We start from the raw sequence: 112,794 nt of genomic DNA on the forward strand, positions 1-112,794 counted from the left end.
GATGTGTCCCTCGCATTCGGCGCCATGCCGCTGCTGGACAAGGTTTCCTGGCAGATCGCCCGAGGCGAGCGGGTGTGCATCATCGGCCGCAACGGCACGGGCAAGTCGAGCATGCTGCGCCTGGTCAAGGGCGAGCAGAAGCCTGACGACGGCGATATCTGGCGTGCCCCAGGGCTGAAGATCGGCGAGTTGCCGCAGGAACTGCCGGTAGCCGACGAGCGCTCGGTGTTCGACGTGGTGGCCGCGGGCCTGGACGGCGTCGGCGAGCTGCTGGCGCAATACCACCACCTGAGCCAGAACATCCACGGCGATGAAGACCTGGACAAGCTCATGCATGTCCAGCACGAGCTGGAGGCCCGTGACGGCTGGCGTTTGCAGCAGGTGGTCGAGAGCACCCTGAGCCGCCTGCAACTGCCGGCCGACAAGACCCTTGCCGAGCTGTCCGGTGGCTGGCGCCGCCGGGTGCTGCTGGCCCAGGCGCTGGTCTCCGAGCCCGACCTTTTGCTGCTCGACGAGCCAACCAACCACCTGGACATCGGTGCCATCGCCTGGCTCGAAGAGGCCCTGAGCGGTTTCAACGGCGCCGTGCTGTTCATCACCCACGACCGTTCCTTCCTGCAGAACCTGGCCACGCGCATCCTCGAACTGGACCGTGGTGGGCTGATCGACTGGAACGGCGACTACGCCAGCTTCCTGGTGCACAAGGAGGCCGAGCTCGCCGCCGAGGCCACCGCCAATGCGCTGTTCGACAAGCGCCTGGCCCAGGAGGAGGTGTGGATCCGCCAGGGCATCAAGGCCCGGCGCACCCGCAACGAAGGCCGCGTGCGCGCGCTCAAGGCGCTGCGCGTCGAGCGCGGCGAGCGCCGTGAGCGCCAGGGCAAGGCCAATATCCAGATCGAGGTGGCGGACAAGTCGGGCAAGCAGGTGATGCTGCTCGAGGATGTCAGCTTCGCCCATGCCGGCGGGCCGAAACTGGTCAAGGACTTCTCCATGGTGCTGCAGCGCCAGGATCGCATTGGCCTGCTCGGCGCCAACGGCACCGGCAAGACCACCTTGCTCAAGCTGATGCTCGGCGACCTGGAGCCGACCAGCGGCAAGGTCGAGCGCGGTACCAAGCTGGAAGTGGCGTATTTCGACCAGATGCGCCACCAGCTCGACCTGGAAAAGACCGTCATCGACAACCTCGCCGAAGGGCGCGACTTCATCGAGATCGATGGCCAGAACCGCCACGTGCTCAGCTACCTCGGCGATTTCCTATTCAGCCCGCAGCGTGCCCGTACCCCGGTCAAGGCGCTGTCCGGTGGCGAGCGCGCGCGCCTGCTGCTGGCCAAGCTGTTCAGCAAGCCGGCCAACCTGCTGGTGCTGGACGAACCGACCAACGACCTGGATGTCGAGACCCTCGAGCTGCTCGAAGAGGTGCTGGCCAACTACAAGGGCACCGTGCTGATGGTCAGCCACGACCGGGCCTTCCTCGACAACGTGGTCACCAGCACCCTGGTGTTCGAAGGCGAAGGGCGCGTGCGTGAATATGTCGGTGGCTACGAGGACTGGATCCGCCAGGGTGGTTCGCCCAAGCTGCTGGGCGTGACCGAGAGCAAGGGCGGCAAGTCCGAGCTCAACAGCGCGGTGGTCGAGAAGGTGGCCGAGCCGGTTGCGCCGGCCGCGGTTGCCGCGGCGCCCGAGGCGTCGAAGAAGAAGCTCAGCTACAAGTTGCAGCGTGAGCTGGAAATGCTGCCAGGGCAGATCGACGAGGTGGAGCAGCGCATGGCCGAGGTGCAGGAAGAAGTGAGCGCTGCCGATTTCTATCAGCGGCCGATTGCCGAAACCTCGGCGGTGCTGGCCAGGCTCGAGAAGCTGCAGGGTGAGCTGGATGCGCTGGTGGAGCGCTGGGCTGAGCTCGAAGGCTGAGTAATGCTTTTAGCCCGTTCGCCGGCAAGCCGGCTCCTGCGAGGTTTGTGCAGGAGCCGGCTTGCCGGTGAAGCTTATTCTTTCTTCAGAAGGCGTACTGCCAGCACATCGCAAGGCGCGCCGTGCAGCACGTCGTTGGCGGTGGAGCCCAGCAGCAGGGCCAGGCCATGGCGGCCATGGCTGCCGACCACGATCAGGTCGCACTTCTGGTCCTTGGCCAGTTGGTGGATTTCCTGGCGCGGCTGGCCGTAGACCAGGTGCGAGTCGCCTTTCTTGATGTCCGGATACTTGTTGAACAGGCGCTCCATGCGTTCCTTGGCCTGGTCGAACTGTTGCTGCTGCAACTGCGACAGGTCCATTGGCACGTCGCCGCCGAAGGCCATGGCCATGGGCTCGACGATATGCACCAGGGAAACCTTGGCGCCGGTGGGTTCGGCGAGCTTCATGGCGCGCTTGATCACCGGGTCGCATTCTTCGGTCAGGTCGACAGCGACCAGAAGATGTTCGTAGGACATGTGAGTACTCCTGACAATCGCGATAGTAGAAGTATGGTCGCTTTCGTGCGGGGCGTTGGTGAAACCTGGATAACCCGCTCATTTGCAACGCTTTATAAGGTCTACAGATATGACGGTATGGCTGGTGGTGTCAATCCTTGCGGTGATGCTCAGCCCGCTTGCCTGGCTGCGCCAGTCGCGCAAGCAGGGCGAGCAGATGAGCCTGCGCCTTGAAGCGCGGCGCATGGGCCTGGCCATGCAACTGGCGCCGCAGCAGTGGCCGCACTGGCTGGAAAACGAGCCGCCAAGCCCTTGCCCGCAGTACCACCGGGCGCGCCGCCGCGGGCACGCGGACAGCTGGTGCTACTGGCAGATCACCCCGGGTGTGTGGTGGAACCAGTGGCGCGAACCGTGCGAGGACGCGCGCCTGGCCGAAGTCTTCGCCCAGTTGCCCGCCACGGTGTACAAGGTCGAGGCCGACAGCCGCATGATCGTCCTGTACTGGAGCGAGCGGGGCGATAAATCTGTTTTGCAGGATATTGCCCGGTTCTTCGACAGCCTCGCCTGACCCACCCGTAAACGCACCGCGCCGCGCCAGAGCTGAACAGCTTTGGCGCGGCGCGGTGCGTTCTGCTGCGCAGAAAAAGGCCAGGCAGGCCGGAAACACTTGCAATCACAGGCAGTGTAGCCAGCAGCGTCCGGTGCGTTTAAATAATTGCAGCCGCCGTCGTTCGCCGATGGTCGATCGCTGACATGAATGATCGGCAATCACTGTCATCATGTTTCCTGCCCGGCGGGTAGAAGATGACTGGAAAGTCGCGTTTTCAAGGTGCGCGGGAGCATTTGACAACGTCGATCTTTTCGGAGAATGTGTGCACACCCAAATCAAACGGGCGTATGAATTGAGCGTTTGTATGTCAGACGGCTCTTACGAATCCCGATTAGCGCGCCGGCGGGTGTGCCTGGGGGAGGGGATCGGACCTACCGGCCCCTTCCGCCAGTGATCGGCGTGTACAGTTCAGCTTCCATATCGTGGAGATCAGTTGATGATTTACGAAGGTAAAGCCATCACGGTTAAGGCTCTTGAAAGCGGCATCGTCGAACTGAAGTTCGACCTCAAGGGTGAGTCCGTCAACAAGTTCAACCGCCTCACTCTGAACGAGCTGCGCCAGGCAGTGGACGCGATCAAGGCCGATGCGTCGGTCAAGGGCGTGATCGTCAGCAGTGGCAAGGACGTGTTCATCGTCGGCGCCGACATCACCGAGTTCGTCGACAACTTCAAGCTGCCCGAGGCCGAACTGGTCGCCGGCAACCTGGAAGCCAACCGCATTTTCAGTGACTTCGAAGACCTGCAGGTGCCGACCGTCGTCGCCATCAACGGTATCGCCCTGGGTGGCGGCCTGGAGATGTGCCTGGCCGCCGACTACCGGGTCATGTCCAGCACTGCCAAGATCGGCCTGCCGGAAGTCAAGCTGGGCATCTACCCAGGCTTTGGCGGCACCGTGCGCCTGCCGCGCCTGATCGGTTCGGACAACGCCATCGAATGGATCGCCTCGGGCAAGGAAAACCGCGCCGAAGACGCCCTGAAGGTCGGCGCCGTCGATGCCGTGGTCACCCCCGAGCTGCTCCAGGCCGGTGCCCTGGACCTGGTCAAGCGCGCCATCAGCGGCGAGCTGGACTACAAGGCCAAGCGCCAGCCGAAGCTGGAAAAACTCAAGCTCAATGCCATCGAGCAGATGATGGCCTTCGAGACCGCCAAGGGCTTCGTCGCCGGCCAGGCCGGCCCGAACTACCCGGCCCCGGTAGAAGCCATCAAGAGCATCCAGAAAGCCGCCAACTTCGGCCGCGACAAGGCCCTGGAAGTCGAGGCCGCCGGCTTCGCCAAACTGGCCAAGACCTCGGTCGCCGAAAGCCTGATCGGCCTGTTCCTCAATGACCAGGAGCTCAAGCGCAAGGCCAAGGCCCATGACGAGATCGCCCACGACGTGAAGCAGGCCGCCGTGCTCGGCGCCGGCATCATGGGTGGCGGCATCGCCTACCAGTCGGCAGTCAAGGGCACCCCGATCCTGATGAAGGACATCCGCGAGGATGCCATCCAGCTGGGCCTGAACGAAGCCTCCAAGCTGCTCGGCAAGCGCGTCGAGAAGGGTCGCCTGACTCCGGCGAAAATGGCCGAGGCACTCAATGCCATCCGTCCGACCCTGTCCTACGGCGACTTCGCCAATGTCGACATCGTCGTCGAAGCCGTGGTCGAGAACCCGAAGGTCAAGCAGGCGGTGCTGGCCGAGGTGGAAGGGCAGGTTAAGGATGACGCCATCCTCGCCTCCAACACCTCGACCATCTCCATCAACCTGCTGGCCAAGGCGCTCAAGCGCCCGGAAAACTTCGTCGGCATGCACTTCTTCAACCCAGTGCACATGATGCCGCTGGTGGAAGTGATTCGTGGCGAGAAGTCCAGTGACGTGGCGGTCGCCACCACCGTGGCCTACGCCAAGAAAATGGGCAAGAACCCGATCGTGGTCAACGACTGCCCGGGCTTCTTGGTCAACCGTGTGCTGTTCCCGTACTTCGGCGGCTTCGCCAAGCTGGTCAGCGCGGGTGTCGACTTCGTGCGCATCGACAAGGTCATGGAGAAGTTCGGCTGGCCAATGGGCCCGGCCTACCTGATGGACGTGGTCGGCATCGACACCGGCCACCATGGCCGCGACGTGATGGCTGAAGGCTTCCCGGACCGCATGAAGGACGACCGTCGCTCGGCCGTCGACGCCCTGTACGAGGCCAATCGCCTGGGCCAGAAGAACGGCAAGGGCTTCTATGCCTACGAGACCGACAAGCGCGGCAAGCCGAAGAAGGTCGCCGACGCCACGGTGCTCGACGTGCTCAAGCCGATCGTCTTCGAACAGCGTGAAGTCAGCGACGAAGACATCATCAACTGGATGATGATCCCGCTGTGCCTGGAGACCGTGCGCTGCCTGGAAGACGGCATCGTCGCCACCGCCGCCGAAGCCGACATGGGCCTGGTCTACGGCATCGGCTTCCCTCCCTTCCGCGGTGGCGCGCTGCGCTACATCGATGCGATCGGGGTCGCCGAGTTCGTCGCACTGGCCGACAAGTACGCCGACCTGGGGCCGCTGTACCACCCCACTGCGAAGCTGCGCGAAATGGCCAAGAACGGCCAGCGCTTCTTCAACTGAGCGCCCAACGAGCTAGAGCGAGAATACTGATATGAGCCTGAATCCAAGAGACGTGGTGATTGTCGACTTCGGTCGCACGCCGATGGGCCGCTCCAAGGGTGGCATGCACCGCAACACCCGTGCCGAGGACCTGTCCGCGCACCTGATCAGCAAGCTGCTGGAGCGCAACGACAAGGTCGACCCAAAAGAGGTCGAGGACGTGATCTGGGGCTGCGTCAACCAGACCCTGGAGCAGGGCTGGAACGTCGCGCGCATGGCCTCGCTGATGACCCAGATCCCGCACACCGCCGCGGCGCAGACCGTCAGCCGCCTGTGCGGCTCGTCGATGAGCGCGCTGCACACCGCCGCCCAGGCGATCATGACCGGCAACGGCGATGTGTTCGTGGTCGGTGGCGTGGAGCACATGGGCCACGTCAGCATGATGCATGGCGTCGACCCCAACCCGCACCTGTCCTTGCACGCCGCCAAGGCTTCCGGGATGATGGGCCTCACCGCCGAGATGCTCGGCAAGATGCACGGCATCACCCGTGAACAACAGGATCTGTTCGGCCTGCGTTCGCACCAGCTTGCCCACAAGGCGACGGTCGAAGGCAAATTCAAGGACGAAATCATCCCGATCCAGGGCTACGACGAGAACGGCTTCCTGAAGGTCTTCGACTACGACGAGACCATTCGCCCGGAAACCACCCTTGAGGGCCTGGCGTCGCTGAAGCCGGCGTTCAACCCCAAAGGCGGTACCGTCACTGCCGGTACGTCGTCGCAGATCACCGACGGTGCTTCGTGCATGATCGTCATGTCCGGCCAGCGCGCCATGGACCTGGGGATCCAGCCGTTGGCGGTGATCCGTTCGATGGCCGTGGCGGGTGTCGACCCGGCGATCATGGGCTACGGCCCGGTGCCAGCCACGCAGAAAGCCCTCAAGCGCGCGGGCTTGAGCATCGCTGACATCGACTTCTTCGAGCTCAACGAAGCCTTTGCTGCACAGGCCCTGCCGGTGCTCAAGGACTTGAAAGTGCTCGACAAGATGGATGAGAAGGTTAACCTGCACGGCGGCGCCATCGCCCTGGGCCACCCGTTCGGTTGCTCTGGTGCGCGGATTTCCGGCACCCTGCTCAACGTCATGAAGCAAAATGGCGGTACCCTGGGCGTTGCCACCATGTGTGTCGGCCTGGGCCAAGGCATCACCACTGTCTTCGAACGCGTCTGATCGCGTTGCGGGACAGCAGCCGGGGCCTCGTGCCCCGGTTTTTGTTTTTTACAGGATTTGTTCAAGAGGGCGAGCGAGATGCAGATACAACCTGGTGTGTACCGGCATTACAAAGGCCCTGAGTATCGCGTGTTCAGCGCGGCGCGCCATTCCGAGAGCGAAGAGTGGATGGTGTTCTACCAGTGCCTGTATGGTGATTACAGCTTCTGGGTCAGGCCGCTTTCGATGTTCCAGGAGTCCGTCGAGGTTGACGGCGAGCAGGTGCCACGCTTTGCTTTGGTCAAGGCCGAAGAAGGCTTGCCTGAGCGGCATGGCAAGGCGCACGAGTGATAGACCGCGCTTGACCTCACTCTTTTGCCACTATATATAGCGGTGCCGCGTCTGGCACCTGACGCGTTTTTCATCTTCAGATTCAGGAATACTCCGATCCATGGGCAAATCGCTGGTCATTGTGGAATCCCCGGCCAAGGCCAAGACCATCAACAAGTACCTGGGCAGCCAGTACGTGGTGAAGTCGAGTATCGGCCATATCCGAGACCTTCCCACCAGCGGTTCCGCCAGTGCGAGCAAGGAACCGGCGGCCAAGCGTGGCAAGGCGGCGGCCGAGGCCCCGGCCTTGTCGCCGAAGGAAAAGGCCCGGCGTACCCTGGTTGCGCGCATGGGCGTCGACCCTGAGGCCGGCTGGAAGGCCAAGTACGAGATCCTTCCTGGCAAGGAAAAGGTGATCGACGAACTGCGCCGCCTGGCCAAGGATGCCGACACCATCTATCTCGCAACCGACTTGGATCGCGAGGGGGAAGCCATTGCCTGGCACCTGCGCGAAGCCATCGGGGGTGACGACAGCCGCTACAAGCGCGTGGTGTTCAACGAGATCACCAAGAAAGCCATCCAGGAAGCGTTTTCCCAGCCGGGCGAACTCGATATCGATCGGGTCAATGCCCAGCAGGCTCGGCGCTTCCTGGACCGCGTGGTGGGCTACATGGTCTCGCCGCTGCTGTGGGCCAAGATCGCCCGCGGCCTGTCGGCCGGCCGCGTGCAATCCGTGGCGGTGAAGCTGGTGGTCGAGCGTGAGCGCGAGATCCGTGCGTTCAACCCGGAAGAATACTGGGAAGTCCATGCCGACCTGGGTACCGCGAAGAACGCCAAGGTGCGTTTCGAGGTGGCGCGCCAGCAGGGCGAGGCCTTCAAGCCGCTCAATGAAGCGCAGGCCATGGCCGCGCTGGAGCAGCTCAAGTCGTCGAGCTACAGCGTCAGCAAGCGCGAAGACCGGCCGACCAGCAGCAAGCCTTCGGCACCCTTCATCACCTCCACCCTGCAGCAGGCCGCGAGCAATCGCCTGGGCTACGGGGTGAAGAAGACCATGATGATGGCCCAGCGCCTGTACGAAGCCGGCTACATCACCTATATGCGTACCGACTCGACCAACCTGTCGACCGACGCGGTCGAGATGGCCCGCAGCTACATCGAGAACGAATTCGGCAAGCAGTACCTGCCGGCCGCGCCGATCGTCTACGGCAGCAAGGAAGGGGCACAGGAGGCGCACGAGGCGATCCGCCCGTCCGACGTCAACACCCACCCGACCAAGCTCAGCGGCATGGAGCGTGACGCCGAGCGCCTGTACGAGCTGATCTGGCGCCAGTTCCTGGCCTGCCAGATGCCGCCTGCGCAATACCTGTCGACCAGCGTCACCGTGGTGGCCGGCGACTTCGAGCTGCGCGCCAAGGGCCGTATCCTCAAGTTTGACGGTTATACCCGTGTACTGCCCCAGCAGAGCAAGCCGGGCGAGGACGACGTGCTGCCGGAAATGGCCCAGGGCGAGGTGCTCAAGCTGATTCAGCTGGACCCGAGCCAGCACTTCACCAAGCCGCCGGCGCGCTTCACCGAAGCCAGCCTGGTCAAGGAGATGGAAAAGCGCGGTATCGGTCGCCCGTCGACCTACGCGGCGATCATCTCGACCATCCAGGACCGCGGCTACGTGACGCTGCACAACCGTCGCTTCTACTCCGAGAAGATGGGCGATATCGTCACCGAGCGCCTGTCGGAGAGCTTCGCCAACCTGATGGACTACGGCTTCACCGCCGGCATGGAAGAGAACCTCGACGATGTGGCCCAGGGCGAGCGTGACTGGAAGAACGTCCTCGACGAGTTCTACGGCGATTTCAGCAAGAAGCTGCTGACCGCCGAGTCCAGCGAACACGGCATGCGTGCCAACCAGCCGACCCTGACCAATATCGCGTGCAAGGAATGCGGCCGGCCGATGATGATCCGCACCGCGTCCACTGGTGTGTTCCTGGGCTGCTCGGGCTACAGCCTGCCGCCGAAGGAGCGCTGCAAGGCCACCGTCAACCTGGTGCCGGGCGACGAGATTGCCGCCGACGACGAGGGTGAGTCGGAATCGCTGGTACTGCGTGGCAAGCACCGTTGCCCGATCTGTGCCACGGCGATGGACGCCTACCTGCTCGACGAGAAGCGCAAGCTGCACATCTGCGGTAACAACCCGGACTGCGTCGGCTACGAGATCGAGGAAGGCAACTACCGCATCAAGGGCTACGAAGGGCCGAGCCTGGAGTGCGACAAGTGCGGCAGCGAGATGCAGCTCAAGACCGGCCGTTTCGGCAAGTTCTTCGGCTGTACCAATCCTGCGTGCAAGAACACCCGCAAGCTGCTCAAGAGCGGCGAGGCGGCGCCACCGAAGATGGACAAGGTGGATATGCCCGAGCTCAAGTGCGAGAAGGTCGATGACACCTACGTGCTGCGCGATGGTGCCTCGGGGCTGTTCCTGGCCGCCAGCCAGTTCCCGAAAAACCGTGAGACCCGGGCGCCGTTGGTGCTGGAGATCGTGCCGCACAAGCATGAGATCGATCCGAAGTACCACTTCCTCTGCGACGCACCGCAAAAGGACCCGGACGGTCGTCCGGCAGTGATCCGCTACAGCCGCAAGACCAAGGAGCAGTACGTGCAGTCCGAGGTCGATGGCAAGCCGACCGGCTGGAAGGCGTTCTTCGATGGCAAGACCTGGAAAGTCGAAGACAAGCGCTGATCCAGGCTTCACGCTCATCGCGGGGCAAGCCCGCTCGCACAGGCGTTGTTCCAGCCTTGTGGGGGCGGGCTTGCCCCGCGAGCGTTTGTGCTTGCGGTAGGCCGGGCCAATCCCCGACACTGCGGTATCGCCTTGCTGCTCATGGGAGGTCATCGAACATGGCCCAGGAACGCTACACCCGCACCAACCAGAAACTGTTCTTCGCCGGCCTTGCCCTGGAATCCATGGCCAGGGCCGAACAGAGCCAGGCGCTGAATGCCCAGGGCCTGATCCAGGCCGAGCGCGAGTCGGCGCTGTTCCACCTGTACGGCGCGCTGTTGGGCCTGTGCCATGAGATCGCGGGTTTCTACCGCTTGCCAGTGGCGGCCACTGTCGAGCAGGCCCTGGCCGAGGAAGCACTCAACAGCATCGCCATTCCCGAGGTAGGCGAAATGCTCGAGCTGGTCAGCCAACGGGAAACCTGGCTGGCGCAACTGCTGGCGGCTTATGCCGATTTGTTCCGACCGCCGGTCGCGAAGAAAACCGTCAAAACCGACGTCACCCAGCCGCTGATCCAGGCCGTCAGCCTCGACGAGCCCGAGCCGGTCGCGCTTTCCCGGGACGCGTTGCAGGCCTGGCGGCAGGACCTCAAGGACTTGGTAAGGCGATTCCGCGACGCGCTCAGTGAGTGCTGACAGCTTCCATGGCTGGTACAATGCCGGCCTTTCGTGAAAAGCAGGCCCTATATGTCAACGTCCTTTCTAGAAATTGTCGAGTTGCCTGATGGCCGGATCGAGCTGCGCCGCGCCGAGGATGAAGGTTCCCTGGTAACCCTGGATTTCTCAGAGGATGCCAAGGCATTCCTGCAAGGACAGCATGTGGAAGTGGCCAAGGCCATGCTTAGCGTTGGCGTACAGATGGCGGGGCGCCTGGTGGAAGGCGACTTCGAGCGTGAAGAAGGGCCGCGTGTGCTTCACTGAGTCGCTGTAAGCGCCACGTCAGTGGCTGCGGATTTCAAGCATTTGACAGGCAAAGCCTGAACATCAGCCGAGGCGGATGTTCAGGCTTTGTGCGTTTCCGAGGGCGGCGGCGCGCAGCAGTTGCTGGCGTGCGCTGCTGCTGACGCTGGGGAACCAGCTGACCACGGTATGGCTGTGGCCCAGGCGCAGGGCTTCGCAGGCCAGTTGCAGCGGGGTTTGCTTGCCGCCGGGCTGCAGGATGAGGATGCGCTCGCGGTTCAAGCCCGCGTCGCGCAGCCAGGCTTGGGTCAGGCTGCCAGGCGGGGCGATCAGGGTCAGCCAGCGGCTGTCGTCTTCTTCGCTGAGTTCGCGCAACACGGGTGCCAGCAGGCTCTGGCAATGCCCCGGGGCGCCGCGCAGGGCCAGTTCGCTGTACAGCTCCGGCTGGCTGCTTTTGCGCGGCGTGGCGCCGGGCTTGAGCCCCGGCAGCACCGGCTGGGCGAGGAAGGCCTCGAACAGCGGCAACTGGGCAGGTGTGTGCGTGTGGGTGATAGGCTGCATGACGCCTCCTGGATCAGCGGCGCAGAACGCCGACGCTCAAGCCCTCGATCACCAGTTCCTGTTCCTTCAGGTCGACTTCGATGGGGGCGAATTCGGGGTTTTCGGCGATCAGCCAGACCTTGTTGCCTTCGCGCTTGAAGCGCTTGACGGTCACTTCATCGCCGATGCGGGCCACCACCACCTGGCCGTTGCGGGCTTCACGGGTGGTGTGCACGGCGAGCAGGTCGCCGTCGAAGATGCCGATGTCCTTCATGCTCATGCCGTGTACGCGCAACAGGTAGTCGGCGCGGGGATGGAAGAGCGCCGGGTTGATGTTGCAGGATTCCTCGATGTGCTGTTCGGCGAGGATCGGCGCACCGGCGGCGACCCGGCCGATGATCGGCAGGCCGCTGTCTTCGTCCTTCGGCTCCAGGCCAGGGATGCGGATGCCGCGCGAGGCGCCGGGGGTCATCTCGATGGCACCTTTGCGAGCCAGGGCCTTGAGGTGCTCCTCGGCGGCATTGGGCGACTTGAAGCCCAGTTCCTGGGCGATCTCGGCGCGGGTCGGCGGGAAGCCGTTGGCCTCGAGGCAGCGTTTGATGAAAGCCAGAATCTCGGCTTGGCGTGGCGTCAGTTTCAGCATGGGCGAGGGCTCTGTCTTTTTATACAGTGACTGGGATTATATACAGTGCCGGGCGCGCTGCAAGCTACTTGCTGCAAGAAATAGCCAGTGCGGGGCCTGTCGTGTCGCTTGCAGCTTGCAGCTTGGCGCATTTAAATGGCGACCGGCCGGTCATCCCACCTTGACAGGGACAGCCTTGAAACGTATGTTTCAAACAACTGTTTGTCAGGCGGAGTAGTCATGGCCCAATCGGAAACCGTAGAGCGCATCCTCGATGCGGCGGAGCAGCTGTTCGCGGAGCGCGGGTTCGCGGAAACCTCGTTGCGCCTGATCACCAGCAAGGCCGGGGTCAACCTGGCGGCGGTGAACTACCACTTCGGCTCCAAGAAGGCCCTGATCCAGGCGGTCTTCTCGCGGTTCCTCGGCCCGTTCTGCGCCAGCCTGGAGCGTGAGCTGGAGCGCCGCCAGGCGCGTCCGGAGCAAAAGGCCAGCCTTGAAGAGCTGCTGGAAATGCTGGTCGAGCAGGCGCTCGCCGTGCAGCCGCGCAGCAACAACGACCTGTCGATCTTCATGCGCCTGCTGGGCTTGGCCTTCAGCCAGAGCCAGGGCCACCTGCGGCGTTACCTCGAAGACATGTACGGCAAGGTGTTCCGTCGCTACATGCTGCTGGTCAACGAAGCCGCCCCGCGTATCCCGCCACTGGAGCTGTTCTGGCGCGTGCACTTCATGCTCGGCGCGGCGGCATTCAGCATGTCTGGCATCAAGGCCCTGCGCGCCATCGCCGAGACCGATTTCGGCATCAACACCTCGATCGAGCAGGTGATGCGCCTGATGGTACCGTTCCTCGCCGCCGGCATGCGCGCCGACAGCGGCGTCACCGACGAGGCCATGGCCTCGGCGCAGCTGCGCCCGCGCAGCAAGACCAGCGCCCCGGCCAAGGTCTGAGTACTGGGCGGGGCAGGGCGCTTCGGCTAAGCTAGCGTCCATGCCTGAAATGCCTCGCGCCGCACGACCTGCCGGCGCGCTTCCCGCCACACTGAACCATCGGGCCCAACGCGGTCCGATGGCAGTGTGCGCCCTGGATTTCCAATGAAGGACTCCCTATGACTGCCAGCCTGCAAGGCTCCCTGATGGTGGATATCGCCGGTAAATGGCTGACCGCCGAAGACCGCCATCTGCTGCGCCAGCCCGAAGTGGCCGGCCTGATCATCTTCGCCCGCAACATCGACAGCCCGCGCCAGGTGCGCGAGCTGTGCGCGTCGATCCGCGCCATCCGTCCCGAGCTGATCCTGGCGGTCGACCAGGAAGGCGGTCGGGTGCAGCGCCTGCGCCAGGGTTTCGTGCGCCTGCCGGCCATGCGCGCGATCGCCGACAACGCCAACGCCGAGTACCTGGCCGAGCAGTGCGGCTGGCTGATGGCGACCGAGGTGCTGGCGGCAGGCCTGGACCTGAGCTTCGCCCCGGTGCTGGACCTCGATCACCAGCGCAGCGCCGTGGTCGGCAGCCGCGCCTTCGAGGGTGATCCACAGCGCGCCACCGAGCTGGCCGGCGCGTTCATTCGTGGCATGAATGCCGCCGGCATGGCCGCCTGTGGCAAGCATTTCCCCGGGCATGGCTGGGCCGAGGCCGACTCGCACGTGGCGATCCCGGTGGACGAGCGCAGCCTGGAGCAATTGCGCGCCGTGGACCTGGTACCGTTCAGCCGCCTCAGCGGGCAGCTGGCAGCGGTGATGCCGGCACATGTCATCTACCCGCAGGTGGACAACCAGCCCGCCGGCTTCTCGCGGCGCTGGCTGCAGGACATCCTGCGCGGCGAGCTGGGTTTCGACGGGGTGATCTTCAGCGACGACCTGTCGATGGCCGGCGCCCATGTGGTGGGGGATGCTGCCAGCCGTATCGAGGCGGCGCTGAACGCGGGCTGCGACATGGGCCTGGTGTGCAACGACCGGGCGGCGGCGGAGCTGGCGTTGAGCGCGGCGCAGCGCCTGAAGGTCAAGCCGTCGCCGCGGATCGCGCGGATGCGCGGGCAGGGCTTCGCGCGCACCGATTACCGCCAGCAGCCGCGTTGGCTGGAGGCGCTGGGGGCGTTGCAGGAAGCGCAGCTGGTCGATTGACCTGGCCGCCTCATCGCCGGGCAAGCCCGCACCCACGAAGCCCTGGGGCGCGTGGGCGCGGGCTGTTATCTACTACTTCGCTTGCCCGGCAGCGGCGCGAACAGCGCCTCGATTTCCTCGTCGCCCAGCCGCCACTGCCCGGCTTCCCCGCCATCGAGCAGGCTTGCGGCCAACGCGGCCTTTTCTTGCTGCAATAACTGGATCTTCTCCTCCACGGTGCCGCGGGTGATCAGCTTGAAGACGAACACCGGCTTGTCCTGGCCAATGCGGTAGGCGCGGTCGGTGGCCTGGTTCTCGCTCGCCGGGTTCCACCAGGGGTCGTAGTGGATCACGGTATCGGCGGCGGTCAGGTTCAGCCCGGTACCACCGGCCTTGAGGCTGATCAGGAACACGTCGCTGTCACCATTCTGGAACTGCTGCACCGGGGTGCGCCGGTCACGGGTGTCACCGGTCAGCAGGCTGTAGCGGATGCCGCGCTTCTCCAGCTCCGGCTCGATCAGCGCGAGCATCGAGGTGAACTGCGAGAACAGCAGGACCTTGCGCCCTTCGCTGAGCAACTCCTCGAGCATCTCCAGCAGGCTGCCCAGCTTGCCCTTGTCGGCGAAGCTGCCCTTGGCCTCGGCGCTGCCCTTGACCAGGCGCAGGTCGCAGCACACCTGGCGCAGCTTGAGCAGGGCGTCGAGGATGATGATCTGGCTGCGCGCGGCGCCATTGCGGGCGATTTCGTCACGGACCTTCTTGTCCATCGCCACGCGCACCGCCTCGTAGGTATCGCGCTGGGCGTCGCTGAGCTCGACCCAGTGGACCATCTCGGTCTTGGGCGGCAGTTCGGTGGCCACCTGTTCCTTGGTGCGGCGCAGCAGGAACGGGCGGATGCGGCTGGCCAGGTGGGCCATGCGCTCGGTGTCGCCGTGGCGCTCGATCGGCGTGCGGTAGTCGTGGCTGAAGCGCTTGCTGTCACCGAGCCAGCCGGGCAACAGGAAGTGGAAGATCGACCAGAGTTCGCCGAGGTTGTTTTCCATCGGCGTGCCAGTCAGGCACAGGCGCTGGTTGGCCTGCAGCTCGCGCACGGCGCTGGCGGCCTTGCTGGTGCTGCTCTTGATGTTCTGCGCCTCGTCCAGCACCAGCAGGTGCCAGGCTTGCGCCTTGAGGTGCTCGAGGTCGCGCGGGGCGAGGGCATAGGTGGTCAGCACCAGGTCGTAGTCGGCCAGCTTGGCGAAGTGCTTGGCCCGGCCGGGGCCGTGCAGGGCCAGCACGCGCAGGCCGGGGGCAAAGCGCTGGGCTTCGTCGAGCCAGTTGGGTACCAGGCTGGTGGGCATCACCGCCAGCGCCGGCTGGGTCAGGCGCCCGGTTTCCTTTTCCAGCAGCAGGTGGGCCAGGGTCTGCAGGGTCTTGCCCAGGCCCATGTCGTCGCCGAGGATGCCGCCGGTGCCCATCTCGCGCAGCGCCTGCAGCCAGTTCAAGCCCTGCTGCTGGTAGGGGCGCAGGGTGGCGTTGAGCCCTTTGGGCGGCGCCACCTGCAGGTCGCGGGCGTCACGCAGGCGGCGGCCCAGGTCGCGCACATGGCTACCGCCTTCCCAGTGCAGGGGCAGCTGGTCGATATCGTTCAGGCGCGCGGCATCGGCGCGCTCCAGGCGCATGCTGGGGCCGACCGCGTCTTCGTGCAGGTACAGCTCGCCGAGGGTGCCCATCAGGGCCTTGATCCGCCCATAGGGCAGGGCCACGCGCAGCGCCGGGCTGTCGTGGCGGGCGCGGTTGAGGTCGATCAGCAGGTGCTCGTCGTCATTGCGCCGGGCCAGCTCGCTGGGGCGCAGCAGCTCGGGGCTGGCGCGCAGCAGCTGCAGCACGATCGGCAGCAGGCTGTGGCGCTGGCCGTCGACGACGATACCCAGCTCCAGGTCGAACCATTCATGCCCCGGCGCCTCGTCGATGGTGGCGTACCAGTCGTCGACCTCGTGCAGGTTGAAGGCGAAGTCGCGGTGGGTGTCGATTATCCACCCGGCCTCGCGCAGGCGTGGCAAGCCCTCGCGGGCGAAGCGCAGCCAGGTCTCGTCGTCGGGCAGCTGGTACATTTCGCCGGCGCTGTCGGGCAAGGCCTTGCTCTGGCGGGTGGCAGGCTTGAAGCCATGCTCGCGCAACGCCTTGCGCAGCGCCTGCTCGGCCTGGGGCTGGCGGCGTATGCGCTGGCTGGTGGTGCCGACCAGGCGGCTCAACGCCTTGTCGTCGGCGCCGCTGGCGCGCAGGCCGTCGTAGTCGAACGACAGCGCAGCGCGGTGTTGCATCTGCCGTTGCATACGCCCGGTCTTGGGCGTGTAGGCGCTGAATTCGAGGCTGCCCAGCGCCAGGTGGGGCACCGCTTCGATGCCCTCGAGCTGTTCCTGCTGCACGGTGGTGGGTGTTGGCAGTTGGTGATTGAGGGCGTTGAGCTTGTGGCTGAGGGGCACGATGAGGTGTTCCGGTACAACGGGTGCGAGGGACAGCTGCAGGGCAGTGTGCGGGTCCAGGTCATGGCTGACGGTGCCGATCTGTTGGGTCTCGATATCGAAATAGAACAGCGGTATCAGCGCCAGTATGCACTCCAGCGGCTGCTCGGCGCTGTACCACCTGCCCCGGTAGTCGCCGCTGTTCAGGCGCACCCAGCGGAACTGCGCCTGGCGCTCAGGGCCCTGGCGCAGCAGTGGCAGTTCGTCGACGAACATCAGGCGCCCGGTATCCAGCACCCGCTGCAGCAGTTCGCCGCCTTCATGCCCCTTGAGGGTGTAGCCACGCTCCTGGCCGTAGGGGGCGTTCTGTGCGCAAAGCTGGCGCAGGATGCGCAGGTCTTCTTCCTTGACGTACTTCGGCGGCTCGTAGAGCAGTTCGTAGAGCGACTGCACCCGGCTGTAGCGGATGCCGTGTTCTTCGCGGGTACCTTTGCGCACACGCAGTACGCAACTGTTGTGGTCCTCGTCGAGCTGCAGTTGATAGCAGACCATGCGCCCGCGCTTGTCTTGCGCGGCTTCCTGTGCCGGCTCTGGTCGCTCCAGGCCCTGCAGCCACTGTTGCAGATGATGGGGCAGTTGATCGCTGGCCGGTGGGGCGCCCTGGTAGCTGTTGGCCACGGTGAAGAGCGCGGCGGCGCAATGCTTGCAGTTGTGGCCGACCGGGCAGGAGCAACTGCCGCGCACATGGCACTGTCCAGAAGGGCCGGCGGTCATGATGATCCGTTGGCTGTAGACATTGCCGCCACTGCCCAGGCAACTGGCCACGATGCGCGAGTCGCCGTGGGACTGGATCTTCACCAGCCCCTGCTCGGCGTAGCGCTCGCCCCGTTGCAGGGTGGCAGCGGAAAAGTCGCGCTTCCAGCTTGGATTCTCGGCGGCCAGTTTCTGCACGTCGGCGTTCACGGCGTCACGGCTCCATCATTTCCGGGTCCGGCAGCGGTATCTTGCGCGTGCCGGCCGGCGACACCTTGAGCAGCACGGCCAGGTGCCCGCCGTCGAGGAAGGTCAGCTGGCCGGCCTTCATGTTGCTGTTGCTCTGCTTGAATTGCTCGCTGCGCAGCACGCTGCCGTTGCTGTCGAGCTGATTGACCCAGAGGTTGGCGTCGACGGCGATGAAGCGGTTTTCCTTGATGGTCAGGTTGCCTTCGATGGGAAAATGGCCGAACTGCTCTTCGCCGGCGCTCAGGGCGACGCTGTCGCCGTCCTGTTGCCAGGCCTTGTGCAACAACACGGTGTAGTCCGCGGTGGCCTGCAGGCGGGTGGCCTCGTCGCCAAGGGCGGTCGGGCGCTCGGCGCCCAGTTCCAGGCGCGGCGCGCCGGCGCTCCAGTCTTCCGGGGCGAACGGGCTGGTGATGGCCGGCACGGCGTTCTGCCGCACCAGCAGCATTTCCACCTGATAAGGGCCTGCGGCAAAGGCTGCTGGGGTGAGCAACGCCAGCAGCAGGGGCAGGCAACGGATGGCACGCATGGAGCTTCCTTAGTTCGGTTGTGGGGCGAGGCGCTCGAACAGCGCCTCCAGGGTGTTGAAGCGTTCTTCGGGGCGTTCCATCGGCACCAGGAAGCGGAACTGGGTCGCGCCTTCGAACTTGTAGCGCTTGGGCTGGCCCTGGATCAGCTTGATCAGGGTCAGCGGGTCGACCGGCGTTTCGGCCTCGAATTCCAGCTTGCCGCCGTTGGGGCCGGCGTCGACCTTCTTGATGCCGAGCTTCTCTGCCTGCAGCTTGAGCAGGGTCAGGCGCATCAGGTTCTTGGTCGGCTCCGGCAGCAGGCCGAAGCGGTCGATCATCTCCACCTGCAGGTCCTTGAGGCCCTCTTCGTCGGCCGCCGAGGCGATGCGCTTGTACAGGATCAGGCGCGCGTGCACGTCGGGCAGGTAGTCCTCGGGGATCAGCGCCGGCAGGCGCAGGTTGATCTCCGGGCCGCCGCCCAGCGGCTGCTCGAGGTTCGGCTGGGCACCCTTGCGAATGGCCTTGACCGCGCGCTCGAGCATTTCCATGTAGAGGGTGAAGCCGACGGCCTGGATCTGCCCGCTCTGGCCCTCGCCGAGCAATTCGCCGGCACCGCGGATCTCCAGGTCGTTGGTGGCCAGAACGAAGCCTGCGCCCAGGTCCTGGGTGTTGGCGATGGCCTCCAGGCGTTTCTCGGCATCGCTGCTGATCTGCTGGCGCGGTGGCGTCAGCAGGTAGGCGTAGGCCTGGTGGTGGCTGCGTCCGACCCGGCCGCGCAGCTGGTGCAACTGGGCCAGGCCGAACTTGTCGGCGCGCTCGATGACGATGGTGTTGGCGCTGGGCACGTCGATGCCGGTCTCGATGATGGTCGAGGCGATCAGCACGTTGAAGCGCTTGTGGTAGAAGTCGCTCATCACCTGTTCGAGTTCGCGTTCGCGCATCTGCCCGTGGCCGATGCCGATACGCGCTTCAGGGACCAGTTCGGCCAGCTCGGCGGCGCATTTCTCGATGGTTTTCACATCGTTGTGCAGGTAGTACACCTGGCCGCCGCGCAGCAGTTCGCGCAGCAGCGCTTCCTTGACCGTGCTCTTGTTCTGCTCCATGACGAAGGTGCGCACCGACAGGCGCCGTGCCGGCGGGGTGGCGATGATCGACAGGTCGCGCATGCCCGCCACCGCCATGTTCAGCGTGCGCGGAATCGGCGTCGCAGTCAGGGTGAGGATGTCCACCTCGCTGCGCAGGGCCTTGAGCTGCTCTTTCTGGCGCACACCGAAGCGGTGTTCCTCGTCGATGATCGCCAGGCCCAGGTCCTTGAAGCGCACATCGTCCTGCAGCAGCTTGTGGGTGCCGATGAGGATGTCGATCTTGCCTTCGGCCAGCTCCGCCGCGGCGCTGGCGACTTCCTTGGCCGACTTGAAGCGGCTCATCACTTCGACCTTCACCGGCCAGTCGGCGAAGCGGTCGCGGAAGCTGTTGTAGTGCTGCTGGGCGAGCAGGGTGGTGGGCACCAGCACCGCCACCTGGCGGCCGCTGTGCACGGCGATGAAGGCGGCGCGCATGGCCACCTCGGTCTTGCCGAAGCCGACGTCGCCGCAGACCAGGCGGTCCATCGGCTGGCCGGCGAGCATGTCGGCGCGCACGGCCTCGATGGCGGCCTGCTGGTCGGGGGTTTCCTCGAACGGGAAGCCGGCGCTGAAGGTGGCGTAGTCGGCGGCCGGGTCGGCGAAGGCATAGCCCTTGCGCGCGGCGCGGCGGGCGTAGATGTCGAGCAGCTCGGCGGCGACGTCGCGCACTTGCTCGGCGGCCTTGCGCTTGGCTTTTTGCCAGGCTTCCGAGCCGAGCCGGTGCAGCGGCGCCAGGGCGTCGTCGCTGCCGGTGTAGCGGGCGATCAGGTGCAGGTTGGCCACCGGCACGTAGAGCTTGGCGTTTTCTGCGTACTCGAGGGTGAGGAATTCGGCGGCCTGGCCGTCGATCTCCAGCGTGGCCAGGCCCAGGTAGCGGCCGACACCATGGTCGATGTGCACCACCGGGGCGCCTTCGCGCAGCTCGGTGAGGTTCTTGATTACCGCGTCGTTGGCCGCCTCGCCGCGTTTCTCGCGGCGCCGGCGCTGCATCACGCGTTGGCCGAACAGCGGGCTTTCGGCAACCAGGGCGATGGCCGGGTCTTCCAGCAGCAGGCCATCGTCTAGCGGCGCGATGGTGATCGCCAGGCGCGCCTTGCCGGTGACGAAGTCGGCCCAGTTCTCGACCGTCTGCGGACGTACCTTGAGGCGCTCGAGCAGCTCCAGCAGCACTTCGCGCCGGCCGGCGGACTCGGCGGTGAACAGCACCCGGCCAGCGAACTGGTCGAGGAAGTTCGCCAGCTCCGCCAGCGGCTGGTTGGCCTTGGCCTCGATCGCCAGGTTGGGCAGGGCGCGGGCCGGGAAGCGCTCGCGACCGGTGCCGGCGTCGAGTTCCTCGCTGCTGACCACCACCCGCGGCCATTGCTTGAGGCGGGCGAAGCAGTCCTCCACCGGCATGAACAGCTCGGCCGGCGGCAGCAGCGGGCGGGTCAGGTCGCCGCGGCGTTCTTCATAGCGCCCGCGCACATCGTTCCAGAAATGTTCGGCGGCCTGCTCCACGCCAGGCAGCGAGAACACCTGGGTGTCGGCCGGCAGGTAGTCGAACAGGGTCGCGGTTTCTTCGAAGAACAGCGGCAGGTAGTACTCGATCCCGGCCGGGATGATGCCGCTGGTGAGGTCCTGGAAGATCGCGCTGCGCCGGAAGTCGACATCGAAGCGTTCGCGGAACCGCGCCTTGAAGCGGGTCACCTCGTCCTTCTGCATGGGGAACTCGCGGGCCGGCAGCAGGCGTACCGAGTCGACCTTGTCGATCGAGCGCTGGCTCTCCGGGTCGAAGGTGCGCAGGGTTTCGATCTCGTCGTCGAACAGGTCGATGCGGTACGGCTGCTTGCTGCCCATGGGGAACAGGTCGATCAGCGCGCCGCGCACGGCGAACTCGCCATGCTCGTACACCGTGTCGACGCAGCGGTAGCCGCTGGCTTCCAGGCGGCTGCGCATCTGCTCGACGTCGATCTTCTGGCCGACGTCCAGCACCAGGCTGCTGCCCAGCAAGAAGCGCGTCGGCGCCAGGCGGTGCAGGGCGGTGGTGATCGGCACCACGAGGATGCCGTGGTCCAGCTCCGGCAGCCGGTAGAGGCTGGCGATGCGCTGCGAGATGATGTCCTGGTGCGGCGAGAACAGGTCGTAGGGCAGGGTTTCCCAGTCGGGGAACGGCAGCACCGGCAGTTCGGGCGCGAAGAAGCGCAGCTCCTGCTCCAGGCGGTCGGCGGCCTGGCTGTCGGCGGTCAGCAACAGGGTGAAGCGACCAGCGGTACTGGCCGCCTCGGCGACGGCCAGACTCAAGGCCGCGCCGGGCAGGTTGCCCCAGGTTTGTTTGCCGGCCGTGGCCGACAGTTTCGGTAGGCGCAGAACTGACACGGGAGATTGGACTCCAAGCGTTGCGGCAAAGAGACCGATTGTACCGGTGAGCGGGCGCGCTGTCAGGCTTGTGAAGGGCGTGGCAGTCGCCTCTGGCGCCGGCGACAGGCGCTCATTGCCCGATACGCCGCGGGGCGTCATAATGTAGCCCCTTTTTTGTTCCCCTACATGTGGAAGGTTACCGTGACTCAGAAGCCCGACCAGTGTCTTGGTGAGTGGATCGATCGTGAAGCCCTGGCTGAAGCGATGATCCCGCTTATCGGTCAGCTCTACCGCAACAACAACGTGGTGAGCTCGATCTATGGCCGCAGCCTGATCAACCGTTCGGTTATCTCGATCCTCAAAGCCCACCGCTTTGCCCGTCACCGTCAAACCGACGAGACCGAGCTGTCGGTCCACGAGACATTCCCGCTGCTCAAGGCCATGAGCGAGCTGAAACTGGGCGCCGCTTCGGTCGACCTGGGCAAGCTGGCCAACAAGTTCAAGGCCCAAGGCAATGGCCGCAGCGCCGAGCAGTTCGTCCGTGACGAGCTGGCCGACGTGGTGGGGCAGCAGAACGCCAGCGCACGCAAGGGCACCGACGTCGTCCTGTACGGTTTCGGCCGCATCGGCCGCCTGCTGGCGCGTATCCTCATCGAGAAGACCGGTGGCGGCGACGGCCTGCGCCTGCGCGCCATCGTCGTGCGCAAGGGTGCCGAGAACGACCTGGTCAAGCGCGCCAGCCTGCTGCGTCGCGACTCGGTGCACGGTCCGTTCGACGGCACCATCGTCATCGATGAAGCCAACAACACCATCACCGCCAACGGCAACCTGATCCAGGTGATCTACGCCAAGAGCCCGAGCGAAGTCGACTACACCCAGTACGGCATCAACGATGCGCTGATCGTCGACAACACCGGTGTCTGGCGTGACGCCGATGGCCTCGGCCAGCACCTGGCCTGCCCGGGCGCTGCCCGCGTGATCCTCACCGCACCGGGCAAGGGCGCGCTGAAGAATATCGTGCACGGCATCAACCACGGCGACATCAGCGCCGACGACAAGATCATCTCGGCGGCGTCCTGCACCACCAACGCCATCGTGCCGGTGCTCAAGGCCATCAACGACCAGTACGGCATCGTCAACGGCCACGTCGAAACCGTTCACTCGTTCACCAACGACCAGAACCTGATCGACAACTTCCACAAGGGCAGCCGCCGTGGCCGCGCCGCGCCGCTGAACATGGTCATCACCGAGACCGGTGCCGCCACCGCTGCCGCCAAGGCGCTGCCGGTGCTCAAGGGCAAGCTGACCGGTAACGCGATCCGCGTACCGACGCCGAACGTGTCGATGGCCATTCTCAACCTGAACCTCGAGAAGGCCACCAACCGCGAAGAGCTCAACGAGTACCTGCGCCAGACCGCCATGCACTCGGAACTGCACAAGCAGATCGACTACGTCAGCTCCCAGGAAGTGGTCTCCACCGACTTCGTCGGCTCGCGCCACGCTGGTGTGGTCGACGCCGAGGCGACCATCTGCAACGACAACCGCGTTGTGCTGTACGTCTGGTACGACAACGAGTTCGGCTACAGCTGCCAGGTTGTACGCGTGATGGAAGACATGGCCGGTGTGAACCCGCCAGCGTTTCCACGCTGATCCGCTTGTAATGCGTTGAGAAAACGGGAACCTTCGGGTTCCCGTTTTTTTTGCTCCTCGCATCAGTGCGATCGTTGTAGGAGCGGCCTTGTGTCGCGAAAGGGCCGCAAAGCGGCCCCAGGTTTTCAGCGTCACTGCCACAATTGCCGGGGCTGCCGTGCAGCCCTTTCGCGACACAAGGTCGCTCCCACACCGACCGCGTGGGCCGGTCAACCGAGAGATCCATATTGCGCACCGTTCTTCTGCTCTGCCTGTTGTTGCTGTCAGCCTGCAAGCAAGGCCCCACCCTCGAGCGCTTCGGCGGCCCGACCATGGGCAGCAGCTACAGCATCCAGTACGTGCGCCAACCCGGCGGCCCGGCGCCCGAGCAGGTGCAAGCCGAGGTCGAGGCCATCCTCCAGGCCATCGACAGCCGTTACTCCACCTACCGCGGCGACTCCATCGTTAGCCGTTTCAACCAGTTACCGACCAACCAGTGCCTGGTCATCGACCGCGACATGGGGGCGCTGGTCCGTTTCGCGCAGCAGTTGGCCGAGCAGAGCCAGGGGGCCTACGACCTGACCGTCGAGCCGCTGCTCGACCTCTGGGGCTTCGGCCCCCAGGCGCGCGAGCTGCAGGTGCCCGAGCCGCAAGCCCTGGCCCGGGTGCTCCAGCGTGTCGGCTATCGCCACCTGCGCCTGGCAGGCGACACCCTGTGCAAGGATGCGCCCATCGAACTGGACTTCAACAGCATCGCCGCCGGCCATGCCGTCGACCTGATCGCCGCGCGCCTGCAGGCCCTAGGTATCGACAATTTCCTTGCCGAAGCCACCGGCGAGCTCAAGGCGCTGGGCCGCAAGCCTGACGGCAGCCCCTGGCGGGTGGCCCTGGAGCTGCCCCGCGAGGACCGCCAGGTCGCCCGCCAGGTCATCGCCGTGCACGGGTTGGCGGTCTCGACCTCGGGTGACTATCGGCATTATTTCGAGGACAATGGCCGGCGCTATTCACACACCTTCGATGCCCGCCTCGGTCGCCCGGTCGACCATGACCTGGCGGCGGTGACGGTGCTCGACGCCAGCGCGCTGCGCGCCGATGGTTATTCGACCTTGTTGTTGGTCCTCGGGCCGCAACAGGGCTGGGACTTCGCCATGGCCCATGGGATTGCCGCCGTGCTGGTGACCCGCAGTGGGGGTGGCTTCGTCTCCCGTTCCACGCCTGCGTTCGAGCGGGCGCTGAAAGGCGAGTGAAAGGCAAGCCACGGATGATCGCCGCCAGGGACCCGGTGGAACCACATGTAGTGCAGGCAACAGTGGCCTACGACGCGACCAAGGGTTAATGTGCGCGGCGTTCACGCTTGATTAGACTGCACCCGAATTTTCTCATGGCGCCCAGGCGTCGTGATCGCGCCGCGCGGCCACCCGGCCGGCGGGCCAGTTCTGAAGGAGTACGCATGGCTGTCTACAACTACGATGTAGTGGTGCTGGGTTCCGGCCCGGCCGGTGAGGGCGCGGCAATGAACGCCGCCAAAGCAGGGCGCAAGGTGGCGATGGTCGACAGCCGTCGCCAGGTCGGAGGCAACTGCACCCACCTGGGCACCATCCCGTCCAAGGCGCTGCGTCACTCCGTGCGGCAGATCATGCAGTTCAACACCAACCCGATGTTCCGCGCCATCGGCGAACCGCGCTGGTTCTCCTTCCCCGACGTGCTCAAGAGCGCCGAGAAGGTGATCAGCAAGCAGGTGGCCTCGCGCACCGGCTACTACGCGCGCAACCGCGTCGATGTGTTCGTCGGCACCGGCAGCTTCGCCGACGAACAGACCATCGAAGTGGTCTGCCCCAACGGCGTGGTGGAAAAGCTCAACGCCAAGCACATCATCATCGCCACCGGCTCGCGCCCGTACCGCCCGGCCGACATCGACTTCAACCACCCGCGCGTCTACGACAGCGACACCATCCTCAGCCTCAGCCATACCCCGCGCAAGCTGATCGTCTACGGTGCCGGGGTGATCGGTTGCGAATACGCCTCGATCTTCAGCGGCCTGGGCGTGCTGGTGGAACTGGTCGACAACCGTGGCCAGCTGCTGAGCTTCCTGGATTCGGAAATCTCCCAGGCGCTGAGCTACCACTTCAGCAACAACAACATCACCGTGCGCCACAACGAGGACTACGACCGCGTCGAAGGCCTGGACAATGGCGTGATCCTGCACCTGAAGTCGGGCAAGAAGATCAAGGCCGACGCCTTGCTGTGGTGCAACGGCCGTACCGGCAACACCGACAAGCTGGGCCTGGAGAACATCGGCATCAAGGTCAACAGCCGTGGCCAGATCGAGGTCGACGAGACCTACCGCACCAGTGTGGCGAACATCTACGGCGCCGGTGACGTGATCGGCTGGCCGAGCCTGGCCAGTGCCGCCCACGACCAGGGCCGTTCGGCGGCCGGCAGCATCGTCGACAACGGCAGCTGGCGTTTCGTCAACGACGTGCCGACCGGCATCTACACCATTCCGGAGATCAGCTCGATCGGCAAGAACGAGCAGGAACTGACCCAGGCCAAGGTGCCGTACGAAGTGGGCAAGGCGTTCTTCAAGAGCATGGCCCGCGCACAGATCGCCGGCGAGCCGCAGGGCATGTTGAAGATCCTGTTCCACCGCGAGACCCTCGAGGTCCTCGGCGTGCACTGCTTCGGCTACCAGGCCTCGGAGATCGTGCACATCGGCCAGGCAGTGATGAACCAGCCGGGCGAGTTGAACAACCTCAAGTACTTCGTCAACACCACCTTCAACTACCCGACCATGGCCGAAGCCTATCGGGTAGCCGCCTACGACGGCCTTAACCGGCTTTTTTGAGCGGCTCCGGCCGGTGGCCTGAGCCGGTCGGGGAGACCGATTTCAGCCCTACCCGAGGGTGGTCTTGGCCAAACCGGGAAAGTCTGTAATCAGGCTGTCCACGCCAAAGTCGGCGAGCCGGCGCATCAGCGCCGGTTCGTTGACCGTCCACACCGACACGTGCAAGCCCTGGCGCTGCGCCTTGATCAGGCGCTCGGGGGTGCACAGCGTCCAGTTCAAGGCGAGCATCTCGCAGCCGTAGTTCTGCGCGACCTTCAGCGGGTCGAGCCAGGCGTATTCGGCCACCAGGCCGCGCTTGACGTCCGGCACCAGCTCCTGGGCGGCACCCAGCACTTCCCGTGAACTCGAGGTGATGGTCACCTTGTCCAGCAGGCCATGCTGCTGGGCCAGTTCGCGAATCGCCAGCACGGTGCTGGCGGCGCGGGTGCGCGAGGCGCTCTTGACCTCCAGTTGCCAATGCTCGAACGGGCACTTCTCGAACAGTTCCTCCAGCCGCGGGATGGGGCAGGGCTGCACATGGCCTGGGCCGCCCTTGCGCGCATCGTAGGTGACCAGGTCGGCGGCGCTGTGCTCGACCACCTTGCCGCGCCGGCCGGTGGTGCGCTTGAGGGTCGGGTCGTGGATCACCATCAGCTCGTTGTCGGCCGACAGGTGCAGGTCGAGTTCGCAGCGGTTGACGCCGTGCGCCAGGCACTGGCGGAAGCTCTGCAGGGTATTCTCGGGTGCTTCGCCCTTGGCGCCGCGGTGGCCGTAGATAAGGGTCACGTTCGTTCCTTCAAATTCAGGTGAAAAGGGCTCAGGACGCGGGGTCGTTCTGTTCCAGTGCCTGGCGCCGCTGCTGTTGCTGGCGCTGCAGGATATAGCGCGCCAGCAGCTGGCGCTGGGCGTCGGTCATGTCGGTGAACTCGGTGCCCACCTCGAAGCCGCCGTCGGGGCGCGGATCGCAATGGGTGACCCGGCCGCGCAGCAGCAGGCCGTGGGCGCGGGGCATCAGCACCATCTTCACTTTCACCCGGGTGCCCGGGGCGATCTGCTGGTGCTGGGCGAACTCGATGCCGCCTTCGGAGATGATGACCGGTTGCGGCTGGCCGATCTCGCCGATCAATGTGTGCGCGACCACCGCGCTGAGCAGGTCGAGGCGCTTGTTCTGCGCGCGCAAAAAGGCGGCAAGGGTGCGGTCCTTCTCGCTCAGCTGGCGCAACAGGTGCTGTGACTCGAAGTCGGACAGGTGCAGTTCGCTGAGCAGGCTGAACAGCTCGGAATCATCCTGCAACAGTTCTGTTTCAAGGGCTTCGGCCGCGCTGAGGGGGCTGATTTGGAGTGCGATCCGATCTTCGATGCGGTAGTATTCGCGGCGATCTTCTTCGTCTAATGTCGTCATGGCGAACCCAAGGTTACGGCGGTGGTCCGAGTGTAAAGCCGCCGTAGGCGCCTCGCCACAAGGACGTTCCCTTTCATCCGAACAAGCCCCGACATGTTCAGACCTCTATTCGTATTCATTGGTACGCGCTACACCCGTGCCAAGCGTCGCAATCACTTCGTCTCGTTCATTTCGCTCACCTCGATGATCGGCCTCGCCCTGGGCGTGGTGGTGATGATCGTGGTGCTCTCGGTGATGAACGGTTTCGACCACGAGATGCGTACCCGCGTGCTGGGGATGATCCCCCACGCCACGCTCGAGACCGGCCAGCCGATCGACGACTGGCAGGCCCTTGCCTCTAAAGTAAAGCAGAATCCGCAGGTGCTGGCGGTTGCGCCGTTCACCCAGATGCAGGGCTTGCTGACCCACGATGGCAAGGTGCAGAAGGTGCTGCTCAACGGCGTCGACCCGGCGCGCGAGCGCGAGGTGTCGATCATCGACAACTTCGTCCAGCACGGCAGCCTCGACAAGCTGGCGCCGGGCGAGTGGGGCATCATGATCGGCGACAAGGCGGCGGCCAAGCTTGGCGTCGGCATCGGCGACAAGCTGACCTTCGTCGCCCCCGAGGTGAGTGTCACCCCGGCGGGTATGTTCCCGCGCATGAAGCGCTTCACCGTGGTCGGCACCTTCCACGTTGGTGCCGGCGAGATCGACGGCTACCTGGGCATCACCAACATCGCCGACCTGTCGCGCCTGCATCGCTGGAAGGCCGACCAGGTGCAAGGCATCCGCCTCAAGTTCGGCGACCTGTTCCAGGCCCCGCGCGCTGCCTGGGACATCGCCCAGCAGCTGGGCGAGCAGGAATTCTACCCGCGTGACTGGACCCGTACCCACGGCAACCTGTACCAGGCCATCCGCATGGAAAAATCCATGATTGGCCTGTTGCTGCTGCTGATCGTGGCGGTGGCGGCGTTCAACATCATTTCCACCCTGGTGATGGTGGTCAACGACAAGCGCGGCGACATTGCCATCCTCCGCACCCTGGGCGCCACGCCGGCGCAGATCATGGCCATCTTCATGGTCCAGGGCACGGTGATCGGCGTGGTCGGCACCCTGATCGGCGCCGTGCTGGGCATTTTCGGCGCGCTCAACGTGAGCGCGGCGATCGCCGGCATCGAGACCCTGATCGGGCACAAGTTCCTCAATGCCGACGTGTACTTCATCGATTACCTGCCGTCGCAGCTTCAGGCCCAGGACGTCTACATGGTCTGTGGCGCGGCGCTGGTCCTGAGTTTCTTCGCCACCCTGTACCCGGCCTGGCGCGCTTCGCGCACCCAGCCGGCAGAGGCGCTACGTTATGAGTGAGTCGCGCATGAGTGATAAAGCCGTGTTGAGTTGCCGCAACCTGGGCAAGAGCTACGAGGAAGGTCCGGAGTCGGTGCAGGTGCTGGCGGGGTTGAACCTCGAGCTGCAGCCAGGCGAGCGGGTGGCCATCGTCGGCAGCTCCGGCTCGGGCAAGAGTACCTTGCTCAACCTGCTCGGCGGCCTGGACACGCCCACCGAGGGTAGCGTCTGGCTGGCCGGCGAAGAGTTGTCGGCGCTGGGCGAGCGGGCCCGTGGCCTGCTGCGCAACCGCGCGCTGGGCTTCGTCTACCAGTTCCACCACCTGCTGGCGGAGTTCACCGCCCTTGAAAATGCCTGCATGCCGCTGCTGATCGGCAAGACGCCGATCAGCGAAGCCCGCGAGCGCGCCGAGGCGCTGCTCAAGCGGGTCGGCCTGGGCCATCGGCTCAATCACAAGCCGGCCGAGCTGTCCGGCGGCGAGCGCCAGCGTGTGGCGATCGCCCGCGCCCTGGTCAACCGCCCGGGCCTGGTGATGCTCGACGAGCCCACCGGCAACCTCGACCACCACACCGCCCAGGGTATCCAGGAGCTGATGCAGGAGCTGTCCAGCCACTCGCAGACGGCGTTCCTGGTGGTAACCCACGACCTCAACCTGGCGCGGCAGATGGACCGTGTGCTGCGCCTGGAAGACGGGCATCTGGTGGCGATCTGAATCGCCTGCGCGGGGCGCCGTGAGGGCGCCCCGGTTCACTTCTCTGTTGGGTGTACCTGTACATGTTCAGACCCTTGCCCTTGTTCATCGGTGCTCGCTACACCCGTGCCAAGCGCCGCAATCACTTCATCTCGTTCATCTCCATGACCTCGATGATCGGCCTGTCGCTGGGCGTGCTGGCGATGATCACGGTGTTGTCGGTGATGAACGGCTTCCAGCGCGAGATGAGCTCGCGCGTGCTCGGCCTGGTGCCGCATGCCGCGATCCTCGGCGAGCAGCCGCTGGACGACTGGCGCCAGGTCGCCAGCGCCGCCGAGGGCAACCCGGCGGTGATCGCCGCCGCGCCGCTCACCGAGATGGAAGGCATGCTCTCGTACAAGGGGGCGATGCAGCCGATCCAGGTCGCCGGCATCGATCCGGCCGAAGAGGGCAAGGTCTCCATCGTCACCCAGCACATCGTCCAGGGCAGCCTGCAGGCGCTGGTGCCGGGCGAGTTCGGCGTGGTCATCGGCGAGCTCACGGCCCGGCGTTTTCGCCTGAATACCGGCGACAAGCTGACCCTGATCGTGCCGGAGATCAGCAAGGAGCCGGGCGGCATCACCCCGCGCATGCAGCGCCTGACAGTGGTCGGTATCTTCAAGGTCGGCGCCGAGCTGGATGGCTCGCAGGCCTATATCCATGTCGCCGATGCCGGCCAGATGCAGCGCTGGGCGCCAGGCCAGGTGCAGGGCGTGCGCCTGAAGCTGCACGACCTGTATGCCGCGCCGCAGGTGTCCAAGGCGATTGCCGCGGGCCTTGGCCAGGGCTACCGCGCCGATGACTGGTCGCACACCCAGGGCAGCCTGTTCAGCGCCATGAAGATGGAAAAGACCATGATCGGCCTGCTGCTGATGATGATCATCGCGGTGGCGGCGTTCAACATCATCGCCACCTTGGTGATGGTGGTGAACGACAAGGGCGCCGACATCGCCATCCTGCGCACCATCGGCGCGACGCCGGCGCAGATCATGGGCACGTTCATGGTCCAGGGCAGCCTGATCGGCATCGTCGGCACCCTGCTTGGCGGGGTGCTGGGGGTGATCCTGGCGCTGAACGTCAGCGCGGTGGTCGGCTGGCTCGAGCGGGTCAGCGGGCAGCACATCTTCACCTCCGACATCTACTTCATCAGCAGCCTGCCGTCGGAGCTGCAATGGGGCGACGTGGCGATCATCTGCGTGGCCGGGCTGGTGATGAGCTTCCTGGCGACGATCTACCCGGCGTACCGCGCTTCGCAGATCGAACCGGCGATGGCGCTGCGTTACGAGTAAGACATGGCAACACCGGGGGCGCTTTGCGCCCCTACGCAGGCAACTCGATCACGAACCGCGTCCATCCATCTTCACACTCCGCTCGAATCTTCCCACCGTGCGCCTGCAGGATCGAGCGGGTGATCGCCAGCCCCAACCCTGCATGCTCGCTGCTGCCTTCCTGGCGCGCCGGATCCGCCCGATAGAAGCGGTCGAACAATCGCTCCAGCATTTGCGGCGCAATCGCAGGCCCAGTGTTGGCCACCACGATGTGCAGCCCTGGCTCCAGGCTTACCCGGATCTCCCCACCGGCAGGGGTAAAGCGCAGGGCGTTGTCCAGCAAGTTGGATAGCGCCCGGCGCAACATGTGCCGGTCGCCTTCGGTGTGGGCTTGGCCCTCACGCAGTAAGCGCACCTCGGCGTCCTCGGCCAGCGGCGCGTAGTACTCCAGCAGCGCATCGGCCTCCGCGGCCAGGTCCAGCGGCTGGCGGCTGGGCATCAGCAGGCCGTGGTCGGCCTTGGCCAGGTAGAGCATGTCGTTGACCAGCTGGGCCATCCATTGCAGCTCTTCGAGGTTGCCATGCAGCGCTTCGCGGTATTGCTCCAGGCTGCGCGGGCGGGTAAGGGTGACCTGGGTGTGGGTGAGCAGGTTGGACAGCGGTGTGCGCAGCTCGTGGGCGATATCGGCGGAGAATGCCGACAGGCGCTGGAAGGCATCGTCCAGGCGTTGCAGCATGGCGTTGACCGTGCCGGCCAGCTCGGCCAGTTCCTCGGGCATTTCGGCGGCCGGCAGGCGGGTGGTCAGCGAGCGGGCGTTGACGCTGGCGGCGACCTTGCCCATTTGCCGCAACGGCTGCAGGCCGCGGCGCGCGGCCCAGGCGCCGAGCAGCGCGGTGACCAGCGCCGACAGCCCGACAGTGAGCCAGATCAGCCGCTGCATGCCTTGCAGGAAATGCTGGTGGTGGGTGATATCGAGGAACAGGGTCAGTTGCGCCGAACCGGGTTGGCCATCGTGCAACGGCGTGCTCAGGCTGCGGTAGTCGATGCCCTGGCTGTGCAACGTGGCCAGGCCGCTATGCTCGGGTGCCGGCGGCAGCGCGCCGCGGCTGGCGAACCAGGACGTGCCGTCGGCGCCACGCACGCGCAAGGCCAGGTCGGACTGGTGGCTCAGTTCGTTGAGCAGCGCTGGCAGGCGCGCGGCCAGCTGCGCCTGGCTGTCGGCGCCGTCGAGCAAGCTGCGCATCAGCGACAGCCGGCCGCTGAGCAGTTGCTGGTCGAGCTCGACGAAGTGCTGGGCGCTGGCCCGGCTGAACAGCAGGCCGGCGCCCAGCGACACGGCCGCGGTGCAGGCGGCGAACAGCAGGGCCAGGCGGCTGCCGAGGGACAGGCGGCGCATCAGTCCTGGCGCTCCTCGAGCACGTAGCCCATGCCGCGCACGGTATGGATCAGCTTGGCCGGGTGGCTGTCGTCGATCTTCAGGCGCAGGCGGCGGATCGCCACCTCGATGACGTTGGTGTCGCTGTCGAAGTTCATGTCCCACACCTGCGAGGCGATCAGCGACTTGGGCAGCACCTCGCCCTGGCGGCGCAGCAGCAGTTCGAGCAGGGCGAACTCCTTGGCGGTCAGGTCGATGCGTGCCCCGGCGCGTTCGGCGCGGCGGCGGATCAGGTCCAGGCGCAGGTCGGCCAGGCTCAGGCAGGTGTCCTGGCTGGCGCTGGCACCCCGGCGCAGCAGGCTGCGCACCCGGGCCAGCAGTTCAGAGAAGGCGAAGGGCTTGACCAGGTAGTCGTCGGCGCCCAGCTCAAGGCCGTGCACGCGGTCCTCGACGGCGTCGCGGGCGGTGAGGAACAGCACCGGCGTGTCCAGCCCGGCCTGGCGCACGGCCTGGAGGATCTGCCAGCCGTTGCGCCCGGGCAGCATCACGTCGAGGATCAGCAGGTCGTGGTCGCCGGTCAGCGCCAGGTGCTGGCCGCTGTCACCGTCGTTGGCCAGCTCGGTGGCGAAGCCGGCCTCGCTCAGGCCCTGGCTCAGGTACTGGCCGGTCTTGGCCTGGTCTTCGACGATCAGCAGTTTCATGGCGGTCCTTGTTCCAGGGTGGGACGTGGTGACGGAAATGATACGTGACGATCCGCCGGCCTGCCCAAGCTGACAAAGTTGTAATCTTGCGGTCAGCCAACTGCCAGCCAGCCTTTTCGACAATGGCGCCACTTTCGCTGCAATGATCCGGAGTCATCCATGAAACACCTGTTGCTCACCGCCGCGCTCACCTTTGCCAGCCTGCCCACCTTCGCTGGCGAGGCCAAGCCCTTGGCCTTCGGCGAGCCGGCCCCGGCGGCCAAGGCCACCCGCACCGTCGAAGTGCTGCTCAAGGACATCGCCTTCGAGCCCAAGAGCCTCAAGGTCAAGGCCGGCGAGACCGTGCGCTTCGTGCTGATCAACCAGGGCCAGTTGCCCCACGAGTTCAACCTGGGCGACAAGGCCATGCACGTCGAGCACCAGAAGGAAATGGTCGCCATGCAAGGCAAGCTCTTCACCGCCGGCATGAACCACGAGGGCATGGACCATGGCCAGATGGACCACAGCCAGATGATGGGCGGCGGCCACGGCCACGATGCTGGCAACACCGTGCTGGTGCAACCTGGCCAGCGTGCCGAGCTGACCTGGACCTTCCACAAGTCGGCGCCCATCGAGTTCGCCTGCAATGTGCCGGGTCATTACCAGGCCGGCATGGTCGGGCCGCTGACCATCGAGTGAGATCCGCTCCAAGGCGGGGTGCAAAACCGGTAGACTAGGGGCAATTTCGAACCTTCAGGTCAGTTTCCATGCATCCCGCCGCCGAACATTCCCCGCTGGGCAAGTCCAGCGAATACATCGCCACCTACACCCCCGCGCTGCTGTTCCCCATCCCGCGCCTGGCCAAGTGGGCCGAGCTGGGCGTCAGCGGCGAGGCATTGCCGTGGCAGGGCGTGGACTTCTGGAACTGCTTCGAGCTGTCCTGGCTGTTGCCCTCGGGCAAGCCGGTGGTGGCTATCGCCGAGTTCGCCATCCCTTGCGACTCGCCGAATATCATCGAGTCCAAGTCGTTCAAGCTGTACCTCAACTCGTTGAACCAGACCGTGTTCGCGTCGCTGGCCGAGCTGCAGGCGTGCCTGGTGAAGGACCTGTCCGCCGCAGCAGGCAAGCCGGTGGCGGTCAAGGTCAGCACCCTGGCAGAGGTCGAGGCCCAGGGCGTGACCGCCTTGCCGGGCCTGTGCATCGACGCGCTGGATGTGAGCATCAGCAACTACGAGCAGCCGCAACCGGAACTGCTGCGTTGCTCCTCGGAGCGCGTGGTAGAAGAGACGCTGCACAGCCACCTGCTCAAATCCAACTGCCCGGTCACCGGCCAGCCGGACTGGGGGAGCGTGGTGGTGAGCTACAAGGGGCCAGCGCTGGACCCTGCCAGCCTGCTGACCTACCTGATCAGCTTCCGCCAGCATGCCGACTTCCACGAGCAATGCGTGGAGCGGATCTACCTGGACCTGAAGAACCTGCTGCAGCCCGAACACCTGACGGTGTATGCGCGCTATGTGCGCCGTGGCGGCCTGGATATCAACCCGTACCGCAGCACCGCGGCGATCAGCCCGCAGAACCTGCGGTTGGTGCGCCAGTAATGTAATGGGGCCGCATCGCGGCCCTGGTTTTTTCAGATACCCATGCTGTGCAGCGAGTTGACGATGCTGCGCAGGGTCGCCGTCAGGTCGGGGTGATCGGCTTCGAAACGTTCGATGGCGAGGTTCACGCCGTCGACCACGTTGTTGTCCTGGGTCGCCTCCTCGAGTTTGATCTGGGCTTCGATCTGCTGCATCAGTTCGTGCAGGTGGTCGCGCTCTTCCAGCGAAAGTGGTGGATTGCGGTCCAGTTGCTCGCGCAGGCTATCGAGTTGCTCTTGCAGTTCGCGGGCAGGCATTGTTCGTACTCCATCAATGGCTTGGCAGACCATGGACCTCAGCGAAGCGGCAAAGGTTCGGGCCTGTCCTCTAGCGTAATCCACCTGCCGGCGCTTTGCATGACCCGTATCAACGGGGATGTATCAGGGTTTCTCGCCCTTGTGCCGGCGCTGGGCGATGTCCGCCAGGCAGGCGTCGAGGGCTTCGAGGTGGTCGATCACCGAGTGCACGCCCAGGCCGTACAGCGCCAGGGTGGCCTTGCCGCGGGCCCGCTCCTGTTCTTGTCGGCTCAGCGCCTGCCATTGCGCCGAAGCCTGCCCACAGGCCGCCAGGCCCACGGTCCACAGGCCGGCGTTCAAGCCCGATTGCAGCAGCCGTGGCTCGCCGCTGACCAGCACGCAGCCGTCCAGGCGTTGGCTGTGCAGGCTCATCAAGGCTTGCCAGCAGGCGTTTGGCGCCGGCCACGGGTTGCCGTTGACCGGGTGCCCCGGCAACCACTCGGGCAGCACGCCAGCCCAGCGCTTGCCTTGGGCGTTGCTGAGTTCGTCGAGCCAGATGCACGGCACCTGGCGCGAGCGCAGGCTGGCCAGCGAGTCGAGGGCACCGGGGGCGGGCAGGGGCGTGCCGTTCGCGGCCTGGACCAGGCAGCCGCGCAGGCCGAACAGCACGGCGGTGAAGGCGGGTGCATCTTGCATGGCAACGTCCCTGAAATAGCCCCCACGCTAGCGCGCCCATGTTACCGGCAGATGACCGCAACAGTTGTTCACATAATCTTGACAGAGATGTGTAAAACTACGCCCCAGCCAGTAAGCCATTATACTTGCGTCCAATTCAGCAACGCGCCAACGGCCGTTGCCGCCGTGAAATCCGATGGAGAAACATCTATGCGTAGGATCGGTGCCGGAGTGCTCGAGCGAGTCACCCAGGCCTGTGTCTGCGCCAGCTTGCTGCTGGCGCCCGTGGCGGCTACCCAGGCGGCCACCGAGGAAGATCCCTGGGAGTCGGTCAACCGACCGATCTTCAAGTTCAACGATACCCTAGACACCTATGCCCTCAAGCCGTTGGCCAAGGGTTACCAGGCGGTCACCCCGCAGTTCCTCGAAGACGGCATCCACAACATCTTCCGCAACCTGGGCGATGTCACCAACCTGGCCAACGACGTGCTGCAGCTCAAGCCGCACGCGGCAGGGGTGGATACCGCACGGCTGATCGTCAACACCACCTTCGGCCTGGGCGGGTTCTTCGATGTCGGCACCAAGATGGGCCTGCAGCGCAACGACGAGGACTTTGGCCAGACCCTGGGCTACTGGGGCGTGCCCAGCGGGCCGTACGTGGTCATCCCGTTCCTTGGCCCAAGCACCGTGCGTGACGGCCTGGCCAAGTACCCGGACACCTACACCGATCCCTACCGCTACATCGACCATGTGCCGACGCGCAACTCGATCTTCGCCCTGGAGGTGGTCGACACCCGCGCCAGCCTGCTGTCGGCGGAGAAGCTGATCCAGGGCGACAAGTACATCTTCCTGCGTAACGCCTACCTGCAGAACCGTGAGTTCAAGGTCAAGGACGGGCAGGTCGAAGACGACTTCTGACCACGGCGGTCAGGTCATGGGGCTGCCTTGCAGCCCATCGCCGGCAAGTCGGTGATGGGCCGCAGGGCGGCCCCATTTGTTCTGGGTGAATGTGTAACGGCTTAATGCATGGCCAGGATGCGCAAGCCGAAGCGCTGGGCGCCGCCCGGCTGGTCGGCGATCCACACCACCTCAGTGCTGGCATGTAGCCCCGCAAGGGCCGTGTGCTCGGAGTCGATGCGCACCTCGAGGCGCTCCCCCACCTGGAAACGCCGCGGCGCCTGCACCTGCATGCCGCTGCTGGAGAGGTCGATGCACACGGCGCTGATCACCTGGTCGGCTTGCAGCAACTGGACCTCGGCATCGATACGCATGCGAATGAAATCGCGTTTTTCGCTGTAATCCACGGGGTGCTGGGACATGCTTGCATCCTTTCATCAGGTTGCGCGGGTCGGCTTTCTTATAACGCCGGGTGATTTGCCCTGTAAAGTGCAGGGAAGTCTACCTGCCCATGCTTGAAACGCCAGGCGGATGGGAGTACCGTCAGCGCCTTACAGGGCACCTCACTATTTGCCGGACCAGTCTTCTTGTCCTACAACTCAGATAGAGAGTGGCTAGAGAGCATTCCAGTAGCCGTCTGTCGGTCGTTCCGCAGCCGCTACGCCAACCCAAATCTGGCGCCGTTCGCCCACATGCAGAAACCCAGTGCAACGCTGCTGATCATCGATGACGACGACGTGGTCCGTGCCAGCCTCGCCGCCTATCTGGAAGACAGCGGTTTCAGCGTCCTCCAGGCCGGCAACGGCCAGCAGGGGCTCCAGGTCTTCGAAGCACACCAGCCCGACCTCGTGATCTGCGACCTGCGCATGCCGCAGATGGGCGGCCTCGAGCTGATCCGCCGGATCAGCGAGCTGGCCCCGCAGTTGCCGGTGATCGTGGTGTCCGGTGCCGGGGTCATGAGCGATGCGGTCGAGGCCTTGCGCCTGGGCGCGGCGGATTACCTGATCAAGCCCCTGGAAGACCTCGCCGTGCTCGAGCATTCGGTGCGCCGCGCGCTCGACCGCGCGCGCCTGGTCCTGGAAAACCAGCGCTACCGCGACAAGCTCGAGGCCGCCAACCGCGAACTGGAAGCCAGCCTGCACCTGCTGCAGGAGGACCAGACCGCCGGACGCCAGGTGCAGATGAACATGCTGCCGGAAAACCCTTGGCTGGCCGGTGAGTTCGCCTTCGAGCACCAGATCATCCCGTCGCTGTACCTGTCGGGCGACTTTGCCGATTATTTCCGCGTGGACGAGCGGCGCATCGCCTTCTACCTGGCGGACGTGTCCGGCCACGGCGCTTCGTCGGCGTTCGTCACGGTGCTGCTCAAGTTCATGACCACGCGGCTGCTGTTCGAATTCAAGCGCAGCGGCAAGATGCGCGAGTTCAAGCCATCGCAGGTGCTCAGCCACATCAACCGCGGGCTGATCAACTGCAAGCTGGGCAAGCATGTGACCATGGTCGGTGGCGTCATCGACGAGGACACCGGCCTGCTCACCTACAGCGTCGGCGGCCACTTGCCGCTGCCGGTGCTGTACACCCCGGGCCAGGCCCGCTACCTCGAAGGCCGCGGCTTGCCGGTCGGGCTGTTCGACGAGGCCAGCTACCAGGACCAGGTGCTGGAGCTGCCGCCGCAGTTCAGCCTGACCTTGATGTCCGATGGCATTCTGGACCTTTTGCCGGGGCACACACTCAAAGATAAGGAAGCGACCTTGCCGGAAATCGTCAAGGCAGCGGGGGGTAGCCTGGAGGGGCTGCGCCAACGATTCGAATTGGCTACGCTTGGGGAGATGCCGGATGATATCGCCCTATTGGTGTTGAGCAGGAACCTTGAATGAGTACCGGTAGAATCCAGTTCGCCGAACAAAGCGGGACCTTCGTTCTGAAGTTTGTCGGTGAAGTGCGCCTGACCCTGTGTTCGGCGCTGGATGCGACGATCGAGAAGATCTTCACCGCGCTGAACTTCTCGGCCATCGTCATCGACCTGACCGAAACCGAGAGCATCGACAGCACCACCCTGGGCCTGCTGGCCAAGCTGTCGATCCTGTCCCGGCAGAAGGTCGGCCTGCTGCCGACCGTGGTGACCACCAACCCCGACATCTCCCGCCTGCTGCAGTCCATGGGCTTCGACCAGGTGTTCAACATCGTCGACCGCCCGGTGCCGTGCCCGGAGTGCCTGACCGACCTGCCCTCGCAGGACCAGGACGAAAGCGTGGTGCGCTCCAAGGTGCTGGAGGCGCACAAGATCCTCATGGGCTTGAACGACTCCAACCGCGAAGCCTTCCATGACCTGGTGCATGCGCTGGAACGCTCCTGACCCTGCCGACGCCATCGCCGGGCAAGCCTGCAGGAACGATTGCATTCATCGTCGGTGCGGGCTTGCCCCGCGATAGCGTCAATCCTGGATAAACGCCGTCGCCGGCGAACCATCGGCATTGAGCTGATACACCCGCGCCGGTCGCCCCTGCTCATCGAAGAACACCTGCCCCAGCCCCGCGCTGTTCCACAGGCGCTCCCCGGCCTTGCTGCGGCTCGGTATGCGCGGCACCACCTCCATCTCCCGACGCTTGGTAAACCAGTTCAGCGGCGAGCGCGGCGAATACAGCCAGCGGTTGAGCCGGTCGAGCACATCCAGCAGGCGCCGCGGAAACTCGTTCTTGATGCCGCTGCTGGTCACCTGCCACAAGTGCGGGCTGCGCTGGCGATGGCGGATCAGCACCTGGTAGACGAACGAGTAGTGCACGTCGCCGGACAGCACCACGTAGTGCCCCGGCGTGCGCGAATGGCGGAAAATGTTGAGGATCACCTGCGCCGCGCCGCGATGGGCCATCCAGTTCTCCGCATCCACCAGCAGCGGATAGCCCAGGGCGCTGAACAGCCGCTGGACGGTCTCGATCAGCTTGACCCCGAAGATCGGCGCCGGTGACACGATGACCGCCGAAGGGTGGTCCAGCAGCGCCTGCTGCAGTTCGCTCAGCGCTTCCCAGTCGAGCAGGCCCGAGGGCTTGGCCAGGTTGCTCTCGCTGCGCCAGCGGCGGGTGCGGGTATCCAGCACCAGCAGTGGCGGGTTGCTCGGCAGTGCGTATTGCCAGCCCTGGAAACGCAGGAGTTCGCCGATCAGCGCGTCCCGCTCATCGCTCAACTTGAGGCATTGCTCGACCAGCGGCGCGCAGCCGTCCGGGTCGTTGCCCCAGCCCTGGCACAGCAGGTAGCCGAGCAGGGCGTTGCCGATGATACGCCGTGAGAACGGATGGCCATAGGCGGTCTGTTCCCACTGCGCCGACAGGTTCCAGTCGTCGGTGATGTCGTGGTCGTCGAAGATCATCAGGCAGGGCAGGTGGGCCATGACCCGCGCTACCTGGCCCAGGCCCTCGGCGAAGCCCGCGACGAGCGGCTGCTCGGCGCGGTAGCGGGCCTGGCGCTGGGCGGTCAGGCCGGGGGGCATGTCCATGCTCACCAATGCCCAGGGTTGCGGCGACCACACCAGCAGGTACATGGCCATCACCTCGGCGAAGGTCACCAGGTGGTTGTCGGCGTTGCTGGAGGAGAAGATCGGCTTGCGCTTGCCGCCGAAGAAGCGCTCGCGCAGGGTCTCGTTGCCTTCCTGGGCCGGCAGCAGGTCGGCGCGGTGGTAGTAGCAGGCCGGGTGGCGATACAGCGCCGCGCCACTGTCGACCAAGGCCCCGTCCAGGGCCTCGTCGAACAGCCCCAGGCGCTCGATCAGCCGGTGGATGGCGCGCAGCATGGGGCCGGCGACATCGTCGGCATAGACCTGGTCGCCGCTCATCAACAGCACGGCGGGGCGCTCTGCGGGGGCTGGGCTGGCCGCGAGCAGGCGGTCGGCGCACAGCAGGCCGTCGGCGGCCGGGTGATGAGGCTTGCGGCAGGAGCCGTGGAGCACCTGGTCGAGGCGTTCGCGCAACACGAAGCTCGGGCGGCTGGCCCCAGGGTAGAGCAGGTGCGGGGCCCAGTCGGCGATGCCCTGGCCGTTGGCCAGGCGCAGGTCGTATTCGAGGGCCACGTCGCTGGGTAGCGGCTGATCGAAGTGGATGTCCAGCAGGTGGATAAAGGCCTGCGTACCCACAGCGATCACCTGGCAGCGCGTCGTGGCGCCGATGCCGGCCTGATCCAGGAGAAATTCGGCTTGCAGCGGTTGCGAGCCGACCAGCCAGATCGCCAGGCGCTGCGGCTCCAGGCGGCGCAGTAGGGGGCCGGCAAGGACAAGGGGGAGGGTGGCGCTGGGGATCATCTAAGGCTCGGCGTTGTCTGGTATGACGCTATCGCGGGGCAAGCCCGCTCCCACAGGTTATGGGGATTGTGGCGTATTCATTGTGGAAGCGGGCTTGCCCGGCGATGGCGTTGCGGGCCCCCCAACGAAAAACGGGCGGAAAATGCTGTGCATTTACCGCCCGTCGATCAAGCCGAAGATGTATCAGGCTTTGTCAGCCAGCCATCAACGCTTCCAGCTTCTCTTGGTCCCGAGCGAACTGGCGGATGCCCTCGGCCAGTTTCTCGGTGGCCATGGCGTCCTCGTTCATCGCCCAGCGGAACTGGCTTTCGCCTAGCACCTGCTTGGCCTCGCCGGCATTGCCCGGGGTGAGGATACGCGGCAGCGCGCCCTGGTCGTCGGCCAGTTGCTGCAACAGCTCGGGGCTGATGGTCAGGCGGTCACAGCCGGCCAGTTGTTCGATCTGGCCGATGTTGCGGAAGCTTGCGCCCATGACCACGGTGTCGTAGCCGTTGGTCTTGTAGTAGTCGTAGATGCGGGTGACCGACTGCACGCCCGGATCCTCGGCGCCGACGTAGTCCTTGCCGGTGCTCTTCTTGTACCAGTCGTAGATGCGCCCCACGAACGGCGAGATCAGGAACACCCCGGCGTCGGCACAGGCCTGGGCCTGGGCGAAGGAGAACAGCAGGGTCAGGTTGGTCTGGATGCCTTCCTTTTCCAGCTGCTCGGCGGCGCGGATACCTTCCCAGGTGGACGCCAGCTTGATCAGCACGCGGTCGCGCTTGATGCCTGCGGCGTCGTACAGCTCGATCAGCTGGCGGGCTTTTTTCAGCAGCGCCGGTTCGTCGAACGACAACCGTGCGTCCACCTCGGTGGAGATGCGCCCCGGGATGACCTTGAGAATGCCCGAACCCACCGCCACGGCGAACTTGTCGCAGGCCAGGTCGACATTGCCCTTGGCGTCGGCCTTGACCTGCTTGAGCAGGTCGGCGTAACCCGGGATGGCCGCTGCCTTGAGCAGCAGCGAAGGGTTGGTGGTGGCGTCGACCGGCTTGAGGCGGGTGATGGCGTCGAGGTCGCCGGTGTCGGCAACCACGGTGGTGAACTGCTTGAGTTGTTCCAGCTTGGAGGTCATGGGCGTGCTCTGTCCTGTGCAATGACTCGACATTACCCGAGCCCCGACGGCCACTCAAGGCCCGTCGCAGGCGGATCGGGAAAGCCCCCGCAGGCAACGCGCCCCGCGATGGGCTGCAAAGCAGCCCCGGCTAACGCCGGGCCTGCCGAAAGGCTCTCCCTTCGAGTGCCAACCCTGCCCCAGGTTCCCTCAGCGCCCTTGCAGCAGCTCGGCGGCCTGGTCCAGCACCTGCAGCGGCTCGCTGGCCTTGTGGATATCCGCCGACAGCAACTGGCGGAAGCGCCGCGCCCCCGGGAAGCCCTGGCCCAGGCCGAGGATATGCCGGGTAACGTGATGCATCGCGCCGCCGCTTTGCAGGTGCGCGACGATATATGGGCGCAGTTTCTCCATGGCCTCGGCGCGGCTGACTACCGGCGCCGTGCTGGCGAACAGCTGCTGGTCCACCTCGGCCAGCAGGTACGGGTTGTGGTAGGCCTCGCGGCCGAGCATCACGCCATCGAAGGTCTGCAGGTGGTTGCGGCATTCGTCGAGGGTCTTGATACCGCCGTTGAGCACCAGCTCCAGCTCGGGGAAGTCGGCCTTCAGCTGCGCCGCGACGTCATAGCGCAGCGGCGGGATCTCGCGGTTTTCCTTGGGCGACAGGCCTTCGAGGATGGCGATGCGCGCATGCACGGTGAAGCTGCGGCAGCCCGCGTCGCGCACCTGGCCGACGAAGTCGCACAGCTGGGCATAGCTGTCGCGGCCGTTGATGCCGATGCGGTGCTTGACCGTGACCGGAATGCTCACGGCGTCCTGCATGGCCTTGACGCAGTCGGCCACCAGCGCCGGGTGGCCCATCAGGCAGGCGCCGATCATGTTGTTCTGCACCCGATCGCTGGGGCAGCCGACGTTGAGGTTGACCTCGTCGTAGCCAGCCGCTTCGGCCAGGCGCGCGCAGGCGGCCAGGTCGGCCGGCACGCTGCCGCCCAGTTGCAGGGCCAGCGGGTGCTCGGATTGGTCATGGCGCAGGAACCGCTGGGCGTCGTTGTGCAGCAAGGCGCCGGTGGTGACCATTTCGGTGTAGAGCAGGGCGTGCTGGGAGAGCAGGCGCAGGAAGAAGCGGCAGTGGCGGTCGGTCCAGTCCATCATCGGCGCAACGCTGAAGCGGCGGGATGGCTCGGGGCACGGGGTTGTGGGTGTAACGGCTTGAGAATGCATAAGTGTGCGGGACGAACTCAGCGAAGCCAGGCGGCGGGGGCGCTGGCAGGCAATGGGAAGAGTGAATGGCTGCCAGTTTACCAAGCGTGGCGTGATTCGTCCGAACCGATCATCCCCGGCTCTGCATCATCCATCAGCGCCTTGGCCGACGCGCTCATCAACAGGCTTGGTCCCGTGCAGGCTGGCAGGGGATGCCGGGCTCGATGCAGAACAGCGGGTCGGTCTGGCCTGCGCCCGGGTAGAAGCGGGTCTTGCCCTGAAAATCGCGACACCTGCTCGGGCCTCTTCGCCGGCAAAGCCGGCTCCTACAGGTATTGCAGGCCGCAACCGGCGTAGGAGCCGGCTTGCCGGCGAACACCGGCGTAGCCGGTGCCAGCCACCGCGTCGCCTGGTTCGCCAGCAAGGCTGGCTCCTACAGGTATTGCAGGCCGCAACCGGCGTAGGAGCCGGCTTGCCGGCGAACACCGGCGTAGCCGGTGCCAGCCACCGCGTCGGCGGGTTCGCCAGCAAGGCTGGCTCCTACAGGTATTGCAGGCCGCAACCGGCGTAGGAGCCGGCCTTGCCGGCGAACACCGGCGCAGCCGGTGCCAGCCAGCGCGTCGCCGGGTTCGCCAGCAAGGCTGGCTACAGGTGAACCGCCGCACCTTGAACGCGCCTAAATCTGATTTTTTGCCGCTAATCCAGCAGTGGCAGTTGCAGCGCTTCGATCAACTCGGGCCCATCGTTGCGCACATTGCCTACCGCCTTGCCCACCGGGTACCACTTGAAACACCTGGCAGGCGCACACCCCGTTTGCAGCAGTGCTGCGGCACGCTCGTCAGGGGTCGCCGGGTCAATCCACTCGCGCGCCAGTGCCGGGCTGAGTACCAACGGCTTGCGCTCATGAATATCCACCAGGCCCTGATCCGCCGCTGCCGTGACGATGACAAAGCCGTCACGCGGATCGGGGCCGATGCTTCGATGCACCTGCGCCAGCGCGGCAAAGAACAGTGGCGCACCATTGGCCGCCTGAATGTAATAGGGCTGCTTGCGCTTGGCATCGGCAGGGTCCGGCAGCCACTCGAACCAGCCATTGGCCGGTGCCAACGCCCGCCCTCCCGGCCACAGCGCCTTGAAGAACTTGCCCGTTGCCAGCGTCTCGCCCCGCGCATTGATCGGATCGGGCCGTTTGCCCTGCGCCCAAGGGGGCGACCAGCCCCATTTCACTCGGTCAACGCTCAAGCCGCCCGGCACGGCCCGGATCACTTCGACCCGGGAGGAGGGCGCCACGTTGTAGCGGTTGATGCGCAGGTGGTCATAACCGTCGATCACCACCAGGTCCAGCGCTAGCTGCTTGAGGTAGTCATCCATGCTTTCGTAGATCGCATACCGCCCGCACATCGCTCACCTCGCTCGCTCGTCGGTTGCCTGCACGCGCGCGTTGACGCAGGCGCGCCCTGACAGTTAACTGTATGGATATACAGCTATTCATTTGGATTGATCCGCATGACTCTCACCTTCTTGGGAACACCAACCGGCGGCCCTGCCTTGCTGCCGGTGTATGCGTTCCGTGTGCCGGCGGGTTTCCCTTCGCCGGCGGCGGATCACCTGGAGCGGCATATCTCCCTGGACGAGCTGTTCGACCTGCGCGCCCCGCACGTGTACCTGGTGCAGGTGGAGGGTGACAGCATGCACGGCGCTGGCATTTTCTCGGGCGACCTTCTTATCGTAGACCGCAGCAAGGAGGCCGAGCACGGCGATATCGTGATTGCCGCGATCAACGCCGAGCCGGTGTGCAAGCGCCTGTACCGGCGCGACGGCGTGCTGATCCTGCAGTCGGAGAACCCCGCCTACCCAGCGCGGCACGTCATGGAAGGCGACGACCTGGTCATCTGGGGTGTGGTTCGCTACAGCGTGCGCGACCATGCCCAGTGACCAGGTGTTCGCGCTGATCGACTGCAACGCGTTCTACGCGAGCTGCGAGCGCGTGTTCCGGCCAGATCTGGCCAAGACCCCCATCGTGGTGCTGAGCAACAACGACGGCTGTGTGATTGCCAGGTCATATGACGCCAAGCCCTACGTGAAGATGGGCGAGCCCTATTTCCAGGCCAGGGAGAAGCTGCGCCGGCATGGCATCGTGGCGTTCTCGTCCAACTATGCGCTGTATGGCGACATGAGCGAGCGGGTCATGTCGCTGATCGAGTCGATGGTGCCCGCCGCCGAGGTCTACTCGATCGACGAATGCTTCGCAGATCTCACGGGCGTGCAGGGGAGCCTGACCCAGTTCGGCCGGGAGATGCGTGCCAAGGTGCTGCGTTGCACCGGTATCCCCGTCGGCGTGGGGATCGCCCGCACCAAGACCCTGGCAAAGCTTGCCAACCACACGGCCAAGCGCCTGCAGGCGCATACCGGCGGGGTGGTCGATATCACCGATGATTTCAAGCGCGATTGGGTGCTGCGCAACACCCAGGTGAAAGAGGTATGGGGCATCGGCCGGCGGATGACGGCGCACCTCGAGGCGATGGGCATTCGCACGGCCATGGACCTGGCAAAGGCAGACCCACGGATGCTGCGCGACAAGTTCAGCGTGGTGGTGGAGAAGACCGCGCGCGAGCTCGCCGGCACCCCTTGCCTCGAGCTGGATGAGGCGGACCCGCCAAAGCAGGAGATCTGCTGCAGCCGGATGTTTGGCAAGCGGCTGACGGAGTTGGCCCCGATCAAGCAGGCGCTGGCCACCTACACGGCGCGAGCGGCGCAGAAGCTGCGCGCCCAGGGATCGGTATGCAAGCGCATGCGGGTCAGCATCCGTACCGGGATGTTCAATCCCGACGAAGCCAAGTATTCCAAGGGCGCCTTGGTCGAGCTGCCATACCCCACCAACGACACGCTGCTGCTTACCAGGGCGGCCACCGAAGCGGCGGTGCAGGTCTACCGCTCGGGCTTTCGCTATAGCAAGGCCGAGGTGCTGCTGATGGATCTGCGGCAGCCAGGGGAGTTCAGCGATGACCTGTTCGCCGTGACGCAGCCGGCTGCTTGTGATCGGCTGATGTCGATGCTGGACGCAATCAACGGCAAGTACGGCCGAGGGACGTTGCGTACGGCCAGCGTCCCCGACACCCCTGACTGGGGGATGCGGCGCGAGATGATGAGTCGGTCTTACACCACGCGGATCGATCAGCTATGGCGAGTCCGGTAGAAGGGCAGTCCAGGTCATGGGGCAAAAATGGGGAAAACCGAGCGCCATTCCATGCCCCTCTAGGCCCTTTGGGGGTAGCTCACTGATTGAGTGCTACCGGATCTACCCGTGTCGAGGCCCTTTTTTTCATGTATTTGGCAATCGGCCGCTCCACCAGGTTGAAACTGGCTGCACTGACCAAGGCAATCAGAACGACCGAGCTGATCAGGGTCACCATGGGCGGCAGGCCAGTGTGCGTCTGCACGGCCAGCATGAGGCAGAGGATCGGGATATGGCACAGGTAGGTCGAGTACGACCAGTTACCCAGTGCATTGAGCCGGGTCATGTTTTGCATCCGCCTTTCTTGCGAAAGGGCTGCGATCACGATCAACGCACAGGGAATACCGGACTTGAACGGGTTGTGGGTAACCTGCCCGACCTTGGCGATGATCAACAGCGCCGTGGCCAACAGGCCGGCGGCTAGCCATGGCTTGATCGCGTTGATCAGGCCGCGTTGGTAGAGCATGCCGATGAGCACGCCGAAGAGAAACTCGTACACGATCTTGTGCTTGTAGAACTCGAAGGCGCCTCCCAGTTCTGGCAGAAACTTGCGCAGCGCCAGAATGCCCAGGAACAAGCCCGCGATACGCCAAGGCCTGGGCAGCCATAGCGAGCCGAAGAATACCGCGTAGAAGGCCATTTCATAGTTGAGCGTCCAACCGACGGTCATGAGTGGGAAGTAGCCGATGCCCGAGGGGTTCAACGCTGGAATGAAGAAAAGACTCTTGAGCAGGAAACCTGGCTCAAACGAAGTCAGCGCAACCATGCCAGGCCAGTAGATCAGCAATGCCGCGGTAAAGGCGCTGAACAGCCAGTATGCCGGGACGATGCGTGCGATGCGGTGAGTGGCGAACTCCAACGGGGTGACAGACTGTCGGGTGGCGGACAGGTAGATGACGAACCCGCTGATGACGAAAAACAGGTCGACACCAATCGCGCCGTATCGGTGCAGCCCTACGGAAAGGGGATCGGTCAAGGTGAAGTTGTAGGTGATTTGCATATAGTGATGCAACACCACTATCCATGCCGCGAGGGCCCGCAGGATTTGAATTGAATTCAGCATTTTTCATCGTTTTCCAACCAAACCGCGATGCTATTAGCTTGGGCTTGAAAAATCCATTGGCTGGTGTCGATGACGCACCCTGCCTGTCGGCTCGGCCAAGGGTGCGGCGGCGCAGGGCTGCCGCTGTACAGCAAGGCCGGGGTTCTGCTGATGTCGATGGTGGACGAAATCAATGGCACGTACGGCCGAGGGACGATGCGTACGGCCAGCGTCCCCGACGCCTGGCTGGGGGATGCGGCGCGGCATGAAGAGCCGCTCTTGCACCACACGGATCGACCCGCTGTGGCGGGTGCGGTAGAAAGGACGAGCTTGGCGGCAGATATTCGTTCATGCTGCGTTGAAAACAGCCTGGCCTGACTTTCGGTCCCAGGCGTTTGCGTACAGAGCCCAGGGGTAGCGTTGCGAACTTGATTACCCCCGCACATCTCGCCGAGGTCACCTGCCGATGTCCATTGCTGACAACCTGATTGCGTTTACCTTCGCCGCAACGCTGCTAACCCTAACACCCGGCCTGGACACGGCATTGATATTGAGAACCGCCACCCTCGAGGGAAAGGCGCAGGCGCTTCGCGCCGCATTGGGCATCAATACGGGTTGTTTGCTATGGGGCGCCGCTGTCGCCTTTGGTCTTGGGGCGTTGCTTGCCGTCTCAGAGTTGGCGTACAACGCCTTGAAGTACTGTGGTGCCGCCTATTTAGCCTGGTTAGGGCTAAACATGCTTTTGCGTCCGCGCAAGTCGTTAGCGCCCATCGACACGGCAACAAAGCACAACCAGAACTGGTTCCTGAAGGGCATGATGGGGAATCTCCTGAATCCCAAGGTTGGTATTTTCTACGTCTCTTTTCTGCCTCAATTCATTCCCCAGGGCCAGCCGCTGGTTGCTTGGACGTTTGCCTTGGTAAGCATCCATGTGGCAATTGGCTTGCTATGGTCGACGCTGCTGATCGCCGCGACCCAGTCGCTGGCCGGGATATTGCGGGGTGAGAAGGTAGTGGCGTGGATGGACCGTGCAACAGGCATGATCTTCGTGCTTTTTGCGGCACGTCTGGCCCTCAGTAAACGTTAAGTTCCTGCGCCAGTGAGCAAGCCGCTTATGACGCCTTGATCAACACCTGCAGCGTTGGAGGCTGGCCGCTGGCGCCCTGTTCGCCGCCAAGGCCGGCTCCTGCAGGCCTTTGTAGGAGCCGGCTTTGCCGGCGAACAGCATCTCGACCAGGAAAAACCCTGACGCACCAGCGCCGCCTGGCAGTCGCCATGCCCTTGCCTCAGCGCAAGCTGTAGGAAACCCCCGCATACACCGCAAACCCTTCCCCCGGCGTCGAGCGCGCTTCATCGCGCCCGCCGTCGTCATACCCCGGCGTCACCGTGGCGGCATAGCGCTGGTTGGTCAGGTTGCGCAGGTCCAGCCAGGTTTGCCAGTCGCGCTTGGGTGAGTTCCAGCCCAGGCGCGCGCCCAGCAGCGCATAGGCGTCGGCGTGGTTGCTGTTGGCGTAGTCCACCTGCACCTTGGAGGCCATCTGCGTATTGACCCCGGCGTAGAAGCCGCTCGGCCAGTCGTAGCGTAGCTCGGCCTGGTAGTAGTGCATGGGAATGCCGGGCAGGCGGTTGTCGCCGAACCTGTCGTCGTCGCGGTAATGGAAGTCGCTGAAGGTATAGGCTTGGCGCAGGCTCAGCTTGCCGGTACCGGGGCGTTCCCAGAGCAGGCTGTCGAGGCCGGCCTCGATGCCCTGGTGCACGCTGGGGCTGGCGTTGAACTCCTTGAACGGCAGGCCTTGCACGACTTCCACGTTCAGCAGTTCATGACGCACCTGTGCGTAGTACCAGGCCAGGTCCCAACGCCCCACCGCCGAATCGCCACGGGCGCCCAGCTCCAGGGTGGTGGCGGTCTGGTTGTGCATCTTCATGGGCTGGTTGGCGACTGGCGCACTCCACACCAGCGACCACGGATGCGGCGGCTCCACCGAGCGGCTGAGGTTGCCGTACAGCTGCAGGTCCGGGCGGATGTCGTAGCGCAGGCCCAGCCGCGGCGCATAGTCCCAGTCATGCTGGCTGACCTTGCCGCCACTGGCCGGGTAGGTGACGTCGCTCTCGCGGCGGGTGTAGATCATCGCCAGGCCCGTGGTCAGCCACAGGTTCGGGACCAGCTCCAGGTCGTTACCCAGGTGCAGCACGGTGTCCGAGCCCTGGTAGCTGAAATCGCGGGTGCGTGCGCCGGTCAGGTCATTGACCCGGGAAAACTGCGAGGCGCCACTGTTGGGCAGGTGCTTGGTGGTGCGCCAGCCGAGGGTAGTCTTGCTCTCGTGCCCAAACAGAGTGTCGCGGCGCAGGTAGTTGAGCGTGCCGCTGACATCGCTGTAGGCGACCTTCAGGCGCATCGGGCCTTCGCGCAGGTCCATGGGGTAGTCGTGATAGACCAGGCCCGCCTCCAGCCGCGAATCGTCGTCGAGGAAGAAGGTGGTCTTGTTGCCGACCCAGGTGCTGCCAGGTTGCGGACGGCGATCGTTGCGGGCCAGGTAGGCTGGGTTGGCAGCCCGTGGATGATGCTTGATCTGGTCCTTGGTCAAGCGCCCGGCCAGGTCATTCTCGGTCTCCCGGTAGCGCAGGTAGAAGCGCGTTTCCAGGTTCGGGTTGAAACGGTAGCCGACGTTGGCGGCGATGCCCTTGGCGCTGCCGCTGCTGTGTTGCTGGTAGCCATCGTACTCGGCATCGGTCAGCGCCACGTAGTAGTCAAGGTTGCCCAGCACCTGGCCGGAGCTGATGTGCCGGCGCTGGTAGCCGCGGCTGCCGGCTTCATAGCGCACTTGCAGGGGCGCGGCATCGTAGCCGGTGTGGGTCAGGTAGTTGATCGCACCGCCCAGGGCCAGCGAGCCCTGGTCGAAGCCGTTGGCGCCGCGCAGCACTTCGGCGCGGTTCAGCCACAACGGCTCGAACAGCTCGTAGGGCGTGCCGCCGGGGCCGGTCAGCGGCAGGCCGTCGAACATCGTGTACACCCCCGAGCCGTGGGCGCCCGGTGCGCGGTTGATGCCCGAACCGCGGATCGACAGCTTGATGCCGTCATTGCCGGCTGACTGGGCGAATACCCCTGGCTGATAGGCCAGCACGTCCTGGTTGCTGGCCACCCGGCCCTGGCTCACCCGGCCCATGTCCACCAGGTTGCTGGCGCCGGGTACCTCGCGCAGGCGTTCGGCGGCGCTCTCGAGCTCGGACTGGGCCTGGCCCTGGATCAGTACCTGGTCGAGCTCGACGCGGTTGGCGGCCTGGGTGGTGCCAGCGACGAACAGCGCCAGCAGGGAGTAGGGGAGGGTGGGACGCATGGGGACGGGGTTCCAGATCGGGTGCGGGAGTCTGACGCTGCAAAGGGCAGACGAAGCACAGTGGTCGATCTGTAATAGGTTCGCCGGCAAGCCGGCTCCTACGAGGGGCGGACGAAACCCAGCAGGCGCCGGCTTGCCGGCGAACCGCGCAAAAAAGAACACCCCGCCGAGGCGGGGTGTCTTTCACACCGTCGAACCGATCAACCGATCAGTTGCAGGCCGGCCTGCTGCACCATTTCCAGCAGCGGCTGCGGGTACACACCCAGTACGAAGGCGAGAATCGCGATGGCCAGCAGCATCACGCCACCGGTGCGCTGTTCCCACTTCAGCGGGGCGTCGTGGCGACGCAGGTTCGGCTCGACCAGGTACAGGGTGACCATGACGCGCAGGTAGTAGTACACGCCGATGGCGCTGCCGATCACCAGGGCGCCGACCAGCCACCACAGGTGCGACTCGACCCCGGTGGCGATGATGTAGAACTTGCCGATGAAGCCGGCGGTCAGCGGAATGCCCGCCAGCGACAGCATCATCACGGTCAGCACCGCGGTCAGGTAGGGACGGCGCCAGAACAGGCCGCGGTACTCGTACAGGGCGTCGGCGTCACGGCCGGCGTACGGTGAGGACATCAGGGTGATCACGCCGAAGGCGCCGAGGCTGGTGATCACGTAGGTGACCAGGTACACGCCCATGGCTTCCAGGGCCAGGCCCTTGCTGGCAACCAGGGCGATGACCAGGTAGCCGAAGTGGGCGATGGACGAGTAACCGAGCAGACGCTTGAGGTTGCTCTGGGTCAGCGCCAGCAGGTTGCCGATGATGATCGAGGCGACCGCGATCACTGCCAGCACGGTGCTCAGCACGCCGCTGCTGGCGGCAGGGGAGAGCATGAACAGGCGTACCACCACGGCGAACACCGCGACCTTGCTGGCGGTGGCCAGGAACGCCGCGACCGGCGCCGGGGCGCCTTCGTACACGTCCGGGGTCCACAGGTGGAACGGCACCAGCGACAGCTTGAAGGCCAGGCCCACCAGCATCATGCCCAGGCCCAGCTGGGCCAGCAGGCTTGGCATGTTGGTGGCGGCCAGGGCCTTGCCGATCTGGTCGAAGGTCAGGCTGCCGGCATCGGCGTACAGCAGGGCCATGCCGAACAGCAGGAAGGCGGAACCGGCGGCCGACAGCACCATGTACTTGATGCCGGCTTCCAGCGAGCGCTTGTTGAAGAACGCATACGCCACCAGGCCGTAGACCGGCACCGACAGCAGCTCCAGGCCGATGAACAGGCCGGCCAGGTGGTTGGCGCTGACCAGCACCAGGCCACCCAGTGCGGACATCAGCAGCAGCAGGTAGAGCTCTTCACGGTTGCCCGGGTAGCCCTTGGAGCCCTCGCCCAGGTAGGCGTGGGCGAGGGTGACGCAGGCCAGCGTCGCCACCAGGATGATCGCCATGTACAGGCAGGCGAACTTGTCGATGGTGACCAGCGAGGTCACCGCCAGCGGCGCGACCTTCAGCGCCGGGAGGATCGACAGCAGGGCCAGGTTCAGGCCCACGGTCGACAGCAGGAAGGTCTGCGAGTGGTTGCGCTTCCAGGCGATCGCCAGCATCACCACCACCGTGGTGAGGGTGGTGATCAGCATCGGCGCCAATGCGATGAAGTGTTGAGTGGTGAATTCCATAGCGCTCTTACCGGGCCGAAGCGAGTTGAGTGAATGCGGAACCGAGCCACTGCTGCACACCGCTCATGGTGGCGGCAGAAGTGTCGAGGAACGGCTGCGGATACACGCCCAGCAGGATCAGCAGGCCGGCCAGGCCCAGCACCATGATCAGCTCGCGGCTGTCCATGCCGGCCAGCACGATGTCGGCCTTGGCCGGACCGAAGTAGGCGCGGTGGATCATGATCAGCGAGTACACCGAACCGAACACCAGGCCGGTGGTGGCGATCACGGTGATCCATGGTACATGGACGAAGCTGCCGATCAGGATCAGGAACTCGCCGACGAAGTTGCCGGTGCCCGGCAAGCCGAGCGAAGCGGCGGCGAAGAACAGGCTGATGGCCGGAAGATACGCGATGCGGTGCCACAGGCCGCCCATCTGGCGCATGTCACGGGTGTGCAGGCGCTCGTACAGCTGGCCGGACAGGATGAACAGCGCGGCGGCCGACAGGCCGTGGGCCAGCATCTGGATCACCGCGCCTTGCAGGGCCTGCTGGCTGCCGGAGTAGATACCGATCAGCACGAAGCCCATGTGCGAAACGCTGGAGAAGGCGATCAGGCGCTTGATGTCGGTTTGCGCGAAGGCCAGGAAGGCACCGTAGAAGATACCGATCAGGCCCAGGGTCATGGCGATCGGCGCGAACTCGGCCGAGGCGTTCGGGAACAGCGGCAGGGCGAAGCGCAGCAGGCCGTAGGCCGCGGTCTTCAGCAGGATACCGGCCAGGTCCACGGAACCTGCGGTCGGTGCCTGGGCGTGGGCGTCAGGCAGCCAGGAGTGGAACGGCACCACCGGCAGCTTCACCGCGAAGGCGATGAAGAAGCCCAGCATCAGGATGTACTCGACGCCGGCCGGCAGTTCGGCCTTGAGCAGGTCGCTGTAGTTGAAGGTGATCACCCCGGTGCTGTTGTAGTTGACCAGCACCAGGCCAAGGATCGCCACCAGCATGATCAGGCCGCTGGCCTGGGTGAAGATGAAGAACTTGGTGGCCGCGTAGATCCGCGTCTTCTTGCCATCGGCCGAGCTGTGACCCCAGAGCGCGATGAGGAAGTACATCGGCACCAGCATCATTTCCCAGAAGAAGAAGAACAGGAACAGGTCCAGGGCCAGGAACACACCGACCACGCCGCCGAGGATCCACATCAGGTTGAGGTGGAAGAAGCCGACGTGGCGCTGGATCTCTTTCCACGAGCACAGCACCGACAGCACGCCGAGCAGGCCGGTGAGCAGGATCATCAGCAGCGACAGGCCGTCCAGGGCCAGGTGGATGCTGATGCCGAAGCGCTTGATCCACTCGACCTTGTATTCGAGGGCCCAGGCAGGTTCGGCGCCCGGGGTCGGGGCCAGGGTGTAGTTACCGGTCGCCCACAGCCACAGGCCGATGCCAAGCAGCAGGGACATGGTCAGCAGCGCGATCCAGCGCGGCAGGGTGGCGCCGAAGCGCTCACCCAGCCAGCACAGGAAGCCGCCGATGAAGGGGATCAGGATCAGCCAAGGCAAAATCATGACGGGTTGGTTTCCTTTGGCAAAGTCGCAAGATTCATAGTCATACCGCGGCCACTACCACGGCACCGAGTACCAGTACGGCACCGACGGCGATAGAGGCGGTGTACCAGCGCAGCTGGCCGGTCTCGGTCTTGCTCATGGCGACGTGACCGCCGCGAGCCAGGCGAGGAATGAGGCCGATGCTGCGGTCAACCGGATCCTTGCGCAGGATGTGGCTGATCAGCAGGTAAGGTTTGACGAAGAGCTTGTCGTAGATCCAGTCGAAGCCCCAGGCGGCGAACCACCAGGCCGACAGGACGCGACCGATACCGCTGTTGGCGATCGCGCTGACCAGGCGACGCTTGCCCAGGAACAGCAGGGCCGACAGCAGGATACCGGCGATGGCGATGGCGCCCGAGGCGATTTCCAGCGAGTGCTTGGCTTCGCCACCGGCGTGGCCGGCGCTTTCAGGCAGCACGCCGGCCAGTGGCGGGTGGATCCAGGCGCCGACGAAGGTCGACAGCACGATCAGCACACCCAGTGGCAGCCAGTGGCTGATGCCGTGGCCGGCGTGGGCTTCGGTCTTGGCTTCGCCGTGGAAGGCGATGAAGATCAGGCGGAAGGTGTACAGCGAGGTCATGAACGCACCGACCAGGCCGGCGTACAGCAGGCCGCTGTTGCCGCTGGCGAAGGCTTCCCAGAGGATCTCGTCCTTGGAGTAGAAGCCCACGGTCAGGATCGGCAATGCCGCCAGGGCCGCGCCACCGACCACGAAGCTGGCGTAGGCCAGCGGCAGTTTCTTCCACAGGCCGCCCATCTTGAAGATGTTCTGCTCGTGGTGGCAGGCAACGATCACCGCACCGGAGGCAAGGAACAGCAGGGCCTTGAAGAAGGCGTGGGTCATCAGGTGGAAGATCGCCGCGTCCCAGGCGCCGACGCCCAGGGCCAGGAACATGTAGCCGATCTGGCTCATGGTCGAGTAGGCGAGGATACGCTTGATGTCGGTCTGCACCAGCGCGGCGAAGCCGGCCAGGACCAAGGTCACGCCACCGACCACACCCACCAGGTGGAGGATGTCCGGGGCCAGCAGGAACAGGCCGTTGGTACGGGCGATCAGGTACACGCCCGCGGTGACCATGGTCGCCGCGTGGATCAGCGCCGAAACCGGGGTCGGGCCGGCCATCGCGTCGGCCAGCCAGGTCTGCAGCGGCAGCTGGGCCGATTTACCGACCGCGCCACCCAGCAGCATCAGGGTCGCCAGGACCATCCAGGTATCACCGGCTTGGAACTTCTGCGGTGCCAGCACCAGCAGTTCCTGGACATTCAGCGTGCCCAGCTGGGCGAACAGGATGAACAGGCCGATGGCCATGAACACGTCGCCGATACGGGTGACGATGAACGCCTTGAGCGCCGCGTTACCGTTGTTGCGGTTGCTGTAGTAGAAACCGATCAACAGGTACGAGCACAGGCCCACGCCTTCCCAGCCGAAGTAGATGAACAGCAGGTTATCGCCGAGGATCAGGAACAGCATGCTGGCGATGAACAGGTTGGTGTACGAGAAGAAGCGCGAGTAACCGGCTTCGCCACGCATGTACCAGGAGGCGAACAGGTGGATCAGGAAGCCCACGCCGGTGACCACGCCGAGCATGGTGACCGACAGGCCGTCCAGGTACAGGGTGAAGTTCGGCGCGAAGCCGTCCACCGACATCCACTGCCACAGCAGCTGGCTGTACGCGCCGCCTTCAGGCGGGGCGACGTTGAACTGCCAGATCACGTAGGCGGCGGTGGCCGCCGAGAGGCCCACCGAGCCGACGCCGATCAGCGCGGACAGGTTCTCCGAGAACCGCCCGCGGGAGAACGACAGCAGCAGGAAGCCGATCAGGGGAAAGACGAAAGTCAGGAAGAGAAGGTTCATCCGCGCATCTCACTGGCAGCATCGATGTCGAGAGTGTGGAAGCGGCGATACAACTGCAGCAGGATCGCCAGGCCAATGCTGGCCTCGGCGGCTGCCAGGCTGATCACCAGAATGAACATCACCTGGCCGTCGGGCTGGACCCAACGGGCACCGGCGACGATGAACGCCAGGGCTGCGGCGTTCATCATGACTTCCAGGCTCATGAGCACGAAGAGGATGTTGCGGCGGACCATCAGCCCGACCAGACCTAAGCAGAACAGGATGCCGGCGACCGCCAGACCATGCTCGAGAGGGATAGCACCCATGATTTACTCCTTCGCCTCGTTGCGGCCCAGGTGGAAGGCGGTGACGGCTGCCGCGAGCAGCAGCATCGAGGCCAGTTCGACCACCAGCAGGTAAGGGCCGAACAGGCTGATGCCGACCTCTTTGGCGCTGACGGTGGTACCGCTGATGGCAGCGCCCGTCGGGGTGACGAACAGTACGTACAACAGCTCGAGCAGCAGCAGGGCGGCGAGCACGACCGGCCCGGCCCAGATGCCTGGCTTGAGCCAGCCGCGCTCCTGGGCGACCGAGGCCGGCCCGAGGTTGAGCATCATCACCACGAAGACGAACAGCACCATGATGGCGCCGGCATAGGCGATCACTTCCAGGGCGCCGGCGAACGGCGCACCGAGGGAGAAGAAGATCATCGCCACGGAGATCAGCGAAATGATCAGGTAGAGCAGGGCGTGCACGGGGTTGGTGCCGGTCACCACGCGCAGCGTGGAGACAACGGCGACACCGGATGCGAAGTAGAAAGCGAATTCCATCTTTCTGTCCTTATGGGAGCAAGCTCTTCACGTTGATCGGCTCGGCTTCGTTCTGCGCAGCGCCTTTCGGCTTGCCAGCGATCGCCATGCCCGCAACACGGTAGAAGTTGTAGTCAGGGTTCTTGCCGGGGCCGGAGATCAGCAGATCTTCTTTCTCGTACACCAGGTCCTGACGCTTGAACTCGGCCATTTCGAAATCCGGAGTCAGCTGGATCGCGGTGGTCGGGCACGCCTCTTCGCACAGGCCGCAGAAGATGCAGCGCGAGAAGTTGATGCGGAAGAACTCAGGGTACCAACGACCGTCCTCGGTCTCGGCCTTCTGCAACGAGATGCAGCCGACCGGGCAGGCCACCGCGCAGAGGTTGCACGCCACGCAGCGCTCCTCGCCGTCGGGGTCGCGGGTGAGGACGATGCGGCCGCGATAGCGCGGCGGCAGGTACACGGGTTCTTCGGGGTACTGCAGGGTGTCGCGCTTGCGGAACCCGTGGGAGAACACCATGGCCAGGCTGCGCAGCTGTGTGCCGGTGCCCTTAACGATGTCGCCGATATACTTGAACATGGGTCAAATCCTCACTGGGCCGCGACGGCTGGCGTGTTGTAGAGCACGATCGCAGCGGTCACCAGCAAATTGATCAGGGTCAGCGGCAGGCAGAACTTCCAGCTGAAGTCCATCACCTGGTCATAGCGTGGGCGCGGGATCGAGGCGCGCAGCAGGATGAACAGCATGATGAAGAACGCGGTCTTCAGGGCGAACCACAGGAACGGCACCTGCGGCAGGATGCCGAACGGGCCGTGCCAGCCGCCGAAGAACAAGGTGACCAGCAGCGCCGAGATCAGGACGATGCCGATGTACTCGCCAACGAAGAACATGCCCCATTTCATGCCGGCATATTCGATGTGGTAGCCGTCGGCCAGTTCCTGTTCCGCTTCCGGCTGGTCGAACGGGTGACGGTGGGTCACGGCGACGCCAGCGATGAAGAAGGTGCAGAAGCCGAAGAACTGCGGAATGATGAACCACAGGTTGTTGGCCTGGTATTCAACGATGTCGCGCATGTTGAACGAGCCCACCTGCACCACCACGCCCATCAGCGCCAGGCCCAGGAACACCTCGTACGACACGGTCTGCGCCGAAGCACGCAAGCTGCCCAGCAGGGCGTACTTGTTGTTCGACGACCAGCCGGCGAACAGCACGGCGTACACCGACAGACCGGCCATGGCGAAGAAGAACAGCAGGCCGATGTTCAGGTCGGCGACGCCCCAGCTCGGGCTGATCGGGATGATCGAGAAGGCGATCAGCAGCGCGCTCATGGCCACCACTGGCGCCAGGGTGAAGATCATCTTGTCGACGAAGGGCGGGTTCCAGTCTTCCTTGAAGAACATCTTCAGCATGTCGGCGGCGATCTGGAACATGCCGTACGGGCCAACGCGGTTCGGACCGTAGCGGTCCTGCCACCAGCCCAGCAGGCGCCGTTCGACGAAGCTGAGCAGGGCGCCGCAGACCACCACGGCCAGCAGCACCACGATGGCCTTGACGACCTGAATGATCACGTCGATCACTTCGGGGGTGAACCAGCTCATTGTGCTGCCTCCTGCAGGCCTTCGACGGCTGCACCGAAGATGGCGGGCGGAATGCCGGCCAGGCCTTTGGGCAACGCAACCAGGCCAGCGCCCAGTTCTTCATTGATACGCAGCGGCAGACGCAGGGCCACGCCAGCGACCTTCAGGCTCAGCAGCGCGCCGTCGTTGACGCCCAGGCGGTCGGCCTCGGACTTGGCCAGGGCCACGTAGGCGGCCGGGATGCGCTCCTGCACCGGGGCGGCGCGCGAGGAGTTCTCTTCGCTGCCGAACAGGTGGAAGAACGGTACCGCGGTCCAGGTGCCACGGGCCGGGTTGAACGCGCCCGGAATGGCGCTGAACCAGCTCAGGCGGTCGCCTTGCGACTCGATCAGGCGCACGCCCGGGTCGCCGGCGCGCAGGTGGCCACCGACTTCGTCCTGGAACTTGTTCCAGGCCTGCGGCGAGTTCCAGCCCGGCGACCAGGCGAACGGCACCTGCTGGCGCGGTTCGGCCGAGCCCGAGTAGCCTTCCATGGAGAAGGCGAACGCGGTGTCCTTGTCCTGCGGGGTACGTGGCTCGTGCACACTGATGTTGGCGCGCATGGCGGTACGGCCGGAGTAGCGCAGCGGCTCACGGGCCAGCTTCATGCCCTTGATGCGGAACGCGGCGCTTGGTGCTGCGTTGACGATGCCGGCCAGTTGCGGGGCGGCTTCGGCGCAGGCGCTGGTGACGTGGTCCAGCTGGGTCCAGTCCACCGGCTTGTTGAGCAGGGTGGCACGCAGGGCGTGCATCCAGCGCCAGCCTTCGTGGATCTGGATGCTGCTGTCCAGGTACTGCGGGTCGAACACCTGGAAGAAGCGCTGGGCGCGGCCTTCCTGGCTGACCAGGGTGCCGTCGCCTTCGGCGAACGAGGCGGCCGGCAGCACCAGGTGGGCGCGGTCGCTGGTCGCGGTCTTGGAGTGGTCGGCGACGATCACCACCTTGGCCGCGGCCAGGGCAGCGTCGACCTTGGCGGCCGGCACGCGGGCGTACAGGTCGTTTTCCAGCACGACGATGGCGTCGGCCTTGCCGCTGATGACGGCGTCCAGTGCGGCATCGACCGAATCGCCACCCATCATGGCCATGCCGAGGCTGTTGGCCTCAGGCACCACCAGGCTCAACGAGCCGTTCTTCTCGCGCAGCTTCAGGGCCTTGGCGATGTTGGCGGCGGCTTCGATCAGGGCCGGCTCGGCCAGCGAAGCACCGGCGACCACCAGTGGGCGGTTGGCGGCGACCAGGGCATCGGCGATGCGCTGGGCCAGGGCCTTGGCCTCGCTGTCCAGGCCTTCGACGGCCGGGGCGCTCGGGTCGATGGCGTGGGCCACGGCGAAACCGATGCGGGCCAGGTCCGCGGGGGCGGCGTGCACGCATTCCTCGGCGACGTCGTCCAGCTTGGTCTCGGCCAGCGAGGCGATGAACAGCGGGTACAGCGCGTGCTGGCCGATGTTCTTCACCGCGGCGTCCAGCCAAGGCTGTACGCGCATGGCGTCGGCCATGGCCTCGGCCTTGCCCTTGGTCGCCTGGCGCACTGCCAGGGCGACGCGGGCGGCGGTCTGGGTCAGGTCTTCGCCGAGCACGAACACCGCGTCGTGGTCTTCGATGTCGCGCAGGGTCGGTACCGGCAGCGGGCTGTTGTTCAGCACCTCCAGCACCAGGCGCACGCGGGCCAGCTCACCGGCTTCCATGCCCGAGTAGAAGTACTCGGCGCCGACCAGCTCGCGCAGGCCGTAGTTGCTCTCGAGGCTGGCGCGCGGCGAGCCGATGCCGACGATGGTGCGGCCGCGCAGCAGGTCGGCGGCCTTGTCCAGGGCGGCGTCCAGGCCCAGCTTGGTGCCGTCGGCCAGCAGCGGCTGGCGTGGGCGGTCGCTGCGGTTGACGTAGCCATAGCCGAAGCGGCCACGGTCGCACAGGAAGTACTGGTTGACCGAGCCGTTGAAGCGGTTCTCGATGCGGCGCAGTTCGCCGTAGCGCTCGCCGGGGCTGATGTTGCAGCCGCTGGAGCAACCATGGCAGATGCTCGGGGCGAACTGCATGTCCCACTTGCGGTTGTAGCGCTCGGAGTGGGTCTTGTCGGTGAACACACCGGTCGGGCAGACCTCGGTGAGGTTGCCGGAGAATTCGCTTTCCAGCACGCCGTCTTCAACGCGACCGAAGTACACGTTGTCGTGGGCGCCATACACGCCCAGGTCGGTGCCGCCGGCGTAGTCCTTGTAGTAGCGCACGCAACGGTAGCAGGCGATGCAGCGGTTCATCTCGTGGGCGATGAACGGGCCGAGGTCCTGGTTCTGGTGGGTACGCTTGGTGAAACGGTAGCGGCGCTCGTTGTGGCCGGTCATTACCGTCATGTCCTGCAGGTGGCAGTGACCGCCTTCCTCGCACACCGGGCAGTCGTGCGGGTGGTTGGTCATCAGCCATTCGACGACGCTGGCGCGAAACGCCTTGGACTCGTCATCGTCGATGGAGATCCAGGTGCCGTCGGAGGCAGGGGTCATGCAGGACATGACGATACGACCACGGGTGTCGTTCTCGTCGGTGTACTGCTTGACCGCGCACTGCCGGCAGGCGCCGACGCTACCGAGCGCCGGGTGCCAGCAGAAATAAGGGATGTCGAGGCCGAGCGACAGACAGGCCTGTAACAGGTTGTCCGCACCGTTGACTTCGAGCGCTTTGCCGTCTACGTGGATAGTGGCCATTGTTCAAAGTTCTTCGTTGGCCCGCGTGAGCGGGCGTGGCTAATGGAAATCGGTGAGCCTGCGGCACGCCACGCCTCATGCGGGCCGGCCGGCAGGCTGGCGGGTGGCACGGACCACCCGCGATCTATCTTGTTATGCGCCTACCACAATCGGTTTCGCCAGGTTCGGGCGCAGGGCGTCGGCGCTTTGCGGCGCGACACCGGCCTCGAACTCCGAGCGGAAGTACTTGATGGCACTGCCCAATGGCTCGACGGCACCGGGTGCGTGAGCACAGAAGGTGCGGCCTGGGCCGAGGAAGTTGACCAAGCCCAGCAGGGTCTCGATGTCTTCGGCACGGCCCTGGCCATTCTCCAGGGCGCGCAGCATCTTCACGCTCCATGGCAGGCCGTCGCGGCACGGAGTGCACCAGCCGCACGACTCGCGGGCGAAGAACTCTTCCATGTTGCGCAGCAAGGACACCATGTTGACGCTGTCGTCCACCGCCATCGCCAGGCCGGTACCCATGCGGGTGCCGACCTTGGCGATGCCACCGGCGTACATCTGCGCGTCGAGGTGCTCGGGCAGCAGGAAGCCGGTACCGGCACCGCCTGGCTGCCAGCACTTGAGCTTGAAGCCGTCGCGCATGCCACCGGCGTAGTCTTCGAACAGCTCGCGGGCAGTGACGCCGAACGGCAGTTCCCACAGGCCGGGGTTCTTCACCTTGCCGGAGAAGCCCATCAGCTTGGTGCCGTGGTCTTCGCTGCCTTCGCGGGCCAGCGACTTGTACCAGTCGTTGCCGTTGGCGACGATGGCCGGCACGTTGCACAGGGTCTCGACGTTGTTCACGCAGGTCGGCTTGCCCCACACGCCGACGGCGGCAGGGAAGGGCGGCTTGGAACGCGGGTTGGCGCGGCGGCCTTCGAGCGAGTTGATCAGCGCGGTTTCTTCACCGCAGATGTAGCGCCCGGCACCGGTGTGCACGAACAGCTCGAAGTCAAAGCCCGAACCGAGGATGTTCTTGCCCAAGAGGCCTGCGGCCTTGGCTTCGTCGATGGCGCGGTTGAGGTTCTTCGCCGCGGTGGTGTATTCGCCACGCAGGAAGATGTAGCCACGGTAGGCCTTCAGGGCGCGGGCGCTGATCAGCATGCCCTCGACCAGCAGATGGGGCTGTTGCTCCATCAGCATGCGGTCCTTCCAGGTGTTCGGTTCCATTTCGTCCGCGTTGCACAGCAGGTAGCGGATGTTCATGGATTCGTCTTTGGGCATCAGGCCCCACTTCACGCCAGTGGGGAAACCTGCGCCGCCACGGCCCTTGAGGCCGGAGTCCTTGACGCTTTGCACGATGTCGTCGGCGGACATGTCGGCCAGTGCCTTGCGCGCGGCGGCGTAGCCGTTTTTCGACTGGTACTCGGCCAGCCAGACCGGCTCGCCGTCGTCACGCAGGCGCCAGGTCAGCGGGTGGGTTTCGGCCGAGCGCGCAATGCGGTTGGCCGGGCCGAAGGAAGTGATGGTCATACGTAACCCTCCAGCAGCTTGGAGACGCCAGCGGGCTGCACGTCGCCAAAGGTGTCGTCGTCGATCATCAGCGCCGGGGCCTTGTCGCAGTTACCCAGGCAGCACACCGGCAGCAGGGTGAAGCGCCCGTCCGCGGTGGTCTGGCCCAGGCCGATGCCCAGCTCGCTCTGGATCTGGCTGACCACCGACTCATGGCCGCCGATGTAGCAGACCATGCTGTCGCACACGCGGATGATGTGGCGGCCAACCGGCTGGCGGAAGATCTGGCTGTAGAAGGTGGCCACGCCCTCGACGTCGCTGGCGGGGATGCCCAGCACTTCGCCGATGGCGTAGATGGCGCCGTCCGGCACCCAGCCGCGTTCCTTCTGGACGATCTTCAGGGCTTCGATGGACGCCGCGCGCGGGTCCTCGTAGTGGTGCATCTCGTGCTCGATGGCCGAGCGCTCGGTTTCGCTCAGGGCGAAACGGTCGGTTTGGATAAGCGTGCTGTTCATGCTTAGCGGTCCACGTCAGCCATAACGAAGTCGATACTGCCCAGGTACGCAATGAGGTCGGCGACCATGCTGCCTTTGATCACCGAAGGGATCTGCTGCAGGTGCGGGTAGCTCGGGGTACGGATCCGGGTGCGGTAGCTCATGGTGCCGCCATCGCTCGTCAGGTAGTAACTGTTGATGCCCTTGGTCGCCTCGATCATCTGGAACGACTCGTTGGCCGGCATGACCGGGCCCCACGAGACTTGCAGGAAGTGGGTGATCAGGGTCTCGATGTGCTGCAGGGTGCGCTCTTTCGGCGGCGGCGTGGTCAGCGGGTGATCCGCCTTGTACGGGCCTTCCGGCATGTTGCGCAGGCACTGGTCGATGATGCGGATACTCTGGCGCATCTCCTCGACGCGGACCATGCAGCGATCGTAGGCATCGCCGTTGTGGGCCAGCGGTACTTCGAACTCGAAGTTCTCGTAGCCGGAGTACGGGCGCGCTTTACGCAGGTCGAAGTCGCAACCGGTGGCGCGCAGGCCGGCACCGGTGGTGCCCCATTCCAGGGCTTCCTTGGTGTTGTACGCGGCGACGCCGATGGTACGGCCCTTGAGGATGCTGTTCTGCAGGGCCGCCTTGGTGTATTCGTCGAGGCGCTTGGGCAGCCATTCGACGAAGTCCTTGACCAGCTTGTCCCAGCCGCGCGGCAGGTCGTGGGCGACGCCACCGATGCGGTACCAGGCCGGGTGCAGGCGGAAACCGGTGATCGCCTCGATCACGGTGTAGGCGCGCTGGCGGTCGGTGAAGGTGAAGAACACCGGGGTCATGGCGCCGACGTCCTGGATGTAGGTACCCAGGAACAGCAGGTGGCTGGTGATGCGGAAGAATTCGGCCAGCATGATGCGAATCACGTCGACCTTCTGCGGCACCTGGATGCCGGCCAGCTTCTCCACCGCGAGCACGTAGGGCAGGTTGTTCATCACCCCGCCGAGGTAGTCGATACGGTCGGTGTAGGGGATGAAGCTGTGCCAGGACTGGCGCTCGGCCATCTTCTCGGCGCCACGATGGTGGTAGCCGATGTCCGGGACGCAGTCGACGATCTCTTCGCCGTCCAGCTGCAGGACGATACGGAAGGCACCGTGGGCCGAAGGGTGGTTGGGGCCAAGGTTGAGGAACATGTAGTCCTCGTTGGCGCCCTGGCGCTTCATGCCCCAGGCTTCCGGGTTGAAGCGCGCCGACTCCTCTTCAAGCTGCTGCTTGGCCAGGGTCAGGCTGTAGGGATCGAACTCGGTGGCGCGGGCAGGGTAGTCCTTGCGCAGCGGGTGACCTTCCCAGGTCGGCGGCATCATGATGCGGCTCAGGTGCGGGTGGCCGGCAAAGTCGATGCCGAACATGTCCCAGACTTCGCGCTCGTACCAGTTGGCGTTGGGCCAGATGCCGGTGACGGTGGGCAGGTTCAGGTCGCCTTCGCTGAGCGACACCTTGATCATCACGTCGCTGTTACGTTCGATCGACAGCAAGTGGTAGAACACGCTGAAGTCGGCGGCGGGCAGGCCGCGGCGCTGGGTGCGCAGGCGTTCGTCGACGCCGTGCAGGTCGTACAGCATGCTGTAGGGCTTGGCGACACCGCGCAGGAAACTGAGCACTTCTTTGAGCTGGGCGCGCTTGACCCACAGCACGGGCATGCCGGTGCGGGTTTCCTGGGCGACGAAAGCGTCGGCGCCGAATCGGTTGTGCAGTTCGACGACCACATCCTGGTCGTCAGCCTTGTAAGGCGGAATATAAATAGCGTTGTCCGCTGTCATGGTCTCGGTCGCTTTGGGTCAACGTTAAGAATGAAGCCAGGCCGCCGGCTCCTTCGGGAGCGGGCGGCAGGTCGCTGGATCAGACTTCGTCGGGGCTGCGCAGGTTGGTTACCGCGATACGCTGTTCGCGACGCAGGTCTTTCTGGGCGGGCATCTCGGCACGGTAGATGCCTTGATCACCGACAACCCATGAGAGCGGGCGTCGCTCCTGGCCGATCGATTCCTGCAGCAGCATCAGGCCTTGCAGGAAGGCTTCTGGGCGCGGCGGGCAGCCAGGCACGTACACGTCCACGGGGAGGAACTTGTCGACCCCCTGAACGACCGAGTAGATGTCGTACATGCCGCCGGAGTTGGCGCACGAACCCATGGAGATAACCCACTTCGGTTCGAGCATCTGCTCGTACAGGCGCTGGATGATCGGCGCCATCTTCACGAAGCAGGTACCGGCGATGACCATGAAGTCGGCCTGGCGCGGCGAGGCCCGGATGACTTCGGCGCCGAAGCGGGCGATGTCGTGGGGTGCCGTGAAGGCCGTGGTCATTTCCACGTAGCAGCAGGACAGGCCGAAGTTGTACGGCCAGAGGGAGTTCTTGCGACCCCAGTTGACCGCGCCACGCAGCACATCCTCGAGTTTCCCCATGTAGATGTTCTTGTGGACCTGGTCCTCTAGCAGTTGATCGGTGACGGTTTCCCGTTCACCGACCGGGTACTGCTCGTTGGGTGCATCCGGATCGATTCTGGTGAGATTGTATTGCATGCCAAAGCCTCATTGTTTCAGCTTCGCTTGCCGCTTGCGGCGACCTTCGGGAGCCCAATCGAGCGCCCCGACGCGCCATAGGTAGACAAGACCAGCCAACAGAATTGCAATGAAAATGAGTGCTTCGACGAATCCGGTCCAGCCGCTTTCGCGGACGGACACAGACCATGCATACAGGAAGAGGGCTTCGATATCGAAGATCACGAACAGCATCGCGACCAGATAGAATTTGGCGGAGAGGCGCAGGCGAGCGCTGCCTACGGGCAGCATGCCGGATTCGAAGGGTTCGTTCTTGGCGCGACCCCAGGCCTTGCTACCGAGCAGGCTGGACAGGCCGAGCATGAAGGCACACAGGCCGACGACACCCAGGAGGAAGATGGCAAAGCCCCAGTTGTGGGCGATGAGACCTACCGAATCGGACATGCTTGAAATCCTTATACAGAGACCCAGCTCTGCAGTCTGTAAAAAGTAGAGCGGCGACGTGGTGTCGCAGACGCAGTGACCAAATGTCGCAGCTGAATCAATCGCGCTGATTTTATGGGTAAACCCTGAGCAAGTAAAATTTCCGTTGCAAATTTATTCGTAGGTTTAAGAACAAAAATCTTTCGTAACTGGCTGAAAGCCTTGAGTTTCGGGCATTGCGTGCGGTTTTGTTAATTATGTTTCTTGCATGGCGTAACGACTGGCTAATTGTGTAATGATAATTAATATCATTTAACTTGAGCTGCATTGTTTTAGCCTTTCTGAGCCTTGCAAAGTTCGTCGGCCAATCGCGCCCCCTTGCCAATGGGAAAAACCCTCGTTCTAGCAGTTTGCGCTGCCCGGCGCACCGCTCTGGATCAATACTTTATCGTTTGAGCTACGGGTCACGGACGCGGCAATCAGCCACTGGCCAAGCCAGTAGGCGAGGATGATCAGGTACTCGGCGGCGGCGAACGGGCTGACGAAGCGGTCGATGCCGATCAGGCTGTCGGAGAATACGAAGGCGCACGCGCCCAGCGCCGCGAGCCCGCCACAGGCCAGGGCGCGCCAGAGCATGGCGCCGATGGCCAGGGCATAGAGGGCCACCGGTATCAGCAATGGGCCCAGGCCATGGCTGGCGAGCAGGCCGAACAGCGCGCCGCCGACCAATACGGCGAAGGCCAGGGCGGGGTAGGCCGGGCGCCGGGTGAGGCGGCAGTAGCCACGCAGGTAGGCCAGGTGGGCGCAGAGAAAGGCCGCGAGACCGAAGACGAACAGGTCCTTGGGGATGGCCAGCAGGATGTCGCCGAGTACCGAGAAAGCCAGGCCGAGCATGATCCAGCGGCGGTAGGGCGTATTGCGGGAGGTGCTCAGCCAGGCAATCAGGGCGAGCACCGGAATGGGTTTGAGCAGCAGGCCGAGCAGGGCGTTGTCGCTGGCCAGAGCATATAGATAGAAGGCCGCGGCTGCGACGGCGAGGGTGAGCAGGTGGCCAGGGCGGGGCATGGGCAGTCCTTGCTATGGGGTAGCCACAAGCTTAGACCTGATCCTGGTTTTTGCCGGTAATACGATCCCTGTAGGAGCGGCCTTGTGTCGCGAAAGGGCTGCGCAGCAGGCCCAGGATCTCAGCCTGAATGCCAAGATCGCCGGGGCCGCTTTGCGGCCCTTTCGCGACACGAGGCCGCTCCTACAGGAGGCAGCGTTTGGCCTGGAAATGAACAAGGCCCGGGATCCTCGCGGATCCCGGGCCTTGTTCAACAGCTCACCACACTCAGTGGAACTGCTCTTCCTCGGTCGAACCGGTCAGAGCAGTCACCGACGAGGCGCCACCCTGGATCACGGTGGTCATGTCGTCGAAGTAGCCAGTGCCCACTTCCTGCTGGTGCGCCACGAAGGTGTAGCCTTTGCTGGCGTCGGCGAACTCCTGCTCCTGCAGCTTGACGTAGGCGGTCATGTCGTTGCGGGCGTAGTCGTGCGCCAGGTTGAACATGCCGTGCCACATGTTGTGGATACCGGCCAGGGTGATGAACTGGTGCTTGTAGCCCATGGCCGACAGCTCGCGCTGGAACTTGGCGATGGTGGCGTCGTCCAGGTTCTTCTTCCAGTTGAAGGACGGCGAGCAGTTGTACGAGAGGATCTGGTCCGGGTACTCCTTCTTGATCGCCTCGGCGAAGCGACGGGCTTCGTCCAGGTCCGGCTTGGCGGTTTCGCACCAGATCAGGTCGGCGTACGGGGCGTAGGCCAGGCCGCGGGAGATGGCCTGGTCGAGGCCGGCGCGTACCTTGTAGAAGCCTTCACGGGTACGCTCGCCAATCACGAACGGCTGGTCGTACGGGTCGCAGTCGCTGGTCAGCAGGTCGGCGGCGTTGGCATCGGTACGGGCCAGGATGATGGTCGGTACGCCGGCAACGTCGGCGGCCAGGCGTGCGGCCACCAGCTTCTGTACGGCTTCCTGGGTCGGTACCAGTACCTTGCCACCCATGTGGCCGCATTTTTTCACCGAGGCCAGCTGGTCTTCGAAGTGCACGCCGGCGGCGCCTGCTTCGATCATGTTCTTCATCAGCTCGTAGGCGTTGAGCACGCCGCCGAAACCGGCTTCGGCGTCAGCCACGATCGGCGCGAAGTAGTCGATGTAGCCTTCGTCGCCTGGGTTCTTGCCGGCTTTCCACTGGATCTGGTCGGCGCGACGGAACGAGTTGTTGATGCGCTTGACCACGGTCGGCACCGAGTCGACCGGGTACAGCGACTGGTCGGGGTACATCGATTCGGCCGAGTTGTTGTCGGCGGCAACCTGCCAGCCGGACAGGTAGATGGCCTGGATGCCGGCCTTGACCTGTTGCACTGCCTGGCCGCCGGTCAGGGCGCCCATGCAGTTGACGAAATCTTTTTCTGGGCGGAAGGACGGGTGGGCACCTTGGGTGACCAGCTTCCACAGTTTCTCTGCGCCCTGGCGAGCCAGGGTATGCTCCGGTTGCAGCGAGCCACGCAGGCGAACGACATCGGCGGCGGTGTAGGTACGGGTCACGCCTTTCCAGCGCGGGTTTTCGGCCCAGTCTTTCTCGAGGGCTGCAATTTGCTGTTCGCGTGTCAGTGCCATGGAAATAAACCTCGTCGCATCGATCTTGAGTGTAATTGTGCTGATGCTCGGATACGCGGGTCAGAGGGCCTGGCGGCTGTCCTGTCCGGAGGGGCTGCGGCGGCGAACGCAGAAGTGCGAGGGGGAAGGGGAGGCAGGCCAGGCGAAGGTGTGCCCTGCAGGTTGGCTCGTGGTTGCCGTGCTGCGGTGCGACGCGATTGCCAGAACTGCGGTGATGCGCTTCCGTCCCTCGGGACAACTTCTTCGTTGCAGTCGCAATCCCGTCGAACCGCCTTGTGGGCCGTATGGACACGAGGCGCCTCCACGGTGGGAGGAGCGCGCCTCGAAGACCCTTGCCAGGGCCTCTGATTAGCGGGAGCGAGGCCATCATGCCCTTGCCAAAAAGAGCCTGTCAAATGTTTTGTAGTGCTTTTTTTGAGTTACTACATCTTTGGTCTAATGCGACTTGGCGGTCAGTTTCAAGGCCCTTGGTCGAGGGCTTGATTTGCCTGGGCTCAGTCGACCAGGTCGACTTTTACCCGCAAAGTCATGTTTTCCCCGCGCTGGGTGCTGTAGCTGAGGCTTGACGCACTGCGTTCGGCTTGGCTCTGCTGGTTGTACCCGGCCAGGGTGATCCACTCGCCGAGCTTGCCGGTGACGGTCGTGTCGGTGCTTTGCACCTTCACTACATCGGGACGTTCCTGGCTCATTCGGTCGTTATTGGTGCTTATTTGCAACCGAACCGTGTCGCCGCTCAGGCGCGGGGTGACGTAGAAACCCTGGGTGACATTGCGGTATTCGGTGTTGCTCTGCAGGCGCCCGTAGCCATCGGTGGCGGTGCTGGTGACCGGGATGCTCTGGCCCACCTGAATAAGCGCGGGCTGGCCTTCGCTGGCCTGTACCTGTTGCAGGCCGCCTTCGCGGTTGGCGGTGCCATAGCGGATGACCCGCGCGTTGCCGCGGTTGTCCTGGAAGTTGCTGTCGTTGTTGTCGACGCTGATCAGCAGGCGCTTGGGCGCGGTGTCCAGTTGTTGCAGCAGGGCGCGCAGGTCGTCGATGCGCTGCTGCGCTGCGTTGACGATCAGCTTGTCCTCGAAGGTGCTGACCGTACCGTCCTTGCCAAGAAACGACTGGGCGGCAGGCAGCAGTTCGGCGCTGCTGCGGTGCTGCAGCGGGATGACCTCGGTGGCGGCCTGGGCGGTCAGGCTGGCGGCCAGCAGCAAGGAGGCGATGAGGGGGCGTAGCGGCATGTCCATGATCTCCGCGGGTGGAGTGAACATGATGGCAAATTTGTCGGCATCTTGCCGGGTATGGATCACAGCGGGATGAATTAATGCGCGGTGGCTGCTGTCAGACAAATTCCGTAACATCCCGATCCTCGATTTCACGCTCATTCCCCCGGCATTTCCCTGCGCCCACGCAGGGTCATGCCAGGGTCGTTTACAGGATCTTCATGAAACCCGCACGTCTACGCGCCGACTTGCTCGCCGGCCTCACCACTTCGTTCGCCTTGGTGCCGGAGTGCATCGCCTTCGCCCTGGTGGCTCACCTCAACCCGCTGATGGGCCTGTACGGCGCCTTTATCATCTGCACGCTCACTGCGCTGTTCGGCGGCCGTCCGGGCATGATTTCCGGCGCTGCCGGGTCCATGGCGGTGGTGATCGTCGCCCTGGTGGTGCAGCACGGCGCCCAGTACCTGCTGGCCACGGTGCTGCTCGGCGGGGTGGTGATGATCCTGTTCGGCGCGCTGCGCCTGGGCAAGCTGGTGCGCCTGGTGCCGTACCCGGTGATGCTTGGTTTCGTCAATGGCCTGGCCATCGTCATCGCCCTGGCTCAGCTGGAGCACTTCAAGGACGGTGAACACTGGCTCGGCGGCGCGCCGCTGTACCTGATGATTGGCCTGGTGGCGCTGACCATGGCGGTGGTCTACGTACTGCCCAAGCTGACCCGCGCGGTGCCGCCGGCGTTGGTGGCGATCCTCGGCGTTGGCCTGCTGGTGTACCTGCTGGGGCTGCCCACGCGCACCCTCGGCGACATGGCGCACATTGCCGGCGGCCTGCCGTCGCTGGCCCTGCCGGATATCCCGTGGAACCTCCAGACCCTGAAGATCATCGCCCCCTACGCGGTGTTGATGGCCATGGTCGGCCTGCTGGAAACCCTGCTGACCCTCAACCTCACCGACGAAATCACCGAGAGCCGTGGTTTTCCGGATCGCGAGTGCGTGGCCCTGGGCGCGGCCAACATGGTGTCGGGGCTGTGCGGCGGCATGGGCGGCTGCGCGATGATCGGCCAGACGGTGATCAACCTCAGCTCCAATGGCCGGGGCCGGCTGTCGGGTGTGGTGGCGGGGGTGATGATCCTGCTGTTCGTGCTGTTCCTGTCACCGCTGATCGAACGCATTCCGCTGGCGGCGCTGGTGGGGGTGATGTTCGTGGTCGCCCAGCAGACCTTCGCCTGGGCCTCCTTGCGGGTGCTGCACAAGGTGCCGGCCAGCGATGTGCTGGCGATCGTCGCGGTGACCGTGGTCACGGTGTTCACCGACCTGGCCATGGCGGTGATGTTCGGCATCGTTATCGCCGCGGTCAACTTTGCCTGGCAGCATGCCCGCGAATTGTATGCCAACAGCCATGAGGACGCTGAAGGGAGCAAGCATTACCAGGTGCATGGCACGTTGTTCTTCGCCTCGACCACGCCGTTTCTCAACCAGTTCGACCCGGCGGGCGACCCGGCCAAGGTCACCCTGGACTGCCAGCACCTGAGCTTTGTCGATTACTCGGCGATCGCGGCGTTGAAGACCCTGCGCGAGCGCTATGCCAAGGCCGGCAAGCAATTGCGCGTGGTGCACCTGTCGGAGCGCTGCAAGAAGCTGCTCAAGCGGGCGGGCGAGCAGCACTGAGTTTGCGCTGGCGAGCATGATTGTAGGAGCGGCCTTGTGTCTTATGACTCCCCGCGGTTCTTCTTGACGATGGCATCGGCAATACTCGCCGGTGCCTCGGCATAGCGGGTGAACTCCATGGTGTAGCTGGCCCGGCCCTGGGTCATCGAGCGCATCGAGGTGGCGTAGCCGAACATTTCGGCCAATGGCACCTCGGCGCGGATCACCTTGCCGGCCGGTGTTTCGTCGCCGTCCTGGATCATCCCGCGGCGCCGGCTCAGGTCGCCCATGATGTCGCCCTGGTACTCCTCGGGGGTCACCACCTCGACCTTCATCACCGGCTCCAGCAACACCGCGCCGCCTTTCTGTGACAGCTGCTTGGTGGCCATGGAGGCGGCGATCTTGTAGGCCATCTCGTTGGAATCGACGTCGTGGTACGAACCGTCGTACACCGCCGCCTTCAGGTTGATCAGCGGATAGCCGGCGAGCACGCCGTTCTTCATCTGCTCCTCGATGCCTTTCTGGATGGCCGGGATGTACTCGCGGGGGACCACGCCGCCGACGATCTCGTTGACGAACTCCAGCCCTTCCTTGCCCTCGTCGCCCGGGGCGAAGCGGATCCAGCAATGGCCGTACTGGCCGCGCCCGCCGGACTGGCGGACGAAGCGGCCCTCGATCTCGCAGGTGTTGCGGATTTTCTCGCGGTAGGCCACCTGCGGCTTGCCGATGTTGGCCTCGACGTTGAATTCGCGGCGCATGCGGTCGACGATGATGTCCAGGTGCAGCTCGCCCATGCCGGAGATGATGGTCTGGCCGGTCTCCTCGTCGGTCTTGACCCGGAACGACGGATCTTCCTGCGCCAGCTTGCCCAGGGCGATGCCCATCTTCTCCTGGTCGCCCTTGGTCTTGGGCTCCACGGCCACCGAGATCACCGGGTCGGGGAAGTCCATGCGCTCGAGGATGATTGGCTTGTCGATGTCGCACAGGGTGTCGCCGGTGGTGACGTCCTTCATGCCGATCAGCGCGGCGATGTCGCCGGCGCACACGTCCTTGATCTCGGCGCGCTGGTTGGCGTGCATCTGCACCATGCGGCCGATGCGTTCCTTCTTGCCCTTGACCGAATTGAGCACCGCGTTGCCGGAGCTGAGCACGCCGGAATAGACGCGAGCGAAGGTCAGGGTGCCGACGAACGGGTCGGTGGCGATCTTGAAGGCCAGGGCCGAGAACGGTTCCTTGTCGTCGGCGTGGCGTTCCAGGTGCTTGTCTTCGTGGTCCGGGTCGGTGCCCTTGATCGCCGGGATTTCGGAGGGGGCGGGGAGGTAGTCGATCACCGCGTCGAGCATCAGTGGCACGCCCTTGTTCTTGAACGACGAGCCGAGGATGGTCGGCACGATTTCGTTGGCGATGGTGCGCTGGCGCAGCGCCGCCTTGATTTCGTCGATGGTCAGTTCCTCGCCGTCGAGGAATTTCATGGTCAGCTCGTCGTTGGCTTCGGCCGCAGCTTCCAGCATATGCGCGCGCCACTCGTCCGCCAGGGCCTGCAGCTCAGCGGGGATGGGTTCTTCGCGGTAGCTGGTGCCGTTGTCGGCGTCGTTCCAGTAGATGGCCTTCATCTTCACCAGGTCGATCTGGCCGATGAAGTTTTCCTCGCTGCCGATGGCCAGCTGGATGGGCACGGGGTGGTGCCCCAGACGCTTGTCGATCTGCTTGACCACGCGCAGGAAGTCGGCGCCCTGGCGGTCCATCTTGTTGATGTAGGCCAGGCGCGGCACGTGGTACTTGTTGGCCTGGCGCCACACCGTCTCGGACTGCGGCTCGACGCCATCGGCGCCGCTGAACACCACCACCGCGCCATCGAGCACGCGCAGCGAGCGCTCCACCTCGATGGTGAAGTCGACGTGACCGGGGGTGTCGATGATGTTGAAACGGTACTTGTGCGCGAACTGTTGGGTCGAGCCCTGCCAGAACGCGGTGGTGGCCGCCGAGGTGATGGTGATGCCGCGCTCCTGCTCCTGGGCCATCCAGTCCATGGTCGCGGCGCCGTCGTGCACCTCGCCCATCTTGTGGTTGACCCCGGTGTAGAACAGGATGCGTTCGGTGGTAGTGGTCTTGCCGGCGTCCACGTGGGCGACGATACCAATGTTGCGGTACAGCTCGATGGGCGTTGTGCGGGCCATGGCGGGATCACCTGTGGGCAAGGATTCTCCCAAGGTAGCAGAGCGGGAGAATCCTGCCGGGGCGACCGTCAGTCGGCGAGCACCTGCAATTGCAATTGGCCATCGACTTCGCGCGCCAGGCCGCTGGCGGGCAGCAGGGCGAGCAGGCGTGGGTGCAGGGCGGCTTCGGTGAAGGCCTTCAGGGTGGTCATGTCCAGCACGCCGACGGTGATCAGCTCGGCCTTGGTGTAGGACAGCCAGGCCTTTTTCAGGGCCATCAGCACGTCGCTGCCAGCGGTGCTGGCGAAGCGGCGGTGCAGGGTGCGGCCTTCCAGTTCGAAGCTGTGGCGGTGTGTATAGGCGCTTTCGTCGCCGTCACCCTCGACACAGCGGTGGCAGCGGCAGGGGCCTTCGCCGAAGGCGTTGCGCAGGTAGTTGTTGAAGTCCACGACGGGCTTGAGGGTCAGGCGTTTGTCGACCTCGAACAGGTCGGCGATCAGGGGTTGTTCGGCGCTCACTCGGTATCCTCGCGTGGTGGGGCGTGCATCGGCGGGCACCCTAACAGATCGGGGCGGGGGAGGCCATGTGCATCGGCGGCGCCTGCCGTTCGCCGGCAAGCCGGCGTCTATGGGCAATGCGCCTTTCGGTAGGCGCCGGTTTGCCGGCGAACAGGTCGATGCAGACAACGAGGTGTTGCTGCCGTACCCTAGGCGCCGTTCTGCCATCCACTCCACCCGAGGTAACCCCGCTTGAGCACCAAGTACCCGTACATCGCCACCGTGACCGTCAGCGCCGAAGACCGTGGGGGCGATACCGAGGCTTCGGAAAACACCAACATGCGTGTCGGCCTCGAGGCGGTGACCGAAGTCCTGAAGAAGGTGCATTTCGTCGGTACGCTCGCAGCACCGGAAAAAGGCGCCACGCACATCTGTGTCACGCTGGAGAACGGCCTGACCTACTACGGCCTGATCGTCAACGGTCACGCCGAACTCGAAGGCGGCTGGATTGCCTTCGAATGCGACATGCCCACCCCTGAAGAACTGGGCCTGTAACCCTTACTTCAGCTCGGCCAGGCACTGCTCGAGGATATCCAGCCCCTCTTCGAGCACCTCGCCCTCGATGGTTAGCGGTGCCAGCAGGCGAATGATGTGCCGGGCCTTGCCGCTGGGCATCAGCAGCAGCCCCTTGCCACGCGCCGCTTCCAGCACCTTGGCCAGTTGCGCCGGCGCCGGGCTGCCATCGGCATTGACCAGTTCCAGCCCGCGCATGGCGCCGAGCCCGGTCAGGCGTCCGAGTGCGGCGCACAACCCCGAAGCCTTCCAGCGTGCATGGCGCGCGACGATCGCCTGTTCCTGGCGTTCGCCCCAGGTGGCGAGGTTCTCGTCGCTCATCTGCGCCAGGCTGGCCAGTGCGGCCGCGCAGGCGATCGGGTTGCCCGAATAGGTGCCGCCCAGGCCGCCCTTGGGCAGCGAGGCCATGATGTCCCGGCGGCCGACCAGCGCGCCCAATGGCATGCCGCCGGCAATGCTCTTGGCCAGCAGCAGCAGGTCCGGCTCGATGCCCAGGCGGGTGAAGGCGAAGCGCTGGCCGGTGCGGCCGAAGCCGGACTGGATCTCGTCGACGATGACCAGGATCCCATGCTCGTCACAGAAGCGGCGCAGGGCTTGGGCGAAGGCGGGGTCGAGGGCGAGGAAGCCGCCTTCGCCCTGCACCGGCTCGAAGATGAACGCGGCCACGTCCTCCACTGCCAGCTCGACGCTGAACAGCCGCTCCATGGCCTTGAGTGCCTGTTCGCAGGTCACCCCGGTGTCGGCGCTGGGGTAGGGCAGGTGGTACACCGGGCCGGGCAGTTCGCCAACCCGCTGCTTGTACGGGGCGACCTTGCCGTTGAGGTTGAGGGTGGCCAAGGTGCGGCCATGGAAAGCGCCGTCGAAGGCGACGATGGCCCGCTTGCCGGTGGCGCCGCGGGCAACTTTCAAGGCGTTCTCGGCCGCCTCCGCGCCGCTGTTGGTGAGCATGCCGGCCAGCGGGTAGCTGAGCGGCACGAACGTGCTCAGGCGCGCCATCAGTTCCAGGTAGGGACCATGGGGGGCGGCGTTGAAGGCGTAGTGGGTCAGGCGCGTGGCTTGTTGCTGGATGGCCGCGACCACCGCCGGGTTGCAATGGCCCAGGTTGAGTACGCCGATGCCGCCGACGAAGTCGATATAACGTTTGCCGTTGGTATCCCAGACTTCGGCATTTCGGCCATGGGAAAGTGTGATCGGATGAACGATGGCAATGGATTGGCTGATACTTTCCTGGTTCATGCGCGGGTGGCCTGTTGTTCGAATTGATTAATATCCAAGCGTGCCGCGGATATATTGCGCAAACGAATTATTGGATTGCGATCATTCCGTGAATTCGTGACCTACCCCGCAACGGCGTTCAATCGGCCTGCGCCACTCGCTCGCGAATCCACTCGACGAACGCCCGCACCTTGGGCACCTCGGCGGCATGCTCGGCATGGGCCATGAAATGCCGGCCGTTGCTCGCCAGCGGGTGGTCCCAGGCCACCACCAGCTTGCCCTCGGCCAGTTCCTCGGCCACCAGGTAGCGCGGGATCAGGGCGATGCCGCAACCGGCGATGGCGGCGCGAATGCACAGGTAGAAGGTGTCGAAGCGCGGTCCGTGGTAGCTGTTCTGGCTATGCAGCCCCAGGCCGAGGAACCATTCGTGCCAGGCCTCCGGGCGCGATGCGCATTGCAGCAGGCGGTGTTCGGCCAGCTCGCCTGCGCTGGCAAAGCGCTGCTGCGCCAGCAGCGTCGGAGCGCACACCGGCACCACCGCCTCGCTGAACAGCTCGATGCAGGTCGCTCCCGGCCAGGTGCCCTGGCCGAAGAAGAATGCGACATCGGCCTTGGCCTGCACCAGGTCGAAAGGTTCCAGTTCGTTGCGGATGTCCAGGTGGATGCGCGGGTGGCGGTCGCCGAAACCCTTGAGCCTGGGTACCAGCCAGCGCGCACCGAAGGTCGGCTGGGTGGCGATGCGCAGCACCTCGGTCTCGTCGCCGTAGCTGAGGATGTAGCGGCTGGAGATGTCGATCTGGGTGAGGATCTTGTGCACCTCGGTGAGGTACAGCGCGCCTGCCGGGGTCAGTTGCAGGCGTCGGCGAATGCGCTGGAACAACGGGTGGGCGAGCATGTCCTCGAGCTGCGCCACCTGCTTGCTGACGGCGCTCTGGGTCAGGTGCAACTCCTGCGCCGCACGGGTGAAACTCAGGTGGCGGGCGGCCGCCTCGAAGCATTGCAGGGCGGTGGTCGAAGGCATCAGGCGTTTGGACATGACAAGGCGTTACCCTGCAAAAATGGAAGAAATTCATTCTTTAAGGGAATGATGTGCTTCGAAAAGGTCGTTTGTTGGCGCGTGCCTATAGATTAATACTGACCTGCATCAACGCTGACAACTGGTTATTTGCAAAGGCGCCTTGGCCCATTGCCGGCGTTTGACAAGAACAACAACCTGCAACTCAAACCGTCTTGAATGTTGCTCCAACTTCAGTCGCCCCCGCGGCGGCCGACCCACTCGAGGGTTCCCCATGGCATCGCCAGACAACAAGAAACAGCGCGCCCTGCAACACGGCCTGACCTCGCGCCAGGTGTCGATGATCTCGATTGCCGGCATCATCGGCGCGGGGCTGTTCATCGGTTCCTCCAACGCCATTGCCACCGCAGGCCCTGCCATCCTCATTTCCTACGCCATGACCGGCCTCTTGGTGCTGCTGGTGATGCGCATGCTGGGTGAAATGGCCATCGCCAACCCCAACAGCGGCTCGTTCTCCACCTACGCCTCGCAGGCCATCGGGCCCTGGGCGGGCTTTACCATCGGCTGGCTGTACTGGTGGTTCTGGGTGCTGATCATCCCGGTCGAGGCGATTGCCGGCGCGGATATCCTGCATGCCTACTTCCCTGGCGTGCCGTCCTGGTTGTTTGCCTTTCTGATCATGCTGCTGCTGTCGGCGACCAACCTGGTCAGCGTGAAGAACTTCGGCGCCTTCGAATACTGGTTCGCCCTGGTCAAGGTGGTGGCGATCATCGCCTTCATCGTGGTCTGCAGCCTGGCGGTGTTCGGTGCCTGGCCGTTGGCCGAGGTGTCCGGGGTCAGCCGCCTGTGGGACAACGGCGGCTTCATGCCCAACGGCTTCGGCACTGTGCTGGGCGGTGTGCTGATCACCATCTTCTCGTTCTTCGGCGCCGAGATCGTCACCATCGCTGCCGACGAGACCGCCAACCCCAAGGACAAGATCCGTCGCGCCACCAACCTGGTGGTGTACCGCATCGCCATCTTCTACCTGGCGTCGATCTTCCTGGTGGTGTCGCTGGTGGCGTGGAACGATCCTGGGCTCAAGGCGGTGGGGTCGTTCCAGCGGGTGCTGGAAGTGCTCAACGTGCCCGGCGCCAAGCTGCTGGTCGACCTGGTGGTGCTGGTGGCGGTCACCAGTTGCATGAACTCCGGCTTGTACACGGCCTCGCGGATGCTCTATTCGCTGGGCGCGCGGGGCCAGGCGCTGCAAATGACCAAGCGCATTTCCGGCGCCGGCGTACCGACCGTGGCGGTGATCCTCTCGACCCTCGCCGGTTTTGCCGGGTGCCTGGTCAACTATGTGTTCCCCGGCAAGGTGTTCGGCTTCTTGCTGTCCACCACCGGTGCCATCGCCTTGCTGGTATACCTGGTGATCGCCGTATCGCAGTTGCGCATGCGTGCCCGCGCCGAACGTGAAGGGCGCACGCTGGAGTTGCAGATGTGGTTGTTCCCGTGGCTGACCTGGTTGGTGATCGGCACCATCCTGATGGTGCTGGGCTACATGCTGTTCAGCGATGCCTATCGCTACGAAACCTTGATGACGGCCGGGGTTACCCTGTTCATCTTGCTGGTGTCGCTGACCCAACGGCGCAACCGGGTCGGCGTGCTGCTCAACACCTGAGCGCCCGCCATGCACCGGGTTGCAGGGTTCGCCAGCAAGCTGGCGCCTACAGGGCAGGGGCGGGATAACGTGTAGGAGCCGGCTTGCCGGCGAACGCTGGCAGGCACCGCGTTGGCGGGTTCGCCAGCAAGGCTGGCTCCTACCTTGCTCATTGGCGTAAGGGGGGCGGGGCGCTACCATCGGTCTGCGCTGCCTGCCCAACGCCAACCAATACAAGGACGCCCATGAACGACTCCCTGCAACACCGCGCCGCCCCCGACGGTATCTGCTACGGCTGCGGCTGTGCCCACCCCAGCGGCCTGCATGTGCAGAGCCACTGGGACGCCGACGGTATCCACCTATTGTGCCGGCATACTCCGGACGCGACCTTCACCGGCTGGCCCGGGTTGGTCTACGGCGGCCTGCTGGCGATGCTGGTCGACTGCCACTCCAACTGGGCCGCCATGGCCTACCACTACCGCGCCGAAGGCCGCGAGCCGGGCAGCCTGCCGCGCATCGACTGCGTCACCGGTCAACTCGGGCTGACCTACCTCAAGCCCACGCCGATGGGCGTCGAGCTGCTGCTCAAGGCGCGCGTCGAGGGCGAACTCGGGCGCAAGAGCCGGGTGATCTGCGAGGTCTGGGCTGGCGATGTGCTGACCGTGCGCGCCGACTCGGTATTCGTGCGGGTCGACACCGAACAACTCAAGCTTCAGGCCCATCGACAGGGCCAGCACTGAGCATCAGGTCATCTCCAGGGCCGCCCCCTTGTTGAAAACCCCTACAGCCTACTGTTGAAAAGTCCTATTCGGCTGCCTGTTCGCTGGGAATAGTCTTACCCAGCTTTTGCAACAGTCTGTCATTGGCGCTCTCGATTTCCTTACTGCGAACCCATTCGACATACGAGTGCGGTCGCTTTCTTGATGAGCCGCTCAGACATTTCCCGCGCTTTGCCGTGATCAGCGATGTTCGCCGATCACCCCAGCGCGAGCGCAGCCAAGGAGCTTTTCCATGCGTGTCCGTTTCAATCGCAAGACGTTGCCGCTGGTCGGCATGCTCATGATCATGGGCGGCTGTGCCAGCGTGGTGGTGCCCACCGAACAGGTCGAGCTCACCCGCAGCGCCGTCCACCGCGCCGTCGCCGCCGATGCTACCCAGTACGCGCCGCTCGAGATGCGCGCTGCCCAGGACAAGCTCGGTGCCATGGACCGTGCCCTGGGCGAAAAACAGTACGAACAGGTACGTACCCTGGCCCAGCAGGCCGAGGCCGATGCCCGCCTGGCGGAAACCAAGGCCCGGGCGTCGCGTACCGAAGAGCAGTTGAACACGGCGGAAAAAGGCATCGATGTGCTCAAGCATGAACTGCTGAGCGAGCCGAATGCCGTGCCGACCCAGCCTGGCCAATAAGGAGCCGAACATGTCGAAACGTTATCTGTTGCCGGCCATGACCGTGCTCGCCCTGGCGATCGGCGGTTGCGCCGCCACCCCGGAACATCCAGGCCTGGTGCAGGCCCGTGAGGCCTTCACGGCGTTGCAGGGCAAGCCGCAGGCGCACCGCATGGCCGCCCTCGAGACCCAGCAGGCGCAAGCCGCGCTGGGCAAGGCCGAGGCGCTGTCGCTGAGCGATCGCAAGGCGCCCGAGGTCGAGCAGTTGGCCTACCTGGCCAAACGCCAGGTCGAGACGGCCGAAGCCACCATCCGCCTGCGCCAGGCCGAGGCCGGCATGCGCGGGATCGAGGCCCGTCGCGCCGAGGCACGCCTGCAGGTGCGTACCGCCCAGCTCAATGCGCTCAAGGCCCTCAAGGGCCAGCAGAGCGAACGCGGCACGGTGGTGACCTTCGGCGATGTGCTGTTCGACACCGGGCGTGCCGAGCTGCGTGGCCGCAGCCATGACGATATCCAGCGCTTGGCGCAGTTCCTGCGCGACAACCCCGAGCGCCAGGTGCGGATCGAAGGCTTCACCGATTCCACCGGCGGCGACGCGCTGAACCTGCGCTTGTCGGAGAACCGTGCAGTCGCCGTGGCCCGCGCGTTGCAGCGCCAGGGGGTGGCGCCTGGGCGTATCGCCACCGCCGGCTATGGCAAGGCGCACCCGGTGGCAAGCAACAGCGATGCCCATTCGCGCCAGCTCAACCGGCGGGTGGAAGTGATCATCTCGCAAGGGGCGCAGGCAGTGCGGGCCCGTTGAGGTCCGCCGAGGCGACCCGGCGCGTGCCGGGTCGCCTTTTCATTTGCAGCGCCCGGGCTGGGCTGGCATTGTCGCAGGCAATCCGGCTGCTCGACAGGATGTTGCCATGCCCTACCAGATTCGTCCGGCCCGCAGTGCCGACTGTGTGGCCCTGAGCCAGGTCGGCCAGGCCACCTTCGCCTTGGCCAGCCCCCCCGACAGCGCGCCCGCGGCGCAGCGACACTACATCGCGCACAACCTGCAGCCCGAGCATTTTCAGGCTCACCTGCGCGACCCGCACAAGCGCCTGCTGGTGGTCGAGCAACTGGGCCAGGTGCTGGGCTACAGCATGCTCGACCTGGCGCCCGGTACGCTGGGTATCGCCGACGCCGACCCACTGGTCGAGATCTCCCGCTGCTATGTCGTGCCCTGTGCCCACGGGCTGGGCGCGGCGCAGCAGCTGCTCGAGGCGACCCTGGCCCAGGCGCCCGGCGCGGTGCGCCTGACCGTCAACGAAGGCAATGCCCGGGCGATCCGCTTCTACCAGCGCAACGGTTTTCGCAAGGTGGGGGAGGCGATCTTTCCCTGCGGCGATGAGCGCCACCGTGACTGGGTGATGGTCAGGACGCCTGCGGCCGATTAGATTGAACCCTTCCCATTGCCAAGGCGCGACCATGTCTGAGCTCAACGCATTCCCCATCACCGGCAAATGGCCGGCCCGCCACCCGCAGCGCCTGCAACTGTATTCGCTGGCCACGCCCAACGGCGTCAAGGTGTCGATCATGCTCGAGGAGATCGGCCTGCCCTACGAGGTGCACAAGATCAGCTTCGACAGCGAGGAACAGCTGAGCCCCGAGTTCATCTCGCTCAGCGCCAACAACAAGATTCCGGCGATCCTCGACCCTGCGGGGCCGGGCGGGCAGCCGCTGGCGCTGTTCGAGTCGGGCGCGATCCTGCAATATCTGGCGGAAAAGAGCGGCCAGTTGCTCAGCCACGACCCGGCCCAGCGCTACCTGACCCTGCAGTGGCTGATGTTCCAGATGGGCGGCATCGGGCCGATGTTCGGCCAGGTGGGGTTCTTCCATTTCTTCGCTGGCAAGGCCTACGAGGACAAGCGCCCGCGCGATCGCTACGTCAACGAGTCCAAGCGCTTGCTGGGCGTGCTCGACCGTCATCTGCAAGGCCGCCAGTGGATGGTCGATGACTACAGCATCGCCGACATCGCCATCTTCCCCTGGGTGCGTAACCTGGTGGAGCGCTACAACGCCCGGGACCTGGTGGAGTTCGAGCGCTTCAAGGACGTGCAGCGCGTGCTGGCAGCCTTCCTCGAGCGTCCAGCCGTGCAGCGCGGCCTGAAGATTCCGGCCTAAGGGGTTGGGTTGGGCCTGTCGGGGCCGCTTCGCGGCCCTTTCCGACCGGTCCGACGCCTCGGCACGGCCGCTCCTGCAAGAGGCCCAGGCTGCCTGTAGGAGCGGCAAGCCCTCAAAGGATTTGGTTCAACAGCCAGTACAAGCCTCCTGCCAGCAACATCGCCGCCGGCAGCGTCAGTACCCAGGCCATCAGCAGGTTTACCAGCGTGCGCCGCTGGATCCCCGAACCATTGGCGACCATGCTCCCGGCCACGCCCGAACTCAGCACATGGGTAGTCGACACTGGCAGGCCGAACAGGTCCGCCGCGCCGATGGTGCACATCGCCACCACCTCCGCCGAAGCCCCCTGGGCATAGCTCAGGTGGGTCTTGCCGATCTTCTCGCCCACCGTCACCACGATGCGCCGCCAGCCGACCATGGTGCCCAGGCCCAGGGCGATGGCCACCGCCACCTTGACCCACAGCGGGATATAGCGGGTGGCGTCGTCCAGCTGGCGCTTGAACAGCTGCACATGGCGCTGGGTGTCGGCGTCGAAGGCCAGCAACTGCTGCTTGTCGAGCAGGCGGATCGCTTCGCTGGTCAGGTACATGTCGTTGCGCACGTTGGCCATGGCCTCGGCCGGGACGCGATTCAACGAGCCATAGCCCTTGACCTCCTCGCCGATCATGCCGGTCAGCGCGGCCAGGGCCGGGACCAGTTCGGCGCTGGCCCGGCCCTGGCCGATGAACGCGGTGAGGACCTGGCGCGGATCGGCCGGGGCCGGCTCCGGCGCCGCGCGCACCAGCGCCTGGCGGGTGACTTCGGCCACGGCCGAGAACTGCAGGGCCTGCTCGCTGGGCATGGTCTTGTTCAGGGCGTAGGCCATCGGCAAGGTGCCGACCAGGATCAGCATGATCAGCCCCATGCCCTTTTGCCCATCGTTGGAGCCATGGGCGAACGACACGCCGGTACAGGTGAGGATCAGCACGCCGCGGATCCACCACGGCGGCGGGGTCTGCCCCTGCGGCGCCTGGTACAGCTCGCGGCGCTTGACCAGCGCGCGCAGGGCCAGCAACAGCAGGGCGGCGCAGGCGAAACCGATCAGCGGCGAGAACAGCAGGGCATAGCCGACCTTGCTGGCCTGGCTCCAGTCCACGCCGCTGCTGCCGTCACGCCCGTGCATCAGCGCGTTGGCCACGCCCACGCCGATGATCGAGCCGATCAGGGTATGTGAGGACGACGCTGGCAGCCCCAGCCACCAGGTGCCGAGGTTCCAGATGATCGCCGCCAGCAGCAGGGCGAAGACCATGGCGAAACCGGCCGAGGAGCCGACCTGCAGGATCAGTTCCACCGGCAGCAGGGCGATGATGCCGAAGGCCACCGCGCCGCTGGAAAGCAGCACGCCAAGGAAATTGCACAGGCCCGACCAGACCACCGCCACCGGCGCCGGCAGCGAGTGGGTGTAGATCACCGTGGCCACGGCGTTGGCGGTGTCGTGGAAGCCGTTGACGAACTCGAAGCCCAGGGCAATCAGCAGCGCCAGGCCAAGCAGCAGGAAGGGCGTAAGGGTGGTGACCGTGGTGCCGCTGGCGCTGACGTCCTGCTTGAGGCTCCAGAAGGTGTAGGCCAGGCCGGCCAGCAGCAGGCCGAAGAACAGCACCAGGGTGGCACGGCCAGGCGTGTGCTTGAGTTGCGGGCGCGGGTGGCGCTGGACCAGGCCTGGTGGGTGGGCCAGGGAGGGGGTAGCCATGGGGGCTCCGGTGAGGCGGGCGTTGATGCCGAAGGCAGAAGCATAGAAACAATTCGTGACCAGGGCGTGACCTCCGTCAATGAAGGTCTTAGGCTTGCAGGGTAACGATGTCGCAGGAGCCCCCCCGATGATTCGCTGCAAACGTGTCTACGAGGCCATCGAGGATCAGGACGGCCAGCGCGTGCTGGTCGACCGCTTGTGGCCGCGCAACAAGCGCAAGACCGACCTGCACGGCCAATGGCTGCGCGAGGTGGCGCCGTCCGATGAGCTGCGCAAGGCCTTGCATGCCGGCGCGCTGGACTTTGCCGGTTTCACTCGGCGTTACCAGCAGGAGCTGGCCGCCCATCCCGAACATTGGTACCCCTTGCTGGATTTGGCCGGCAAAGGCGACCTGACCTTGCTCTACGCTGGCAAGGACACTGTCCACAACAATGCCCAGGTGCTGGCCGAGTGGCTGGAGGCCGAGCTGGACCGCCGAGGGCCGGGGAGTTCCCCGGTCTGTTATGGCCAATGAGCGGCGTGCCCAGCCTTGGAGCATCATGCCCCTGCAACTGACCCCGGCCAATGACAGCCACCGCACATTCGCCCGCGACCTGACCCGCCGCGCGATGCTGGCGTACTACCGTGAATTCGACTTGCTGTGGATCGAGGAGGCTTTCGACCAGGCCTGGGGCTGGCGCGAGCAGTGGCTGGTGGAGGAGGACGGCGAGGTCCTGGGTTTTTGCAGCCTCAGCCAGGACCGCCAGGCGCTGTTCATCCGCGAGCTGCACCTGTTGCCCGAGCATCGCGGACGGGGGGTGGGCAGCTGGGTGCTGGAGACGCTCGCCGGCTGGGCAGTGCAGCGTCGCTTGCCGCTGCTGCGGCTGATGGTGTTCAGCAGCAACCCGGCGCGGCAGCTTTACCTGCGCCATGGTTTCGTGGAAATGGGCGCGGATGCGTGTTTTGTCCGCATGCAGCGCGCGGTTGCAGGGTAGGCCTACCGTGAAAGGCCAAGCCCGCACCCACACGTTTCAGGCTATTGCTGGCGCACCCGCGCCATCCGCCCCTGCGCCACCGTCGCCTCCAGCACCTGCCCCTGCACCGGCAACAGATCACCGATCAGCAGGTTCTGCAGCAGCGCCTTGCCAGCGAAGGTGTTGCCGCCCAGCCACACCTCGTCCACCCCTTCGACCCGCACCAGGGCCTTGCCCACCTGGCCCAGGCGATTGCCGCTGACCAGCAGCGGCCCAGGTTGGCGCGTGCTGTTGCGCAGGCTCAGGGCATATTCGGGGGTATTGCCGATGCGGTTATCCACCAGGGCCATGCCGGTCACCTCGGCGGCATCTATCGCGCTGCCCTGGCTGCTGGCCAGTAGATTGGCGTCGATCAGCAAGGGGGCTGCCGCGCTGGGGGCCAGGTTGCGCAACTGGATGCCGTTGCCACGGCTGTCGCCGATCCGGTTGCCGGCCAGCAGCACCGCGCCGCGCTGGTCGCTGATCTCGATGGCGGCCTTGGCCGCGCCGAGGATCAGGTTGCCCTCGAGCAAGGCGCGGGTCTGGCCGCGCAGGCGCACCCCGCTGTTGTTGTCGATGCCGCGCAACTGGTTGTCGCGCAGGCTCAGCTGGCTGTCACGGGCGTCGATGGCGTACTGCTGGGACTGCTCGAAGCGGCTGGCGCTGATGAGCGCCTGGCTGTGCTGCAACTCCACCGCGCTGGACAGTTCGCTGAACTGGCTGGCGTCCACCCGCAACGTGGCCGGGCGGGTGCTGGCGGGTTGCTGGGTGCTGAGCGCGGTCGTCAGGCCGCGGGACAGGTTGGCGTTGTAGCCCAGGCGCAGCAGGCGTGCGTCGATCAGTTGGGTGTGGCTGCCAGCCCAGGCCACCACGAACGGTCGCCAGGCCCGCTGGGTGGCGCCGGGCAGGTCGCCGCGCTTGCTGGTCAAGGTTGCGCGCTGCACGCCCAGCCAGCCCTGATTGATCAGCGCGGTGCCGGAGAAGCTGTAGAGGTAGAGGTGGGTGTCCTCGATCAGCAACCCGGCGTCGGCACCGATCAGCAACGGATAGCTGAGCAGGTAGCCGTCCTTGTAGCGCTTGAGGATGCGCGGGTCGTGCAGGGCGTCATGCAACTGCGCCAGGGTGATGCTGCCGCCACGCAGCACCACGGCCTGCGGGTGGTGCGCCTGGTAACCGGCGATGGCTCGGAACAGGCCGTTGTTGACGAAGGGCTCGAACGGCCAACTGCCGGCCTGGGCCGAGAACATCGGCTGCAGGCTGATGCTGGCGCGGCCGGTGGGTTGCGCGCGCGTGACCGGCGCCAGGGCCACTGCGGCGCGGGCCTGCTGGCGCAGCTGGGCGATGTATTGCTGGTGCTGGGCCGGGTCGATGGGCTCGACGCTGGGGCTGGCTTGCGCGGTGCCGGCCAGCAGCAGGGCGGCCAGGCAGGTGAGGGCGAAGCGGCTGAGCGGTGCCATGGGGGCATCCTTGTTCAAGGCAGGTGGGGGTAGGCCGGCTTCAATGGGCCGCCAACCTGGCTGTAGTTGTCGACCTCGCCCTGTTCGCTGTCGTACAGCTGGCGGGCCAGGCGGTGCTGGGGCTGGCGGGCAAGAAACGGGATCAGCCAGGCCAGCTTGTAGGGGGCGACAGTGGCCTGGCTCCGGCCCTTGAGCTCGGCCAGGGTGTCCGGTTCGAGCACACTGCGGGCGGCGAAGCTGGCCAGTTGCTCGAGGGTGCGCTGGTCGGCCTCGGTCCAGGCCAGGCCGTTGGCCCGGGCCGATTCGCTGAGCAGCACCAGCGGCACCAGGGCGTACTGGCTGTAGTTGGCGGCCAGCTTGCCGCGCGCCACTTCCAAGGGCAGGTAGGCATAGTCGTCGTGGCGCACGGCCTGGGCCAGGCCGCGGCGCAGGTTGCCATCGGCCCACTGGATGAAGTCGTCGCGGCCCACCAGCATGCCGGCGGCGGCCACGGCCCAGGCGGCCCAGTAGTCGTGGTTGTTGAAATACACCGTGCTGGCGTGGCGGCGTGGCGCGTACTCGGCAATGACCTGTTCGCCCAGGCGGGTGAACCAGCGCTGCTGCGCCGGGCTGAGCGGGCGCTTGCCATCGGCCGCCGCCTGGGTCAGCAGCACCGCGCCGGCCATGGCCGCCAGCGCCCATTTGCGCGCGGCCATGCCGCTGGCCGAGGCGTCGGGGTCGAGCAGGGCATCGGCTTGCGCCCAGCGTTCCAGCCACTGGTCCTGGCAGGCCAGGGCCAGGTTGGCCTCCTGGGGTTTTTTCGCCCGCTGGAAACGCTTGCCGGCGTAGATCAGGCCGCCGATGTATTGCTTGACCTGCTTGGCGATGCGTTCGCTGTCGGCGTCGCGGCTGGCGCGCAGGGTCGACTTGCTGGCGTCGCGCTGGTCGTACTTGCTTTGCAGGCGCAGGCTGCCGGTGTAGGGCGCGGGTGCTGCTTTGTTGCAGGCAAGGCTGCGGTAGTCGTCGATCATTGCCGATTGCGCGGTGGCGCGGGGCGGCCAGATCGACTGGGCGGCGTGGGCCTGGGGCGTGAGCGGCGCCAGGGCGAGGGTCAGCAGCCAGGGGGCCGCCCTGCGGCCCATCGCCGCCAAGCCCGCTCCTGCAGGGATAGCAGCGGCTACGCTCAGGGGCTTCACAGGCATAGCCGCGTCTGCACTTCGGTGGCCGCGGTGCCGGCCTTGGTCGGCTCGAGGAACACCGACAGCAGGTTGGCCCCGGCGAACTCGGGCGCCGTGCTCAGCTCCAGGTAATACTGGCCGCCGCTTACCGCCGCTTCGCGGCGAAACCACACCTTGTCACGGGCTCCGTTGTCGTAATAGACGATGATGTAGAAGTCGCGCACGTTCTTGTCGCTCAGGCGGATATCGAGAAAGCCCGCGTGCAGCGACTGCCGGGCGCTGCCGGCATTGCTCAGCAGTTCGATGCGCTCGCCCACCTTCAGTGCCGGGTGTTGCAGCCTGGACCCCAACACCTCGCGCGACGCCTTGCAGCCGCCCTGGATCGCCGGCACCAGTTGCCGGTACATCAACGGCGAGTCCAGCCGGTAGTTGGCCGGCAGCTCCCAGATCAGCAGCTTGGGCGGCGCCTCGGGCTTGTAGTCGGCCGACAGCAGGTACTCCAGCAGCGAGCCGTCCTCGCCGACCCCGGGCAGGGCATAGTTGAGGATGTCCACGCCCAGGTACTGCTTGAGGTAACCGTCGAAATTGAACTGCTTGCTCTCGTCCTCCCGGGCCGCGGCGTTACTGTCGCCGACCAGGATCACCTCGGGGTCGGGTGCCTCGTCGAACAGCGCCTCGCTGCTGTCGGCCACCGGAATGGTCTGGTAGCCGCGTACATACTGGAAACCGTAGTTGTTGCCGCAGATATAGCTCAGCGCCAGGTTCAGGGTGCCGTCCTTGGGCACCATCACCCCCGGCTCGGTGCGGTACTGCTTCTTGCTCAGCCCGGCGTAGAACGGCTGGCGGCGGACTTCCTCGGCCAGCAACTGCGCCGTGGCCTCGGCGCCGGTGGGGGTCCAGTGGTGGTCGCGGCGGAAGAAATACTCGCCCTTGGGCGGCGTGCGCACCAGTTGCATCATTGGCGCGACCAGCGCGCCACCCTGGCGCAGCTGGCCCAGGTAGGCGTCGAAGTTGCGGCTGGCACTGGCATGGTCGAAGCCATGCAGCTGGTCGGGGTAGAGCTTGTCGCGATGCATCAGCCCGCGGGTCGGCTGGATGGCCATGGCCACCTGGATGCCCTGGCGGTGGAAGGCGGCCATCAGGCGGGCGAACTCGGGGCGCATGGGCGCGGGGATACCGAAGTCGTTGGTCAGGTCGACCATCGAGCGGAACAGCCAGCGCTCCTTGCCCGGGACGATCTGGCGCATCAGCTTCATGCGCCCTTCGGCGTAGCGCTGCGGCTCGGCCAGCGCCGGGCAGACCATGCATTGCAGGTTCGCGCAGGCGCCGCTTGCGGCGGCCTCGGCCGCCTGGGCCGGCAGGCTCGACAGCGCCAGGGCGCTCGCCAGGCCGAATCGAAGGAGGGGACTCATGGGCGGCTCACTCGGTCGGGTCGATGCTGTTGGGCAGGCTCAGGCTGCGGTTGCCCGGCAGCAGCACGTAGCTGTAGGAACGGCCCTTCTTGAGGAACAACTCGTCGAAGCTGGCCACCTCCTGGTTGCCGACGTAAGCGGCGAAGTCGATCTTGATCTCGTTGACCATGCGCGCGCCGGTCTGGCCGTTGGCCAGGGCCTTGACCACCTCGTGCTTGCCATCGGCGGTGCGCAGCGTGGCCTGGGCGGGGGTGAGGTTGTAGAAGGCGACCTGGGCCTTTTTCGGCTCATTGACGTACTGGTCGGCGATCAGCCGCAACTGCTGGCCGTCGTAGACCACGGTGCTGGCGGCGTTGGCTGCCAGGTTCGGTTCGATGGCCTTGGCGCCGATGCCGATACGGTGCGTGCCGGCGGGGACGAAGCGGTAGCCGCTGAGCTGGCCTGGGGCGACCTTCTGCGGGTTGAGCTTGCCGCTGAGGCTGACGTCGACGCTGGCCGCGGACAGGTTGAGCACGCGCACGAATGCCGAGTCGGCCGGGGCCACGGCGTCGTACAGGTCGGCGTTGCCGTCGGCGGCCGCGGCGGTATGGCTGGCGACGGCCAGGGCGAGGGCGGCGAACAGGGGCGAGATTTTCATCGGGTTTCTCCTTGAAACGTCAGAAATGCGCGGGCTGGGTAGGGCCTGCGAGGGTGCCGGGACGGTGGGCAAGCAGGGTGCGTAGCGGGAACTCCCAGATCACGGTGTCTATCTGCGGGTTGCGCGACTGCTCGCTGGCGAGGAACTGCTGCATCGCCTCGAACGGCCCACGGGCTTCGACGGCGATGCTCAGCAGGTCGCGGTTGAGCGCTTCCTTGAGGAAGCCGACGAAGTTCCAGTCGTCGATCTTGCTGTAGCTGGTGCCCACCAGCAGCAGGCTCTGACGCTGCTCGGCGAACAGGTCGTCGCTGCTTTGCGCGGCCTTGAGGGTTTCGTACAGCTCGATGGTGCTGGCGCCGAATTGCGGGGCGAGGCGGGCATGGTCGAATTGCAGGTAGTTCATCAGGTCGCCCTTGACCTGCTTGGTGCCGGCCGGGCGCGACACGTACACCTGATCACCCAGCAACTGCGGGCGCTGGCGCGCCAGCTCGTAGGCCGACAGGCGCGCGCCGTCCGGGCTCCAGTGGGTATCGGACTTGAGGAACAGGCGCGGGCCGGCCAGGTTGCGCAGGTACGCCTCGCGCAGCGGCACCACATCCAGCTGGCGGGCCCGCAGGTCGGCGACGAAGCGGTCATAGAGGCTCTGCACCCGTGGGTCGAAGGCGCGTGCGGCGTGGGCGGCGTAGACATCCAGCTTCATCGGCAACGGCAGCAGCAGCAGATGCTTGCCGCGCGCGGCCAGTTGCCGTTCGATGTCGGCGATCTGCGCCAGCTGGCTGTCGAGGTTGGCGTCCAGGTCGTTGGGCACGCGGTATTCCTGGTTGCTGTAGAGCCAACCCTCGTTGCCCAGCACCACGCCCTGGGTGCCCTCGCCGAACAGCTGGAACTGCGCATCGGCCCACAGCGTGACCGAGGGTTCGCGCAGGAAGAACCGCTTGTCGTAGGCCTGCTCGAACCTGCGCAGCAGCTTGCCGTCGACGAACAGGTGCCAGGCGTCGCTCTGGGTGCGGGCGAAGCTGAACACCGGCGGCAGCGAGTAGACGAACATCGCTGCTAGCACCAGGGCGAAGATCACACCATTGGCCTTGCTGGCCGAATTCATCACCGGATACACGGTGTTCTCCTAGAACTGGAAATACAGGAACGGCGAGAACGAACTGGCCGCCAGGCTGCTCAGGGCCAGCAGGAAGCCACCCCACAGCAGCAGGCTGTGCAGCACGCCCACGTGACGCATGAAGTAGCCCTGCTGGTTGCCGGCGTAGAAGCGCACGTTGTTGAGCCCGGCCAGCAGCAGCCAGGCGACTGCCACCAGGGCGAAGGCCATGGCCATCTTCGAGGCGCCGAGCACGTACAGCTCCAGCGAGCCGAGGCCGTTGAAGCCGAACAGCGCCTGGTAGATGGCCAGGCTGTGGCGCAGGTCCATGGTGAAGAACAGCGGCATGCTGAGGATGACCAGCAGCGCGGTGCGCAGGTTGCGCCCCAGGTGGTAGGGGGTGTTGACCTTGGTGGCCAGGCCGAACTTGCGCTCCAGCACCATGCCCAGGCCGAAGAACAGCCCCCAGCAGATGAAGGCGAAGCTTGCGCCGTGCCACAGGCCCGACAGCAGCATGGTCCAGACCAGCGCCGGCAGGGCGCCGGCCACGCGCTTGCGCACCAGCGGCATGTACACGTAGTCGCGCAGGAAGTGCGCCAGGGTCATGTGCCAGCGCGACCAGAACTCGGTGATGCTCTGCGACACATAGGGCTGGTTGAAGTTTTCCGGGAAGCGAAAGCCCATCATCAGTGCCAGGCCCAGCGCCATGTGGCTGTAGCCGGCGAAGTCGAAGTACAGCTGCAGGGTCGAGACCAGCAGGCCGAACCAGGCATCGCTGAACTGCAAGCTGCCCTCGCCGATGAACAGCAGGTTGATCGGCGCCAGGCGGTCGGCGATCAGCACCTTCATGATGAACCCGAGCATGAAGCGACAGGCGCCCAGGGAGAACAGCTCCAGCGAGTGGCTGCGCTGGCGCAGCTGCGGCGCCAGCTGGCTGTAGCGCAGGATCGGCCCGGCCACCAGGTGCGGGAACAGCGCGACGAAGGCGGCGAAGTCGATGAAGCTGCGGGTGGGCGTGGCGTCCTTGCGGTAGATGTCGACGATGTAGCTCAGCGCATGGAACACGTAGAACGAGATACCCAGCGGCAGGAAGATGGTCTCCAGGGTCCAGGTGTTGATGCCCAGCGGCGCCAGCAGCACGGCCAGCATCTCGGCGCCGAAGTTGGCGTACTTGAAGTAGCCGAGGGTGGCCAGGTTGCCGGCCACGCCAAGCCACAGCAGGCGTAGGGCCCCGCGCTTGTCGCCAGCGTCCAGGCGCGCCTTGATGGCCAGGCCGAAGCCGTAGTTCCAGGCGGTGATGGCGACGAACAGCAGCAGGAAGTCCGGCCGCCACCAGGCATAGAAGATATAGCTGGCAGCGACGATCACCAGCGAGCGCCAGCGTGGCCGGGCCAGGTAGTAGAGGGCCAGGAACAGCGGCAGGTAGAGGAACAGGAACACGTTGGAGGCGAAGATCATGCTGGGCGGCCCTCAATAACTGATCACGATGCCGACGCTCACCTGGTAGTCGTCACCGCTGTTCAGCGCGCTGCCGGCGTTGAGGTAGCTGGCGCTGACCAGGGTGTTGACGTCCAGGCGCTTGCCGTCGAGGGCTACCGGGAACATCTTCCAGTAGTAGTTGAGGTCGATCATCTGGCCGACGTTGTCGCCCTTGCCCTGGCCGGCGGCCAGCGCGTCCTGGCGGCGCGCGCGGTAGTCGGCGCCCATGCGGATCGGCAGGGTACCCTGGGCGTCGCGCAGGTTGAGCTGGGTGACCCGCAGGTCCAGCGCGCTGCGCGGGGTTGGCTGGGTCTGCAGGGCCAGGCCGTAGTAGCTCAGGTTGCGCAGGTCGAGGGCCACGAACGAACTGGTCAGGCGCGTGCTGTACGAGCCCTGGCGGGTGATGCGGTCGGACTGGATCGGGTTGAGCCGGAAGCCATCGTTGTCGTCGCCGGGCTTGTCGGTCAGGCCGCCGCGCAGGGCGAGGCGCGGCGTCCACGGCAGGGTGTCGAAGCGCTTGCCGACCTCGCCGAGGGCCGCCCAGCCACGGCTGGAATGGCCGGTGCTGGTGACGCCGTTGCCGGCAGTGTTGTCCATCGTGCCGTCGAGCGCCGCCAGTTCCAGGTGATAGTCGCTGTCCAGCGGCAGGTGCTCGCCCTTGAAGAACAGGCCGTAGCGCCAGCCCTTGAAGTCGTAGCGATCGTCGCTGTCGTGGTCGCTGCGGTCGTTCTCGTGCATCAGGCGCACGCCGACCTGGTTGTTGCTGCTCCAGCGGTAGGCGTACTGGCCCATCAGGTAGAGGGTGCGCGCTTCGCTGGCCGGCAGCGAATTGACGTCGGTGTTGTAGTTGTGGAATTTCTGGCCGACGGCAATGAACGCGTCGCTGAAGCTGTCCTGGTAGTTGAAACGCAGCGATTCCAGGCTGTCGTCCCACCAGATGCCGTAGTCGTCGTTGAAGCGCTGGCGGCCGAACGACAGCGAGAAGCGTGGGTCGTCGCCGATCAGGTTGCGCTTGACGTACAGCTCGCGCAGCTCGGCATACCAGCCTTCGGCTTGTTCGCGGGCATTCTGGTTGGTCGCTTCGTTGCTCAGGTTGCTCGACTGGCTGGAGTCGTAGTTCAGCCACAGGCGGCCATAGACCATCCACTTGGCCCAGCGTTTTTCCGGCGCGTACCAGGCGAACGACGGCTCATAACGCAGGCTGTAGAAGCTTTCGCGGTTGCGACCGACCTGCGAGTCCGCAGGGCCGTAGCCGCCCTGCACGGTGAGCTTGTTGAACAGCTCCGAGGTGATCACTGGCTCGCCACCGTCGCCGGGCAGGCGCATCGGGGCCTGGCTGTCGGCCTCGGGGCCGGTGACTTCCTCCAGTGCCAGTGCCGCCGGCAGTGGCGCCAGGGCGAGCAGGGCGCCGAGCAGGGGATGGTGCGCTTTCACAGGGAGGCCTCCTTCAACAGATCGCCGCGCGCGGCCAGGGCGCGCTCGATGTCATCCTTGGGCAGGGTCTTGTCCAGCCGTTTGAGCAGGCCGCGGGCGCGGGTTTCGCCCAGGTCCAGGGCGATGCGGGCATAGGTGTAGGCCTTGACCGGGTCGTGGCAGATCGCCCGGCCGCGCAGGTGCACGGTGGCCATGCGGTACCAGGCCGCGGTCGAGCCTTGCTCGGCCTGCTGCTGCCAGATACCCAGGGCGCGCGCCTGGTCGGGCTGGTCGAGGCCGCCCTTGCTGTACAGGTCGCCCAGCAGCAACTGGGCGTCGGGGTAGTGGGCCGCGATCAGTTCGTCGATCAGCCCCTGGGCCTTCTCCGGGTCCAGGGTCAGCCAGTTGTTGACCATGTAGAACGACGCCTCCAGCGCCTTGGCCCGGATCGGTTCCTTGGCCCGTACCTGGGCGATCAGCGCCTGGGTCTGCTCGGCGTTGTGCTCGGTGGGGTTGGAGATCATGAAGTTGGCCTTGGACACCAGTGCCGGCAGGTAGCCCCGGGCCACGGCATGGTCCAGCCAACGCTGGGCCTCGGCGATGCCGTCGGCGCGCAGCTTGTCGTTGGCCTGGTCGCGGGCCTGTTGCTCAGGCGTCGGCGCGACCTTGGGGCCCATGGCCTGGGCCAGGCGCTGCTCGCGCTCGGCGTCCAGTTCGGCGCGGGTGACGCTGTGGATGTTGTCCACCAGCGCGCCGATGCGTTGCACGATCTCCACCGACAGGCTGGCCATTTCCGGTTCCAGGCGCCGGGCGAAGGCGAGGAACGCGCTGTCCTGCTGCGCGCCGAGGAAGCGGTAGTAGCGGTCGACCGCCCGTGGGTCGATGCGCGCGGCCTGCTGGTACCAGCGTTCGGCCGCGCCGCGCTCGCCCTGGCGCTCGGCGAGCACGGCGTGGTACAGCGCGGGGCGGCAGTTGAGCAGGCAGCTGCGCTCATACAGCGCCAGCAGTTCGGCGGCGCGCTCGCCAGAGAACAGATGCGGGTAGACCAGGAACACCTCCAGGCTGGTGCTGGTGCTGCGCGGGTCGAGGTCGTTGGGGTAACGGCCCAGCGCCTGGCGCACCCAGGCCTGGTGGCGGCGTTGCAGGTTCGGCGTGCGATCGAGCAGGCGTGCCAGCGCAGCCAGGGCCGGGACCTGCCCATGGCCGTCGGCGAAGGCTTGCTGGTACAGGCGGATGATCGCTGGCCGGCTGGCGCTGTCACTGGCGGCCAGCACATCGCCGAGCAACTGCTTGGCGGCCAGGTCGCCACGGTCGGCGAGCACGCGCAGGTCGGCGCTGACGTTGGCGCTGGGGTCCTTGTACAGGGCGTAGCGCACCTGCTCCAGGCTCAGCCCGGCGCAGGCGTTGCCGGCCCAGGCCAGGCCCAGGCCGGCCAGCAGCAGACGCGGGGCGTTCTTGGCGTTCATGGCCGGCCCTCAGTTGCCGCTGCCGAACGGCAGGCCCAGGTACAGGTCGACGGCCACCGCCTTCTGGTAGGCCGCCGCCGGCAGGGGCTGGTCCGGGGCAATGGTCAGGGCCAGGTTGCGGTTCAGCTCATCGGAGCGGGCGTCCACCACCTTGCCGCTGAAGTGCTGGTCCAGGCCGAACACCTGCAGGTCCACCGAGCGCACGCGGTCGATATCGGCGAGCTTGTCGAACGGCACGTTGGCACGCACGAACAGGCCCTGGTCCTTGGGCAGCAGGTGCATCAGCGGCGCGCCCTTGTAGCCGAAACCATCGAGGGCTGGCGCTGGGTAGTAGACCTGGCAATCGCATGGGCTGTTGATCACCGTCTCGACCGTGGCGCGCCCGAGCAGCGCCTGCACATCGCTGGGGGCCAGGTCGGCCAGGGCCTTGATGTCCGCCGGGGTGGTGAGCTGGGTGGCCAGCTGGGTGGAGACGCTCGCCAGCGGCTGGCCGGCCTGTACCTCGGTGGCGCCGGCGGGCAGCAGGTATTTCACGTAGCCGTTGTCCGGCATGCTGATCACCTGGGCGTTGGTCGCCACGGTGGCCTGCAGCGCCGGGATGCGGAAGAACAGCAGGTAGCCCTTGTAGCCGACGAAGCCTAGCGCGGCGAGGCCCGCGGCGGTGTAGAGCGCGGTACCGGCCAGGGCCTTGAAGCGCTCGCCCGGGGTGCGCGCGTGGGCCTGCTTGTGCTTGCGCTCCTTGATGTAGTTCTCGCGCTGCATCACGTTGAACAGGCCGTTGATATCGGCGATCTCGCCAGACAGGTAGGCGCTGATCAGGTAGCGCAGGATGTCGCGCTTCTGCGCGTCGAGGTCGACGAACTGGGCACCGACCTCCTGGCCGCGCTGGGAGACGATGCGCACCTTGGCGTCGATCGACAGGTCGACCTGGTTCAGGCGCAGCTGGATCGAGGCGTCGTACAGCGCGCCGATGGTCAGCGGCGCGCCGTGCAGCAGGCCGATGCCGCCCAGCGAGATATCCTGCAGGTCGGCCGCGAACGGCTCGCGGCCGTTGCCGGACAGACTTACCCGGGCGTTCATCCGGGTGCGCACGTACTGCCGCTCGTCGATGGCTTCGTGGACGATGTTGGCCGCCGTCTTGCCCGGGGCCGATGGGGTGTTCGAAGTACTCATGGCAGGCGCCTTTCCTTAACGTTGCGTGAGTTCCAGCAGGACGGTGATGACCCCGAAGAAGATCGCGATCGACGCGCACAGCATCGCCTTCGAGGACCAGCGGTTCAGGCGCGCGTCGAAGTCGACGCTGCCGTTGGCCAGGGTGGTCTGCTGGCGCGTCCAGCGTTGCTGGTCCATGTGGAACAGCGCGTAGACCTTCATCAGCGAGCCGACGATCTGGTTGTAATAGAGAACGAACGGGTACATCGGGCTGACCGGGTGCCCGGCGAAGACGAACAGCACCGTCACCAGGCTGCGCGAGACCAGCACCCAGAACAGGTACACCAGCAGGTACTGGATGCCGAACACCAGGCCGGCCACCAGCGAGGCGGTCAGGCCCATCAGGCAGGTCCACATCGACACCCGCTGGTCGAGCAGCACGTACAGGGTGAACAAGCCCAGGCGGGCGCGGCCGAGCAGGGCGGTGGCGCGAAAGTTCTGCCGCAGCGAGTTGCCGTACCAGCGGAACATCAGCTGGCGGGTGGCCACCCAGAAGCTGTCGCTGGGGGGATGCTCCACGGTCAGGGTGTGGCTGTCGGGCACGTAGAAGGTGTCCCAGCCAGCGCGCATCAGGCTCAGCCAGCTCGACTTGTCGTCGCCGGTGAGGAACTGGAAGCGGCCCAGGCGCCAGTGCTCGAGAAAGTCCGCCTCGACATCGCGGATGAAGGCCGGGTCGGTCATCACCCCGGCACGGAAGAACGACAACCGCCCGGTGAGGGTCAGCACCCGGTGCGACAGGGCCATCGAGCACATGTTGATGTGCCGCTGGACGAAGCGCATCGAGTGCCACTGACGCATCCAGCGGCTGCCCTCGACTTCACAGAACTCGTTGGTGGTCAGGCCGCCGACCCTGGGCAGCACGGCGAACAGCTTGACCGCGCGCTCGACGCAGCCGGGCAGCATCATGGTGTCGCCGTCGACCACGCCGACCACCGCGTCGTCCAGCGGCATCTGCCGCGACAGCGCGCGGAAGGCGTGGGCCAGGCCATCGCGCTTGCCGGTGCCGCGGGCGCGGACGATCACCAGGTCGATGTCGTCGCGCTCGCGCACTTCGTTGCGCAGGATGTCCTTGATGAACTGCTCGTCGCCTTTCTCGACGATCGAGGCGATCACCGTGCACGGCACCTTCAGCCGCTGCACCTCCTGGAACACCGACTGGTAGACCTTGAAGGTGGTGTGGGTGGGGATGCGGAAGCTGGTCACCACCATGAACAGGTGCGCCGGCAGCGCCGCGTCGCCCAGGCGTTCGACCTGGCGGCGCAGGCGCGGGAAACGCCAGTGCAGGAAGTACATGCCGCGCAGGTAGTGGACGATGGCATTGCCATAGCGCCACAGGCCCAGGGTGCCGATGATGAAGATGAACAGGTGGTGGTTGGGGTCCAGGTACTGTGGCGCGACCATCTGCGAGGCCAGCGCGATCAGCCCGGCGAGCAGCGCCCAGGCGCAGAAGCGGGCGGCCGCGCGCAGGTGGGCCGGGGCCGCGAAGGGCCGCTGTTGCTGTCGATCCATGGCGCTGTAGCTCCTGTTGTCGGGTACCCGCCACGGCCGTGGCGGGGGGCGGCGTGGTTTACCAGCAGATGCCCTGGTGACGGGTGTCGCTGGTGCCGTTCATGAACCCGACCAGGTCGACCACCTGCTTGCCGCTGCCGGCATCCAGGGCGCGGGCGAAGCGCTCGTCGTTGTTGCCCAGCACGATCACCTCGGCGTCGTCGATCACCTGTTGCAGGTCGCTGCGCAGCAGCGCGCTGACGTGGGGAATCTGCTGTTCGATGTACTGGCGGTTGGCGCCATGGCGGCGGGCGTGCTCGACGTTGGCGTCGTAGATGCGCAGCTCGTAGCCCTTGCCGATCAGTTGCTCGGCCAGGGTCAGCAGCGGGCTTTCGCGCAGGTCGTCGCTGCCGGCCTTGAAGGCCAGGCCGAGCAGGGCGATGCGCCGCTTGCCGGGGCGGGTCACCAGCTCGAAGGCCTGGCGTACCTGGTGGCGGTTGCTGTCCATCAGCGAGGCCAGCAGCGGGTGGGCGACATCCAGCTGGCCGGCGCGGTAGGTGAGGGCGCGCACGTCCTTGGGCAGGCACGAGCCGCCGAAGGCGAAGCCTGGGCGCAGGTAGTAGCGTGACAGGTTGAGCTTGTGGTCCTGGCAGACCACGTCCATCACCTCGCGGCCATCGACGCCCGAGGCCTTGGCGATGTTGCCGATTTCGTTGGCGAAGCTGACCTTGGTGGCGTGCCAGACGTTGCAGGTGTACTTGATCAGTTCGGCGACCTCGACCGACTTGCGGATCACCGGCGCGTCCAGGCCCTGGTACAGCGCCTCGAGCAGGTCGCCCGAGGCGCTGTCGAGTTCGCCGATCACGGTCATGGCCGGGAAGTCGTAGTCCTGGATCGCGGTGCTTTCGCGCAGGAACTCGGGGTTGACCGCCACGCCGAAGTCGATGCCGGCCTTCTTGCCCGAGGCGCGTTCCAGGGTCGGGATCACCAGGTTGTTCAGCGTGCCCGGCAGCACCGTGCTGCGCACCACCACCGTGTGGCGGCTGGCCTTGTCGCGCAGGGCGGCGCCGATCTCGCGGCACGCGGCCTGCATGTACGTCAGGTCCAGGTCACCGTTGGGCTTGCTCGGCGTGCCGACGCACAGCAGCGACAGTTCGCTGGCCAGGATCGCCGCCTGCACGTCGGTGGTGCCGCGCAGGCGGCCCTGGCGCACGCCGTCGAGCAGCAGTTGCTCCAGGCCTGGTTCGACGATGGGGGAGCGTCCCTGGTTGATCATGTCGATCTTCGCCTGGTCGATGTCCACGCCCAGCACCTGGTGCCCCCGTGCCGACAGACACCCGGCGCAGACTGCGCCCACATAGCCAAGTCCGAAGATACTGATGTTCATAGGTCCCTCTCCCCAGGCGCAGCACAAGGCCGGCCGAGATATGCCGTTCATGGAAGTTGGTTAAGACAGACGCGCAGGATCAAGCCGCGCTTGGATATGGCGAAGCAGGCTGGTTCTTGGTGGTCTTTTTACATCCTAATGAGGTTTTTCTTAGTTGGGCAAGTGTTGTTTGGTTATTGTTTTAGTTATTTGTTTTTTCTTGGTTGTTTAGTTTAAAAATCGTTATAAATCAATTAGTTAAAGTTTGTGAAAAGTTCGACGTCAAAAAAATGATTACCCTGTTCGTGTCGGTATATTGGCGTCAAAGTCGGGTTGGGTGGCTTGTTCAAGGGGTTGCTGGCTTTTTGCGATTATTCTTTTTTAGCGATGTTTTTAGGGGTTCTATGTGGGCGCTGATTGCGTAAGTTGTGATGTTGTTGAGGGGGATTCGATCGCGTGAGGGCGGCGAGGGGGTTGACGAAAGTCTTGCAGCGCCTGTGAGACCGAGCGCCGCCCGCGCGGCGCATCGCGGATGAATCCGCTCCTACATTTGTTGCAACGTACCGAACCTGACAGGCCATGGTTGCTAGCCTGGGCGCAGGGCTTGAGACGGGTGGGGCGGCGGCAGCGCCCACGCAAAAAACGGCTCGAGCGCACAAGGCTGACAACCATGGCCTACCAGGCATGGCCACGTTGCAACAAATGTGGGAGCGGATTCATCCGCGATGCGCCGCGCGGGCGGCGCTCGATCTCATAGGCGCTGCACTACTTTCGGCGAACCTCCCTCGATCCCACCTCCCAATCCAATCCAATCCAATCCCAACCCCAACCCCAACCCAAAACCATGACTTGCATCGATTGGATCCAAAAGGCATAGTGCCCAGCGACCAAGCAAGCATTCACACGGGTGCCGGATGCGCCCGTGTTCCACTCATGCAAAGGAGGCAATGCAGATGAACGGATTCGGTCCGCGACTCAGAGAAGAACGCGAACGCCTGGGCCTGACCCAGCGCATTTTCGGCGACATCGGCGGCGTCGAGCCCAACGCCCAGGGCAAGTACGAAAGCGGCGAGCGCACGCCGCGCATGGACTACCTCGCGGCCGTGGCCAACCGCGGTGTCGATGCCCTCTATGTGCTCAGCGGCGTGCACACCCCCGCGCCCCTGGACAGCCTCACCGCCGACGAAGACCGCCTGCTCGGCGCTTTTCGCCGTTTGCCCGAGGCCGACCAAGCCGCCGTCTGGCACCTGCTCAACCGCCTGGCCGGCGAAACCGCTGGCCAGGATGCCCTGCGGATCCGCCGCCCCGACCGTCAGGCATATTTCCATGACGCTTTGCGCTAGGTTGGTTGTGAAAAATTTTGTTAAGGTGGCGGGATCCAATCGCCCCACTGACGAGGTGTCTGCTTGATTAGGGTCCTGGTGGTCGACGATCACGATCTGGTGCGTACAGGCATCACCCGCATGCTGGCCGACATCGATGGCCTGCAGGTGGTGGGGGAGGCGGACTCAGGCGAGGCCGCCCTCAAGCTTGCCCGTGAGCTCAAGCCCGACGTGGTCCTGATGGACGTGAAGATGCCCGGCATCGGCGGCCTGGAGGCCACGCGCAAACTGCTGCGTAGCCACCCGGACACCAAGGTGGTCGCGGTGACCGTCTGCGAGGAGGATCCGTTCCCCACCCGGCTGCTGCAAGCCGGTGCCGCCGGCTACCTGACCAAGGGCGCGGGCCTGGACGAAATGGTCCAGGCCATCCGCCTGGCGTTCGCCGGCCAGCGCTACATCAGCCCGCAGATTGCCCAGCAGCTGGCGCTCAAGTCGTTCCAGCCGCAGGGGTCGCCGTTCGATGCGCTGTCCGAGCGGGAAATCCAGATTGCGCTGATGATCGTCGGCTGCCAGAAGGTGCAGATCATCTCTGACAAGTTGTGTCTGTCGCCCAAGACCGTCAATACTTACCGTTATCGAATCTTCGAGAAACTCTCGGTCACCAGCGACGTCGAACTGACCTTGCTGGCTGTCCGTCACGGTATGGTCGACGCCAGTCTGTAAAAGCACACCTCATGTCTCAAACCTTTGACGCAAGCGCGTTCCTGGCGACCTGCAGCGGTCGCCCGGGCGTGTACCGGATGTTCGACGGCGAAGCCCGCCTGTTGTACGTGGGCAAGGCCAAGAACCTCAAGAAACGCCTGGCCAGCTACTTTCGCAAGGCCGGCCTGGCGCCGAAGACGGCTGCCCTGGTGGCGCGCATCGCCCAGGTCGAAACCACCATCACCGCCAACGAAACCGAGGCGCTGCTGCTTGAGCAGACGCTGATCAAGGAATGGCGGCCGCCTTACAACATCCTGCTGCGCGACGATAAGTCCTACCCCTACGTGTTCCTCTCCGACGGCCAGTTCCCGCGCCTGGGCATCCACCGTGGCGCGAAAAAGGCCAAGGGCCGCTATTTTGGCCCGTACCCCAGCGCCGGCGCCATTCGCGAGAGCCTGAGCCTGTTACAGAAGGCTTTCTCGGTGCGCCAGTGCGAGGACAGCTACTACGCCAACCGCACCCGCCCGTGCCTGCAGTACCAGATCAAGCGCTGCAAGGGCCCCTGCGTGGGCCTGGTGGAACCGGCCGAGTACGCCGAGGACGTGCGCCATTCGGTGATGTTCCTCGAAGGCCGCAGCCAGCAGTTGGGCAATGAGCTCAACGCCGAGATGGAAACGGCGGCCATGGCCCTGAACTTCGAGAAGGCCGCCGAGCTGCGCGACCAGATCGCCTTGCTGCGCCGGGTCCAGGACCAGCAGTACATGGAAGGCGGTTCGGGCGATGTCGATGTGGTAGCCGCCTTCGTCAACCCAGGCGGCGCCTGCGTGCACCTGATCAGCGTGCGCGGCGGGCGGGTGCTGGGCAGCAAGAACTTCTTCCCCCAGGTGGGCATCGAGGAGGACGTGTCCGAGGTCATGGCCGCGTTCCTCGCCCAGTACTACCTGGGCAATGCCGAGCGCGAGCTGCCCGGCGAGCTGATCGTCAACGTGCTGCACGAAGACTTCGCGACCCTCACCGAAGCCGTGCAGACCCTGCGCGGCCGCGAGCTGAGCATCAGCCACCGGGTGCGCGGCACCCGCGCGCGCTGGCAGCAACTGGCGGTGACCAACGCCGAGCAGGCGCTCAACGCCCGCCTGGCCAACCGCCAGCACATGGCCGCGCGCTTCGAGGCCCTGGCCCAGGTGCTGGGCCTGGATGAGGTGCCGCAGCGCCTGGAGTGCTACGACATCAGCCATTCCAGCGGCGAGGCCACGGTGGCCAGCTGCGTGGTGTTCGGCCCCGAGGGCCCGCTCAAGTCCGACTACCGCCGCTTCAATATCGAAGGCGTCACCGCCGGCGATGACTACGCCGCCATGCATCAGGCGCTGATGCGCCGTTACGGGCGCATCAAGGAGGGCGAGGGCAAGTTGCCCGACGTACTGCTGGTGGACGGCGGCAAGGGCCAGTTGAACATGGCCCGGGACGTGATGCAGGCGCTCGGCCTGAGCGATCTCACCCTGCTCGGCGTGGCCAAGGGCGTGACCCGCAAGGCCGGTTTCGAAACCCTGTACCTCAACGACGTGGCCCACGAGTTCACCCTCAAGGGCGATTCCCCGGCGTTGCACCTGATCCAGCAGATTCGTGACGAAGCCCACCGTTTCGCCATCACCGGCCACCGCGCGCGGCGCGGCAAGGCCCGGCGCACCTCGAGCCTGGAAGACGTGGCCGGGGTAGGGCCCAAGCGCCGCCGCGACCTGCTGAAACATTTCGGCGGCCTGCAGGAGCTCAACCGCGCCAGTGTCGACGAGATCGCCAAGGCCCCTGGCATCAGTAAAAAGCTTGCTGAGTCGATTTATGCCAGCCTGCATAGCGAGTAGAATGCCGGGTTCAACCCGCAGCCAGTCGTACCGATGAATATTCCAAACCTGCTCACCGTTCTACGCGTCCTGCTCATCCCGATCTTCATCCTGCTGTTCTATGTGCCCTATCACTGGAGCTACATGGCCGCCAGCACGGTGTTCGCCATCGCCGCCGCCACCGACTGGCTCGACGGCTACCTGGCGCGTCGGCTGCAGCAGAGCACGCCGTTTGGCGCCTTCCTCGACCCGGTGGCCGACAAGTTGATGGTGGCCGTGGCCCTGGTGTTGTTGGTGCAGGTACACGCCAACTTCTGGCTGACGCTGCCGGCGGCGGTGATCATCGGCCGCGAGATCGTCGTCTCGGCGCTGCGTGAGTGGATGGCCGAGCTGGGCGCTCGCGCCCATGTGGCGGTGTCGAACCTGGGCAAGTGGAAGACCGCGGCGCAGATGCTGGCGCTGGTGATCCTGCTGGCCAACCCGCCGCTGCTGACCTTCTGGGTGGTGCTGGGCTACGGCCTGCTGCTGGTGGCGGCGGGGCTGACCCTGGTGTCGATGGTGCATTACCTGCTGGCCGCCTGGCCGCACCTGCGCGAAGGTTCGGAGCAGAAGTAAAAGTTTTTTTGAATCAAGGGGTTGACGCCATTCTGTAAATCGCTAGAATGGCACCCATCACGACGCGGGAATAGCTCAGTTGGTAGAGCACGACCTTGCCAAGGTCGGGGTCGCGAGTTCGAGTCTCGTTTCCCGCTCCAAATATTGGCTCAAAGAATTCCATGGAATTCTTTGAGCTCTCGAAAAAAGACGCTTCGGCGTCTTTTTTCGTTTCAGTCAAAGCCACTCCGATCTATGGGCATTCGGGCTTTTTTAGTCCAGAAATTAGTCCATGAAATCCGGGCTGCTACCGTGGCGGTTTGTTGCTGGAGAGGAGCGTTGAGCGTCACGAGCCCTAGCCCTGAATTTCATGTTCAGGAGTTCGTACGTGGCACGTCTCAGACGTTCGCCAGGCCAAGACCACCAGCAAGGACTACACCCTCAGCGATAGTGGCGGCCTGTCACTCGGCGTGAGCGGGGCTGGCGGAAAATCGTGGCATTTCCGCTACTCATGGGTCAGCAAGCAAAATCGCATGCCTCGGCACCTATCCCGAATTCGGCTTGTGTCAGGCGCGCCCACTGCGCTCTAAAGCGCGGCGGCTGATCGCCTAAGGCACCAATCCCTGAAAAAAAACGCCCGAGCCGGTGCATCGGGCGCTCTTCTGCCGGCTTTGCTGTCAATCAATCAGCCAGCCCGGATCACCCTCGACCAAGGTTCCGCCATGGCTGGTGGTGTCTCCCTCCCTTGCCGCCGGTTGGCCCTCGATGATCGTGCTGCCAGCACCGGTTTCGATGATAGCGCCACAACTGATTCGGTCGCCGACGCGCGCTATTGCCCTGCCATCGAGGAATGCTGCGCTTGCGCCTGTTTCTACGGTGCCTTCGCCATGGATAGGGCAACTATGACGATGGCCTACGAGTACGATGGGTTTCATTTACGCTTTCCTTTTTTTAGTTGAACAGGGGCTTGGTCGAAGGCCTCAGGCGGAGGCGGTGCTGCCCGGACATTGAACAGGCGGCACACGCCATACCAGCAGAGGGCGAGGCCGAGGTTGTAGGGGAACAACACGGCCCAGAACGGCAGTTGCCAGTTCTTCTTGCCCTGCATTTCTCCGGGCTCGCCGGTTCGCCAGGGGGCGTAATGGCGCCAGGCTTCTGCCGGGGTCAGGCAGATGGCATGAAGCGGCCGGTGCCACCAGTTGGGTTCGCCGGGAGGAGGGAGTTTGGCTGGGCCGTGGTTCATGAAATGGCGCAGGTATTCCCAGACTTCGGCGACGTGTTTGATGTCGGATTCAGTGGGTTCGTTGCTGTCGACCCATAAGCAATCTTTTTGGTGCAGGCTGCCATCCTCCCGAGGTGGGGCGAAGGCGAGTGCATAACTGGTGCTGAAGGATGAGCCGCCGAATTCGGTGCGTTTGAATACGCCCCCATGGGTTTTGTTCCAGTCAAAAGTGATAAGTTTTCTGCCACGCTGGTAGTAAATTTTTTTGGTTAATCGGCTGAAGTGGAAGTTTGAAAGGTTTTTTATAAAATAGATTCTATAGGTGAGAAAAGGTGTGAATATTAGTGGTGCAAAAATATATTGCATCACGGACTGGGTGCGCTCTAGTAGGATGGGTCTGTATTCGGGGTCTGCAATGTCGGGGTAGAAGAAAAGAGCCAGGGCTAGTGTCATGGCGGTGTATAGTTTTGCCATGAATACAGAGTCGGATACCCACGGGTTTCGCAAGGTTAATGTGTCTGTGGACAAATTTTCTAGCTGTCCAGTAATTGCTGGTTTGTATCCAGAGTTTGAGTTTTTTTGAATATCCATATGACTGCCATGGTTAGCGCTCGAGACGAAAGCCTGCGCTTGCGTAGCGGCAGGCCGGGGCATCGCCCGCGCGCGGCACGATGGCATAGCGCACTGGCAGGATGGGCACGCGTGGGCTGCAGGCAGGGCCGGAGGTGGTGCTGTTGGCAGAAACGTCGGTCATTTACGCTGCCTTTTGGTTAAGCGTACTGGGGCTTGCTCGAAGGCCTCTGGTGGAGGCGGTGCTGCCCGGACATTGAACAGGCGACACACGCCATACCAGCAGAGGGCGAGGCCGAAGTTGTAAGGGAACAACACGGCCCAGAACGGCAGTTGCCAGTTTTTCTTGCCCTGCATTTCTCCGGGCTCGCCGGTTCGCCAGGGGGCGTAGTGGCGCCAGGCTTCTGCCGGGGTTAAGCAGATGGCGTGAAGTGGCCGGTGCCACCAGTTGGGTTCGCCGGGAGGTGGGAGTTTGGCCGGGCCGTGGTTCATGAAATGGCGCAGGTATTCCCAGACTTCGGCGACGTGCTTGATGCCGGGTTCGGTGGGTTCGTTGCTGTCGGTCCAGAGGCAATCTTTTTGATGGAGACTTCCGTCTTTTCGACGGGGTGCGAATGCGAGTGCATAGGAGGTGGTGAAAGATGATCCACCAGACTCTGTGCGCCTGAAAAGACCACCTCCAGTATTGCTCCACTCGAAGACGAATACCTTCTTAAAACGTTGGTAGTAGATTTTTTTTGTTGAGCGGTTGAAGCAAACGCTTGATAAGCCTTTGATGAACCATATTCGGTAAAATAGAAATGGAAGGAAGGTGAAAGGCATAAGCACTATTCCGGTCATTAGTATGGGGTCAAGTAAAAAATCCTTCCAGCTGACGCTAGAAAATAGAAATGGGTAGAAACCGATCATTAATCCAATAATCATTGCGCAGTAAAGTTTTCCCATGAATACAGAGTCTGTTACCCATGGGTTGCGTAGGCATAAAGAGTTTTTGGATATGTTTAATAGCTGTCCACCAATGGCGGGTTCGTACCCTGAGCATGAGGTTGAGTTAAATAGCCATATAGTTGCCATGATCAGCGCTCGAGACGGAAGTTCGAATGAATCTCAGTGCCTTCGTCCAGCCCTTGATTGGCGCTGTAGGCGAGATGCAGTGAGACGTGGTTTTGGTGGGTCAGCGTGTGCTTGAAATGCAGAATCAAGCCGGCGCCCACAACGTAGGCGGCGGGAGTGATCGGAAATACGTCCATTCCTCCATCGTTACGAAGGCTGCTCGAAATTCCTGACCACTCGCTTGTTCCTATTGCGAAGCCCGGTAAAAGAACTGTGAATTCAGCGCTTGGTTGAGGCGTGACTACTTCGTTATGCGTGATAGCGGTCCAGTTTGGCGGTGCCCAATGGTTGTTATGATGCCACTTGGTGTCCACATTGGTTACACCAAATGATAGGGCCTGCTCGGCTGATATGAGCTTTGGTCCGTAGTGCTCGTTGTGCCAAGCTTTGATTTCTGCGTGCAGTGAGGAGAATCTCGGAAGTTTCTTTTCAAGGTCCAGGATAATTTCAGAACGGGCCTCTCCATCGTTGATGCGATTGCCAAAGATGCTGCGTGCTGCCCAAAGCTCAATCGGCCTGTGAACGCGTTCATGTGCTTTGGCGTGAAGATACAGGCCTCCAGCAATGATTGCTGCTCCCGCGAGCACCAATGCAACTGCGGCCCATCCGGCGAAGGGCACAAACACCGTGGGCCCTGCTATTGCAAGCCCGGCCTCAAGGACGATGACAGAGCCAATAGCCATGCTTACTCCACCGGCTGACGTATAGCTGGCTGCAGTTGAATCACCATTATCGAGTTGGCGTTTCGTCTTGAGTCCATCAGAGAGCAAGCCAAATGCTATTGCAGGGTATCCCGCTAAACGCGCAAAGAGATTACTGCTCAAGAACTTGATCACGCCGTTACCAAACGCCATCCCCGGCGCCGTCGAGCTCAATCTCAGCATCACGGCCTTCTGCGTTGCCCGTACGCTGACCAATGTCGCCGCAGCCGCACCGATCACACCGAAAATCGATGCCGCAAACCCAAAGGTGTATTCCAGCGCATTGCTTTTTTGCAGGCTGTTATAAGCCGTCTTCAGCGAGATCACGTTGAACCACAGCATCCCGGCGTTCAGACCACCGCCCCCGCCCGATGTAAGCAACCCGAGAAAGTTGGGTTTAACCCGCGCAGTGGTGGTCAACTCAACCGCCACCGTCCGATTGCCCGAAATACGCAGCTGCTTCATTTCCTCAACCTGCGCCATGCCGCTCTTCAAATACCGCTCCACCTCCTGGCTGAACGGGTTTCCCCGGATGGCCTGGTCGGTGATCTGGTAACGCGCCGCCAACAGCCCCAGCGCTTTCTCGGCATTGGCCTCACGTGCCGCCAGCAATACTTGCTGACGCAGGGTATGGCTGGCATCCCAGCGGGTGTGACCACGCAGGCGTTTGAGCACCACGGCGTTGACGGACTGGGCAGTGAGATCGGTGATGTCGGCAATGGCCGGAAAACGCCCGGCCAGCCCTTCGATGACATTGTCGCCGCCACCCAGCACACTGCCGACCGCGTCGGCTTTGTCCTTGAAGGGGTTGAACGGCGCCAGGGCGGTGTAGAGCGGGCTGTCGTGCTGGTCCAGCCACTGTTCCAGGCGTTTGAAGCGCCGGTCGCGGTCCTCGGTACCGGGTGTCGGCTGGCCCATCGGGTAAATCAGCAGGGCCAGGGAGATTTCCAGGCCACGGGCCGAGATGCGTTCGTCGCGGTCATAGCACGCCAGTGCGGCGGCCAGGCTGTAGGGGTCATCGATATGCGCGGCTTCGGCCGTGGCCAGCCACGCGTCGTGATCATGACTGGCTTGCAGGGCAAGGTTGCGCAGGCCTGCAATGCGCTGCTCCAGCTCATCGCGTTCGGCAAGGAACTGCAGGTATTTGTCGGTATCGATGCGCAGCGCCAAACGTGCACCGTTCGGGGAATAGTCCTCGTGAGTGAGCGCCCGATAACGTGCCTCGGCCGGGGGGAGAGGGCGTCCGGTGCGGGTGGACTGCAGCCTTGTCTCGACCACTTCTGTAGAGGGCATATCCGCCGGGTACATCGTCTCCAGTGTTTTGTTCAGCAACAGGGCGACCAGGTTGCGATGGTGAAAATCGCGGCTCTGCTGGCTGAGCCGTTCGGCATCGAGCTGGTAGCACGCCGGGACGCCTGCCTGCTCGGCGCCTTGCGCGGGCTTGGTGTGTTCGAGCTGCTCGGCGGGCAGCAGGTCGCGCAGTTGGTGCTGGTAGGCCGAGACCGACAGGCTCAGGTCCAGGGCCATGCCTTCAGCATCAGCCAGCGCCATCACCACCGGTATTTTCGGCTGGGTGCTGGGATAGTCACGGGCAATGGCGTTGAGCCTGCCGACGGACAAGGTGGTTGTGGACGCGTGGCTGCTCCAGGTCAGGGACATACGCCGGCTTGCCGGTTTGTAGTCTTCGACCCAGTTTTGCAGCGCACTGAGCGGCAGTACATGGGGCTGGGTAGAGGGGGCCGGGTTGCCGGCAATCAGCTCGGCCATGTCCAGCTGGCGCATATGCCGTTTGCGCAGGGCTGCTGAAGCGGTGATGCGGGCAGTCGTGGCGTTGGTCCACAGGTGCGGGCTGTAGCCGATCCACACTTCCTTGGCGGTGTCCGGGCTGGTGTCGGCCCATACCCAGCCCATGCTCTGGCTGGACAGGTAGCGCTCGCGCAGGTGGTAGTCTTTCAGGCCCTGGTAGTGCAGCTCCCGGTAATGTCCTTCGCCGTCGTACTCATGAATGACCAGTTTTTCGCCCTGGGGGCCTTTCATGAACACGTAGATGTAGCCTGGGCGCAGCGCGCGCAGGGTGTAGGACGAGTGCTGCAGCGGGGCGAAGCCTTGTTCCAGGTTCAAGCCTGCGCTTGCGTAGCGACAGGCCGGGGTATCGCCCGTGCGCGGCACGATGGCATAGCGCACCGGCAGGATGGGTACGCGTGGGCTGCAGGCAGGGCCGGAGGTGGCGCTGCCGGCGGCAGTATCAGTCATGGTTGGATTCCTTGAGTTGGACCAGTGCGTGCAGCTCGCGAAGACGGGCCTGGGGCGACTCGTTGAGGTTGGTGTAGATCTTCGTAGCCTGGTCACTGCTCATCAGCCACATGTGCCCGGCCATCAGCCGAATGAACTGACCTGCACTTTCCTCGTCGCGAAAGTTGAGGGGCTTCAGCTGCGGCAATAGGGCTTCAATCCATTCCCTGATGGCGGCTAACGTTTGGGCGGCATGGGGTGGCATGGCCAAGACTTCGTGCGCCAGCGTGAGGATGAAGTGCTCGCGTATACCTGCGTGCAGCCGGTCCAGTTCATGTACGCGAAGGCGCAGCGGTGCTTGCGATATCAGGCGGGCAGTAGTCGGGGGGCGTTCGAGGGTTTTCCATTCGTGGACCGGCCCCCAGTTGACTCGCCAGGCTAGTGACGACACAGGCCCAAGCCAGGTGGCGCGATGATCGTCGTCCAATGCATCGAGCCAGGCTGCAAGATGATCCGGCTTGAAGTAAAAATTGGCTGCTCCCTGATCCGGGAGCGTGACCTGAGTAAGGCTGGTGAAATGGTCCGCTAGCACTGCGAGGCAAGCTTCGCTATCCAGTGCTATGGCCCCTCCAACGGGCATCCAGGTGGTGATTGCATGGGCAAGCAGTTCGGGCGCTTCTGAAACGTCGACCAGCAAAGGGCCAAATTCGTGGCGGTCGTCCAGCGCGCTGCGCTTCCATAGCCATGCATGTTGAGTATTTCGGCTGACGTTATGGATAAGGTCGAGTATTGATGGGGCATAGGCCGGCACCAATTCGCCTTCTTGCGGTATGGGCCGGTAGGCCCAGTACTCGAGCTCGCGGGTCATGAGCAGCATGAAGCGAAAGGGATGTCCGAGAGGTTCGCCGGACAGCTGCGAGGGTGTTGTATTCATTGGACTGGCCCTTTGATACAGCGGCAGTCGGGCAACGGGCAGGTGCCATCGGGGCGCCGCCCGCATAGCCGCTCCAGAGGTTTGCCAGTGATGGGTGCGCTGCTGATGGAAAAGGGGTTGGTGCTACCGCTTGGAGATTGGAGCAGGACGCCGTTGATGTGTATGGTCGGGCTGTCAAGGGTGATGCCCTTGTCATCAATCCGGATGGAGCCTCCAGGCCCTTGGATGATCACAGCTTCCGCTGTTCGGAGGTCGTAGCGTCGGGTGCGCCTGCGGATTTCCAGTCCCGCCTCCAGCTCTGCATGGCCCTCGACCTGCTGCTCAAGATTGCCGCCGACGCTGATGTGGTGATTGGCGGTGATCCGGTCGTGGCGATGATTGCCGACGGCCTCTATACGGTCTTTGGCGATGTTTATTTTCTGATTTCGGCCTATATCGACAAACGTATCCTGGCCAATCCGGACCCGCTCATCATTGCCCACCGTTTGGCTGCGGTCATGCCCGATACTGAGTGTCTCGTCATGATCGACCTGTTCACTGCGGTCATTGCCGACGAAAGTGGTTTCGTTGTGTTTGACGACGTTGTTCTGGTCCTTTTGCGCATGGATAAACACCTCCTGGCGGCCCAGCTCATCCTCGAACCGCAGCTCGTTGAAGCCATCGCCCTTGTGGGTCTGGCTCTTGATGGTCATGCGGGTCTTGTGGTCGGGCAGGTCGTAGGGCGGCAACTGGTTACCGCAATAGGTGCGCCCGGTGATCATCGGCTGGTCGGGGTCACCGTTGACGTACTGGATGATCACGTCCTGGCCGATACGCGGGATGGCCATCGACCCCCAACTGCCACCTGCCCATCCCTGGGATACCCGCACCCAGCAGGAGCTGAACTCGTTGTTGTTGCTCTCCCGGTCCCAGGGAAAGCTGACCTTGACCCGACCCCATTCGTCGCAATAGATCTCCTCACCGGACGGCCCGACCACGGTGGCCATGTGAGGACCGTCGACGCGGGGCTTTTTGAGCGGAGCAGGGCGCCACTCGGTTCTGCCGGGCACAAGCTGCGCGGTTTGCTCGTAACGTGTGCTCTGATCGAGGCCGGCGGCTTCTTCCTGCAGGCTGGTGAACTGGCTGCCCTTGTGAACCACGCGGTTCACCCGCCAATGCGCATTCAGATCATCACGTGGGTGGCCTGTGAGCGTGAAGCTGAGCCCAGGCTGCAGCCTTACGTCATCGCCCTGCACTTGCGCAATGCGCACATCATGGCGCAGGGCAGTGATCCGGTTTTCGGTGAACGGTTTGCCCACGGCATCGCGTTTGTAGCGGCCGGGATAGTCGAAGCGTTCGTACTCGGTGGACTGGTGTTCCAGGAAAGGGCCGCAAGCACGGTGTTCCTGGCGATACGCCGGGTGAGTGAAGGTGTAGTCGCGCTGGACCTGTCGCGAGGTTCGTACCTGCTCGCTGTAGCGCAAGCGCCGAAGGCAAGGTGTGGCCTGATCACCGCCACTGTTGGATTGATACAGGACGGTGTTGGGGTCGAAAACGTCCTCGCTATCGAGGAAGCCTTCGTCATCGTTATCGGTCTTGAGCGCACCATGGCTGATCAGCCCAAGGGATTGCAACTGATCCGTGATGATCAACTTATGTAGTTTTTCACTGTGCTCGAAGCGATAGACGAAGCTCTCTTCAGCCGCTAGGCGGGCGATGAAGTCGAGGTCGGTCTCGCCCGCTTGCACACAGAACTCGCGCACCTGGTGGTCCAGGCTCGCGCGAAGCTCGTATTGATCGATGCCCTGACGCTGGAGCATCAGCTCAAGAATCTGCGGGACGGTCTTTTGCTGGAAGATGCGCCAGTTCGAGCGCAGTCCGGCGCGGGCCAGTATGGGCTCGACCAAGGCGTGGTAGTAGGTACGGAAAAAGCCGCTTTCACCCTGGCTGAATCGGCTGACCAGCCCATGCACGTGGCGCAGTGGACCTTTGCCATCCCAGATCGTGAATACGATGGGTTTATCCAGCAGTTGGCCGAAATCGATGTCGGGCTCGAAGCTGATCAATTCCAGCTCGAGAGTGAAAGGCGCGCTGATTTCTTCCTTGAGTTCAAACGACACCACTTCAAACTCGGCATTGCCAACGAGTGGCTCGAAGGTGTACCGCAAATCAGATTGGCTGGGCATGAAAAGTCCTTACGCCGTCTGAGAGTTCAAACGCCCCTGGCAGGGCCTGCCCGCCAGGGATGTTCAGCCGGGTTAGACGACGGGTTTACGCCAGTCGTCGGAGCCTTCGGTGCCTGCGGTGACGTGTGTCCAGGAGATCTTGCGGTATGACATCGATACCTCGATCAACTGGGTGAAGTCGGCGTTCTCCTTGTTTTGTGCATGAGGCAAGGTGGTGTTGATGTCGACGATGGTGGCGTCCTCCAACTTGGTGGTGAAGAAGTGCTCCTGCTTGCCCTCAACCGAAGTGCGATACCAGTTGACTTCAACAGTCGGCAGCATTTCGCCGCTGGACAGGGCCTGATACATCAGCGGTGTCGCCTTGTTCAGGGCGCTGGTGAAGATGAAGGGTTTGTGGACCCGTTGGCCTGCAGGTTGGCCACTTTGCGGGTCGGTAGGTACGGTCACCTGGTGCTTGATCTCCTGCACCAGAATCTCGTCTTCGTGGCCCTCGACAAACACGTTGCCGACCGAATCGGAGGTGAAGGCGCCCGCGGTGATGTTGCCTTGGGTCTGGCCTTCGATCTTGATGTAAGCGGGTGTTGGCATGACAGTTTCTCCTGCGTCCATGTGGATAAGCACGCGCATAAGCGGCAGCGTGGCCATCGGAATCGATGGGCTTTTTCTGCGCGGCAAACGCCGCGTCAAATCGTTGAATACGGTTGTGCCGACTGCCGGCGGTTCACTGCTGCAAGATGCCGTTGAGCGACTCCAGCACTTCTGTGGTTATCAGGTGCAGGCGGTAGCTGTAGAGGCCGTAGGCCGTGGCCATGGCAATGGCGGAAATCACCAGCGGGCTCCACCAGGGCCATTGCCGATTCATGCGGAAGTTGCGCGGGGCAACGTTGGTGTAGGGGTCGCAGACCGTTGTCGG

Annotated in this window: 99 protein-coding genes, 1 tRNA gene and 2 pseudogenes (2 of these 102 only partly in view); 41 read left to right on the forward strand and 61 right to left on the reverse strand. The window is 64.6% G+C overall.

Annotated elements, in window-relative coordinates; all coding sequences use genetic code 11:
- Positions 1–1,908, forward strand: the 3' portion of a protein-coding gene (locus KSS95_RS11335; protein WP_217853730.1) for an ATP-binding cassette domain-containing protein. 21 nt of this gene lie to the left of the window's left edge; 1,908 of the gene's 1,929 nt are visible here — the last part of the coding sequence; its start codon lies beyond the left edge, outside the window; the stop codon is at positions 1,906–1,908.
- A gap of 74 nt (positions 1,909–1,982) precedes the next feature.
- Here the strand turns inward: KSS95_RS11335 and KSS95_RS11340 are convergent, their stop codons facing one another.
- Entirely contained in the window at positions 1,983–2,423 is a 441-nt protein-coding gene (locus tag KSS95_RS11340; RefSeq protein WP_217853731.1) for a universal stress protein, read from the reverse strand.
- Positions 2,424–2,532: 109 nt separating this feature from the next.
- Between KSS95_RS11340 and KSS95_RS11345 the strand changes: the two genes are divergently transcribed.
- From KSS95_RS11345 to KSS95_RS11375, 7 genes are all read left to right on the forward strand, one after another.
- Positions 2,533–2,970 carry a hypothetical protein gene (locus KSS95_RS11345; protein ID WP_217853732.1) on the forward strand — a complete coding sequence of 146 codons (438 nt, stop codon included), beginning with the start codon at positions 2,533–2,535 and terminating at the stop codon, positions 2,968–2,970.
- 478 nt (positions 2,971–3,448) lie between these two features.
- Complete coding sequence (fadB, locus tag KSS95_RS11350) at positions 3,449–5,596, forward strand: fatty acid oxidation complex subunit alpha FadB (RefSeq protein WP_217853733.1); 2,148 nt, start codon at positions 3,449–3,451, stop codon at positions 5,594–5,596.
- A gap of 31 nt (positions 5,597–5,627) precedes the next feature.
- On the forward strand, positions 5,628–6,803 hold the full coding sequence (gene fadA, locus KSS95_RS11355; RefSeq protein WP_217853734.1) for an acetyl-CoA C-acyltransferase FadA: 1,176 nt from the start codon (positions 5,628–5,630) through the stop codon (positions 6,801–6,803).
- 78 nt (positions 6,804–6,881) lie between these two features.
- Positions 6,882–7,133 (forward strand): DUF1653 domain-containing protein, encoded by a 252-nt coding sequence (locus KSS95_RS11360; protein WP_217853735.1) that lies wholly within the window; start codon positions 6,882–6,884, stop codon positions 7,131–7,133.
- Positions 7,134–7,233: 100 nt separating this feature from the next.
- Entirely contained in the window at positions 7,234–9,843 is a 2,610-nt protein-coding gene (topA, locus tag KSS95_RS11365) for a type I DNA topoisomerase (protein ID WP_217853736.1), read from the forward strand.
- Positions 9,844–10,001: 158 nt separating this feature from the next.
- The gene (locus KSS95_RS11370; RefSeq protein WP_217853737.1) at positions 10,002–10,517 is read left to right on the forward strand and encodes a DUF6586 family protein; all 516 of its coding nucleotides are present in this window, start codon (positions 10,002–10,004) and stop codon (positions 10,515–10,517) included.
- A 51-nt stretch (positions 10,518–10,568) separates the two neighbouring features.
- Complete coding sequence (locus KSS95_RS11375) at positions 10,569–10,802, forward strand: hypothetical protein (RefSeq protein ID WP_023630868.1); 234 nt, start codon at positions 10,569–10,571, stop codon at positions 10,800–10,802.
- Between the two features lie 63 nt (positions 10,803–10,865).
- On the opposite strand, the gene sulA is transcribed toward KSS95_RS11375, so the two are convergent.
- Together sulA and lexA are read right to left on the reverse strand one after the other, a co-directional pair.
- Positions 10,866–11,342 carry an SOS-induced cell division inhibitor SulA gene (sulA, locus tag KSS95_RS11380; protein WP_217853738.1) on the reverse strand — a complete coding sequence of 159 codons (477 nt, stop codon included), beginning with the start codon at positions 11,340–11,342 and terminating at the stop codon, positions 10,866–10,868.
- A 13-nt stretch (positions 11,343–11,355) separates the two neighbouring features.
- Positions 11,356–11,964, reverse strand: a complete 609-nt coding sequence (gene lexA, locus KSS95_RS11385; RefSeq protein WP_217853739.1) for a transcriptional repressor LexA — start codon at positions 11,962–11,964, stop codon at positions 11,356–11,358.
- Positions 11,965–12,183: 219 nt separating this feature from the next.
- On the opposite strand from lexA, the gene KSS95_RS11390 reads away from it, so the two are divergent.
- Together KSS95_RS11390 and nagZ are read left to right on the forward strand one after the other, a co-directional pair.
- A complete protein-coding gene (locus KSS95_RS11390) occupies positions 12,184–12,888 on the forward strand; it encodes a TetR/AcrR family transcriptional regulator (RefSeq protein WP_186659823.1) in 705 nt (234 codons plus the stop codon).
- A 170-nt stretch (positions 12,889–13,058) separates the two neighbouring features.
- The gene (gene nagZ / locus KSS95_RS11395) at positions 13,059–14,057 is read left to right on the forward strand and encodes a beta-N-acetylhexosaminidase (RefSeq protein WP_217853964.1); all 999 of its coding nucleotides are present in this window, start codon (positions 13,059–13,061) and stop codon (positions 14,055–14,057) included.
- 65 nt (positions 14,058–14,122) lie between these two features.
- On the opposite strand, the gene KSS95_RS11400 is transcribed toward nagZ, so the two are convergent.
- From KSS95_RS11400 to mfd, 3 genes are read right to left on the reverse strand one after another with little or no spacing between them, the layout of a single operon-like run.
- Complete coding sequence (locus tag KSS95_RS11400) at positions 14,123–17,443, reverse strand: DEAD/DEAH box helicase (protein ID WP_217853740.1); 3,321 nt, start codon at positions 17,441–17,443, stop codon at positions 14,123–14,125.
- A gap of 4 nt (positions 17,444–17,447) precedes the next feature.
- Entirely contained in the window at positions 17,448–18,008 is a 561-nt protein-coding gene (locus KSS95_RS11405; protein ID WP_217853741.1) for a CsiV family protein, read from the reverse strand.
- Positions 18,009–18,017: 9 nt separating this feature from the next.
- The gene (mfd, locus tag KSS95_RS11410) at positions 18,018–21,467 is read right to left on the reverse strand and encodes a transcription-repair coupling factor (protein ID WP_217853742.1); all 3,450 of its coding nucleotides are present in this window, start codon (positions 21,465–21,467) and stop codon (positions 18,018–18,020) included.
- 168 nt (positions 21,468–21,635) lie between these two features.
- Here mfd and KSS95_RS11415 point away from each other — a divergent pair, with 168 nt between their 5' ends.
- The 3 genes from KSS95_RS11415 (at position 21,636) to sthA (ending at position 25,923) form a co-directional block, all read left to right on the forward strand.
- Positions 21,636–23,099, forward strand: coding sequence for a glyceraldehyde-3-phosphate dehydrogenase (locus KSS95_RS11415; RefSeq protein WP_217853743.1), 1,464 nt, complete (start codon positions 21,636–21,638; stop codon positions 23,097–23,099).
- Between the two features lie 227 nt (positions 23,100–23,326).
- Positions 23,327–24,325, forward strand: coding sequence for an FAD:protein FMN transferase (locus KSS95_RS11420; RefSeq protein ID WP_217853744.1), 999 nt, complete (start codon positions 23,327–23,329; stop codon positions 24,323–24,325).
- A 203-nt stretch (positions 24,326–24,528) separates the two neighbouring features.
- Positions 24,529–25,923, forward strand: coding sequence for a Si-specific NAD(P)(+) transhydrogenase (sthA, locus tag KSS95_RS11425; RefSeq protein ID WP_217853745.1), 1,395 nt, complete (start codon positions 24,529–24,531; stop codon positions 25,921–25,923).
- A 48-nt stretch (positions 25,924–25,971) separates the two neighbouring features.
- On the opposite strand, the gene KSS95_RS11430 is transcribed toward sthA, so the two are convergent.
- Both KSS95_RS11430 and KSS95_RS11435 read right to left on the reverse strand, forming a co-directional pair.
- The gene (locus tag KSS95_RS11430) at positions 25,972–26,688 is read right to left on the reverse strand and encodes a glycerophosphodiester phosphodiesterase (protein ID WP_217853746.1); all 717 of its coding nucleotides are present in this window, start codon (positions 26,686–26,688) and stop codon (positions 25,972–25,974) included.
- A 31-nt stretch (positions 26,689–26,719) separates the two neighbouring features.
- Positions 26,720–27,304 carry a PilZ domain-containing protein gene (locus tag KSS95_RS11435; protein WP_217853747.1) on the reverse strand — a complete coding sequence of 195 codons (585 nt, stop codon included), beginning with the start codon at positions 27,302–27,304 and terminating at the stop codon, positions 26,720–26,722.
- A gap of 93 nt (positions 27,305–27,397) precedes the next feature.
- Between KSS95_RS11435 and KSS95_RS11440 the strand changes: the two genes are divergently transcribed.
- The 3 genes from KSS95_RS11440 (at position 27,398) to KSS95_RS11450 (ending at position 30,646) form a co-directional block, all read left to right on the forward strand.
- The gene (locus KSS95_RS11440) at positions 27,398–28,648 is read left to right on the forward strand and encodes a lipoprotein-releasing ABC transporter permease subunit (protein WP_217853748.1); all 1,251 of its coding nucleotides are present in this window, start codon (positions 27,398–27,400) and stop codon (positions 28,646–28,648) included.
- Between the two features lie 7 nt (positions 28,649–28,655).
- A complete protein-coding gene (lolD, locus tag KSS95_RS11445) occupies positions 28,656–29,339 on the forward strand; it encodes a lipoprotein-releasing ABC transporter ATP-binding protein LolD (RefSeq protein WP_217853749.1) in 684 nt (227 codons plus the stop codon).
- Positions 29,340–29,401: 62 nt separating this feature from the next.
- Positions 29,402–30,646, forward strand: coding sequence for a lipoprotein-releasing ABC transporter permease subunit (locus KSS95_RS11450; RefSeq protein WP_217853750.1), 1,245 nt, complete (start codon positions 29,402–29,404; stop codon positions 30,644–30,646).
- Positions 30,647–30,677: 31 nt separating this feature from the next.
- On the opposite strand, the gene KSS95_RS11455 is transcribed toward KSS95_RS11450, so the two are convergent.
- A complete protein-coding gene (locus KSS95_RS11455) occupies positions 30,678–32,024 on the reverse strand; it encodes a heavy metal sensor histidine kinase (protein ID WP_217853965.1) in 1,347 nt (448 codons plus the stop codon).
- Positions 32,021–32,701, reverse strand: a complete 681-nt coding sequence (locus KSS95_RS11460) for a heavy metal response regulator transcription factor (RefSeq protein WP_217853751.1) — start codon at positions 32,699–32,701, stop codon at positions 32,021–32,023. Before KSS95_RS11460 ends, KSS95_RS11455 begins: the two co-directional genes overlap by 4 nt.
- Positions 32,702–32,860: 159 nt before the next feature.
- Here KSS95_RS11460 and KSS95_RS11465 point away from each other — a divergent pair, with 159 nt between their 5' ends.
- Positions 32,861–33,379: a cupredoxin domain-containing protein gene (locus tag KSS95_RS11465; RefSeq protein ID WP_217853752.1), complete on the forward strand. Its 519-nt coding sequence runs from the start codon at positions 32,861–32,863 to the stop codon at positions 33,377–33,379.
- Between the two features lie 68 nt (positions 33,380–33,447).
- Positions 33,448–34,278 (forward strand): NADPH-dependent 7-cyano-7-deazaguanine reductase QueF, encoded by an 831-nt coding sequence (queF, locus tag KSS95_RS11470; RefSeq protein WP_217853753.1) that lies wholly within the window; start codon positions 33,448–33,450, stop codon positions 34,276–34,278.
- Between the two features lie 32 nt (positions 34,279–34,310).
- Here the strand turns inward: queF and KSS95_RS11475 are convergent, their stop codons facing one another.
- Positions 34,311–34,574, reverse strand: coding sequence for a DUF4404 family protein (locus KSS95_RS11475; RefSeq protein ID WP_217853754.1), 264 nt, complete (start codon positions 34,572–34,574; stop codon positions 34,311–34,313).
- A gap of 123 nt (positions 34,575–34,697) precedes the next feature.
- Positions 34,698–35,249 (reverse strand): HAD superfamily inactivated hydrolase PcrP, encoded by a 552-nt coding sequence (gene pcrP, locus KSS95_RS11480; protein ID WP_217853755.1) that lies wholly within the window; start codon positions 35,247–35,249, stop codon positions 34,698–34,700.
- A 189-nt stretch (positions 35,250–35,438) separates the two neighbouring features.
- Between pcrP and KSS95_RS11485 the strand changes: the two genes are divergently transcribed.
- A complete protein-coding gene (locus tag KSS95_RS11485; protein WP_217853756.1) occupies positions 35,439–36,146 on the forward strand; it encodes an MlaA family lipoprotein in 708 nt (235 codons plus the stop codon).
- Positions 36,147–36,247: 101 nt separating this feature from the next.
- Here the strand turns inward: KSS95_RS11485 and KSS95_RS11490 are convergent, their stop codons facing one another.
- Positions 36,248–36,547, reverse strand: a complete 300-nt coding sequence (locus KSS95_RS11490) for a PilZ domain-containing protein (protein ID WP_217853757.1) — start codon at positions 36,545–36,547, stop codon at positions 36,248–36,250.
- A 270-nt stretch (positions 36,548–36,817) separates the two neighbouring features.
- Between KSS95_RS11490 and rssB the strand changes: the two genes are divergently transcribed.
- Positions 36,818–38,002 (forward strand): two-component system response regulator RssB, encoded by a 1,185-nt coding sequence (gene rssB / locus KSS95_RS11495; protein ID WP_217853758.1) that lies wholly within the window; start codon positions 36,818–36,820, stop codon positions 38,000–38,002.
- The gene (gene rssC / locus KSS95_RS11500; protein ID WP_134691725.1) at positions 37,999–38,481 is read left to right on the forward strand and encodes an anti-sigma factor antagonist RssC; all 483 of its coding nucleotides are present in this window, start codon (positions 37,999–38,001) and stop codon (positions 38,479–38,481) included. Before rssB ends, rssC begins: the two co-directional genes overlap by 4 nt.
- A gap of 78 nt (positions 38,482–38,559) precedes the next feature.
- On the opposite strand, the gene KSS95_RS11505 is transcribed toward rssC, so the two are convergent.
- The 5 genes and pseudogenes from KSS95_RS11505 to KSS95_RS11520 all read right to left on the reverse strand — a co-directional run bounded on the left by KSS95_RS11505 (position 38,560) and on the right by KSS95_RS11520 (position 44,104).
- Entirely contained in the window at positions 38,560–40,413 is a 1,854-nt protein-coding gene (locus KSS95_RS11505; RefSeq protein WP_217853759.1) for an alkaline phosphatase D family protein, read from the reverse strand.
- A gap of 193 nt (positions 40,414–40,606) precedes the next feature.
- A complete protein-coding gene (tal, locus tag KSS95_RS11510) occupies positions 40,607–41,527 on the reverse strand; it encodes a transaldolase (RefSeq protein WP_217853760.1) in 921 nt (306 codons plus the stop codon).
- Positions 41,528–41,716: 189 nt separating this feature from the next.
- Positions 41,717–42,724 carry a tRNA dihydrouridine(20/20a) synthase DusA gene (dusA, locus tag KSS95_RS11515; protein WP_217853761.1) on the reverse strand — a complete coding sequence of 336 codons (1,008 nt, stop codon included), beginning with the start codon at positions 42,722–42,724 and terminating at the stop codon, positions 41,717–41,719.
- Positions 42,725–42,887: 163 nt separating this feature from the next.
- Positions 42,888–42,980, reverse strand: a pseudogene (locus KSS95_RS24815) (DUF3077 domain-containing protein); the annotation flags it as partial.
- Positions 42,981–43,399: 419 nt separating this feature from the next.
- Positions 43,400–44,104, reverse strand: a complete 705-nt coding sequence (locus KSS95_RS11520) for an SOS response-associated peptidase (RefSeq protein WP_217853762.1) — start codon at positions 44,102–44,104, stop codon at positions 43,400–43,402.
- A gap of 105 nt (positions 44,105–44,209) precedes the next feature.
- On the opposite strand from KSS95_RS11520, the gene KSS95_RS11525 reads away from it, so the two are divergent.
- Both KSS95_RS11525 and umuC read left to right on the forward strand, forming a co-directional pair.
- Positions 44,210–44,638, forward strand: a complete 429-nt coding sequence (locus tag KSS95_RS11525) for a LexA family protein (RefSeq protein WP_217853763.1) — start codon at positions 44,210–44,212, stop codon at positions 44,636–44,638.
- Positions 44,628–45,899 carry a translesion error-prone DNA polymerase V subunit UmuC gene (gene umuC, locus KSS95_RS11530; RefSeq protein WP_217853764.1) on the forward strand — a complete coding sequence of 424 codons (1,272 nt, stop codon included), beginning with the start codon at positions 44,628–44,630 and terminating at the stop codon, positions 45,897–45,899. The genes KSS95_RS11525 and umuC overlap by 11 nt, the downstream gene beginning before the upstream one ends.
- A gap of 79 nt (positions 45,900–45,978) precedes the next feature.
- Here the strand turns inward: umuC and KSS95_RS11535 are convergent, their stop codons facing one another.
- The gene (locus KSS95_RS11535) at positions 45,979–47,001 is read right to left on the reverse strand and encodes an acyltransferase family protein (RefSeq protein WP_217853765.1); all 1,023 of its coding nucleotides are present in this window, start codon (positions 46,999–47,001) and stop codon (positions 45,979–45,981) included.
- A gap of 232 nt (positions 47,002–47,233) precedes the next feature.
- On the opposite strand from KSS95_RS11535, the gene KSS95_RS24565 reads away from it, so the two are divergent.
- Together KSS95_RS24565 and KSS95_RS11545 are read left to right on the forward strand one after the other, a co-directional pair.
- The gene (locus tag KSS95_RS24565) at positions 47,234–47,299 is read left to right on the forward strand and encodes a hypothetical protein (protein ID WP_225935585.1); all 66 of its coding nucleotides are present in this window, start codon (positions 47,234–47,236) and stop codon (positions 47,297–47,299) included.
- 147 nt (positions 47,300–47,446) lie between these two features.
- Positions 47,447–48,067: a LysE family translocator gene (locus KSS95_RS11545; RefSeq protein ID WP_217853766.1), complete on the forward strand. Its 621-nt coding sequence runs from the start codon at positions 47,447–47,449 to the stop codon at positions 48,065–48,067.
- Between the two features lie 199 nt (positions 48,068–48,266).
- Here the strand turns inward: KSS95_RS11545 and KSS95_RS11550 are convergent, their stop codons facing one another.
- From KSS95_RS11550 to KSS95_RS11630, 17 genes are all read right to left on the reverse strand, one after another.
- The gene (locus KSS95_RS11550) at positions 48,267–50,315 is read right to left on the reverse strand and encodes a TonB-dependent receptor family protein (RefSeq protein ID WP_217853767.1); all 2,049 of its coding nucleotides are present in this window, start codon (positions 50,313–50,315) and stop codon (positions 48,267–48,269) included.
- Between the two features lie 200 nt (positions 50,316–50,515).
- Positions 50,516–51,985 carry an NADH-quinone oxidoreductase subunit NuoN gene (gene nuoN, locus KSS95_RS11555; RefSeq protein ID WP_217853768.1) on the reverse strand — a complete coding sequence of 490 codons (1,470 nt, stop codon included), beginning with the start codon at positions 51,983–51,985 and terminating at the stop codon, positions 50,516–50,518.
- A gap of 7 nt (positions 51,986–51,992) precedes the next feature.
- Entirely contained in the window at positions 51,993–53,525 is a 1,533-nt protein-coding gene (gene nuoM / locus KSS95_RS11560) for an NADH-quinone oxidoreductase subunit M (RefSeq protein ID WP_217853769.1), read from the reverse strand.
- 40 nt (positions 53,526–53,565) lie between these two features.
- Entirely contained in the window at positions 53,566–55,419 is a 1,854-nt protein-coding gene (gene nuoL, locus KSS95_RS11565) for an NADH-quinone oxidoreductase subunit L (protein ID WP_217853770.1), read from the reverse strand.
- Positions 55,416–55,724, reverse strand: a complete 309-nt coding sequence (gene nuoK / locus KSS95_RS11570) for an NADH-quinone oxidoreductase subunit NuoK (RefSeq protein ID WP_023631349.1) — start codon at positions 55,722–55,724, stop codon at positions 55,416–55,418. The genes nuoL and nuoK overlap by 4 nt, the downstream gene beginning before the upstream one ends.
- 3 nt (positions 55,725–55,727) lie before the next feature.
- On the reverse strand, positions 55,728–56,228 hold the full coding sequence (gene nuoJ, locus KSS95_RS11575; protein WP_217853771.1) for an NADH-quinone oxidoreductase subunit J: 501 nt from the start codon (positions 56,226–56,228) through the stop codon (positions 55,728–55,730).
- Positions 56,229–56,238: 10 nt separating this feature from the next.
- A complete protein-coding gene (nuoI, locus tag KSS95_RS11580) occupies positions 56,239–56,787 on the reverse strand; it encodes an NADH-quinone oxidoreductase subunit NuoI (protein WP_016488223.1) in 549 nt (182 codons plus the stop codon).
- An 11-nt stretch (positions 56,788–56,798) separates the two neighbouring features.
- Positions 56,799–57,806: an NADH-quinone oxidoreductase subunit NuoH gene (gene nuoH, locus KSS95_RS11585; RefSeq protein WP_217853772.1), complete on the reverse strand. Its 1,008-nt coding sequence runs from the start codon at positions 57,804–57,806 to the stop codon at positions 56,799–56,801.
- Positions 57,803–60,517, reverse strand: coding sequence for an NADH-quinone oxidoreductase subunit NuoG (gene nuoG / locus KSS95_RS11590; protein ID WP_217853773.1), 2,715 nt, complete (start codon positions 60,515–60,517; stop codon positions 57,803–57,805). Before nuoG ends, nuoH begins: the two co-directional genes overlap by 4 nt.
- A 132-nt stretch (positions 60,518–60,649) precedes the next feature.
- Complete coding sequence (gene nuoF / locus KSS95_RS11595; RefSeq protein ID WP_217853774.1) at positions 60,650–62,011, reverse strand: NADH-quinone oxidoreductase subunit NuoF; 1,362 nt, start codon at positions 62,009–62,011, stop codon at positions 60,650–60,652.
- A complete protein-coding gene (gene nuoE / locus KSS95_RS11600) occupies positions 62,008–62,505 on the reverse strand; it encodes an NADH-quinone oxidoreductase subunit NuoE (protein ID WP_012313767.1) in 498 nt (165 codons plus the stop codon). The genes nuoF and nuoE overlap by 4 nt, the downstream gene beginning before the upstream one ends.
- A gap of 2 nt (positions 62,506–62,507) precedes the next feature.
- Positions 62,508–64,289, reverse strand: coding sequence for an NADH-quinone oxidoreductase subunit C/D (nuoC, locus tag KSS95_RS11605; protein WP_217853775.1), 1,782 nt, complete (start codon positions 64,287–64,289; stop codon positions 62,508–62,510).
- A gap of 79 nt (positions 64,290–64,368) precedes the next feature.
- Entirely contained in the window at positions 64,369–65,046 is a 678-nt protein-coding gene (locus tag KSS95_RS11610) for a NuoB/complex I 20 kDa subunit family protein (protein WP_008096180.1), read from the reverse strand.
- A gap of 9 nt (positions 65,047–65,055) precedes the next feature.
- On the reverse strand, positions 65,056–65,469 hold the full coding sequence (locus KSS95_RS11615) for an NADH-quinone oxidoreductase subunit A (protein ID WP_217853776.1): 414 nt from the start codon (positions 65,467–65,469) through the stop codon (positions 65,056–65,058).
- A 381-nt stretch (positions 65,470–65,850) separates the two neighbouring features.
- Positions 65,851–66,513, reverse strand: coding sequence for a lysoplasmalogenase (locus KSS95_RS11620; protein WP_217853777.1), 663 nt, complete (start codon positions 66,511–66,513; stop codon positions 65,851–65,853).
- Positions 66,514–66,778: 265 nt separating this feature from the next.
- Positions 66,779–68,104: an isocitrate lyase gene (gene aceA / locus KSS95_RS11625; RefSeq protein ID WP_217853778.1), complete on the reverse strand. Its 1,326-nt coding sequence runs from the start codon at positions 68,102–68,104 to the stop codon at positions 66,779–66,781.
- A 494-nt stretch (positions 68,105–68,598) separates the two neighbouring features.
- Positions 68,599–69,363 (reverse strand): secretin GspD/PilQ domain-containing protein, encoded by a 765-nt coding sequence (locus KSS95_RS11630; RefSeq protein WP_225935575.1) that lies wholly within the window; start codon positions 69,361–69,363, stop codon positions 68,599–68,601.
- Positions 69,364–69,536: 173 nt separating this feature from the next.
- Between KSS95_RS11630 and KSS95_RS11635 the strand changes: the two genes are divergently transcribed.
- Positions 69,537–70,979: a SulP family inorganic anion transporter gene (locus tag KSS95_RS11635; RefSeq protein ID WP_217853779.1), complete on the forward strand. Its 1,443-nt coding sequence runs from the start codon at positions 69,537–69,539 to the stop codon at positions 70,977–70,979.
- A 41-nt stretch (positions 70,980–71,020) separates the two neighbouring features.
- On the opposite strand, the gene fusA is transcribed toward KSS95_RS11635, so the two are convergent.
- Positions 71,021–73,135 (reverse strand): elongation factor G, encoded by a 2,115-nt coding sequence (fusA, locus tag KSS95_RS11640; protein ID WP_217853780.1) that lies wholly within the window; start codon positions 73,133–73,135, stop codon positions 71,021–71,023.
- Positions 73,136–73,203: 68 nt separating this feature from the next.
- Positions 73,204–73,632, reverse strand: coding sequence for a hypothetical protein (locus tag KSS95_RS11645; RefSeq protein ID WP_217853781.1), 429 nt, complete (start codon positions 73,630–73,632; stop codon positions 73,204–73,206).
- Between the two features lie 231 nt (positions 73,633–73,863).
- Here KSS95_RS11645 and KSS95_RS11650 point away from each other — a divergent pair, with 231 nt between their 5' ends.
- A complete protein-coding gene (locus tag KSS95_RS11650) occupies positions 73,864–74,166 on the forward strand; it encodes a hypothetical protein (protein WP_011534608.1) in 303 nt (100 codons plus the stop codon).
- A 3-nt stretch (positions 74,167–74,169) separates the two neighbouring features.
- On the opposite strand, the gene KSS95_RS11655 is transcribed toward KSS95_RS11650, so the two are convergent.
- Both KSS95_RS11655 and gcvA read right to left on the reverse strand, forming a co-directional pair.
- On the reverse strand, positions 74,170–75,420 hold the full coding sequence (locus tag KSS95_RS11655; RefSeq protein ID WP_217853782.1) for a 2-aminoadipate transaminase: 1,251 nt from the start codon (positions 75,418–75,420) through the stop codon (positions 74,170–74,172).
- A 118-nt stretch (positions 75,421–75,538) separates the two neighbouring features.
- Positions 75,539–76,435, reverse strand: coding sequence for a transcriptional regulator GcvA (gene gcvA, locus KSS95_RS11660; protein ID WP_217853783.1), 897 nt, complete (start codon positions 76,433–76,435; stop codon positions 75,539–75,541).
- 253 nt (positions 76,436–76,688) lie between these two features.
- Between gcvA and KSS95_RS11665 the strand changes: the two genes are divergently transcribed.
- The 6 genes from KSS95_RS11665 to KSS95_RS11690 all read left to right on the forward strand — a co-directional run bounded on the left by KSS95_RS11665 (position 76,689) and on the right by KSS95_RS11690 (position 81,590).
- Positions 76,689–78,074, forward strand: a complete 1,386-nt coding sequence (locus tag KSS95_RS11665; protein ID WP_217853784.1) for an amino acid permease — start codon at positions 76,689–76,691, stop codon at positions 78,072–78,074.
- 224 nt (positions 78,075–78,298) lie between these two features.
- Positions 78,299–78,793, forward strand: coding sequence for a PaaI family thioesterase (locus KSS95_RS11670; RefSeq protein ID WP_217853785.1), 495 nt, complete (start codon positions 78,299–78,301; stop codon positions 78,791–78,793).
- A 271-nt stretch (positions 78,794–79,064) separates the two neighbouring features.
- Positions 79,065–79,460 (forward strand): DUF4398 domain-containing protein, encoded by a 396-nt coding sequence (locus KSS95_RS11675; RefSeq protein ID WP_217853786.1) that lies wholly within the window; start codon positions 79,065–79,067, stop codon positions 79,458–79,460.
- Between the two features lie 10 nt (positions 79,461–79,470).
- Complete coding sequence (locus KSS95_RS11680; RefSeq protein WP_217853787.1) at positions 79,471–80,241, forward strand: OmpA family protein; 771 nt, start codon at positions 79,471–79,473, stop codon at positions 80,239–80,241.
- Between the two features lie 106 nt (positions 80,242–80,347).
- Complete coding sequence (locus tag KSS95_RS11685; RefSeq protein WP_217853788.1) at positions 80,348–80,863, forward strand: GNAT family N-acetyltransferase; 516 nt, start codon at positions 80,348–80,350, stop codon at positions 80,861–80,863.
- A gap of 31 nt (positions 80,864–80,894) precedes the next feature.
- Positions 80,895–81,590 carry a glutathione S-transferase N-terminal domain-containing protein gene (locus KSS95_RS11690; RefSeq protein ID WP_217853789.1) on the forward strand — a complete coding sequence of 232 codons (696 nt, stop codon included), beginning with the start codon at positions 80,895–80,897 and terminating at the stop codon, positions 81,588–81,590.
- A 112-nt stretch (positions 81,591–81,702) separates the two neighbouring features.
- Here the strand turns inward: KSS95_RS11690 and KSS95_RS11695 are convergent, their stop codons facing one another.
- Positions 81,703–83,319 carry an inorganic phosphate transporter gene (locus tag KSS95_RS11695; RefSeq protein ID WP_217853790.1) on the reverse strand — a complete coding sequence of 539 codons (1,617 nt, stop codon included), beginning with the start codon at positions 83,317–83,319 and terminating at the stop codon, positions 81,703–81,705.
- Between the two features lie 127 nt (positions 83,320–83,446).
- Between KSS95_RS11695 and KSS95_RS11700 the strand changes: the two genes are divergently transcribed.
- Positions 83,447–83,833, forward strand: coding sequence for a DUF488 domain-containing protein (locus KSS95_RS11700; RefSeq protein WP_217853791.1), 387 nt, complete (start codon positions 83,447–83,449; stop codon positions 83,831–83,833).
- A gap of 25 nt (positions 83,834–83,858) precedes the next feature.
- Complete coding sequence (locus KSS95_RS11705; RefSeq protein WP_217853792.1) at positions 83,859–84,293, forward strand: GNAT family N-acetyltransferase; 435 nt, start codon at positions 83,859–83,861, stop codon at positions 84,291–84,293.
- Positions 84,294–84,334: 41 nt separating this feature from the next.
- Here KSS95_RS11705 and KSS95_RS11710 read toward each other — a convergent pair whose 3' ends face one another.
- Genes KSS95_RS11710 through KSS95_RS11760 form a run of 11 tightly spaced genes read right to left on the reverse strand, consistent with a single transcriptional unit; the run spans position 84,335 to position 98,512 of the window.
- Complete coding sequence (locus KSS95_RS11710; RefSeq protein WP_217853793.1) at positions 84,335–85,768, reverse strand: right-handed parallel beta-helix repeat-containing protein; 1,434 nt, start codon at positions 85,766–85,768, stop codon at positions 84,335–84,337.
- Positions 85,769–85,782: 14 nt separating this feature from the next.
- Complete coding sequence (locus KSS95_RS11715; protein ID WP_217853794.1) at positions 85,783–86,889, reverse strand: polysaccharide lyase; 1,107 nt, start codon at positions 86,887–86,889, stop codon at positions 85,783–85,785.
- A 50-nt stretch (positions 86,890–86,939) separates the two neighbouring features.
- Positions 86,940–88,337 (reverse strand): alginate O-acetyltransferase AlgX-related protein, encoded by a 1,398-nt coding sequence (locus KSS95_RS11720; protein WP_217853795.1) that lies wholly within the window; start codon positions 88,335–88,337, stop codon positions 86,940–86,942.
- Positions 88,338–88,344: 7 nt separating this feature from the next.
- The gene (locus KSS95_RS11725) at positions 88,345–88,974 is read right to left on the reverse strand and encodes an alginate O-acetyltransferase AlgF (protein WP_217853796.1); all 630 of its coding nucleotides are present in this window, start codon (positions 88,972–88,974) and stop codon (positions 88,345–88,347) included.
- Positions 88,975–88,993: 19 nt separating this feature from the next.
- Complete coding sequence (locus tag KSS95_RS11730; RefSeq protein ID WP_217853797.1) at positions 88,994–90,088, reverse strand: alginate O-acetyltransferase; 1,095 nt, start codon at positions 90,086–90,088, stop codon at positions 88,994–88,996.
- Positions 90,089–90,097: 9 nt separating this feature from the next.
- Positions 90,098–91,525, reverse strand: a complete 1,428-nt coding sequence (locus tag KSS95_RS11735; RefSeq protein ID WP_217853798.1) for an MBOAT family O-acyltransferase — start codon at positions 91,523–91,525, stop codon at positions 90,098–90,100.
- Between the two features lie 12 nt (positions 91,526–91,537).
- On the reverse strand, positions 91,538–92,980 hold the full coding sequence (locus tag KSS95_RS11740) for an alginate export family protein (RefSeq protein ID WP_217853799.1): 1,443 nt from the start codon (positions 92,978–92,980) through the stop codon (positions 91,538–91,540).
- The gene (locus tag KSS95_RS11745; protein ID WP_217853800.1) at positions 92,977–94,425 is read right to left on the reverse strand and encodes an SEL1-like repeat protein; all 1,449 of its coding nucleotides are present in this window, start codon (positions 94,423–94,425) and stop codon (positions 92,977–92,979) included. Before KSS95_RS11745 ends, KSS95_RS11740 begins: the two co-directional genes overlap by 4 nt.
- 9 nt (positions 94,426–94,434) lie before the next feature.
- A complete protein-coding gene (locus KSS95_RS11750) occupies positions 94,435–95,598 on the reverse strand; it encodes a PilZ domain-containing protein (protein WP_217853801.1) in 1,164 nt (387 codons plus the stop codon).
- A gap of 15 nt (positions 95,599–95,613) precedes the next feature.
- Entirely contained in the window at positions 95,614–97,146 is a 1,533-nt protein-coding gene (locus tag KSS95_RS11755; RefSeq protein WP_217853802.1) for a glycosyltransferase, read from the reverse strand.
- A 58-nt stretch (positions 97,147–97,204) separates the two neighbouring features.
- A complete protein-coding gene (locus tag KSS95_RS11760) occupies positions 97,205–98,512 on the reverse strand; it encodes a nucleotide sugar dehydrogenase (RefSeq protein ID WP_217853803.1) in 1,308 nt (435 codons plus the stop codon).
- 932 nt (positions 98,513–99,444) lie between these two features.
- Here KSS95_RS11760 and KSS95_RS11765 point away from each other — a divergent pair.
- From KSS95_RS11765 to KSS95_RS24570, 6 genes and pseudogenes are all read left to right on the forward strand, one after another.
- Entirely contained in the window at positions 99,445–99,834 is a 390-nt protein-coding gene (locus tag KSS95_RS11765; protein ID WP_134692132.1) for a helix-turn-helix domain-containing protein, read from the forward strand.
- Positions 99,835–99,897: 63 nt separating this feature from the next.
- The gene (gacA, locus tag KSS95_RS11770) at positions 99,898–100,536 is read left to right on the forward strand and encodes a response regulator transcription factor GacA (protein WP_054892718.1); all 639 of its coding nucleotides are present in this window, start codon (positions 99,898–99,900) and stop codon (positions 100,534–100,536) included.
- Between the two features lie 11 nt (positions 100,537–100,547).
- Positions 100,548–102,371, forward strand: coding sequence for an excinuclease ABC subunit UvrC (gene uvrC / locus KSS95_RS11775; RefSeq protein ID WP_217853804.1), 1,824 nt, complete (start codon positions 100,548–100,550; stop codon positions 102,369–102,371).
- A 33-nt stretch (positions 102,372–102,404) separates the two neighbouring features.
- Entirely contained in the window at positions 102,405–102,965 is a 561-nt protein-coding gene (gene pgsA / locus KSS95_RS11780) for a CDP-diacylglycerol--glycerol-3-phosphate 3-phosphatidyltransferase (protein ID WP_194791160.1), read from the forward strand.
- Between the two features lie 64 nt (positions 102,966–103,029).
- Positions 103,030–103,105 (forward strand) — tRNA-Gly (locus KSS95_RS11785).
- Between the two features lie 204 nt (positions 103,106–103,309).
- Positions 103,310–103,553: pseudogene (locus tag KSS95_RS24570) on the forward strand (Arm DNA-binding domain-containing protein); the annotation flags it as partial.
- A 68-nt stretch (positions 103,554–103,621) separates the two neighbouring features.
- Here KSS95_RS24570 and KSS95_RS11790 read toward each other — a convergent pair.
- The 9 genes from KSS95_RS11790 to icmH all read right to left on the reverse strand — a co-directional run.
- Positions 103,622–103,879, reverse strand: a complete 258-nt coding sequence (locus KSS95_RS11790) for a PAAR domain-containing protein (protein ID WP_217853805.1) — start codon at positions 103,877–103,879, stop codon at positions 103,622–103,624.
- Positions 103,876–104,757, reverse strand: coding sequence for a DUF6708 domain-containing protein (locus KSS95_RS11795; RefSeq protein WP_437179593.1), 882 nt, complete (start codon positions 104,755–104,757; stop codon positions 103,876–103,878). Before KSS95_RS11795 ends, KSS95_RS11790 begins: the two co-directional genes overlap by 4 nt.
- A gap of 13 nt (positions 104,758–104,770) precedes the next feature.
- Positions 104,771–104,920 (reverse strand): hypothetical protein, encoded by a 150-nt coding sequence (locus KSS95_RS11800; protein ID WP_217853806.1) that lies wholly within the window; start codon positions 104,918–104,920, stop codon positions 104,771–104,773.
- Positions 104,917–105,810: a DUF6708 domain-containing protein gene (locus tag KSS95_RS11805; protein WP_217853807.1), complete on the reverse strand. Its 894-nt coding sequence runs from the start codon at positions 105,808–105,810 to the stop codon at positions 104,917–104,919. The genes KSS95_RS11800 and KSS95_RS11805 overlap by 4 nt, the downstream gene beginning before the upstream one ends.
- Before the next feature lie 2 nt (positions 105,811–105,812).
- On the reverse strand, positions 105,813–108,803 hold the full coding sequence (locus KSS95_RS11810; protein ID WP_217853808.1) for a T6SS effector BTH_I2691 family protein: 2,991 nt from the start codon (positions 108,801–108,803) through the stop codon (positions 105,813–105,815).
- The gene (locus KSS95_RS11815) at positions 108,796–109,716 is read right to left on the reverse strand and encodes a DUF4123 domain-containing protein (protein ID WP_225935576.1); all 921 of its coding nucleotides are present in this window, start codon (positions 109,714–109,716) and stop codon (positions 108,796–108,798) included. Before KSS95_RS11815 ends, KSS95_RS11810 begins: the two co-directional genes overlap by 8 nt.
- Positions 109,713–111,881 (reverse strand): type VI secretion system Vgr family protein, encoded by a 2,169-nt coding sequence (locus tag KSS95_RS11820; RefSeq protein WP_217853809.1) that lies wholly within the window; start codon positions 111,879–111,881, stop codon positions 109,713–109,715. Before KSS95_RS11820 ends, KSS95_RS11815 begins: the two co-directional genes overlap by 4 nt.
- Positions 111,882–111,953: 72 nt before the next feature.
- On the reverse strand, positions 111,954–112,469 hold the full coding sequence (locus tag KSS95_RS11825) for an Hcp family type VI secretion system effector (protein WP_102682902.1): 516 nt from the start codon (positions 112,467–112,469) through the stop codon (positions 111,954–111,956).
- A gap of 133 nt (positions 112,470–112,602) precedes the next feature.
- Positions 112,603–112,794, reverse strand: partial view of a type IVB secretion system protein IcmH/DotU gene (gene icmH, locus KSS95_RS11830; RefSeq protein WP_437179610.1) — the end only. Its footprint extends 600 nt past the window's final position; the window shows 192 of its 792 coding nt (coding positions 601–792); the start codon falls outside the window, past its right edge; its stop codon occupies positions 112,603–112,605.

The sequence above is a fragment of the Pseudomonas muyukensis genome (genome assembly GCF_019139535.1).
GTDB lineage: Bacteria > Pseudomonadota > Gammaproteobacteria > Pseudomonadales > Pseudomonadaceae > Aquipseudomonas > Aquipseudomonas muyukensis.

Excerpts from the sequence above, each read along its gene's own strand:
- KSS95_RS11340 (WP_217853731.1), bottom strand. The coding sequence starts at position 2,423 with ATGTCCTACGAACATCTTCTGGTCGCTGTCGACCTGACCGAAGAATGC.
- KSS95_RS11345 (WP_217853732.1), top strand. The coding sequence starts at position 2,533 with ATGACGGTATGGCTGGTGGTGTCAATCCTTGCGGTGATGCTCAGCCCG.
- fadB (WP_217853733.1), top strand. The coding sequence starts at position 3,449 with ATGATTTACGAAGGTAAAGCCATCACGGTTAAGGCTCTTGAAAGCGGC.
- fadA (WP_217853734.1), top strand. The coding sequence starts at position 5,628 with ATGAGCCTGAATCCAAGAGACGTGGTGATTGTCGACTTCGGTCGCACG.
- KSS95_RS11360 (WP_217853735.1), top strand. The coding sequence starts at position 6,882 with ATGCAGATACAACCTGGTGTGTACCGGCATTACAAAGGCCCTGAGTAT.
- topA (WP_217853736.1), top strand. The coding sequence starts at position 7,234 with ATGGGCAAATCGCTGGTCATTGTGGAATCCCCGGCCAAGGCCAAGACC.
- KSS95_RS11370 (WP_217853737.1), top strand. The coding sequence starts at position 10,002 with ATGGCCCAGGAACGCTACACCCGCACCAACCAGAAACTGTTCTTCGCC.
- KSS95_RS11375 (WP_023630868.1), top strand. The coding sequence starts at position 10,569 with ATGTCAACGTCCTTTCTAGAAATTGTCGAGTTGCCTGATGGCCGGATC.
- sulA (WP_217853738.1), bottom strand. The coding sequence starts at position 11,342 with ATGCAGCCTATCACCCACACGCACACACCTGCCCAGTTGCCGCTGTTC.
- lexA (WP_217853739.1), bottom strand. The coding sequence starts at position 11,964 with ATGCTGAAACTGACGCCACGCCAAGCCGAGATTCTGGCTTTCATCAAA.
- KSS95_RS11390 (WP_186659823.1), top strand. The coding sequence starts at position 12,184 with ATGGCCCAATCGGAAACCGTAGAGCGCATCCTCGATGCGGCGGAGCAG.
- KSS95_RS11405 (WP_217853741.1), bottom strand. The coding sequence starts at position 18,008 with ATGCGTGCCATCCGTTGCCTGCCCCTGCTGCTGGCGTTGCTCACCCCA.
- KSS95_RS11415 (WP_217853743.1), top strand. The coding sequence starts at position 21,636 with ATGTGGAAGGTTACCGTGACTCAGAAGCCCGACCAGTGTCTTGGTGAG.
- sthA (WP_217853745.1), top strand. The coding sequence starts at position 24,529 with ATGGCTGTCTACAACTACGATGTAGTGGTGCTGGGTTCCGGCCCGGCC.
- KSS95_RS11435 (WP_217853747.1), bottom strand. The coding sequence starts at position 27,304 with ATGACGACATTAGACGAAGAAGATCGCCGCGAATACTACCGCATCGAA.
- KSS95_RS11440 (WP_217853748.1), top strand. The coding sequence starts at position 27,398 with ATGTTCAGACCTCTATTCGTATTCATTGGTACGCGCTACACCCGTGCC.
- lolD (WP_217853749.1), top strand. The coding sequence starts at position 28,656 with ATGAGTGATAAAGCCGTGTTGAGTTGCCGCAACCTGGGCAAGAGCTAC.
- KSS95_RS11450 (WP_217853750.1), top strand. The coding sequence starts at position 29,402 with ATGTTCAGACCCTTGCCCTTGTTCATCGGTGCTCGCTACACCCGTGCC.
- KSS95_RS11460 (WP_217853751.1), bottom strand. The coding sequence starts at position 32,701 with ATGAAACTGCTGATCGTCGAAGACCAGGCCAAGACCGGCCAGTACCTG.
- KSS95_RS11465 (WP_217853752.1), top strand. The coding sequence starts at position 32,861 with ATGAAACACCTGTTGCTCACCGCCGCGCTCACCTTTGCCAGCCTGCCC.
- queF (WP_217853753.1), top strand. The coding sequence starts at position 33,448 with ATGCATCCCGCCGCCGAACATTCCCCGCTGGGCAAGTCCAGCGAATAC.
- KSS95_RS11475 (WP_217853754.1), bottom strand. The coding sequence starts at position 34,574 with ATGCCTGCCCGCGAACTGCAAGAGCAACTCGATAGCCTGCGCGAGCAA.
- pcrP (WP_217853755.1), bottom strand. The coding sequence starts at position 35,249 with ATGCAAGATGCACCCGCCTTCACCGCCGTGCTGTTCGGCCTGCGCGGC.
- KSS95_RS11485 (WP_217853756.1), top strand. The coding sequence starts at position 35,439 with ATGCGTAGGATCGGTGCCGGAGTGCTCGAGCGAGTCACCCAGGCCTGT.
- KSS95_RS11490 (WP_217853757.1), bottom strand. The coding sequence starts at position 36,547 with ATGTCCCAGCACCCCGTGGATTACAGCGAAAAACGCGATTTCATTCGC.
- rssB (WP_217853758.1), top strand. The coding sequence starts at position 36,818 with ATGCAGAAACCCAGTGCAACGCTGCTGATCATCGATGACGACGACGTG.
- rssC (WP_134691725.1), top strand. The coding sequence starts at position 37,999 with ATGAGTACCGGTAGAATCCAGTTCGCCGAACAAAGCGGGACCTTCGTT.
- KSS95_RS11505 (WP_217853759.1), bottom strand. The coding sequence starts at position 40,413 with ATGATCCCCAGCGCCACCCTCCCCCTTGTCCTTGCCGGCCCCCTACTG.
- tal (WP_217853760.1), bottom strand. The coding sequence starts at position 41,527 with ATGACCTCCAAGCTGGAACAACTCAAGCAGTTCACCACCGTGGTTGCC.
- dusA (WP_217853761.1), bottom strand. The coding sequence starts at position 42,724 with ATGCATTCTCAAGCCGTTACACCCACAACCCCGTGCCCCGAGCCATCC.
- KSS95_RS11520 (WP_217853762.1), bottom strand. The coding sequence starts at position 44,104 with ATGTGCGGGCGGTATGCGATCTACGAAAGCATGGATGACTACCTCAAG.
- KSS95_RS11525 (WP_217853763.1), top strand. The coding sequence starts at position 44,210 with ATGACTCTCACCTTCTTGGGAACACCAACCGGCGGCCCTGCCTTGCTG.
- umuC (WP_217853764.1), top strand. The coding sequence starts at position 44,628 with ATGCCCAGTGACCAGGTGTTCGCGCTGATCGACTGCAACGCGTTCTAC.
- KSS95_RS11535 (WP_217853765.1), bottom strand. The coding sequence starts at position 47,001 with ATGCTGAATTCAATTCAAATCCTGCGGGCCCTCGCGGCATGGATAGTG.
- KSS95_RS11545 (WP_217853766.1), top strand. The coding sequence starts at position 47,447 with ATGTCCATTGCTGACAACCTGATTGCGTTTACCTTCGCCGCAACGCTG.
- KSS95_RS11550 (WP_217853767.1), bottom strand. The coding sequence starts at position 50,315 with ATGCGTCCCACCCTCCCCTACTCCCTGCTGGCGCTGTTCGTCGCTGGC.
- nuoN (WP_217853768.1), bottom strand. The coding sequence starts at position 51,985 with ATGGAATTCACCACTCAACACTTCATCGCATTGGCGCCGATGCTGATC.
- nuoM (WP_217853769.1), bottom strand. The coding sequence starts at position 53,525 with ATGATTTTGCCTTGGCTGATCCTGATCCCCTTCATCGGCGGCTTCCTG.
- nuoL (WP_217853770.1), bottom strand. The coding sequence starts at position 55,419 with ATGAACCTTCTCTTCCTGACTTTCGTCTTTCCCCTGATCGGCTTCCTG.
- nuoK (WP_023631349.1), bottom strand. The coding sequence starts at position 55,724 with ATGGGTGCTATCCCTCTCGAGCATGGTCTGGCGGTCGCCGGCATCCTG.
- nuoJ (WP_217853771.1), bottom strand. The coding sequence starts at position 56,228 with ATGGAATTCGCTTTCTACTTCGCATCCGGTGTCGCCGTTGTCTCCACG.
- nuoI (WP_016488223.1), bottom strand. The coding sequence starts at position 56,787 with ATGTTCAAGTATATCGGCGACATCGTTAAGGGCACCGGCACACAGCTG.
- nuoH (WP_217853772.1), bottom strand. The coding sequence starts at position 57,806 with ATGAGCTGGTTCACCCCCGAAGTGATCGACGTGATCATTCAGGTCGTC.
- nuoG (WP_217853773.1), bottom strand. The coding sequence starts at position 60,517 with ATGGCCACTATCCACGTAGACGGCAAAGCGCTCGAAGTCAACGGTGCG.
- nuoF (WP_217853774.1), bottom strand. The coding sequence starts at position 62,011 with ATGACCATCACTTCCTTCGGCCCGGCCAACCGCATTGCGCGCTCGGCC.
- nuoE (WP_012313767.1), bottom strand. The coding sequence starts at position 62,505 with ATGAACAGCACGCTTATCCAAACCGACCGTTTCGCCCTGAGCGAAACC.
- nuoC (WP_217853775.1), bottom strand. The coding sequence starts at position 64,289 with ATGACAGCGGACAACGCTATTTATATTCCGCCTTACAAGGCTGACGAC.
- KSS95_RS11610 (WP_008096180.1), bottom strand. The coding sequence starts at position 65,046 with ATGCAATACAATCTCACCAGAATCGATCCGGATGCACCCAACGAGCAG.
- KSS95_RS11615 (WP_217853776.1), bottom strand. The coding sequence starts at position 65,469 with ATGTCCGATTCGGTAGGTCTCATCGCCCACAACTGGGGCTTTGCCATC.
- KSS95_RS11620 (WP_217853777.1), bottom strand. The coding sequence starts at position 66,513 with ATGCCCCGCCCTGGCCACCTGCTCACCCTCGCCGTCGCAGCCGCGGCC.
- aceA (WP_217853778.1), bottom strand. The coding sequence starts at position 68,104 with ATGGCACTGACACGCGAACAGCAAATTGCAGCCCTCGAGAAAGACTGG.
- KSS95_RS11630 (WP_225935575.1), bottom strand. The coding sequence starts at position 69,363 with ATGTTCACTCCACCCGCGGAGATCATGGACATGCCGCTACGCCCCCTC.
- KSS95_RS11635 (WP_217853779.1), top strand. The coding sequence starts at position 69,537 with ATGAAACCCGCACGTCTACGCGCCGACTTGCTCGCCGGCCTCACCACT.
- fusA (WP_217853780.1), bottom strand. The coding sequence starts at position 73,135 with ATGGCCCGCACAACGCCCATCGAGCTGTACCGCAACATTGGTATCGTC.
- KSS95_RS11655 (WP_217853782.1), bottom strand. The coding sequence starts at position 75,420 with ATGAACCAGGAAAGTATCAGCCAATCCATTGCCATCGTTCATCCGATC.
- gcvA (WP_217853783.1), bottom strand. The coding sequence starts at position 76,435 with ATGTCCAAACGCCTGATGCCTTCGACCACCGCCCTGCAATGCTTCGAG.
- KSS95_RS11665 (WP_217853784.1), top strand. The coding sequence starts at position 76,689 with ATGGCATCGCCAGACAACAAGAAACAGCGCGCCCTGCAACACGGCCTG.
- KSS95_RS11670 (WP_217853785.1), top strand. The coding sequence starts at position 78,299 with ATGAACGACTCCCTGCAACACCGCGCCGCCCCCGACGGTATCTGCTAC.
- KSS95_RS11675 (WP_217853786.1), top strand. The coding sequence starts at position 79,065 with ATGCGTGTCCGTTTCAATCGCAAGACGTTGCCGCTGGTCGGCATGCTC.
- KSS95_RS11680 (WP_217853787.1), top strand. The coding sequence starts at position 79,471 with ATGTCGAAACGTTATCTGTTGCCGGCCATGACCGTGCTCGCCCTGGCG.
- KSS95_RS11685 (WP_217853788.1), top strand. The coding sequence starts at position 80,348 with ATGCCCTACCAGATTCGTCCGGCCCGCAGTGCCGACTGTGTGGCCCTG.
- KSS95_RS11690 (WP_217853789.1), top strand. The coding sequence starts at position 80,895 with ATGTCTGAGCTCAACGCATTCCCCATCACCGGCAAATGGCCGGCCCGC.
- KSS95_RS11695 (WP_217853790.1), bottom strand. The coding sequence starts at position 83,319 with ATGGCTACCCCCTCCCTGGCCCACCCACCAGGCCTGGTCCAGCGCCAC.
- KSS95_RS11700 (WP_217853791.1), top strand. The coding sequence starts at position 83,447 with ATGATTCGCTGCAAACGTGTCTACGAGGCCATCGAGGATCAGGACGGC.
- KSS95_RS11705 (WP_217853792.1), top strand. The coding sequence starts at position 83,859 with ATGCCCCTGCAACTGACCCCGGCCAATGACAGCCACCGCACATTCGCC.
- KSS95_RS11710 (WP_217853793.1), bottom strand. The coding sequence starts at position 85,768 with ATGGCACCGCTCAGCCGCTTCGCCCTCACCTGCCTGGCCGCCCTGCTG.
- KSS95_RS11715 (WP_217853794.1), bottom strand. The coding sequence starts at position 86,889 with ATGGGCCGCAGGGCGGCCCCCTGGCTGCTGACCCTCGCCCTGGCGCCG.
- KSS95_RS11720 (WP_217853795.1), bottom strand. The coding sequence starts at position 88,337 with ATGAGTCCCCTCCTTCGATTCGGCCTGGCGAGCGCCCTGGCGCTGTCG.
- KSS95_RS11725 (WP_217853796.1), bottom strand. The coding sequence starts at position 88,974 with ATGAAAATCTCGCCCCTGTTCGCCGCCCTCGCCCTGGCCGTCGCCAGC.
- KSS95_RS11735 (WP_217853798.1), bottom strand. The coding sequence starts at position 91,525 with ATGATCTTCGCCTCCAACGTGTTCCTGTTCCTCTACCTGCCGCTGTTC.
- KSS95_RS11745 (WP_217853800.1), bottom strand. The coding sequence starts at position 94,425 with ATGAACGCCAAGAACGCCCCGCGTCTGCTGCTGGCCGGCCTGGGCCTG.
- KSS95_RS11750 (WP_217853801.1), bottom strand. The coding sequence starts at position 95,598 with ATGAGTACTTCGAACACCCCATCGGCCCCGGGCAAGACGGCGGCCAAC.
- KSS95_RS11755 (WP_217853802.1), bottom strand. The coding sequence starts at position 97,146 with ATGGATCGACAGCAACAGCGGCCCTTCGCGGCCCCGGCCCACCTGCGC.
- KSS95_RS11760 (WP_217853803.1), bottom strand. The coding sequence starts at position 98,512 with ATGAACATCAGTATCTTCGGACTTGGCTATGTGGGCGCAGTCTGCGCC.
- KSS95_RS11765 (WP_134692132.1), top strand. The coding sequence starts at position 99,445 with ATGAACGGATTCGGTCCGCGACTCAGAGAAGAACGCGAACGCCTGGGC.
- uvrC (WP_217853804.1), top strand. The coding sequence starts at position 100,548 with ATGTCTCAAACCTTTGACGCAAGCGCGTTCCTGGCGACCTGCAGCGGT.
- pgsA (WP_194791160.1), top strand. The coding sequence starts at position 102,405 with ATGAATATTCCAAACCTGCTCACCGTTCTACGCGTCCTGCTCATCCCG.
- KSS95_RS11790 (WP_217853805.1), bottom strand. The coding sequence starts at position 103,879 with ATGAAACCCATCGTACTCGTAGGCCATCGTCATAGTTGCCCTATCCAT.
- KSS95_RS11795 (WP_437179593.1), bottom strand. The coding sequence starts at position 104,757 with ATGGATATTCAAAAAAACTCAAACTCTGGATACAAACCAGCAATTACT.
- KSS95_RS11800 (WP_217853806.1), bottom strand. The coding sequence starts at position 104,920 with ATGACCGACGTTTCTGCCAACAGCACCACCTCCGGCCCTGCCTGCAGC.
- KSS95_RS11805 (WP_217853807.1), bottom strand. The coding sequence starts at position 105,810 with ATGGCAACTATATGGCTATTTAACTCAACCTCATGCTCAGGGTACGAA.
- KSS95_RS11810 (WP_217853808.1), bottom strand. The coding sequence starts at position 108,803 with ATGACTGATACTGCCGCCGGCAGCGCCACCTCCGGCCCTGCCTGCAGC.
- KSS95_RS11815 (WP_225935576.1), bottom strand. The coding sequence starts at position 109,716 with ATGAATACAACACCCTCGCAGCTGTCCGGCGAACCTCTCGGACATCCC.
- KSS95_RS11820 (WP_217853809.1), bottom strand. The coding sequence starts at position 111,881 with ATGCCCAGCCAATCTGATTTGCGGTACACCTTCGAGCCACTCGTTGGC.
- KSS95_RS11825 (WP_102682902.1), bottom strand. The coding sequence starts at position 112,469 with ATGCCAACACCCGCTTACATCAAGATCGAAGGCCAGACCCAAGGCAAC.